Origin of the sequence: Streptomyces sp. NPDC048196, assembly GCF_040652715.1 — a bacterium.
Lineage (GTDB): Bacteria > Actinomycetota > Actinomycetes > Streptomycetales > Streptomycetaceae > Streptomyces > Streptomyces siderophoricus.
Genome location: NZ_JBEZMM010000029.1, coordinates 1 through 96,996 on the forward strand (window position 1 = coordinate 1; position 96,996 = coordinate 96,996).

93 protein-coding genes, 1 rRNA gene, 3 pseudogenes and 2 riboswitches are annotated in these 96,996 nt (G+C 72.9%); of the genes and pseudogenes, 58 read left to right on the plus strand and 39 right to left on the minus strand.

Translation table 11 applies throughout. The features are described from left to right. The first annotated feature begins 56 nt into the window (after positions 1-56). From rrf to AB0E02_RS25150, 11 genes are all read left to right on the plus strand, one after another. A 5S ribosomal RNA gene (rrf, locus tag AB0E02_RS25100) occupies positions 57-173 on the plus strand. A gap of 150 nt (positions 174-323) precedes the next feature. Then, positions 324-935, plus strand: coding sequence for a CDP-alcohol phosphatidyltransferase family protein (locus AB0E02_RS25105; RefSeq protein ID WP_030815048.1), 612 nt, complete (start codon positions 324-326; stop codon positions 933-935). A gap of 121 nt (positions 936-1,056) precedes the next feature. Then, positions 1,057-3,552, plus strand: a complete 2,496-nt coding sequence (locus AB0E02_RS25110) for a mannose-1-phosphate guanyltransferase (RefSeq protein WP_362142776.1) — start codon at positions 1,057-1,059, stop codon at positions 3,550-3,552. A 75-nt stretch (positions 3,553-3,627) separates the two neighbouring features. Next, positions 3,628-4,560 carry a DUF881 domain-containing protein gene (locus AB0E02_RS25115; RefSeq protein ID WP_199816471.1) on the plus strand — a complete coding sequence of 311 codons (933 nt, stop codon included), beginning with the start codon at positions 3,628-3,630 and terminating at the stop codon, positions 4,558-4,560. Then, a complete protein-coding gene (locus AB0E02_RS25120; protein ID WP_003984969.1) occupies positions 4,557-4,889 on the plus strand; it encodes a small basic family protein in 333 nt (110 codons plus the stop codon). Before AB0E02_RS25115 ends, AB0E02_RS25120 begins: the two co-directional genes overlap by 4 nt. Before the next feature lie 5 nt (positions 4,890-4,894). Then, positions 4,895-5,863: a DUF881 domain-containing protein gene (locus tag AB0E02_RS25125; protein WP_362142778.1), complete on the plus strand. Its 969-nt coding sequence runs from the start codon at positions 4,895-4,897 to the stop codon at positions 5,861-5,863. 118 nt (positions 5,864-5,981) lie between these two features. After that, positions 5,982-6,830, plus strand: a complete 849-nt coding sequence (locus tag AB0E02_RS25130) for an FHA domain-containing protein (RefSeq protein WP_362142780.1) — start codon at positions 5,982-5,984, stop codon at positions 6,828-6,830. A 17-nt stretch (positions 6,831-6,847) separates the two neighbouring features. Then, positions 6,848-7,594, plus strand: a complete 747-nt coding sequence (locus AB0E02_RS25135; protein ID WP_362142782.1) for a MerR family transcriptional regulator — start codon at positions 6,848-6,850, stop codon at positions 7,592-7,594. A gap of 56 nt (positions 7,595-7,650) precedes the next feature. Beyond that, entirely contained in the window at positions 7,651-8,124 is a 474-nt protein-coding gene (locus AB0E02_RS25140) for a bifunctional nuclease family protein (protein ID WP_006606439.1), read from the plus strand. 195 nt (positions 8,125-8,319) lie between these two features. Next, positions 8,320-8,925, plus strand: a complete 606-nt coding sequence (locus AB0E02_RS25145; protein WP_362142784.1) for a MerR family transcriptional regulator — start codon at positions 8,320-8,322, stop codon at positions 8,923-8,925. 66 nt (positions 8,926-8,991) lie between these two features. Then, entirely contained in the window at positions 8,992-10,455 is a 1,464-nt protein-coding gene (locus tag AB0E02_RS25150) for a DNA polymerase IV (RefSeq protein WP_362142786.1), read from the plus strand. On the opposite strand, the gene AB0E02_RS25155 is transcribed toward AB0E02_RS25150, so the two are convergent. Beyond that, entirely contained in the window at positions 10,353-10,748 is a 396-nt protein-coding gene (locus tag AB0E02_RS25155; RefSeq protein WP_362142787.1) for a PRC-barrel domain-containing protein, read from the minus strand. The two genes, AB0E02_RS25150 and AB0E02_RS25155, sit on opposite strands and share 103 nt — an antisense overlap. A 113-nt stretch (positions 10,749-10,861) precedes the next feature. Next, positions 10,862-10,959, plus strand: a riboswitch (glycine riboswitch). A 188-nt stretch (positions 10,960-11,147) separates the two neighbouring features. Between AB0E02_RS25155 and gcvP the strand changes: the two genes are divergently transcribed. After that, positions 11,148-14,033, plus strand: coding sequence for an aminomethyl-transferring glycine dehydrogenase (gene gcvP, locus AB0E02_RS25160; RefSeq protein ID WP_362142789.1), 2,886 nt, complete (start codon positions 11,148-11,150; stop codon positions 14,031-14,033). Positions 14,034-14,111: 78 nt separating this feature from the next. On the opposite strand, the gene AB0E02_RS25165 is transcribed toward gcvP, so the two are convergent. Together AB0E02_RS25165 and AB0E02_RS25170 are read right to left on the minus strand one after the other, a co-directional pair. Further along, the gene (locus AB0E02_RS25165) at positions 14,112-14,306 is read right to left on the minus strand and encodes a DUF5999 family protein (protein WP_030416598.1); all 195 of its coding nucleotides are present in this window, start codon (positions 14,304-14,306) and stop codon (positions 14,112-14,114) included. A gap of 354 nt (positions 14,307-14,660) precedes the next feature. After that, the gene (locus tag AB0E02_RS25170) at positions 14,661-15,251 is read right to left on the minus strand and encodes a hypothetical protein (RefSeq protein ID WP_362142792.1); all 591 of its coding nucleotides are present in this window, start codon (positions 15,249-15,251) and stop codon (positions 14,661-14,663) included. A gap of 578 nt (positions 15,252-15,829) precedes the next feature. Here AB0E02_RS25170 and AB0E02_RS25175 point away from each other — a divergent pair. Next, the gene (locus tag AB0E02_RS25175; protein WP_362142794.1) at positions 15,830-17,383 is read left to right on the plus strand and encodes a glutamate-cysteine ligase family protein; all 1,554 of its coding nucleotides are present in this window, start codon (positions 15,830-15,832) and stop codon (positions 17,381-17,383) included. A 44-nt stretch (positions 17,384-17,427) separates the two neighbouring features. Here AB0E02_RS25175 and AB0E02_RS25180 read toward each other — a convergent pair whose 3' ends face one another. Next, positions 17,428-19,215, minus strand: a complete 1,788-nt coding sequence (locus AB0E02_RS25180; RefSeq protein ID WP_362142795.1) for a substrate-binding and VWA domain-containing protein — start codon at positions 19,213-19,215, stop codon at positions 17,428-17,430. 272 nt (positions 19,216-19,487) lie between these two features. Here AB0E02_RS25180 and AB0E02_RS25185 point away from each other — a divergent pair, with 272 nt between their 5' ends. Then, positions 19,488-20,231, plus strand: a complete 744-nt coding sequence (locus tag AB0E02_RS25185; protein ID WP_362142797.1) for a CPBP family intramembrane glutamic endopeptidase — start codon at positions 19,488-19,490, stop codon at positions 20,229-20,231. 258 nt (positions 20,232-20,489) lie between these two features. Here AB0E02_RS25185 and AB0E02_RS25190 read toward each other — a convergent pair whose 3' ends face one another. Next, complete coding sequence (locus AB0E02_RS25190; protein WP_362142799.1) at positions 20,490-21,311, minus strand: PhzF family phenazine biosynthesis protein; 822 nt, start codon at positions 21,309-21,311, stop codon at positions 20,490-20,492. A gap of 314 nt (positions 21,312-21,625) precedes the next feature. On the opposite strand from AB0E02_RS25190, the gene AB0E02_RS25195 reads away from it, so the two are divergent. Continuing rightward, entirely contained in the window at positions 21,626-22,252 is a 627-nt protein-coding gene (locus AB0E02_RS25195) for a PadR family transcriptional regulator (protein ID WP_362142800.1), read from the plus strand. A gap of 106 nt (positions 22,253-22,358) precedes the next feature. Here AB0E02_RS25195 and AB0E02_RS25200 read toward each other — a convergent pair whose 3' ends face one another. After that, positions 22,359-22,787 (minus strand): SRPBCC family protein, encoded by a 429-nt coding sequence (locus tag AB0E02_RS25200; protein ID WP_362142802.1) that lies wholly within the window; start codon positions 22,785-22,787, stop codon positions 22,359-22,361. A 335-nt stretch (positions 22,788-23,122) separates the two neighbouring features. Here AB0E02_RS25200 and AB0E02_RS25205 point away from each other — a divergent pair, with 335 nt between their 5' ends. The 4 genes from AB0E02_RS25205 to AB0E02_RS25220 all read left to right on the plus strand — a co-directional run bounded on the left by AB0E02_RS25205 (position 23,123) and on the right by AB0E02_RS25220 (position 26,054). Continuing rightward, positions 23,123-23,653, plus strand: coding sequence for a Clp protease N-terminal domain-containing protein (locus AB0E02_RS25205; protein ID WP_362142804.1), 531 nt, complete (start codon positions 23,123-23,125; stop codon positions 23,651-23,653). Positions 23,654-23,702: 49 nt separating this feature from the next. Continuing rightward, positions 23,703-24,941, plus strand: coding sequence for an EamA family transporter (locus AB0E02_RS25210; protein ID WP_362142806.1), 1,239 nt, complete (start codon positions 23,703-23,705; stop codon positions 24,939-24,941). Between the two features lie 261 nt (positions 24,942-25,202). Beyond that, positions 25,203-25,388 carry a hypothetical protein gene (locus tag AB0E02_RS25215; RefSeq protein ID WP_362142808.1) on the plus strand — a complete coding sequence of 62 codons (186 nt, stop codon included), beginning with the start codon at positions 25,203-25,205 and terminating at the stop codon, positions 25,386-25,388. Between the two features lie 468 nt (positions 25,389-25,856). Beyond that, the gene (locus AB0E02_RS25220; RefSeq protein ID WP_362142810.1) at positions 25,857-26,054 is read left to right on the plus strand and encodes a hypothetical protein; all 198 of its coding nucleotides are present in this window, start codon (positions 25,857-25,859) and stop codon (positions 26,052-26,054) included. Positions 26,055-26,167: 113 nt separating this feature from the next. Here the strand turns inward: AB0E02_RS25220 and AB0E02_RS25225 are convergent, their stop codons facing one another. After that, on the minus strand, positions 26,168-26,830 hold the full coding sequence (locus tag AB0E02_RS25225) for an FMN-binding negative transcriptional regulator (protein WP_362142812.1): 663 nt from the start codon (positions 26,828-26,830) through the stop codon (positions 26,168-26,170). 9 nt (positions 26,831-26,839) lie between these two features. Next, positions 26,840-27,505, minus strand: coding sequence for a pyridoxamine 5'-phosphate oxidase family protein (locus tag AB0E02_RS25230; RefSeq protein ID WP_362142813.1), 666 nt, complete (start codon positions 27,503-27,505; stop codon positions 26,840-26,842). Positions 27,506-27,540: 35 nt separating this feature from the next. Here AB0E02_RS25230 and AB0E02_RS25235 point away from each other — a divergent pair, with 35 nt between their 5' ends. After that, positions 27,541-28,872: an aminotransferase class I/II-fold pyridoxal phosphate-dependent enzyme gene (locus AB0E02_RS25235; protein ID WP_362142815.1), complete on the plus strand. Its 1,332-nt coding sequence runs from the start codon at positions 27,541-27,543 to the stop codon at positions 28,870-28,872. Between the two features lie 655 nt (positions 28,873-29,527). Here AB0E02_RS25235 and AB0E02_RS25240 read toward each other — a convergent pair. Further along, positions 29,528-30,535, minus strand: coding sequence for a DMT family transporter (locus tag AB0E02_RS25240; RefSeq protein ID WP_362142816.1), 1,008 nt, complete (start codon positions 30,533-30,535; stop codon positions 29,528-29,530). Between the two features lie 74 nt (positions 30,536-30,609). On the opposite strand from AB0E02_RS25240, the gene AB0E02_RS25245 reads away from it, so the two are divergent. Then, positions 30,610-31,518, plus strand: coding sequence for a LysR family transcriptional regulator (locus AB0E02_RS25245; protein WP_362142817.1), 909 nt, complete (start codon positions 30,610-30,612; stop codon positions 31,516-31,518). Between the two features lie 284 nt (positions 31,519-31,802). Here AB0E02_RS25245 and AB0E02_RS25250 read toward each other — a convergent pair whose 3' ends face one another. From AB0E02_RS25250 to AB0E02_RS25260, 3 genes are all read right to left on the minus strand, one after another. Next, positions 31,803-33,155: a carboxyl transferase domain-containing protein gene (locus AB0E02_RS25250; protein WP_362142925.1), complete on the minus strand. Its 1,353-nt coding sequence runs from the start codon at positions 33,153-33,155 to the stop codon at positions 31,803-31,805. Between the two features lie 118 nt (positions 33,156-33,273). Further along, positions 33,274-34,731 carry an acyl-CoA synthetase gene (locus AB0E02_RS25255; RefSeq protein WP_362142818.1) on the minus strand — a complete coding sequence of 486 codons (1,458 nt, stop codon included), beginning with the start codon at positions 34,729-34,731 and terminating at the stop codon, positions 33,274-33,276. A 179-nt stretch (positions 34,732-34,910) separates the two neighbouring features. Continuing rightward, positions 34,911-35,375: a pyridoxamine 5'-phosphate oxidase family protein gene (locus AB0E02_RS25260; RefSeq protein WP_362142820.1), complete on the minus strand. Its 465-nt coding sequence runs from the start codon at positions 35,373-35,375 to the stop codon at positions 34,911-34,913. A gap of 200 nt (positions 35,376-35,575) precedes the next feature. Between AB0E02_RS25260 and AB0E02_RS25265 the strand changes: the two genes are divergently transcribed. After that, positions 35,576-36,223: a cysteine hydrolase gene (locus tag AB0E02_RS25265; RefSeq protein WP_362142822.1), complete on the plus strand. Its 648-nt coding sequence runs from the start codon at positions 35,576-35,578 to the stop codon at positions 36,221-36,223. A gap of 114 nt (positions 36,224-36,337) precedes the next feature. On the opposite strand, the gene AB0E02_RS25270 is transcribed toward AB0E02_RS25265, so the two are convergent. Together AB0E02_RS25270 and AB0E02_RS25275 are read right to left on the minus strand one after the other, a co-directional pair. Beyond that, the gene (locus AB0E02_RS25270) at positions 36,338-36,886 is read right to left on the minus strand and encodes a Rieske (2Fe-2S) protein (RefSeq protein WP_362142824.1); all 549 of its coding nucleotides are present in this window, start codon (positions 36,884-36,886) and stop codon (positions 36,338-36,340) included. Between the two features lie 120 nt (positions 36,887-37,006). Beyond that, a complete protein-coding gene (locus tag AB0E02_RS25275) occupies positions 37,007-39,166 on the minus strand; it encodes a prolyl oligopeptidase family serine peptidase (protein WP_362142826.1) in 2,160 nt (719 codons plus the stop codon). Positions 39,167-39,398: 232 nt separating this feature from the next. Here AB0E02_RS25275 and AB0E02_RS25280 point away from each other — a divergent pair, with 232 nt between their 5' ends. The 6 genes from AB0E02_RS25280 (at position 39,399) to AB0E02_RS25305 (ending at position 45,123) form a co-directional block, all read left to right on the plus strand. Next, entirely contained in the window at positions 39,399-40,223 is an 825-nt protein-coding gene (locus AB0E02_RS25280) for a HipA family kinase (RefSeq protein ID WP_362142828.1), read from the plus strand. Further along, complete coding sequence (locus tag AB0E02_RS25285) at positions 40,184-40,615, plus strand: DUF3037 domain-containing protein (RefSeq protein WP_051799168.1); 432 nt, start codon at positions 40,184-40,186, stop codon at positions 40,613-40,615. The genes AB0E02_RS25280 and AB0E02_RS25285 overlap by 40 nt, the downstream gene beginning before the upstream one ends. 353 nt (positions 40,616-40,968) lie before the next feature. Further along, positions 40,969-41,730, plus strand: a complete 762-nt coding sequence (gene fabG, locus AB0E02_RS25290) for a 3-oxoacyl-ACP reductase FabG (protein WP_362142830.1) — start codon at positions 40,969-40,971, stop codon at positions 41,728-41,730. Between the two features lie 28 nt (positions 41,731-41,758). Then, positions 41,759-42,529, plus strand: a complete 771-nt coding sequence (locus tag AB0E02_RS25295) for an SDR family oxidoreductase (protein WP_362142832.1) — start codon at positions 41,759-41,761, stop codon at positions 42,527-42,529. A 1,118-nt stretch (positions 42,530-43,647) separates the two neighbouring features. Next, positions 43,648-44,316 (plus strand): uracil-DNA glycosylase, encoded by a 669-nt coding sequence (locus AB0E02_RS25300; RefSeq protein ID WP_362142927.1) that lies wholly within the window; start codon positions 43,648-43,650, stop codon positions 44,314-44,316. Positions 44,317-44,565: 249 nt separating this feature from the next. Further along, positions 44,566-45,123: a hypothetical protein gene (locus tag AB0E02_RS25305; RefSeq protein WP_362142929.1), complete on the plus strand. Its 558-nt coding sequence runs from the start codon at positions 44,566-44,568 to the stop codon at positions 45,121-45,123. Between the two features lie 179 nt (positions 45,124-45,302). Here AB0E02_RS25305 and AB0E02_RS25310 read toward each other — a convergent pair whose 3' ends face one another. Then, complete coding sequence (locus AB0E02_RS25310) at positions 45,303-46,010, minus strand: TetR/AcrR family transcriptional regulator (protein ID WP_362142834.1); 708 nt, start codon at positions 46,008-46,010, stop codon at positions 45,303-45,305. Between the two features lie 203 nt (positions 46,011-46,213). Here AB0E02_RS25310 and AB0E02_RS25315 point away from each other — a divergent pair, with 203 nt between their 5' ends. Then, on the plus strand, positions 46,214-47,614 hold the full coding sequence (locus AB0E02_RS25315; protein WP_362142836.1) for an FAD-dependent monooxygenase: 1,401 nt from the start codon (positions 46,214-46,216) through the stop codon (positions 47,612-47,614). Continuing rightward, positions 47,611-48,519 carry a Gfo/Idh/MocA family oxidoreductase gene (locus AB0E02_RS25320; protein ID WP_362142838.1) on the plus strand — a complete coding sequence of 303 codons (909 nt, stop codon included), beginning with the start codon at positions 47,611-47,613 and terminating at the stop codon, positions 48,517-48,519. Before AB0E02_RS25315 ends, AB0E02_RS25320 begins: the two co-directional genes overlap by 4 nt. Here the strand turns inward: AB0E02_RS25320 and lnt are convergent. From lnt to AB0E02_RS25335, 3 genes are all read right to left on the minus strand, one after another. Beyond that, a complete protein-coding gene (gene lnt / locus AB0E02_RS25325; RefSeq protein ID WP_362142840.1) occupies positions 48,488-50,095 on the minus strand; it encodes an apolipoprotein N-acyltransferase in 1,608 nt (535 codons plus the stop codon). The genes AB0E02_RS25320 and lnt overlap by 32 nt on opposite strands. Before the next feature lie 170 nt (positions 50,096-50,265). Beyond that, positions 50,266-50,748, minus strand: coding sequence for a nuclear transport factor 2 family protein (locus AB0E02_RS25330; RefSeq protein ID WP_362142842.1), 483 nt, complete (start codon positions 50,746-50,748; stop codon positions 50,266-50,268). A gap of 63 nt (positions 50,749-50,811) precedes the next feature. Then, the gene (locus tag AB0E02_RS25335) at positions 50,812-52,770 is read right to left on the minus strand and encodes an ABC transporter ATP-binding protein (protein WP_362142844.1); all 1,959 of its coding nucleotides are present in this window, start codon (positions 52,768-52,770) and stop codon (positions 50,812-50,814) included. Between the two features lie 188 nt (positions 52,771-52,958). On the opposite strand from AB0E02_RS25335, the gene AB0E02_RS25340 reads away from it, so the two are divergent. Together AB0E02_RS25340 and AB0E02_RS25345 are read left to right on the plus strand one after the other, a co-directional pair. Next, positions 52,959-53,465, plus strand: coding sequence for a DinB family protein (locus tag AB0E02_RS25340; RefSeq protein ID WP_362142846.1), 507 nt, complete (start codon positions 52,959-52,961; stop codon positions 53,463-53,465). 251 nt (positions 53,466-53,716) lie between these two features. Next, positions 53,717-54,121, plus strand: coding sequence for an STAS domain-containing protein (locus tag AB0E02_RS25345; protein WP_362142848.1), 405 nt, complete (start codon positions 53,717-53,719; stop codon positions 54,119-54,121). 14 nt (positions 54,122-54,135) lie between these two features. Here the strand turns inward: AB0E02_RS25345 and AB0E02_RS25350 are convergent, their stop codons facing one another. Continuing rightward, the gene (locus AB0E02_RS25350; RefSeq protein ID WP_362142931.1) at positions 54,136-54,624 is read right to left on the minus strand and encodes a glutathione peroxidase; all 489 of its coding nucleotides are present in this window, start codon (positions 54,622-54,624) and stop codon (positions 54,136-54,138) included. Between the two features lie 468 nt (positions 54,625-55,092). Continuing rightward, positions 55,093-56,727 (minus strand): FAD-dependent monooxygenase, encoded by a 1,635-nt coding sequence (locus tag AB0E02_RS25355; protein ID WP_362142850.1) that lies wholly within the window; start codon positions 56,725-56,727, stop codon positions 55,093-55,095. Between the two features lie 252 nt (positions 56,728-56,979). Here AB0E02_RS25355 and AB0E02_RS25360 point away from each other — a divergent pair, with 252 nt between their 5' ends. From AB0E02_RS25360 to AB0E02_RS25390, 7 genes are all read left to right on the plus strand, one after another. Next, the gene (locus tag AB0E02_RS25360; RefSeq protein WP_362142852.1) at positions 56,980-58,098 is read left to right on the plus strand and encodes a TcmI family type II polyketide cyclase; all 1,119 of its coding nucleotides are present in this window, start codon (positions 56,980-56,982) and stop codon (positions 58,096-58,098) included. A gap of 67 nt (positions 58,099-58,165) precedes the next feature. Next, complete coding sequence (locus AB0E02_RS25365) at positions 58,166-58,600, plus strand: cupin domain-containing protein (RefSeq protein WP_362142854.1); 435 nt, start codon at positions 58,166-58,168, stop codon at positions 58,598-58,600. Beyond that, positions 58,597-59,865 (plus strand): beta-ketoacyl-[acyl-carrier-protein] synthase family protein, encoded by a 1,269-nt coding sequence (locus AB0E02_RS25370; RefSeq protein WP_362142856.1) that lies wholly within the window; start codon positions 58,597-58,599, stop codon positions 59,863-59,865. The genes AB0E02_RS25365 and AB0E02_RS25370 overlap by 4 nt, the downstream gene beginning before the upstream one ends. Then, positions 59,862-61,112: a ketosynthase chain-length factor gene (locus tag AB0E02_RS25375; protein ID WP_362142857.1), complete on the plus strand. Its 1,251-nt coding sequence runs from the start codon at positions 59,862-59,864 to the stop codon at positions 61,110-61,112. Before AB0E02_RS25370 ends, AB0E02_RS25375 begins: the two co-directional genes overlap by 4 nt. Positions 61,113-61,127: 15 nt before the next feature. After that, entirely contained in the window at positions 61,128-61,415 is a 288-nt protein-coding gene (locus tag AB0E02_RS25380; RefSeq protein WP_362142859.1) for an acyl carrier protein, read from the plus strand. A 1-nt stretch (position 61,416) separates the two neighbouring features. After that, positions 61,417-61,890 (plus strand): SRPBCC family protein, encoded by a 474-nt coding sequence (locus tag AB0E02_RS25385; protein ID WP_362142860.1) that lies wholly within the window; start codon positions 61,417-61,419, stop codon positions 61,888-61,890. Positions 61,891-61,946: 56 nt separating this feature from the next. Continuing rightward, positions 61,947-62,279: a TcmI family type II polyketide cyclase gene (locus AB0E02_RS25390; RefSeq protein ID WP_362142861.1), complete on the plus strand. Its 333-nt coding sequence runs from the start codon at positions 61,947-61,949 to the stop codon at positions 62,277-62,279. 130 nt (positions 62,280-62,409) lie between these two features. Here the strand turns inward: AB0E02_RS25390 and AB0E02_RS25395 are convergent, their stop codons facing one another. The 3 genes from AB0E02_RS25395 to AB0E02_RS25405 all read right to left on the minus strand — a co-directional run bounded on the left by AB0E02_RS25395 (position 62,410) and on the right by AB0E02_RS25405 (position 65,823). Then, positions 62,410-63,438, minus strand: a complete 1,029-nt coding sequence (locus AB0E02_RS25395) for a methyltransferase (RefSeq protein WP_362142863.1) — start codon at positions 63,436-63,438, stop codon at positions 62,410-62,412. A gap of 64 nt (positions 63,439-63,502) precedes the next feature. Then, complete coding sequence (locus AB0E02_RS25400; RefSeq protein WP_362142865.1) at positions 63,503-64,564, minus strand: right-handed parallel beta-helix repeat-containing protein; 1,062 nt, start codon at positions 64,562-64,564, stop codon at positions 63,503-63,505. A 458-nt stretch (positions 64,565-65,022) separates the two neighbouring features. Continuing rightward, entirely contained in the window at positions 65,023-65,823 is an 801-nt protein-coding gene (locus AB0E02_RS25405) for a TetR/AcrR family transcriptional regulator C-terminal domain-containing protein (protein ID WP_362142867.1), read from the minus strand. A gap of 82 nt (positions 65,824-65,905) precedes the next feature. On the opposite strand from AB0E02_RS25405, the gene AB0E02_RS25410 reads away from it, so the two are divergent. After that, positions 65,906-68,212, plus strand: a complete 2,307-nt coding sequence (locus tag AB0E02_RS25410; RefSeq protein WP_362142933.1) for an excinuclease ABC subunit UvrA — start codon at positions 65,906-65,908, stop codon at positions 68,210-68,212. Positions 68,213-68,261: 49 nt separating this feature from the next. Here AB0E02_RS25410 and AB0E02_RS25415 read toward each other — a convergent pair whose 3' ends face one another. Continuing rightward, positions 68,262-68,636, minus strand: a complete 375-nt coding sequence (locus tag AB0E02_RS25415; protein ID WP_362142869.1) for a VOC family protein — start codon at positions 68,634-68,636, stop codon at positions 68,262-68,264. Positions 68,637-69,053: 417 nt separating this feature from the next. On the opposite strand from AB0E02_RS25415, the gene AB0E02_RS25420 reads away from it, so the two are divergent. Beyond that, on the plus strand, positions 69,054-69,320 hold the full coding sequence (locus AB0E02_RS25420; protein WP_362142871.1) for a hypothetical protein: 267 nt from the start codon (positions 69,054-69,056) through the stop codon (positions 69,318-69,320). On the opposite strand, the gene AB0E02_RS25425 is transcribed toward AB0E02_RS25420, so the two are convergent. Then, positions 69,256-70,050, minus strand: a complete 795-nt coding sequence (locus AB0E02_RS25425; protein WP_362142872.1) for a CDP-alcohol phosphatidyltransferase family protein — start codon at positions 70,048-70,050, stop codon at positions 69,256-69,258. The two genes, AB0E02_RS25420 and AB0E02_RS25425, sit on opposite strands and share 65 nt — an antisense overlap. A gap of 107 nt (positions 70,051-70,157) precedes the next feature. Between AB0E02_RS25425 and AB0E02_RS25430 the strand changes: the two genes are divergently transcribed. The 5 genes from AB0E02_RS25430 to AB0E02_RS25450 all read left to right on the plus strand — a co-directional run bounded on the left by AB0E02_RS25430 (position 70,158) and on the right by AB0E02_RS25450 (position 74,782). Continuing rightward, complete coding sequence (locus AB0E02_RS25430) at positions 70,158-71,147, plus strand: zinc-binding alcohol dehydrogenase (protein WP_362142874.1); 990 nt, start codon at positions 70,158-70,160, stop codon at positions 71,145-71,147. A gap of 74 nt (positions 71,148-71,221) precedes the next feature. After that, complete coding sequence (locus AB0E02_RS25435; protein WP_362142876.1) at positions 71,222-71,620, plus strand: 6-carboxytetrahydropterin synthase; 399 nt, start codon at positions 71,222-71,224, stop codon at positions 71,618-71,620. Continuing rightward, a complete protein-coding gene (locus AB0E02_RS25440) occupies positions 71,617-72,738 on the plus strand; it encodes a glycosyltransferase family 4 protein (RefSeq protein ID WP_362142878.1) in 1,122 nt (373 codons plus the stop codon). Before AB0E02_RS25435 ends, AB0E02_RS25440 begins: the two co-directional genes overlap by 4 nt. Beyond that, positions 72,735-73,592 (plus strand): methyltransferase domain-containing protein, encoded by an 858-nt coding sequence (locus AB0E02_RS25445; protein ID WP_362142879.1) that lies wholly within the window; start codon positions 72,735-72,737, stop codon positions 73,590-73,592. Before AB0E02_RS25440 ends, AB0E02_RS25445 begins: the two co-directional genes overlap by 4 nt. Beyond that, complete coding sequence (locus AB0E02_RS25450) at positions 73,589-74,782, plus strand: lysylphosphatidylglycerol synthase transmembrane domain-containing protein (RefSeq protein ID WP_362142881.1); 1,194 nt, start codon at positions 73,589-73,591, stop codon at positions 74,780-74,782. Before AB0E02_RS25445 ends, AB0E02_RS25450 begins: the two co-directional genes overlap by 4 nt. Here AB0E02_RS25450 and AB0E02_RS25455 read toward each other — a convergent pair. Both AB0E02_RS25455 and AB0E02_RS25460 read right to left on the minus strand, forming a co-directional pair. Continuing rightward, positions 74,696-75,340: pseudogene (locus tag AB0E02_RS25455) on the minus strand (RibD family protein); the annotation flags it as partial. The gene AB0E02_RS25450 and the pseudogene AB0E02_RS25455 sit on opposite strands and share 87 nt — an antisense overlap. Then, complete coding sequence (locus AB0E02_RS25460; RefSeq protein WP_362142883.1) at positions 75,333-76,088, minus strand: creatininase family protein; 756 nt, start codon at positions 76,086-76,088, stop codon at positions 75,333-75,335. The gene AB0E02_RS25460 and the pseudogene AB0E02_RS25455, both read right to left, overlap by 8 nt. Positions 76,089-76,213: 125 nt before the next feature. Between AB0E02_RS25460 and ribA the strand changes: the two genes are divergently transcribed. After that, positions 76,214-76,906 carry a GTP cyclohydrolase II gene (gene ribA, locus AB0E02_RS25465; protein WP_362142885.1) on the plus strand — a complete coding sequence of 231 codons (693 nt, stop codon included), beginning with the start codon at positions 76,214-76,216 and terminating at the stop codon, positions 76,904-76,906. Between the two features lie 118 nt (positions 76,907-77,024). Here the strand turns inward: ribA and AB0E02_RS25470 are convergent, their stop codons facing one another. Together AB0E02_RS25470 and AB0E02_RS25475 are read right to left on the minus strand one after the other, a co-directional pair. Then, positions 77,025-77,774: a CbtA family protein gene (locus AB0E02_RS25470; protein WP_362142887.1), complete on the minus strand. Its 750-nt coding sequence runs from the start codon at positions 77,772-77,774 to the stop codon at positions 77,025-77,027. A gap of 15 nt (positions 77,775-77,789) precedes the next feature. Next, entirely contained in the window at positions 77,790-78,011 is a 222-nt protein-coding gene (locus AB0E02_RS25475) for a CbtB-domain containing protein (protein WP_362142889.1), read from the minus strand. A gap of 40 nt (positions 78,012-78,051) precedes the next feature. Next, a riboswitch (cobalamin riboswitch) is annotated at positions 78,052-78,207 on the minus strand. 113 nt (positions 78,208-78,320) lie between these two features. Between AB0E02_RS25475 and AB0E02_RS25480 the strand changes: the two genes are divergently transcribed. Together AB0E02_RS25480 and AB0E02_RS25485 are read left to right on the plus strand one after the other, a co-directional pair. Then, positions 78,321-78,905: a histidine phosphatase family protein gene (locus tag AB0E02_RS25480; RefSeq protein WP_362142891.1), complete on the plus strand. Its 585-nt coding sequence runs from the start codon at positions 78,321-78,323 to the stop codon at positions 78,903-78,905. A gap of 123 nt (positions 78,906-79,028) precedes the next feature. Further along, positions 79,029-79,469, plus strand: a complete 441-nt coding sequence (locus AB0E02_RS25485) for an SPW repeat protein (protein WP_362142893.1) — start codon at positions 79,029-79,031, stop codon at positions 79,467-79,469. Between the two features lie 167 nt (positions 79,470-79,636). On the opposite strand, the gene AB0E02_RS25490 is transcribed toward AB0E02_RS25485, so the two are convergent. After that, positions 79,637-80,071, minus strand: a complete 435-nt coding sequence (locus AB0E02_RS25490; protein WP_362142895.1) for a hypothetical protein — start codon at positions 80,069-80,071, stop codon at positions 79,637-79,639. An 83-nt stretch (positions 80,072-80,154) separates the two neighbouring features. On the opposite strand from AB0E02_RS25490, the gene AB0E02_RS25495 reads away from it, so the two are divergent. Further along, the gene (locus AB0E02_RS25495; RefSeq protein ID WP_362142897.1) at positions 80,155-81,990 is read left to right on the plus strand and encodes an alkyl sulfatase dimerization domain-containing protein; all 1,836 of its coding nucleotides are present in this window, start codon (positions 80,155-80,157) and stop codon (positions 81,988-81,990) included. Between the two features lie 98 nt (positions 81,991-82,088). Next, entirely contained in the window at positions 82,089-84,122 is a 2,034-nt protein-coding gene (locus AB0E02_RS25500; RefSeq protein WP_362142898.1) for an NB-ARC domain-containing protein, read from the plus strand. A gap of 16 nt (positions 84,123-84,138) precedes the next feature. Here AB0E02_RS25500 and AB0E02_RS25505 read toward each other — a convergent pair whose 3' ends face one another. Genes AB0E02_RS25505 through AB0E02_RS25525 form a run of 5 tightly spaced genes read right to left on the minus strand, consistent with a single transcriptional unit; the run spans position 84,139 to position 87,984 of the window. Further along, positions 84,139-85,176: a serine hydrolase domain-containing protein gene (locus AB0E02_RS25505; protein WP_362142900.1), complete on the minus strand. Its 1,038-nt coding sequence runs from the start codon at positions 85,174-85,176 to the stop codon at positions 84,139-84,141. A gap of 13 nt (positions 85,177-85,189) precedes the next feature. Next, a complete protein-coding gene (locus tag AB0E02_RS25510) occupies positions 85,190-86,110 on the minus strand; it encodes a hypothetical protein (protein WP_362142902.1) in 921 nt (306 codons plus the stop codon). Continuing rightward, on the minus strand, positions 86,107-87,090 hold the full coding sequence (locus tag AB0E02_RS25515) for a hypothetical protein (protein ID WP_362142904.1): 984 nt from the start codon (positions 87,088-87,090) through the stop codon (positions 86,107-86,109). Before AB0E02_RS25515 ends, AB0E02_RS25510 begins: the two co-directional genes overlap by 4 nt. Then, entirely contained in the window at positions 87,087-87,788 is a 702-nt protein-coding gene (locus AB0E02_RS25520) for a hypothetical protein (RefSeq protein WP_362142906.1), read from the minus strand. The genes AB0E02_RS25515 and AB0E02_RS25520 overlap by 4 nt, the downstream gene beginning before the upstream one ends. A gap of 10 nt (positions 87,789-87,798) precedes the next feature. After that, positions 87,799-87,984 (minus strand): hypothetical protein, encoded by a 186-nt coding sequence (locus AB0E02_RS25525; RefSeq protein ID WP_030411128.1) that lies wholly within the window; start codon positions 87,982-87,984, stop codon positions 87,799-87,801. Between the two features lie 323 nt (positions 87,985-88,307). On the opposite strand from AB0E02_RS25525, the gene AB0E02_RS25530 reads away from it, so the two are divergent. Continuing rightward, a complete protein-coding gene (locus tag AB0E02_RS25530; RefSeq protein WP_362142909.1) occupies positions 88,308-88,715 on the plus strand; it encodes a helix-turn-helix transcriptional regulator in 408 nt (135 codons plus the stop codon). Between the two features lie 42 nt (positions 88,716-88,757). Here the strand turns inward: AB0E02_RS25530 and AB0E02_RS25535 are convergent, their stop codons facing one another. Further along, positions 88,758-90,290, minus strand: coding sequence for a PucR family transcriptional regulator (locus AB0E02_RS25535; protein WP_362142910.1), 1,533 nt, complete (start codon positions 90,288-90,290; stop codon positions 88,758-88,760). 203 nt (positions 90,291-90,493) lie between these two features. Here AB0E02_RS25535 and AB0E02_RS25540 point away from each other — a divergent pair. The 3 genes and pseudogenes from AB0E02_RS25540 to AB0E02_RS25550 form a co-directional block, all read left to right on the plus strand. Further along, a pseudogene (locus AB0E02_RS25540) lies at positions 90,494-90,750 on the plus strand (hypothetical protein); the annotation flags it as partial. Continuing rightward, positions 90,724-90,915, plus strand: a pseudogene (locus AB0E02_RS25545) (hypoxanthine oxidase); the annotation flags it as partial. The pseudogenes AB0E02_RS25540 and AB0E02_RS25545, both read left to right, overlap by 27 nt. Positions 90,916-91,147: 232 nt before the next feature. Then, positions 91,148-91,669, plus strand: coding sequence for a molybdopterin-dependent oxidoreductase (locus AB0E02_RS25550; RefSeq protein ID WP_362142912.1), 522 nt, complete (start codon positions 91,148-91,150; stop codon positions 91,667-91,669). Between the two features lie 17 nt (positions 91,670-91,686). On the opposite strand, the gene AB0E02_RS25555 is transcribed toward AB0E02_RS25550, so the two are convergent. Continuing rightward, positions 91,687-92,106 (minus strand): TOBE domain-containing protein, encoded by a 420-nt coding sequence (locus AB0E02_RS25555; protein WP_362142914.1) that lies wholly within the window; start codon positions 92,104-92,106, stop codon positions 91,687-91,689. Between the two features lie 136 nt (positions 92,107-92,242). Here AB0E02_RS25555 and AB0E02_RS25560 point away from each other — a divergent pair, with 136 nt between their 5' ends. The 3 genes from AB0E02_RS25560 (at position 92,243) to AB0E02_RS25570 (ending at position 95,748) form a co-directional block, all read left to right on the plus strand. After that, complete coding sequence (locus AB0E02_RS25560; protein WP_362142915.1) at positions 92,243-92,638, plus strand: helix-turn-helix transcriptional regulator; 396 nt, start codon at positions 92,243-92,245, stop codon at positions 92,636-92,638. Between the two features lie 211 nt (positions 92,639-92,849). Further along, positions 92,850-93,650 carry a molybdate ABC transporter substrate-binding protein gene (modA, locus tag AB0E02_RS25565; RefSeq protein WP_362142917.1) on the plus strand — a complete coding sequence of 267 codons (801 nt, stop codon included), beginning with the start codon at positions 92,850-92,852 and terminating at the stop codon, positions 93,648-93,650. A gap of 112 nt (positions 93,651-93,762) precedes the next feature. Further along, on the plus strand, positions 93,763-95,748 hold the full coding sequence (locus tag AB0E02_RS25570; RefSeq protein ID WP_362142919.1) for an ABC transporter permease: 1,986 nt from the start codon (positions 93,763-93,765) through the stop codon (positions 95,746-95,748). Between the two features lie 22 nt (positions 95,749-95,770). On the opposite strand, the gene AB0E02_RS25575 is transcribed toward AB0E02_RS25570, so the two are convergent. Continuing rightward, entirely contained in the window at positions 95,771-96,220 is a 450-nt protein-coding gene (locus AB0E02_RS25575) for a nitroreductase family deazaflavin-dependent oxidoreductase (protein ID WP_362142921.1), read from the minus strand. Positions 96,221-96,438: 218 nt separating this feature from the next. Continuing rightward, a partial coding sequence (locus AB0E02_RS25580; protein ID WP_362142923.1) for a SulP family inorganic anion transporter occupies positions 96,439-96,996 on the minus strand: 558 nt, incomplete at its 5' end.

Here is a 96,996-nt window from a genome sequence, read left to right on the forward strand (position 1 = left end):
AGGTTCTGAAGTAACGACCGTTGAGTCATGATTCCGGTTGGTTAACTTCATAGTGTTTCGGTGGTCATAGCGTTAGGGAAACGCCCGGTTACATTCCGAACCCGGAAGCTAAGCCTTTCAGCGCCGATGGTACTGCAGGGGGGACCCTGTGGGAGAGTAGGACACCGCCGAACAAACTTTATGAAAAGCCCCGTGGGAGCCATTGGTTCCCCCGGGGCTTTTCTGCGTTGTTGGTGATCTTGGGACCCGCGGCGCGGCCCGGCCGGGGGGACAGGTAAGGTCAAGGGGCATCGTTGGCACATTTCCCACAGGAGGCCCCCGCGGTGGAGGTCCAGGAGACGCGGGTCCAGACCGATCGCGTCCTCACCATCCCGAATATCCTGAGCATGGCTCGCCTCGTCGGCGTGCCCCTGTTCCTGTGGTTGATCCTGTGGCCTGAATTCGGGGGCCCGAAGGCGGCTGACGGCTGGGCCCTGGTGGTCCTCGCCCTGAGCGGCGTCAGCGACTACCTGGACGGCAAGCTGGCCCGGCGCTGGAATCAGATCAGCAGCCTGGGCCGGATCCTGGACCCGGCGGCCGACCGTCTGTACATCCTGTCCACGCTCGTCGGTCTGACGTGGCGCGACATCCTGCCGATCTGGCTCACCGCGGCCCTGCTGGCGCGCGAACTGATGCTCCTCATCGCGGTGGGAATCCTCGGGCGTCACGGATACGGCCCTCCCCAGGTGAACTTCCTGGGCAAAGCAGCTACGTTCAACTTGATGTATGCCTTCCCGTTGCTCTTGCTGAGCGACGGAGATGGCTGGCTTCACTCACTCGCCGCTGTTTTCGGATGGGCGTTCGCAGGATGGGGTACGGCGCTCTATTGGTGGGCAGGGATCCTCTACGTGGTCCAGGTCCGCCGGCTCATCAGGGCGGACGCCACCGCCGACTGAGCTCTTCGAACCGGCAGATAGTGCCAGGGCCCGGCGCCCGTAGGTAAGAACAGGAACAGCGGGCGCTCTGGGCGAGTGAAGTCGGCAAGACCGTCGTCTCTCAGAGGAGGACGCTTCCGACATGAAGGCCGTTGTGATGGCCGGCGGCGAAGGAACACGCCTTCGCCCCATGACGTCCAGCATGCCCAAGCCGCTGCTTCCTGTCGCCAACAGGCCGATCATGGAGCACGTACTTCGGCTGCTGAAACGGCACGGTCTCAACGAGACCGTGGTTACCGTGCAATTCCTGGCCTCGCTCGTCAAGAACTATTTCGGTGACGGCGAAGAGCTGGGAATGGAACTCACCTATGCCAATGAGGAAAAGCCGCTCGGCACCGCCGGCAGTGTGAAGAACGCCGAGGAGGCCCTCAAGGACGACGCCTTCCTCGTCATCTCCGGTGATGCCCTCACCGACTTCGATCTCACCGACCTGATCCGGTTCCACAAGGAAAAGGGCGCGCTCGTCACGGTGTGCCTCACCCGGGTGCCTAACCCCCTCGAGTTCGGTATCACCATCGTCGACGAAGGCGGCCGGGTCGAGCGGTTCCTGGAAAAGCCGACCTGGGGGCAGGTCTTCTCGGACACCGTCAACACCGGAATTTACGTCATGGAGCCCGAGGTCTTCGACTACTTCGAGCCCGATGTGTCCGTCGACTGGTCCGGTGATGTCTTCCCGAAGCTGATGAAGGAAGGCAAGCCGATCTACGGCTATATCGCCGAGGGTTACTGGGAGGACGTCGGCACCCACGAGAGCTACGTCAAGGCCCAGGCCGATGTGCTCGAAGGCAAGGTCGATGTGGAAATCGACGGCTTCGAGATCTCGCCGGGTGTATGGGTGGCCGAGGGGGCCGAGGTGCACCCCGATGCCGTGCTGCGCGGTCCGCTGTACATCGGTGACTACGCCAAGGTCGAGGCCGGCGTGGAGATTCGCGAGCACACCGTCGTCGGCTCCAACGTCGTCGTCAAGAGCGGGGCGTTCCTGCACCGGGCCGTGGTGCACGACAACGTCTATCTCGGGCAGCAGAGCAATCTGCGCGGCTGCGTCATCGGCAAGAACACCGATGTCATGCGGGCCGCCCGGATCGAGGACGGCGCGGTCATCGGCGATGAATGCCTCGTCGGTGAGGAATCGATCGTCCAGGGCAATGTGCGGGTCTATCCCTTCAAGACCATCGAGGCCGGTGCCTTCGTCAACACCTCGGTGATCTGGGAATCACGCGGCCAGGCGCATCTGTTCGGCGCGCGCGGCGTGACCGGGATCCTCAATGTGGAGATCACCCCGGAACTCGCCGTGCGGCTCGCCGGCGCGTACGCCACCACCCTGAAGAAGGGGTCCACGGTCACCACCGCCCGCGACCACTCGCGTGGTGCCCGGGCCCTCAAGCGAGCGGTGATCTCGGCCCTGCAGGCCAGCGCCATCGACGTGCGCGACCTGGAGAACGTCCCGCTGCCGGTGGCCCGCCAGCAGACCGCCCGCGGCAGCGCCGGCGGCATCATGATCCGTACGACGCCGGGGGTGCCCGACTCCGTCGACATCATGTTCTTCGACGAGCGGGGCGCCGACCTTTCGCAGGCCGGGCAGCGCAAGCTGGACCGGGTCTTCGCCCGGCAGGAGTACCGCCGCGCCTTCCCGGGCGAGATCGGCGACCTGGCGTTCCCGGCCAGCGTCTTCGACTCGTACACCGGCTCGCTGCTGCGGTCCCTGGACACCACGGGCATCGCCGAGTCGGGGCTGAAGGTCGTCGTGGACGCCTCCAACGGCAGCGCGGGCCTGGTCCTGCCCAGCCTGCTGGGGCGGCTCGGCGTCGACTCCCTGACCATCAACCCCGGCCTCGACGAGTCCCGGCCCACCGAGACCGCCGACGCCCGGCGCTCCGGTCTCGTCCGGCTCGGCGAGATCGTGGCCTCGGCGCGGGCCGCCTTCGGCGTGCGCTTCGACCCCGTCGGCGAGCGGCTCTCCCTCGTGGACGAACGCGGCCGGATCATCGAGGACGACCGCGCGCTGCTGGTCATGCTGGACCTGATCGCCGCCGAGCGGCGCAGCGGACGGGTCGCGCTGCCGGTGACCACCACCCGGATCGCCGAGCAGGTGGCCGCCTACCACGGCACGCAGGTGGAGTGGACGACGACCTCGCCCGACGACCTGACCCGGGTGGGCCGGGAGGACGGCACGGTCTTCGGCGGCGACGGCATGGGCGGCTTCATCATCCCGGAGTTCAGCAGCGTCTTCGACGGCGCCGCGGCCTTCGTCCGGCTGATCGGCCTGGTCGCCCGTACCCAGCTCACGGTCAGCCAGATCGACGCACGCATCCCGCGGGCCCACGTCTTGCGCCGCGACCTGGCCACCCCCTGGGCGGTCAAGGGCCTGGTCATGCGGCATGTCGTCGAGGCGGCCGGCGACCGCGACGTGGACACCACCGACGGCGTCCGGGTCGTGGAGTCCGACGGCCGCTGGATCCTGGTCCTGCCCGACCCGTCCGAGGCGGTCACGCACCTGTGGGCGGAAGGGCCGGACGACGCCTCCGCCCAGCAGCTGCTGGACGAGTGGTCGGCCGTGGTGGACAGCGCCGGACGCTGATCCGGACCCCACCGGCGCGCCGGGCATCGGCACGCCGGTGGGGCCATTGGGAGACTGCGGAGCCGACGTGCGACGATGTGCGGCATGTCGCAGCAGCGCCCCGATCGGAGCACACCGAACAGACCGGCCGCGCGCCCCGACGCGTCCATGTCGCTGCTGACCAATGTGATGGACCACAGCCTCGACGACGGGTACGCCGAGGCGGCCGCGCGCAAGTCCGAGGCCGGTGTGCGCGGTCTGCCGCGCACCCTGCGGGCGAAGTTGGGCCTCGCGGCCGGTCTGGTGCTGGCCGCGCTCGTGGTGACCGTCGGGGCGGCTCAGGCCCGGATATCCGCACCGACGCTCGCCAAGGAGCGTACGGAGCTGATCAACCGCATCCAGAAGGGCACCGGCCAGGCGGACCGGCAGCAGCAGCGGGTCGACGCGCTGCGGGACGACGTCAGCAGGATGCAGCGCGAGGCGCTGAAGCAGCACGGCGGGGGCAAGGCCGAACTGCTCGCCCTGCTGGCCGGTTCGACGCAGGCCACCGGGCCGGGCGTGAAGCTCGTGGTGGACGACGCCAAGGGGGCCGAGTCCGGTGGCGGCGGGCCGCGGGAGAGCAGCGATTTCTCGGACACCGGGCGGGTGCGGGACCGGGACATGCAACGCGTCGTCAACGGCCTGTGGGCCTCGGGCGCGGAGGCCATCTCCGTCAATGGACAGCGGCTTACGTCACTCTCGGCGATCAGAGCCGCGGGAGACGCCATACTGGTCGACAACAAGCCACTGGTGCCGCCCTATACGGTGCTGGCGGTGGGGGACGGGCAGCGGCTGAGCACCGCGTTCCAGGACAGCGCCGACGGTCAGTACCTGCACATCCTGCAGGAGAACTACGGCGTCCGCGCCAGGATTTCCGCCGAGAGCGAGCTGACGCTGCCGCCCGCGCCCAGCTTGATCGTACGTACCGCAAAGCCGAAGGCCGGTGCCGCCAAGCCGGACGGTGCCGACACAGGGAAGGGCACATCGTGATCGCCGTACTGGGCCTCATCGTGGGAGTCGTGGTCGGGCTGGTGGTGCGGCCCGTGGTGCCGACGGTGGTCGAGCCTTACTTGCCGATCGCTGTCGTAGCCGCGCTGGACGCCGTGTTCGGCGGTCTGCGGGCCATGCTGGACGGGATCTTCGACGACAAGGTCTTCGTGGTCTCCTTCCTGTCGAACGTGGTCGTCGCGGCGCTGATCGTCTTCCTCGGTGACAAGCTGGGCGTCGGTGCCCAACTCTCCACCGGTGTCGTCGTCGTGCTCGGCATCCGCATCTTCTCCAACGCCGCGGCGATCCGCCGGCACGTCTTCCGGGCGTGAGGCGGATGGCAACGGACGAGACCCCGGAGCCGGAGCAGCGGCCGGAGCGCCCGGAACGGCCGGAGGAGGCGCAGGAGCGTGGTGCGGCCGACCGGCAGCCGATGCCGCCGGAGAGCCGGAGTGCCCCTGAGCCGGCGAAGCCCGCGGACGACGCGGAAAGCCAGGAACCGGACACGACTGGACAGAAGCCGGACAACGGGGCAGACTCCTCGGCCCCGGCGGCGGACACCGCCGACGGGGACGCGGAACGCCCGAAGACCGGTCGGGAGCGGCTGGTGGCGAGCCTGTGGCCGCCGCGGCTGACCCGGGCTCAACTGATCGTCGCCCTGCTGCTGTTCATTCTCGGCCTCGGCCTGGCGATTCAGGTACGTTCCACGAGTGACAGCAGTGCGCTGCGAGGTGCGCGCCAGGAGGACCTGGTGCGCATTCTGGACGAGCTGGACAACCGCTCCCAGCGGTTGACGGACGAACAGCGGCGCCTGGAAGGGCAGAAGACCGAGCTGGCGAACAGCTCGGACCAGGCCGAGGAGGCCCGTAAGCAGACCGTGGAGAAGGAACAGCAGCTGGGTGTGCTGGCCGGGACCGTCGCGGCGCAAGGGCCCGGCATCAACCTGACCATCGACGACCCGACGCACTCCGTGGAGGCGGACAAGCTGCTGGACACCATCCAGGAGCTGCGGGCGGCCGGCGCCGAGGCCATCCAGGTCAACGACGTCCGGGTCGTCGCGAACACCTCCCTGTCGGACGTCCGGGGCGGGGTGGAGATCGACGGCAGGCGCGTCACGCAGCCGTACCGCTTCAAGGTCATCGGCAAGCCGGAGGATCTGGAACCGGCGCTGAACATCCCCGGCGGAGTGGTCCAGACACTGGAAAAGGAGCAGGCCAAGGTGTCTGTGACCCGTGAGGAGAAGATCATTGTGGACGCCTTGCGGGCGGCGAAGCGGCCTGACTACGCTCGGTCGTCATCGCAGTGAGGCGTACAGGTATGTCGAGTGCCCCAGGAGGGCATGAGGTAGCGGGGGGTCGACGCACCGTGCGTGTGGTGTGTGGTGGAAACTGTCTGGAGGCCACGGACGTTCACTGGATGTCCGGATGGGCCGGTGTGTGCATCGAGGGTTCGTCCTGCCCCACGGGCGGGTCTGTTTCGTTCAAGGGGAATCGCCCGTGAAGTTGTTTGGAAAGCTGTTCGGCAAGAGCGCGCGCCAGGAGGGCGGCAGCGGCTCGGCGCGGCATCGCGCTGCGGGCCGGGCCGACGAGAGCGGCGCGGCCGAGAACCGTCCCCTCTTCCGTGACGAGGTCGGCGGTCCGTCCGGGGGGCACGGCGCGGGTTCTGTTGACCCCTCCGGTGCCGCCCGCATAGGTTCCCAGGAACCATCAGCCGCACCCACGGGCGGAGGTCCGGCCTTGCCGGTTTGTACGAGGTGTGGGCACCGGAACGCCGAGGCGAGCCGGTTCTGCTCCAACTGCGGCGCGCCGCTGCGCCCAGGCGCGCAGCCGGAGCGGGCGTCCGAGACGACGTCGACGATCTCCATTTCGGGTCTCGAGGCCTACGACTCGGAGACGACGGGCCAGAACCTCTCGCCCGCGCTGTCCCCGGAGGCCCAGGCGGCCGTCGACGCCCTTCCGTTGGGTTCGGCGCTGCTCATCGTCCGCCGCGGTCCGAACTCCGGCAGCCGTTTCCTTCTGGACAGCGAGCTGACGACGGCGGGCCGGCATCCGCAGAGCGACATCTTCCTCGACGACGTGACGGTCTCGCGTCGTCACGTGGAATTCCGTCGCGGCCCGGACGGTCTCTTCACGGTCGCCGACGTCGGCAGCCTGAACGGCACCTACGTCAACCGTGAGCGCATCGACTCCGTCGCCCTCAACAACGGCGACGAGGTCCAGATCGGCAAGTACCGCCTGGTCTTCTACGCGAGCCAGCGAGGCGCCGGCATCTGACCGGCCAGGGAAGGCACATGCGCCATACACCGAAAGGCGGTGCCGGGGATTCCGGCACCGCCTCCTCGGCCGGCAAGCCGGTGAGCATCGGCACGGTGCTCAACCAGCTGCGCGAGGAATTCCCCGAGGTCACCATCTCCAAGATCCGCTTCCTGGAGGCCGAGGGGCTGGTCGAGCCGAAGCGCACGCCTTCCGGGTACCGGAAATTCACTCCGGCCGACGTGGAGCGGCTGGCGAGCGTCCTGCGGATGCAGCGCGACCACTATCTGCCGCTGAAGGTCATCCGCGAGCATCTGGACGCCATCGAGCGCGGTGAGCAGGTCACGCTGCCGGCGCCCGCCGCGCCTGCCCGCGATCTGATCGAGGGCGTGCCGGAAGCGGGCGAGGAAACCCCCACGGCTGCCCGGATCGGCCGGGCCGAGCTGATGGCCGCCGCCGAGGTGGACGAGGCGGCGCTCGCCGATTGGGAGTCGTACGGACTCATCGTCCCCCATGCGGACGGCGGATACGACATCGAGGCCGTCACGGTGGCCAAACTCGTCGCCGACCTGGGGCGTTTCGGTCTCGAACCGCGGCACCTGCGGGTCGTCAAGGCGGCCGCGGAGCGCGAGGCGGGGCTGGTCGAGCAGGTCGTTGCACCCCTTCGGCGGCACCGCAATCCGCAGACCAGGGCCCATGCCGAGGCCACCGCCAGGGAGCTCGCCACGCTCTCCGTACGGCTGCACGCGGCGCTGGTCCAGGGCGCGCTGCGGGGCCGGCCGTAGTGAGCAAAAGAGTGCCCGACTACCCAAACCTGCCGGGCACGTCCTAGGGTTGCTGTGTGAACGAGCTCGACGTCGTGGGTGTCCGGGTGGAAATGCCTTCCAGCCAACCGATCGTGCTCCTGCGGGAGGTGGGGGGCGACCGTTACCTGCCCATTTGGATCGGGCCGGGTGAGGCCACCGCCATCGCCTTCGCCCAGCAGGGCATGGTCCCCGCCAGGCCGCTGACGCACGACCTTTTCAAGGACGTGCTGGAGGCGGTGGGGCAGGAGCTGACGCAGGTGCGCATCACCGACCTGCGCGAGGGGGTCTTCTATGCGGAACTGGTCTTCGCCAGCGGGGTGGAGGTCAGTGCCCGTCCGTCCGACGCGATAGCGCTGGCCCTGCGCACCGGAACGCCGATCTTCGGCACCGACGGTGTGCTGGACGACGCGGGGATCGCGATCCCGGACGAGCAGGAGGACGAGGTGGAGAAGTTCCGCGAGTTCCTCGACCAGATCTCACCCGAGGACTTCGGGACCAACAGCCAGTAGCCGGTGCGGCCGGACGGGCGAAGGGTCTGATTCCGGCCAAACTATTTAGCCATTCCCCGCGCGAGGTCACGAGAAACCACTCGTAGGGTGATTATCACTCGGCGTGGCGAGCGCGGCGATCGTTGACGCACCCCGAGTGACTGCATACCGTCGATATGGCAGGTCCCGTCCGGGACGTGGAGGACGGAGGGCGGCGTGGCAATCACCGGCGACGGTATGGCGGCGGAAGGGGCGTTGCCGCTCCACGCGGGCGCAACGGCGAACTGCGCACCGGCACCGGCCGCGGCGGTGTCGGGGGACTGCGAGGCGCAGAGCATCGGCTATCGCGGCCCGACCGCATGTGCGGCAGCGGGCATCACCTACCGGCAGCTCGACTACTGGGCGCGCACCGGCCTGGTGGAGCCGAGCATCCGGCCCGCGTACGGCTCCGGCACCCAGCGGCTCTACAGCTTCCGGGACGTCGTCGTCCTGAAGATCGTCAAGCGGCTGCTGGACACCGGGGTCTCCCTGCAGAACATCCGCACCGCGGTCCAGCACCTGCGCGCGCGGGGGCTGGCGGATCTGACGCGGATGACGCTGATGAGCGACGGCGCGACGGTCTACGAGTGCACCTCGCCCGACCAGGTCGTGGACCTCCTCCAGGGCGGCCAGGGCGTCTTCGGGATCGCCGTGGGCGTGGTGTGGCGGGACGTGGAGGGCGCGCTCTCGCAGCTGCACGGGGAGCGTGTGGACACCGGCGAGACGCTGATCGGGAAGAACCCGCACGACGAGCTGGCACGTCGGCGCAACCGGGCAGGCTGAGCCGCACGCCCGGGCCCCGGCCCGGCGGCGGGTCGATTGTCAGTGCCATGCGGCAGCATCGGACATGTGAGACCCGCGCCGACGATCCTGCATCTGGACATGGATGCGTTCTACGCCTCTGCCGAGCAGGCGGCGAAGCCGAGCCTGCGCGGGAAACCGGTGGTGGTCGGCGGGGTCGGGCCGCGTGGCGTCGTCGCCACGGCGTCGTACGAGGCCCGGGTCTTCGGGGTGCGCTCGGCGATGCCGACGGCCCAGGCGCGTCGGCTGTGCCCCAACGCCGCATACCTCGGTCCGCGTTTCACCCTGTACCGCCAGGTGAGTGAAACGGTCATGGGGCTGCTGCACGCCCTGTCGCCGCTGGTGGAGCCGCTGAGCCTGGACGAGGCGTTCGTGGACCTGGAGGCGGGCGGGGTGGCCCCGGAGACGGCTGCGGTACGGGCCGTGGGGGAGCAGCTGCGGCGCGACATCCGGGCGGCGACCGGCCTGACCGGCTCGGTGGGGCTGGCCGGCGCCAAGATGCTGGCGAAGATCGCCTCCGAGCAGGCCAAGCCGGACGGCCTGGTGGTCATCCCGCCCGGCACCGAGCGGGAGCTGCTGGGCCCGATGTCGGTGCGGACGCTGCCCGGGGTGGGGCCCGCGACGGCCGAGACGCTGCGCCGGGCCGGGATCCACACGATCGCGGAGACCGCGGAGGCCGGCGAGGCGGAGCTGGTACGGCTCCTGGGGAAGGCGCACGGCGCCGGGCTGTACGCGATGGCCCTGGGGCAGGACGACCGTCCCGTGGTGGCCGAGCGCGACGCCAAGTCCATCTCCGTCGAGGACACCTTCGAGGTCGACCTGACCGACCGGACGCGGGTGCGGACGGAGGTGCTGCGGCTGGCCGACCGCTGCGTCCAGCGGCTGCGGGCGGCCGGGCGCTCGGGGCGCACGGTGGTGATCAAGGTGCGCAACTACGACTTCTCGACGCTGACCCGCTCCGAGACGCTCCGTGGGCCCACCGACGACCCGGCGGTCATCCGGGAGGCCGCGGTGCGGCTGCTGGAGCTGGTGGACACCACCGGCGGCGTCCGGCTGCTGGGTGTGGGGGTCAGCGGGCTGGCCGACTTCACCCAGGAGGACCTCTTCGCCCAGTTGACGACGGAGCGGGAGGCCGAGGAGCTGGCGCGGGCCGCGGAGGAGCGGGCCGGCGCGGAGCCGGCCGAGGAGGCGCCCGAGGAGGAGCGGCCGCGCCGCTGGCATCCGGGCGTGGACGTGGTCCACGACGAGTACGGCGCGGGGTGGGTACAGGGCAGCGGACTGGGGAGAGTGACCGTCCGCTTCGAGACGCCGTGGTCCGCACCGGGGAGGGTGCGGACCTTTGCCGTCGAGGACCCGGCGCTACGGCCGGGGGAGCCCCTGCCGCTGGTGGGCGGGGGGCCAGGTGCGGATCAGTCCTCCGATCCGGCGATCTTGCCGAAGTCGGTGTCGGAGGTGCCCGAATTGCCGGGGGACACCGGGTCGGAGTCGGGGGAGGAGATATCCAGGCGGTAGTGGTGGTAGAGCTGAAGTTCCTGCTCAGGGGAGAGGTGGCGGCCCACACCGAAGTCCGGGGCGTCCTTGATCAGCTTGCGGTCGTACGGGATGTGCAGGCTCTCGCCGACCATTTTGCTGGGTTCCAGGGGGACGAACGCGTCCCGGCTGAAGAGCCCGGTGCGTACGGCTGCCCACTCCGGTTCCCCCGTCGCGTCGTCGAGATAGACCTCGTCGATGGTGCCTATCTTCGCGCCGTTACGGTCGAACGCTTTGCGGCCGATCAGGCTCCGGGGATCGATATCGGTTTGCACGGCCCCTCCAATTGGTCGCAACTGCCCTGTGACAACTACCAAACGGCACATTTCATGCCCCGGCCACTCGAAGGATCCTTCGAGTGGCGCGCTGGTAGGCTGGCGATGGCCGCAGAACCCGTGCGGGAGAGTCCTTTGTCGTTCGCGACGAGGGCGCCGAAGGAGCAAATCCTCCCCGGAATCTCTCAGGCACCCGTACCGCACGGACGAGGTCACTCTGGAAAGCAGGGCGGGCCGCGGAAGGCACAGCTCCGGGACCCCTCCTCACCGACGGTGAAAGCCGGACCGCCGTGCGCGGGCCGGTGAAGCTCTCAGGTTGAGATGACAGAGGGGGAGGCCGTCCGGGCACCCGCGCCGTGGTGCCCCTCGTAGGTCGTACCGACCAGGAGGCCCCCGCAGATGACCACCAACCGCATCTCCTTGACCGAGCTGGAGCGCGGCACCCCCTTCGAGCACCGGCACATCGGCCCCGACCACGAGGCGCAGGCCAAGATGCTCGCGCACATCGGTTTCGGGTCGCTGGACGAGCTCACCGCCGCCGCCGTCCCCGACGTGATCAAGAGCGCTGAGGCGCTCGGCCTGCCGCAGGCCCGTACCGAGGCCGAGGTCCTCCAGGAGCTGCGCGGCCTCGCGGACCGCAACCAGGTGCTGGCCTCCATGATCGGCCTGGGCTACTACGGCACGTTCACCCCGCCGGTGATCCTCCGCAACGTCATGGAGAACCCCGCCTGGTACACGGCGTACACCCCCTACCAGCCGGAGATCTCGCAGGGCCGCCTGGAGGCGCTGCTGAACTTCCAGACGATGGTCGCCGACCTGACCGGACTGCCCACCTCCGGCGCCTCCCTGCTGGACGAGGGCACCGCGGCGGCCGAGGCGATGGCGCTCTCCCGCCGCGTCGGCAAGGTCAAGCAGGGCGTCTTCCTCGTTGACGCCGACTGTCTGCCGCAGACCATCGCCGTGATCGAGACCCGCGCCGAGCCGACCGGCGTCGAGGTCGTCGTCGCCGACCTCTCCGACGGCATCCCCGCCGAGATCGCCGAGCGCGGCGTCTTCGGCGTCCTGCTTCAGTACCCGGGCGCCTCCGGTGCCGTCCGGGACCCGCGCGCCCTGATCGAGCGCGCCCACGAGCTCGGCGCGATCGTCACCGTCGCCGCCGACCTGCTCGCGCTGACCCTGCTGACCTCGCCGGGCGAGCTCGGCGCGGACATCGCGGTCGGCACCACCCAGCGCTTCGGCGTCCCGATGGGCTTCGGCGGGCCGCACGCCGGCTTCATGGCGGTGCGCGAGCAGTTCGCGCGCAGCCTTCCCGGCCGCCTCGTGGGCGTCTCCGTGGACGCCGACGGCCACCGGGCCTACCGGCTCGCGCTGCAGACCCGTGAGCAGCACATCCGCCGTGAGAAGGCCACCAGCAACATCTGCACCGCGCAGGTGCTGCTCGCCGTCATGGCCGGTATGTACGCCGTCTACCACGGCCCCGAGGGCCTGCGGACCATCGCCCGGCGCACCCACCGCTACGCGGCGATCCTCGCCGAGGGGCTGCGGGCCGGCGGTGTGGAGCTGGTCCACGGCGCGTACTTCGACACGCTGACCGCCCGGGTGCCCGGCCGGGCCGCCGAGGTCGTCGCCGCCGCCCGCGAGGCCGGCATCAACCTCCGCCAGGTCGACGCCGACCTGGTCGGCATCGCCTGCGACGAGACCACCGGCCGCGCCCAGCTGACCGGGGTCTGGGCCGCCTTCGGCGTGCAGGCCGACATCGAGAAGCTCGACGCGGCCACCGACGAAACGCTCCCGCAGACCCTGCTGCGCACCGACGACTACCTCACCCACCCGGTCTTCCACGAGCACCGCTCCGAGACCGCGATGCTGCGCTACCTGCGCACCCTCGCGGACAAGGACTACGCGCTGGACCGCGGCATGATCCCGCTCGGCTCCTGCACGATGAAGCTGAACGCCACCACCGAGATGGAGCCGGTCACCTGGCCCGCGTTCGGGCAGCTGCACCCCTTCGCGCCGGCCGACCAGGCCCAGGGCTACCTCACGCTGATCCAGGAGCTGGAGGAGCGCCTCGCCACCGTCACCGGCTACGACAAGGTCTCCCTCCAGCCCAACGCCGGCTCCCAGGGCGAGCTGGCCGGTCTGCTGGCCGTCCGCGCCTACCACCGCGCCAACGGGGACGAGCAGCGCACGGTCTGCCTGATCCCGTCCTCCGCGCACGGCACCAACGCCGCCAGCGCCGTGATGGCCGGCATGAAGGTCGTCGTCGTCAAGACCGGCGAGGACGGCGAGGTCGACGCCGACGACCTGCACGCCAAGATCGAGAAGCACCGCGACGAGCTCGCGGTCCTGATGGTGACCTACCCCTCCACCCACGGCGTGTTCGAGGAGCACATCACCCAGATCTGCGCCGCGGTGCACGACGCCGGCGGCCAGGTCTACGTCGACGGCGCCAACCTGAACGCGCTGGTCGGCCTTGCCGAGCCGGGCAAGTTCGGCGGCGACGTCTCGCACCTCAACCTGCACAAGACCTTCTGCATCCCGCACGGCGGCGGCGGCCCCGGCGTCGGCCCGGTCGCCGTCCGCGCCCACCTCGCGCCGTACCTCCCCAACCACCCGCTGCAGCCGACCGCGGGTCCGGAGACCGGCGTCGGACCGATCTCGGCAGCCCCCTGGGGCTCCGCGGGCATCCTGCCGATCTCCTGGGCGTACGTCCGCCTGATGGGAGGCGAGGGTCTCAAGCGCGCCACCCAGGTCGCGGTCCTCAGCGCCAACTACGTCGCCAAGCGCCTGGAGCCGCACTACCCCGTGCTCTACAACGGCCCCGGCGGCCTGGTGGCGCACGAGTGCATCATCGACGTCCGGCCGCTGACCAAGGCGACCGGCGTGAGCATCGACGACGTCGCCAAGCGGCTGATCGACTACGGCTTCCACGCGCCGACGATGTCCTTCCCGGTGGCCGGCACGCTCATGATCGAGCCGACCGAGAGCGAGGACCTCGCCGAGCTGGACCGGTTCTGCGACGCGATGATCGCCATCCGCGCGGAGATCGAGAAGGTCGGCACGGGGGAGTGGGACAAGGACGACAACCCGCTGCGCAACGCCCCGCACACCGCGGGCGCGCTCGGCGGCGAGTGGACCCACCCGTACTCCCGCGAGGAGGCCGTCTTCCCGGGCGGTGTCGTGGCGGCCGAGAAGTACTGGCCGCCGGTGCGGCGCATCGACGGCGCCTTCGGTGACCGCAACCTCGTCTGCTCCTGCCCGCCGCTGGACGCGTACGACGCCTGAGCCGTTCCACGGCAACAGCAAGGGCCCTCGGCAGGTGTTCTGCCGGGGGCCCTGGTGGTTCTTACCGGGTGCGCGGGGTCAGGCCGCCGCGGTGACCCGGGCCCGGTGCGGGGCGATGACCTGCCCGTCCGGCAGCAGCTCACCGGTGTCCTCGAAGAGCAGGACGCCGTTGCAGAGCAGGCTCCAGCCCTGCTCCGGGTGGTGTGCCACAAGGTGTGCGGCCTCCCGGTCGGTGGAATCCGCTGAGGGGCAAGGTGGTTGGTGCTGACACATGGAAGTTGTCTTTCGCTGCGGTGTGGTGAACGTCGTCGTGCGGCTCGATGAGCTCGATGAGATGGCCATGGCCGCTCCCCCGTTTCTTCGGTCGGTCCCAGTGTTGCCCTACGGAAGGGATTCCGCAGGGATTTCGCAGCAGCGGTACTCACTCGATATCGACGCGTCACCCGTGCGGGCGGTTGCTCCCAAGTGCTCTCCTCTCCAAGGGGGTTGGGAGTGGTACCCGCGGGCTAGGCCGCGCGGGTGAGCACGACAGCGCGCCCCGCGGCCGGAAAGGGCCACGGGGCACGTTCGTGAGGGGCGTGGTGCGCCGGTGCGCGGGTACCCGGAGGGACGCCGCCGGCTTGCGGCTCAGGCCGGTTCGCGCAGCTCCAGGGGCGCGGAGGCCAGACGCAGGGTGAGCCGGGGGAGCAGGTCGGCGACGTGGTGCGGACGATGGGCGGCGATGCCGGGCGGGGCGGGTGCCAGCGGCACCAGCAGGTCACCGGCCGCCGGCAGCCCCTCGGCCCCGTTGGAGGAGAGGTCGTGGTGCAGCCACAGGGTGAGCATGTACAGCTCCGGTACGGACAGCAGCCGGGGCTGGTACGGCGTGGCGAGCGCCTCGGACTGCGCCAGCGCCCGTTCGGTCGAGGCGACGTAGGGGCCGCCGCAGAACCGCCCGAAGGTCCAGCCGTCCGCGGTGAGCACCGCCTCGGCGGTCGCCACGGCCCGCTCGCCGCCGCGGACCAGGAACTGCCAGCCGGCCAGCCGGGTGTGCGGCGTGCCGTCGGCCCGGCTGACGTCGTCCCAGACGTGCAGCGGCAGGGGGTGGTCGGGGCTGAGCGGGCCCTGATGGGCACGCAGGGCGGGGACCGGGGCCTCGCGGACGGCGGTGGGCGAGCCGAGGGCGGTCAGGGTGCTGCGCAGGGCGGGCGCGGGGGCAGGGGCAACGTGCAGCGGCATGGTGGGTCGCCTCTCACTTCGGAGACACGGTGGAGCGCGGCAGGTGCAAACGGCGCTGTTTGCGTGCGGGGTCAGAGCGTGGCCGGCCGGGGCTGCGGCCCGGCGTGGGGGATCAGAGCCCGTCGTCGAACCACGGCACGGGTGGGAACACCGCGACACGGGGCGCCAAGTCTCTGCCTCGTAAGCGGAGTTTATACGACGTATGTTCTGAAAGTGTTTCGGCTACTGGCCTTGCGGATTTCCGGCAAGGCGGAATCCGGACCGGTCCGCGAGGTGATTTACTCCAATTTGTACGGAGCCTTTGTCGCGCCACCTCGTATTACCTCGCCGATGCGGTAGGCCGGATCTCGTCGGTGAATCTCACGAGCGAAATGCGGACGGCGATCGCCGCTGAGATATGCCGGTGGAAGATGCCGGACGGCGCACCACTTCGAGCCTATCGGCACCAGGCCGCCCCGGAGGCGTTATCGATCAGATTGCCGGGGCATCATCGACCGTAGCGCGAGCCCCGGGGTGCCCGGGTTCGCCCCCAAGCGGCCCGTGGCCGCGGGCCGTTCACTGGAGGAGGGACCCTTTCGATGGGGGAGAAGGTCGCCGCGGACGGGATCGACCTGGCGGACCGGGAGCGTTATCGAAGAAAGCTACACGACTGTCTCGAAGGATTGCACAGGCTCCTGGTGGAGAAGCGCTTCGACCGGCCCCGGAATCTCATGGGCCTGGAGATCGAGCTCAATCTCGCCGGCGCCGACGGGCGGCCCCGCATGCTGAACTCCCAGGTTCTCGAACGGATCGCCAGCCAGGATTTCCAGACCGAACTCGCCCAGTGCAATCTGGAAGTCAATATCCTCCCGCACCGGCTCTCCGGCCGCGTCCTGGACCAGCTCGCCGAGGAACTCCGCACGGGCCTGTGTTACGCCGAAAGAAAGGCCCGCGAAGTCGCCGCCGGGATCGTGATGATCGGCATTCTGCCGACCCTGGACGCCACCGACCTGACCGTCGCCAGCCTCTCCGAGAACGACCGCTACGTCATGCTCAACGACCAGATGCGGGCGGCCCGCGGCGAGGACTTCGTCCTGGACATCCAGGGCGTCGAGCACCTGGTGGCGCGTTCCCCCTCGATCGCGCCGGAGGCCGCCTGCACCTCCGTCCAGCTGCACCTCCAGGTGACACCGGGCCGCTTCGCCGCCGTATGGAACGCGGCTCAGGCCGTTGCCGCCGCCCAGATCGCGGTCGGCGCCAACTCGCCGTTCCTCTTCGGCCGTGAACTGTGGCGGGAGTCGCGGCCGCCGGTCTTCCAGCAGGCCACCGACACCCGCGCACCGGAACTACAGGCACAAGGCGTACGCCCGCGCACCTGGTTCGGCGAACGCTGGGTCGAGTCCGCGTACGACCTCTTCGAGGAGAACCTGCGCTACTTCCCGCCCCTGCTCCCGGTGTGCGGACCGCAGGAACCGCTGCGGGTCCTGGCCGAGGGCGGTGTGCCCGACCTGGCCGAACTGGTGCTGCACAACGGCACGATCTACCGCTGGAACCGCCCCGTCTACGCGGTCGCCGACGGCGTCGCCCACCTCAGGGTCGAGAACCGGGTGCTGCCGGCCGGCCCCACCGTCGCCGACACCATCGCCAACACCGCGTTCTACTACGGTTTGGTGCGCGCCCTGGCCGAGGAACCGCGCCCCATCTGGACCCGCCTCCCGTTCGAGGCCGCGGCCGACAACTTCGACGCCGCCTGCCGGTACGGCATCGACGCCACCCTGCAATGGCCCCGCGCCGGCCGGACCACCGCCCTCGCCGACATCCCGGCCGTACGGCTGGTACGCCAGGAACTGCTGCCGCTGGCGGCCCGCGGACTGGACGCCTGGGGGGTGGAGCCGGCCGACCGCGACCACTATCTGGCCATCATCGAGGAGCGCTGCCGGCGGCGGGTCAACGGCGCCTCCTGGCAGGCCGCGGCCTACCACCACGCCCGCCGGCAGGGTCTGGACCGGGACGCCGCACTCGCCGCGATGACCCGGCGCTACAGCGAACTGATGCACACCGGGCAGCCGGTGCACACCTGGCCGGTCGCCTGGCCGCTCGGCGCCCGCACCGCGGTGCCGGGTCCCCGCCAGGCGGCGACCGAGGGGGCGTAGCCGCCACCGGGGGGCGAGGTCAGGGGAGGTTGCGGCGCGCGGCTTCAGCGCGGGGCGGTGCTGCCCGCCGCCATGATGGCCTTGAGGATCACCTGGTGGATCTGTGACGGATCGTCCACCCGGTGGGCCGAGCCACCCGTGGGCGCCACGATCCGGTCCAATGCCGATGCGTCGGCCTCCGGACCGATCGCGACGGCGATCAGCGGCACCGGACGCCCCGGATCCGACAGCTTGCCCAGCTTGGTGACCAGGGCATCGAGGCCGATGCTGCTCGCGTCGTCATCGGCGCCGTCGGTGACGAGCACCACCGCGTTGAACTTCCCGCTCGCGTACGTCCGGCGGGCCTCCTCGTAGGCGGCGAGGACGGTGTCGTACAGGCCGGTGGCGCCGTGCGGCACCGGGGCCAGCGAGCCGAACGCGGCGGCGAGCGCGTCACGGTGGGTGCCGTCGCCGCCCTCCGGGTCGCCGAGGCGACCGGTCGGGGACAGCTCCTGATAGTCCTTCTCGCCGTCCAGATGGGTGGCGAACTTCCACAGCCCGATCTCGTCCTCGGGCGTGAACGTGGCCAGCGCCTGGAGGAGCGAATTCCGGGCGAGGTCCATCCGGGTCTGGCCGCCCCGCCCCGGCACCGGGTTGCCCATCGACGCCGAGGCGTCCACCACGGTGGAGATCCGGGCACTCTGCACCGTGATCGTCCACATGCCCAGCAGGGCCTGGAGCTGCTTGGCCGTCGGCGGATCGGCCGGTGCGGCGTTGTACGGCTGCGGATCGCGCCCGCCGGCCGCCGCCAGCACCGCGGCGTCCGCCCTGCCGTCCCCGGTCCGGAAGCCGTGCTCGTGCAACGCGCGCTGCCCGTCGGGCTCGCCCAGCAGCGTCATGAAGCGGCTGGCGGCCCGCGACTGCTCGGGGCTCATCTCGTCCTCGTCGACCAGCGCGTACGGGTAGTCGAGCCGGGCCGTGCCGTCCTCCGGGTAGAAGAGATCGAGGTCCGGGCCGCCGTCCGGGCTCTCGTTGTGGGCGAACGCGGCCTGTTCGGACAGCATCAGCGCCTGGTTACGGCGCGGATTGCCCTGCTCGGCACCGGAGTCGTCGCGCGGCAACGTGGCCATGACCTGATCGTCGCCGTCCGCGACCCGTTGGTAGAGGAGCTTGGCGGTGGCCGCCGTACGGGTGTCCGCCTCGTCCCCGTCCCCGGCGTCCTCCGTGTTGGCGGCGCTGATACGGGACAGGGCGAGCAGCCCGGTGGCGCTGCGGGTGGGATCGGCGACACCCAGGCGCAGATCACCGCCCGAGGTCGCGCTCCGGGTGAGCCCGGCCCAGGTGTAGCGCTTGTTCGGCCAGCCCAGGGATGTGGCCGCCTTCGGGACGGCACCCAGTGTCAGGGGCGATGAGGCGATGGTGCCGGCGGCCGTCAGCGGAGTGCCGCTCTCCGCACCGACGCGGTCCACCCACAGGCTCGAATCCGGTATCCAGACCTGGAACTCCGGGTCGGCGGGCCGCTGTCCGAAGGAGTCGGCGAGCTCGTGGGAGGGCCGCGCGACGACCCGGACGTCGAGACACCTGCCGTCGGTACGCGTCGCCTTCTCGCGGGCTGTATCGGCCACCGCCTCGACGGCCGGCGCGATATCGGGCGAGGCGGCGACGGCGATCCGCACCGACGGGCCGTCGCACCGCCCACCGAAGGGCAGCAGGCCACTGCGCAGCGCCACTACGGAACCGGCGGCGACCGCCAGGACGAGGCCGGTGGACAGGACGACGGTGCGGCGCCGGGGCCCGGGGCGGGCCCCCGTGGACTTCGCTGTGGGGCCGTCGGGCAAGCTGTGTCGTCCCATTGCGGTAGCGCCTCTCCTTCTCGGAGCTCGATCGGGAATCGATGGGGGAGGAGGGAATGCGCCACGTGGATGGCGCCCGTCCCCAGCCTGTCGCGCGCGATCTTCGTACCTGCTGTCGAGACCCTAGCGGGGCGGTGGTGGCGAAGAGGTGGTAATGCGGAAGTGGAGGAAGCGTGCAGTCGGATACAAGTCCCGGGCCCGGTGCGGACGTTCCGGGGGAGGGCTCCGGCGGCGGGGCGGGACCAGGCGCGTCTCAGCCACCCGCCCGGAGTGTGCTGCGCAGTGAGACGCTGATCGTCCTGGCCCTGTCCGTGGGCGCGAGCGCGCTCTCGTCGCTGATCAGCTTCATCGGGTCGGTGACCAAACCCGGGGGCCTCAAACACCAGGCGGCGACCCTCAACGCCTCCCATGCGCCCGGGCGGCCATGGCTGGATCTCGCCTGGCAGCTGTTCGGGATCGCCACCGCCCTGGTGCCCGTGGCGCTGGTCGCGCACCTCCTGATGCGCGAACGGGCCGGCGGACTCCGCGCGATCGGCTTCGACCGGCAGCGGCCCGGCTTCGACCTCGGCCGGGGAACGGGCCTGGCGGCCGCCATCGGCGGCAGCGGCCTGCTGCTCTATCTGGGCGCGCGGGCGGCCGGTGTCAACCTGACGGTGGTCCCAGAGGCGCTGCCCGATGTGTGGTGGAAGATCCCGGTACTGATCGCCTCCGCGGTGCAGAACGCCGTACTGGAGGAGGTCATCGTCGTCGGCTATCTGCTGCGCAGACTCGGCCAGTTGGGCTGGACCCCGATGGCCGCCCTGGTGGCCAGCTCTCTGCTGCGCGGCTCGTACCACCTGTACCAGGGCATCGGCGGCTTCCTCGGCAACATGGTGATGGGCGCCATCTTCGTCCTCCTCTACCGCCGCTGGCACCGCGTCGGCCCCCTGGTGGCCGCCCACGCCCTCATCGACACGGTCGCGTTCGTCGGCTACGCGGTATTGGCGGGGCGGGTGGGGTGGCTGCCTACGGGGTGAGGGGTGAGGGGTGAGGGGTGAGGGGTGGGTCTGGGGGCTCGTTGGGGGTGGGGCGGGTTCGCAGGCCTTCAGGGGGCGGGTGTTGCTCGACGGGTGAAGGATGCGGGGGAAGCATCGGCTGCCGGAGCCGCTTCCGGAGCGAGCCGGAGCCAGTCGGACCCGTGCCCGGCGGACGGTTCTCGGGCGGTTGGGGCCGGCTTTCGTTCTGAGGCCGCGCCCCTGCCACCCGGCCGAGGCGCTCAGCGCAAAGACGGCCGGTCAGGACTTGGTCAGCAGTTCTCCGTCGATCACCGTGACCGCGGAACCGGTCAGCAGCGTACGGTCGCCGCGCAGTTCGGTGCGTACGTAGCCGGTACGGGCCGCACCCTGCAGGCCGACCAGTGAGTTGCGGCCCAGCCGTGCCGACCAGAACGGGGCGAGCGCGGTGTGTGCGCTGCCCGTTACCGGGTCCTCGTCGATGCCGACCGCAGGGAAGAAGCATCGCGAGAAGAAGTCGTAGCCGCCGGAGGGGTCTTCGGCGCGTGCGGTGGCGATCACCCCGCGGCCGCCGTGCCCGGCCAGTGCCTTGAGGTCCGGGGCCAAAGCCCGTACGGACGTCTCGTCAGCCAGCTCGACCAGCAGATCACCGACGTTCGGACCCGTGTCGTGGGCCGAGAGGATGTCGACGCCCAGCGCGTCCGCGACCACGGACGGCACCTCGACGGGGCTGATCGGCGCGGTCGGGAAGTCCATGGTGATCGCGCCGTCGTCGCCGGCCGTCGTGGTCAGCACCCCGCTGCGGGTACGGAAGCGGACCGTACCGGTGGCAGTCCCGGTGCTGTGCAGAACGTGCGCGGTGGCCAAAGTGGCGTGCCCGCACATGTTCACCTCGGTGGCCGGGGTGAGCCAGCGCAATGCCCAGTCGGCGTCGCGGCCCTCCGGCAGCGGGTGCGCGAAGGCGGTTTCGGAGAGGTTGACCTCTCTTGCGACCTGCTGCAGCCAGTCCGTTTCGGGAAAGGTGTCGGAGTCGAGGAGCAGGACTCCCGCGGGGTTGCCGGCGAACGGACGCTCACTGAAGGCGTCGACGATGCGAATCCTCATGAGCGCGATCGTAGAGGGGCCACAGAACCACGGGCCAAGGCCAATCCCGGGAAATTGGATCGGGATGGGGTGCCGATGAGCCGAGCGGACTGGTGGACGCCGGCCGGTTCCCGCGCAACGTGCGGTGGTGCGGTCGTGCAGGCGTGGAGGCGTAGCGGCGCCGAGGTATGGCGGCGCGGAGGCGACGCCTGTGCTGACGTGCCCGGGCCTGCTCTCGTCGAATCGGGTATAGCTCGGGCCTTGCTTCGGCGAACAGTCCCGATATATCGTTGAAGCATCGCGACCGATCAACGATAGAAATGGAGGACGTCACCATGCGTTCCCAAGGACACGATCACGGACACGAGTACCGGCACGAGCACCACGGGCCCGGGCGCCACGGCGGTCGGGGCGACTTCGGGGGTGGCTGGGAGCGGCGGCGCTCCGCCTTCGGCCCCTTCGGTCCGCCGTTCGGAGGCCCGCCCTTCGGGGGCGGCCGGGGCCGTGGCGGCCCGCGCGGCCGGGCCCGGCGCGGCGATGTGCGCGCGTCGATATTGGCGCTGCTCAAGGACCGCCCGATGCACGGCTACGAAATGATCCAGGAGATCGCCGAGCGCAGCGGCGGGGCATGGAAGCCCAGTCCCGGCTCGGTCTATCCGACCCTGCAACTCCTCGAGGACGAGGGCCTGATCGCCAGTGCCAGTGAGGGCGGCAAGAAGCTGTTCTCGCTGACCGAGGCCGGACGCGCCGAGGCCGACAGCGGCTCGGACGCCCCCTGGGAGGATGCCGGCCGCGGTGTCGACTGGGAGGCGATGAATGAGATACGCAAGGCGGGCGGCGGCCTGGTCGAGGCGTTCCGGCAGGTGTGGGCCACCGGCAGTCCCGAGCAGCGGGAGAAGGCCATGGCGGTGGTCAACAAGGCCCGCAAGGAGCTGTATCTGATCCTCGCCGAAGAGGACTGATGGCGCTGGCTCCCTGTAGGAGAGGGCCGGCGTCGGGGATCTCGTTGAATGGGGTGACGTCGAGCCGAGTGCCGGGCGCCGCGGGTCGGGCGCCAGGCGCCGGGGCTCAGGCGAGCAGGCCGGCGAGCTTGCGCAGTGACTCGTTCAGTGCGGCGCTCGCCGAGTCCTTCAGTTTGCCTGCCATCAGGGAGACCGCCGCGCCCGTGAACGACCCGTCGATCTGAACGGTGGTCGCCTCGCCGTCCGGTGTGAGGGCGTAACGCATCCCGAGATTGACGCCCATGGGGCCCTTGCCCGCGATGTCGAGCAACCGGCCAGGCTCCAGTGCTCGTACGGTCCAGGTGGCCTCGGCGGGGAAGCCCATCAGCTTCATGTTCTCCTCGTAGGCCGCGCCCACTTCCAGCGTCTCCGGGCCGCCCTTCGGGAAGGAGGTGTGGGTGGCGTTCCACTGCCCGTATGCATCGAAGTCGGTGAGCCGGTTCCAGACGGTCTCGGCCGGTGCCTCGATGCGGGCCTGTGCGGTGACTTCGGCCATGCGATCACCCCTCCGGTGGCGGTCCTGGCTGGTGCCGCGGAACGTAGCCGGGCGGGGAAGAAGGTTCAATACCGGCGACGCTTGATTCTGATGAGTCGTCAGTTCTGGGTGGCCGGCAGCCCGTACTGGGTGGTCGACCGTTCTGCCGTCGGGGAGTTCGCGGGAGGGGCCGATACCGGTTCCGGATGTCCGACCTCCACGGAATCTGCGTATTCTCTCCGTCTTATCTCCTCCCTGAGGAGGAGATGCCGGAGCGGTATCCCCAACCAGCGTGGGATGCGCAAATGCTTCCCGGCGGGGATGTCCGGGCGTTCAGGGGGTGGTGGGGTGGGGTTGTGCAAAACCGTACTGCGTATAGCGGAGCCGACGACTCCGTCCGGGAGGACCTCGAGAGCAGGCTGACCGTCGAACTCGCGTCGGTGGTCTCCGCGGCCCGCAGGCGGGCCACCCGGGATGGTGACCGGCAGGTCGACACCGCGCATCTGCTGCACGGTCTCCTGGAGTCGGACCCCGCCGTGCGCGCGGCCTTCGACGGCGGACCGCAGGTGGCCCGGCTGCTCGGCTATCTCGTCCAGCGCAGCATCGGCTACGGACTCCAGTGGCTCGGCACGGTCGAGGACTCGGGCGCCGTTCCGATGGTCACCGAAGGCGGTGTCCCCGGATGGTCACCGGCCGCGGCCGCCGCCATGGACGGCGCCCACGACCGTGCGCACGCCCGCTACGACACCCGCGCCGGCTGCCTCGATCTGCTCGCCGCTCTCGTCGACGATCCCGAATCGCGAGCCGTCGAGGTGTTGCGCCGGGCCTCCGTCGACACCGCCCGGCTCGCCGCCCGTCTGGACGGTGATCGCGCCGGCCAGGACTGACAGGGGTCTCGGGGGTTGCGCTGCTGACGGCGGCTGCCATGATGACCCGATGCACGCGTCATCAGGGAGCCCGGCAGGTCGAGCGGCCGGCCCGGGCCAGGGAACTGCAGGATCCTGGCCGGACCAGCGATCGTCCGCGCTCGACGGGAGCCGGGTCGGCGCGCCGCGGGGCCGTGGTGCCGGCCTCGGCATCGCCCTGCTGTCGGCGCTCGCCTTCGGCGGCTCGGGCGTGGCCGCCAAACCCCTGATCACGGCCGGTCTCGAACCGCTGCACGTCACCTGGCTCCGGGTCGCCGGCGCGGCGCTGGTGATGTTGCCGGTGGCCTGGCGCCACCGCGATCTGCCGCGCCGCAGGCCCGCCCTGCTCGTGGGCTTCGGACTGCTCGCCGTCGCCGGGGTGCAGGCGTGTTACTTCGCCGCGCTCTCTCGCATCCCCGTGGGCGTGGCCCTGTTGATCGAATACCTGGCGCCGGCGCTGGTCCTCGGCTGGGTCCGTTTTGTGCAGAAGCGGCCGGTCACCCGTTCCGCGGCGCTCGGTGTGGTGCTCGCCGTCGGTGGTCTCGCCTGTGTCGTCGAGATCTGGTCCGGGCTGAGCATCGACGCACTCGGCCTGGCGCTCGCGCTGGGGGCGGCCTGCTGCCAGGTGGGCTACTTCGTGCTCTCCGACCACGGCAGCGACGGCGAGGACACGGCGGATCCGCTCGGGGTGATCGCCTACGGACTGCTGATCGGCGCCGTCGTCCTCACCGCGATCGCGCGCCCCTGGGAACTCGACTGGACGGTCCTCGGCGGCGGTGCGGACATGAACGGCACCCAGGTGCCCGCTGCCCTGCTGCTGGCCTGGATCGTGCTGGTCGCAACGGTGGCGGCCTATCTGACCGGAGTGGTGTCGATCCGCCGGCTCTCGCCCCAGGTCGCCGGGGTCGTCGCCTGTCTGGAGGCGGTCATCGCGACCGTACTGGCCTGGGTGCTGCTCGGTGAACATCTCTCCGCTCCGCAGATCCTGGGCGGGGTCGTCGTCCTGATCGGCGCCTTCATCGCGCAGTTGGCCAAGCCGCAGTCGACCGAGTCGTTGATCGTGGCGGGAACGGGCCCAGGGGAGGCCACCGCCCCGGCGGAGACCACGGCGGTGGGGGAGAGCACGGCGGTGGGGGAGACCACGGCGATGGGAGAGACCGCGGAAGCTCGCGACGACGCCACCTCGTACGGCAGCGGTGCGGCCGCGGCCGGGGCGGGCGCGCCGGCGGGTGCCAGGGACGGCGTGCCGCCGGGATCGCCCGCCGCATAGCGCATCGATCATGCAGGCCAGGGCGCTCTCCTTGCCCGCCGCGTAAGGCGGGCGGCGGCCTCCGAGGACATCCCGGCTCGGGTCCCCTTCCGGGCTGACCGTCGCTGCCCCCAGACGGCACATATGGCCATTCCTCGGCGCACCGCGCCGACCCGGACCTTCTCGGAGCACCACCCCTGCATGCAACCTCCTCCTCCGCCCTGCCCGTGGATTGGGGGCTGCTGTACGTGACGTTCGCCGCCACCGCGTGGGGCGCCGCGAGTGCGGCCGCCGCCTTCCGTCCACCGGGGCAGCGGACTGGGCTCGATCGCCCTCACCTTCTGGCGCACCTTCGGCGGCCTGATCCTGCCGCTCGCCCTGCGCACGCTGCTGCGCCGTGGCTCGACGGCCCCGCTGCTCCGACCCCGTACGAGCCCGGCGAGCGCGGCGTTCTGCGCACGCTCGTGACGGGCGTGGCACTGGCCGTCTTCCGGGCCGCCTACTTCGCTGCCGTGCAGACGACCGGGCGGCCGTCGGCACTGTCGTCACCCTGAGGCTGGGCTGGTTCCCCTCGCCATCGGGGCGCGCGTGACGATGGGGGAGCGGCTCGGCGCGGGCGGTGCGCCGGCCGTCATCGGGCTGCTGATGGGGCTGACCGTCCCGATCCTCGGCGGAGTCGGCGCGACCGTCCGTCCTGGCGGGTATCGCCGACGCCCTGCTGTCCGCGGCCGCTGCGCCGCTACGACGTTGGCCACCCGAGGGCTGAGCAGGGGCGGCGGCAGCGATCCGTACGCCTCGACGATCGGCGCCTTCGTGGTTGGGTGCGGTCTGTCTGCCGCCGCTTGTGGTGGTGGGGCTCTGGCCCCAGGTACACGACTTGGTGCGCAGCCTCTGGTTGATGGGTACGTGGCTGTGGTGCCGACCGCGCTCGGCTAGGTGCCGTTCCTCACGGTGCCGGCCGCCGTACGCGCGACGACCGCCTCGGTGATTTCGCTGATCGAGCCGGTGTACGCCGCGGCCGCCATCGCGGTGCTCTTCCTCGGCGAGCGGCTCGCCGCGCTGGCCGTGACGGAGGCGCGCAGCGCCGTGGCGGCCCCGGCGGCCCCGCCGGCCAAGGCGTCGGCGCCCGGTTGAGGCGACGGCAACGGGCCGGGCAACGGGCCGAGGTGAGGGCGCCGCTGCGTACGCCGAGGAGGGGCCCGGCCGGCGGCATCGGCCGGGCTCCCTCCCTCTGCCGGACATCCGGGTCAGGGAGCGGGCGTCCTCGGGACCGCACCGGCCGCCGCCAGGCGGCGCTGCTGGTGGGCGCGGGCGGCTGCGTCGCCGGGGCCGTTCCGTTCGGCGAGGCGTCCCGAGATGCGGTGCTGGACGGTCTCGCTCCGCTTGCCTCCGTATTTGAACTTGGCGCGGATGTCGTGCACTTCGAGCCGCAGGCCACGGATGCCGGAGAGCAGCCGCCCGTACGGTGCCTCACCGGCGGTGACCGGGGCCGAGCCGCCCTCGGGCTGGAAGTGACCCATCTGCCGTTGCAGCAGCGCCGCCTTCGCCTCCGGATCGTCCACGACATGGGCCGTGCAGCTCAGCTGGACCGCCGCGTAGAAGCTCGTGGGGACGCCGTGCTCGGGCGGGTTGCCCTCCTCGGCCTGCCAGGGGCCGGGGATGAAGGTGTAGTCGTCCACCACGCTCAGCAGCACCTGCGGACGGTCCGCCAGCGCCTCCCAGAGAGGGTTCGGGCGGGCCAGATGCGTCACCGCCTCGCCGCGGTCCGGGTCGTAGGCGAAGTGCAGGGGCTGCACCAGCGGTGGTTCGCCGGGCCGTCCGTTGGCGGCCAGCTGGCCGAAGTCGTGCGTGGCGAGCCAGCGTTGCCACTCGGCGTCATTGGTCGGGGCGTCCCAGGGGTGTATCAGCACGGGTGCTCCTCAGCGGGCGGTGAGGTACGCCGGCTCCGCGATGCCGGGCGCCAGGTCGTCGGACGGTATGGGGGCGCCGTACACCGGAGCCACGGGAAGGACACCGCTCCAATACGGCAGCGCGAGGTCCTCCGGCTCGTCGCTGGGGCCACCGGTACGGATCTTGGCGGATACGTCGCGCAGGTCCAGGCGGATCACGGCGGTGGCGGCCAGTTCCTTGGCGTTGCCGGGGCGGGAGTCCGCGGCGCGTCCGGGCAGGACGTGGTCGACCAGCGCGTCCAGGGCGGCCGTCTTCTCCTCCGCGTCGGTCACCTGGTACGCGGTGCCGTGCACCACGACCGAGCGGTAGTTGATGGAGTGGTGGAAGGCGGACCTGGCCAGCACCAGGCCGTCGACATGGGTGACGGTGACGCAGACCTCAAGGCCCGGGTCCGTGGCCCCGCCGGCCATCCGCAGGGGCCGGGAGCCGGTCGAACCGTGCAGGTAGAGGCGATCGCCGACCCGGCCGTAGAGCGTCGGCAGGACGACCGGGGAACCGTCGCGGACGAAGCCCAGGTGGCAGACGTAGCCCTCGTCGAGGATGGCGTGCACCGTCTCGTGGTCATAGGCGGCGCGCTCGCGGGCGCGGGTCGGGGTCGTGAGGTCGCTCGGCGCGTACGACTCGGCAGAGGCCATTGCCAGCTCCATTGCACTAGTGCATAATCGAGTTTGTGCTAGGAGAGTATCGGATCGAAGGGCGGCGCGCATCGGACATTGCCGCCAGCGTCGAGCGAGCCATCGGTGCGGGCGAGCTCCAACCAGGCGAAGTCCTGCCCCCGCTCAGGGAGTTGGCCGTCTATCTGGAGGTGAATCCGAATACGGTCGCGGCCGCGTACCGCACGCTCCGCGACCGGGGAGTGATCGAAACCGCGGGTCGCCGCGGCAGCCGGGTGCGCCCGCGTCCCGCGAGTACGCCCCGCGACGCGTTGCGGGTGGAGGTGCCCCCGGGGGTCCGCGACACCTCCGACGGCAACCCCGACCCGTCCCTGCTGCCCCCGCTCGAACGGGCGCTGGCCGCCGCCGCGGCGCGCAGTTCCCGGCGGCCGGTCCTCTACGGCACCCCGGCCGTCGACGAGGAGCTGGCCGCGCTGGCCCGCTCGGCCTTCGCCGACGACGGCGTGGCGGAGGGCCCGATCACCATCACCAGCGGCTCACTCGACGCCATTGAACGGGTGCTCGCCGCCCATCTGAGGCCCGGCGACCGCGTGGCCGTGGAGGATCCCGGCTGGGGCAGTCTGCTGGATCTCGTCCCGGCGCTCGGGCTGCGTCCCGCGCCGGTGGGCGTGGACGACGAAGGGCCGCTGCCCGCCCGGCTGGCGCAGGCGCTGGAGGATGGCGCCCGTGCGGTCGTCATCACGGACCGGGCGCAGAACCCCACCGGTGCCGCCGTGACGGCCGCCCGCGCCGCTGAGCTCCGCGCGCTCCTCACCGACCACCCCGGCGTCCTCCTCATCGAGGACGACCACGGCCACGGCATCGTCGATCTCCCGCTCCATCCGCTCTCCGGTGTCACCGGCCACTGGGCGCTGGTCCGTTCGACGGCCAAGGCCTACGGACCCGATCTGCGCCTGGCGGTGCTCACCGGCGATGCGGTGACCGTCGACCGCGTGCGCGGACGGCAGGCACTGGGCCCCGGCTGGGTCAGCCATCTCCTCCAGGACACGGTCGTGCAGTTGTGGCAGACGTCCGCGGTCGATCCGACGGCCGTGGCCGGCGCGTACGGCCGGCGCCGTGATCCGCTGATACGGGCGCTGGCCGAGCGCGGGGTGCCCGCCCGAGGGCGGAGCGGGATGAACGTCTGGGTGCCGGTCCCGGACGAGACCGGAGCGGTGGCCCGGCTACTGCATTCCGGCTGGGCGGTCGCCCCCGGTGCGCGCTTCCGGCTGCACTCCCCACCGGGAATCCGCATCACCGTCTCCGGGCTGTCGCACGGCGACATCGAGCCGCTCGCCGACGCGGTCGCCGCGGCCACGGGGGCGGGTGAGCCACGACGATACGAGTAGGGAGGGTGGTGCGGAAAGTGTGTTGGGGGAGGGGAGCCGCTCGGCGGGGGGAGTGATGGCCTGGAACTCGGCTGTAGTGAACTGGAGTTGGTGGGACCGGCGGCTGCGCCGGATGCGGTGCCCGTGCCCCGCGTCAGGGGGCGGGCCGGAGGCGAAGGCGGGGCTGCCGGTGAGGCGCACTCGGCTGCCCGGGGTGAGGCGGCGCGTCGAGTCATCCAGCCGGAGCAGCCGGAGCAGCCGGAGCAGTCGATGGGCGCCGGGGCGGCCGGCAGCGCGGCGAGCGTTCCGGCGGTCAGCCGATGGTGAAAGGTGCAGCGCCCCGGGCGCCCAGGAACCGGCAGGCGCGGACATGCGGGGGCAGGCCGGTCGGCGCTGCCGTGTCCGCAGCTGCGGGTCCTGGCTTCGGCCAGCCACAGCTGGAGGCGGTTCACGGCGAGTGCGACCGGAGTGGAGCGGGCCGCTTGAGCAGGGCGGCCACACCAGACGTCCCGTGCGCCCCGTCCACGACGCCGCCTTTTGCGCTCCCGTCGACGACGCCCCCCTTCGCGCTTCCGCCCCGGGCGTGTTCCCTCGCCCGTCAGGTTGGCCATGGCGCGCGAACTTCCGTAAGAAGTCGGCCCGTTGACACTCCGGAGACGGACAACGGGCCAGCGGTTCAGTTGGTGGACGTGGAGCGGCGGGCCGTCGGCGTGCGGGGCTTGGCCTGGGTGAGGGCCGCGCCGGCCAGCACGATCAGGGCGCCGACCGGGGTGTTCCAGCTGAGTCGCTCGTTCAGGAGGGCGACCCCGGCGGTGGTGGCGATCACGGGGACGAAGTAGGTGACCATTTGTGCCGTGGTGGGCCCGACCTCGGCGACCAGGCCGTACTGGAGGAGGAAGGCGAAGCCGGTGCCCAGCGCGCCGAGTGCGAAGACCGCGAGCAGCGGGAGGATCGGGTAGCCGGTCGGTGCGGTGGTGAAGAGCGGGGTGACGACGGCGAGTTGGGCGGTGGCCAGCAGCAGCTGGGTGCTGGACATCGACAGGTGGGAGTGTGAGGAGCCGGCCAGGGTCCGGCGGACGTAGATCCAGCCGATGGGGTAGCTGAGCGAGGCACCGAGCGCCATCGCGGTGCCGGTCAGATCCGTACCGGCGAAGCCCTGCCAGGCGCCGAGCACGGTCAGCACGCCCAGGAAGCCGATGCCGAGACCGGCGACCCGCCGCCGGGTCGGGCGGTCCTCGGAGAGCGCCACGACCGACAGCGCCATTCCCCACAGCGGCGAGGTGGCGTTGCAGATGCCGGCCAAGGTGGAGGGGATGGTCAGCTCGGAGTAGGCGAAGAGGGAGAACGGCAGCACGTTGAGGAAGAACGCGGCGACCGCGAGATGTCCCCAGGTGCGGGCGGAGCGCGGCAGTCGCTCGCGCTTGATCACGAGAATGGTCAGCAGCACCAGCGCGCCGAACGTCACCCGGCCGAGCGTGACCTGCAAGGGTGCGAAGCTCTGCGTGCCCACCTTGATGAAGAGGAAGCTGAAGCCCCAGATGAGCGCGAGGATCGCGAACCGGACCTGCCAGCCGCGGGCGCGCGGCCGGGTCACGGCGACGGGCCGCTGGGGCGTGGGGGCGGTGGGGTCCGTGGCCGTGTCGGGGCTGACGGAGGCGACGGAAGTGCTGGTGGCGCTGGTCATGACACCTAAGATGGCGGATGCAACTTAGTAGCACAAGCGAGTTTTTGTGGCAGGTATCGCGTAGCATTGCTTATATGTTGAACCTTGATCGCCTACGGACGCTGAGCGCGGTCGCCCGCCACGGATCGGTCAGCGCGGCCGCCGACGGGCTGCATGTGACCACCTCGGCCGTCTCCCAGCAGATCGCCAAGCTGGAACGGGAAACCGGGCAGCAGCTGCTGGCGAAGAACGGGCGCGGGGTGCGGCTGACCGACGCCGGACGGCTGCTCGCCGACCACGCGGTGCGCATCCTCTCCCAGGTCGAACTCGCCCAGGCCGAGCTGGAGGCGCACCGCGGCCAGGCGGTCGGCGAGCTGCGGATGGGCGCCTTTCCCACCGCGGCGCGCGGGCTCTTCCCGGCCGCGCTCGCGGGGATGCGCGCCGCGCATCCTCAGCTGCGCGCGCGTCTGACCGAGATGGAGCCGGACGAGTCGGTGCGCGGGGTGGTGCGCGGCGACATCGATCTGGCCGTGGTCCTGGACTGGTACAACCGCCCGCTGTCCCTCCCCGACGGGCTGGCGAAGTCGCCACTGCTGGACGACCCCGCCGATGTGGCGATGCCGGCCACGCATCCGCTGGCCCGGCGGAGCTCCGTGGAGCTGGAGGAGTTCGCGGAGGACGAGTGGATCTCCTGGCCACAGGGGGAGTTCTGCAACGAATGGCTGATGTTCACGCTGCGCAGCAAGGGCATCGAACCACGCATCGCCCATATGGCGGAGGAGCACGGGACCCAGCTCGCCCTGATCGCGGCCGGGCTCGGCGTCGCGGTGGCGCCCCGCCTGGGCCGGGGACCGGTGCCCGAGGGGGTGAGCGTGGTGCCCGTACGCCATACGATGCGCCGCCATGTGTACGCCATCTGGCGCGCGGACGCGGACCGTAGACCCTCGATCCGCGCCGCGGTCGGTGCGCTGCGGACGGCCGCGGAGCAGGTCGAGGCCGCCTGAACGGGGCCTCCGGCGCCGAACGGGGCTTTCGGCGGCCCCAGCCGTCCCGATCCGTCGCCCCTTCCCAACCAGTCACCCCGCCCGATCCGTCACCCCGCCCGGTCGGTCGCCCCTTCCTGGTCGGTCGCCCCTTCCTGGTCGGTCACCCCGCCCCGGTCCGTCGCCCCTTCCTGGTCGGTCACCCCACCCCGGCCCGTTGCCCCTTCCCGGTCCGTCACCCCGCCCGGTCGGTCACCCCGCCCCGATCCGTCACCCCGCCCCGGTCCGTCACCCGTCCCGGTCCGTCACCCGTCCCGGTCCATCACCCCGTCCCCGGTCGTCGGCACGATCCCGCGGATGACGCCCAGGCCCAGCAAGTCCTGGGGGCGGATGCGGAGTTGTTCGGCGGTGTCGTGGACCTGCCCTTCGTCGCGTTTGAGGATGGCGGCGGCCAGTTCCGGGGCGATCACCGAGAAGTAGCTGTCCGGCGTGGCCCAGAGCCGGCCCGGGGCGGCGAGGGCCAGCGCGCCGCCCGAACCGCCCTCGCCGATCAGCAGGGACGTCACCGGCACCCGCGCGGTGGCCAGCGCCGCGAAGGCGTCGGCGATCGCCGCTCCGGCACCGGCCCGCTCGGCCGCCGCGTCGTTCGCGGCGCCAGGGGTGTCCACCAGCGTGAGCACGGGTATGCCGAGCCGGTCGGCGAGCCGGACCAGCCGGGCCGCGGTGCGGAAGCCGGCCGGGCGGGTGGCCGTGCCGCACTGGGCCACGAAGGCGATCGTCCGGCCCTCACGACGGCCGAAGCCGCACCGTATACCGGGGTCGGTGCCGCCGCAGCGGTCGCCGCTGAGCTCCTCCCGGTCGTCGAAGTACGCCCGCAGATACGCCTCGGCGCGCGGCCGTTCGGCCGCACGGGCGCGCACCACCGCATCCCAGCCGGTCTCCGGCAGCCCCGCAGCGCCGAGCGCGGCCGGCGGGGGTGCAGGCGTGGCATCGGCGCCGGCCGGGAGGCCGGCGGGAGCGAGCAGCCGCAGCCACCGCCGCAGCGTCTCCCGCAACCGGTCGGGCGGGACGACCGCGTCCACCTGCCCGGCGGCGAACTGCCCCTCGGCGGAGTACGCGGACGGGTCGGCGTCCCGGGGGCGCACCCGCGAGCCGGCGAAACCGATCTGCGCCCCGGGCAGCGCGAGGATCACATCGGCGGCCGCCCCGAGCGTGGCCCAGCCGCCGCCGGTGGTCGGATCGCGGACCACGGCGAGCTGCGCCAGTCCGGCGGCGTGGTGCAGCGCCGACTGCCGGGCCACCCGCTGCAGTTGGCTCAGGGCGCGCATGCCCTCCTGCATCCGGCTGCCGCCGGTCGCGATCAGCGAGACGACCGGCAGCCGCCGCTGCCGGGCCTCGGTGTATGCCGCCTCCAGGCGGTCGCCGGTGCGCTCGCCCAGCGAGCCGCCGAGATAGCGGAACTCGAAGGAGAGCACGACCGCTCGGGTCCCGGCGAGGTCGGCCACGGCGGTGACCACCGACTCGTCCTCACCGGTCGCCGTACGTGCGCGGGCCCGGGCGGCGTCGTAACCGGGCCAGCCGAGCGGCCCGTCCGGGTCCGGTGACGCCGTGGCCGACGGCGTCGGCAACTCGGTGTACGTGTCCGCGACCGCCGCCAGCGCCTGACGAGCCGTCAGGCGCGCGCAGGGCTTCGCCGCGCCCCCGCCCGTACTCGCTCCTGCTGCGCCCGCACCCGCGCCGACCGGGGCACCCCCGCCGCTCTCACCGTCCCCGCCGTCATGCATGGAGCTCTCGCTTCAGGATCTTGCCCATGTCGTTGCGCGGCAGGGCGTCCAGGAAGTGCACGGTGCGCGGCCGTTTGTGCGGTGCGAGCTGGCGGGCGACATGGTCGGCGAGCTCCTCGGCGGACGGCGGCGGGCCGGCCTCCGGGCCGCGCTCGGCCACGACCCAGGCGACGATCCGCTCGCCGAGGTCCTCGTCGGGGGCGCCGGTGACGGCCGCCTCGGCGACCCCGGGGTGCGCCAGCAGTGCGTTCTCGATCTCGCCCGCGCCGATTTTGTAGCCACCGCTCTTGATCAGGTCGGTGGCCCGGCGGCCGACGATGCGGTAGTTGCCGGCGGCGTCCCGGACCGCCATGTCGCCGGTACGGAACCAGCCGCCGTCGAAGGCGGCCGCGGTGGCGTCGGGGCGGTTGAGGTACTCGACGAAGAGGTTCGGGCCGCGGACCTGGATCTCTCCGACCGTCTCGCCGTCCCCGCCCTCGATCGTCTGGCCGGCGTCGTCGACCAGCCGGACGTACACCCCGGGCAGCGGCACCCCGACCGTGCCGGTGGCCTCCGGGCCGTCGGCCCGCACGCTGGTGTTCATCAGCGTTTCGGTCATGCCGTACCGCTCGATCACCCGCCGCCCGGAGGCCGCCGCGATCCGCTCGTGATCGGTCAGTGGCAGCGCCGCCGAACCGGAGACCAGCAGCCGGGCCCGCGACAGCGCCTTCGCCAGGGCCGGATCCCGGCCCGCCTCCACGGCCAGGCGGTGGTACATCGTCGGGACGCCGAAGAGCATCGTGCCCTCCCCGGACAGCTCCCGGGCGACCGCGTCCGTGCTGAAGCGCCCCAGGTGGTGGACGCTGCCGCCGCGGCGCAGCGGTCCGAGGACGCCGAGGATCAGGCCGTGCACGTGGAACAGCGGCAGGGCGTGCACCAGGACGTCGTCGGCGGTCCACTGCCAGGCGTCCTGGAGGGCGTCGAGGGTGTGGGCGAGGGCGCGGCGGGGGAGCACCACGCCCTTGGGCGGGCCGGTCGTCCCGGAGGTGTAGACGATCAGCGCCGGTGTCTCGTCGGCCGGTTCCTGCGGCAGCGCGGGCCCGGGCCCCTCGGGCGGCTCGGTGGCGTCGACGTCGATACGGGGGAGTGCGGCGAGCGGGCCCGGCAGCTCGTCGTCCGCCCCGGCCAGCACCAGCGAGGGGGTGCTGTCGCCGACGATGTGTGCCAGCTCGCTCTCACCGATCTTCGGATTCACCGGTACGGCCGCCACACCGGCGAGCAGCGCGGCCACCACTCCCACGGAGGTTTCGAGCGTCGGCGTCGCCCAGACCGCGATGCGGGTCTCACCGGCGATCCGCTCGGCCAGCGCGCCCGCCACCGACGCCAGCTGTCGATGGCTCAGCGCGCGGTCGCCGAAGCGCAGCGCGGGGGCGGGCGAACCCTCGCGCAGTGCGGGGAAGAGCACGTTCACCGGATCTCCTTCGTCTCGTCGGCACCCGGCCGCGCCCGACCGGGCCGTCCCGCCTCCGCACCCTGCGCGGGCGCGGAACGGGCTGACGGGACCACTCTCGCAGACGCCACCGACAACGCGCTGAGAACCGGCGATCACCGCCGGTGACCCCGCCTTCGCGGCCTCGCTGCGGCCGGCGCTCAGCCTGGGATCTTGCGGAAGTCCCACGACACCACGGAATCCGGCGTCAGCCTCAGCCAGGCGTGCCGGCCGTCGTGGGGCATCGTGGTCATCCCGAAGTACTTCCCGGCGAACAGCCGCTCCGGAGCGTCCAGTTCGGCACAGCGCTCACCGGTTCGCGGGGCCTCCCCGACGCACTCCGCGCGGCCCGACAGCTCCACGCCGCGCAGTTCGCCGTACGCGTGCCCGTCGTCGACCACCACCGCGATCCGCGGGTCCTTGCGGACCTGGGTCCACCGCCTGCTGCGGGTGATCGAATAGAGCCACAGCGCGGCACCGTCCCAGGCGAACCACAGCGCTCCTACGTGCGGCGCCCCGTCCCCGCCGACCGTCGCGACCCGGCAGGTGCGCTGCTCGGCGAGGAACGCGTCGAGTTCGCCCGGCGTCATCATGATCCGGCGCCCGTGCCGCTGTGTGTCGGTCATCCGTCATCGCCTCCGCTGCGACTGCCCTGGTGGGAACTGCCCACCAGGGACGAGCTGACTGGGCGTCAGAAATCATCGGCGCTCTTCCTGACGGATGCAATGCCCGGTACCCTCGCCCGCCTCGAAGAGCCCCGGCAGGGAGGCGCCCGCCCGGGGCGGACGCCGTCAGGAACGGACCACCGGAACCGGGAGGACCTGCCATGCCCTCGGACGCCGTACGGCTCGGCGAGCAACTCGACCCGGCCTCGACGGTGCTGCTCACCGTCGAGTGCCAGCGGGGCGTGGTCGGCCCGGAGAGCGCGCTGCCCGAACTCGCCGACACCGCCCGCACTTCAGGGGCGCTGGTGAACATCGCCCGCCTGGTGGCGGCCGCGCACGACGCGGGGGTCCAGGTGATGCACGCGGTGGCCGAGCGCCGTCCCGACGGGCGCGGCGCCAGCCGCAACGCGCGCCTGTTCAGGGCCGCGGAGAAGCTGCCCGTCCAGCAGCTCGCCGGGTCCACCGCAGTGCGCATCGCCGATCCCGTACCGGTCGGCGAGGAGGACCTGGTGGTGCGCAGGCTGCACGGTCTGTCGCCGGTCGCCGGCACCGAGGTGGACGCGCTGCTGCGCAACCTCGGCTGCCGGACGCTCGTCGTCACCGGGGTGTCGGCGAACGTGGCGATCCCCAATACGGTGTTCGACGCGGTCAACCTCGGCTACACGGCGGTGGTGCCCGCGGACGCCATCGCCGGGGTGCCCGCCGACTACACCCCGGCGATGATCCGCCACACACTCGCCCTGGTCGCCACCGTCACCACTACGGAGGGCGTGCTGACCAGTTGGCGGAGGCCGCGCCGCACCCGCTGACGGGCCGGACCCACGAACGGACCGACGAACGGGCCGACAGCCGGACCGACGAACGGGCCGCCGACGCACGTAGGACAAGCGGCGGCGCGCCCTTCGGTGGTCCGTTGACGTGCCTCAGGCGAGCGTGACCGTACCGCCCTTGACGTTCACCTTGGCCGGGGGCAGGCCCTTGGTGGCGGGGCCGTGCTTCACGCTGCCATCGGTGATGTCGAACTTGCTGCCGTGACAAGGGCAGTTGATGGTGCCGCCGGAGACCTCGTTGACGACGCATCCCGCATGCGGGCAGACCGCGGAGAACGCCTTGATCTCGCCGCTCTGCGGCTGGGTGACCACCACCTTCTCCGCCTTGAAGATCTTGCCGCCGCCCTGGGGGATCTCCGCCGCCTTGGCGAGTTCCTTGCCGGCCGGACCGGCGCCACTGCCGGCTTCGGAACCGCCCGCCCCCGTGGCGCCGTTGCCGTCCGCCGCCTTGGAGCCGTCACCGCCCGAGCCGGCCATATCACTGCCGCAGGCCGCGAGCGCCGCCGTCAGGCCGGCCGCGCCGACCGCCGCAACCACGGTGCGCCGGGCCGTTCCGCAGCACGGCCGTGCCGGAACCGTCTCCTCCGTCCCCGACCCCGTGGCTGCCGTCTCCGTCCGCCCCGTTGCTGCCTGTCGTGCCATGGTCTGCCTCCGGTTCGTGGTGGTGCCTTCGGTGCGCGATCTGGTCCATGGACGTTGCACAAGCTCCATACGGAGACCTCGGCGGCCGCGTTCAAAGCCGGGCACGTTCTTGTCGGCGCGTCACACTCCGACGGCCGACAGCGCGTCCCGCAGGAAGTCCCGCTGGAAGTGCAGCAGCTGCTCGTTGACCGTGTCGTCGGCCGGCAGGTGGGTGGCCCCCGGCAGCGGCAGCACGCTGTGCGGCCGGCCCGCCGCGAGCAGTTCCGCCGAGAAGCGCAGGGTGTGCGCGGCCGCCACGTTGTCGTCCGCGAGCCCGTGGACGAGCAGTAGCGGACGGGTCAGCAGATGGCCGTGCCCGGCCAGGGAGGAGCGCTCATAGGCGTCCGGACGCTCCTCCGGGTGGCCCAGGAACCGCTCCTTCCAGTGGGTGTCGTACAGCCGCTGGTCGGTGGGCGGGGCGCCGGCCACCGCCGCGTGGAACACATCGGGGCGGTGCAGCACCGCGGCGGCCGCCAGGAACCCGCCGAACGACCAGCCGCGGATCGCCACCCGCGACAGGTCCAGGTCCGGGTACCGCGCCGCGGCCGCCCGGACCGCATCCACCTGGTCCTCCAGTGCCGGCCCGAGCTGGTCGCCGTGCACCGCCTTCTCCCAGGCCGGCCCCCGGCCCGGCGTGCCCCTCCCGTCGACCACCAATACGGCGAAGCCCTGCTCGGCGAACCACTGCGACACACAGGTGGACCACCCCTGGCCCCGTCCCGCCACCTGGAGCCCCGGCCCGCCGTACGGGTCGAGCAGCACCGGCAGCCGGGCCGAGCCCTCCCGGTGCCACGACGGCAGGTGGAGGGCGGCGCGCAACTCCCGTTCTCCCAGGGTGAGAAAGACCGGGCGGGGGGTGACCGCCGGGGTCTCGGCGAGCGAGGTGATGCCCGCCGCGGGCCGGCCGCCGCGCAGCACGCTCACCTCGTTGCCGTGCGGGGTCTGCCCCTCGACAACCACGGTGCCGCCCCGTCCCGTGCCCGTGAACCGGCCCGGCCCCCGGCTCAGCCGCCGGTTGCCGTGGCCGGGCTCATGGCTCCACACATGGGTCTCCAGCGGGTCCTCGCTCGCCGTGAAGAGCACCCGTTCCCCCTCGACCGCCAATACGGCGCGGAGTTGGAGTCCCTCCGGGGTGACCCGGCGGCCCCCGATGGTCAGATAGCGGGTGTCACCGTCGTCCTCGGGGACCACCAGCGCGCCCGAGGCGGTACGGCACGGGGTGCCCGGTATGAGCTCCACCCAGGCCGGATCGGTCCGCTCGTGCCGCACTTCGGTGGCCCCGGTCGCCGGATCGACCGCGAGCAGCCGGACCGTGCGCTGATCCCGGCTCTGCACGGCCAGGAACGGGCCGTGCGCGTCCCAGCCGGCCTCGGTGAGGTACTCGTACGCCGTGCGGTCCCAGATGACCTCCACGCGCCTGCCGTCCAGGGCGACGAGCTGCACCGTGACGTCCGCGTTGGCGGTGCCGGCGGACGGGTAGCGGATCGTCCGCGGCGGCCTGGCCGGATCCGCGGGGTCGGCGAGGTAACGCCGTGCCACCCGGCTGGTGTCGACCCGCGCCACCAGGAGGTGGCGACTGTCCGGGGCCCACCAGTAGCCGCGCAGCCGGCCGATGGATTCGGCCGCGACGTATTCGGCGAGCCCGTAGGAGACCTCGGGGCCCTCGGCACGGGCCAGCTGCCGGTCCTCCCCGGCCAGGGTGACGACGTGGAGGGAGCGGCCGCTCACATAGGCGATGGACCGCCCGTCGGGCGAAGGGCGGGGGTCCACCACCGGGCCCGCCGCCGGGACGGGAAACGGCGCGCCCCCGTCCGTCCGCACCGCCCACAGCGCACCGGACAGTGCGAACGCCACCAGCCGCGCGTCGTCGTCGGCCGCGTAGGAGACCACCCCGGCCGACCTCTCACGGGCGCGCTCCCGGCGCAGCCGCTCCTCCTCGGGGAGCGCTTCGGCCGCGTCCCCCACGAGGAGCGCCGGGTCGGCCAGCACCCGTTCCGCACCGTCCTCGTACTGCCACAGCCGGCCCACGGGGTCGGTACCCGAACCCGTACGGACGAAGAGCACCCGGCGGCCGTCCGGGGAGACGGTGAAATGCCGGGGCACCCCGAGGGAGAAGCGGCGGGTGCGGGCGAACTGGCGTGGAAATGCAGTGGTGTTGACGGGATGGGCGGGGTCGGTGAGGGGCGCGGGGCCGGTGGTGCCGTGTGCCAAGGTGCGGTCGTCCATGGGACGGTCGTCCACGATGCTGTCCTCCAGTGTGTGTGCTGCGCTTTCATCCCGGGATGCCGAGGGGCGTTCCACAAGGCGTGCCACAAGCTATTCCCCAAGGCGTTCCACGGGGCATTCCGCCGGGGCGCTCCGGGGAGGGCTTTCTCCGGGGCTTTCTGCCGGAATCCGCGCAGCACGAAGCACCGGTACCGGACCGGGCGGAAAAGGAATAACGGGTGGCGGAACGCTGCCGTAGCCTGTGGGGATGTTGACCGAAGTCATGGCGACCCGCTATGTCACGCCTTTGCGTGAGGGCGGATCGCTCCCGGGAATCGTCGAGGCCGACGATCTCGGAACTTATATCATGAAGTTCACCGGTGCCGGGCAGGGACGCAAAACCCTCGTCGCCGAGGTGATCTGCGGGCAGTTGGGCCGCCGGCTCGGGCTGCGGGTGCCGGATCTGGTCCGCATGCAGCTCGACCCCGTCATCGGCCTCGGCGAGCCCGACCAGGAGGTCCAGGAGCTGCTGAAGGCCAGCGGCGGGCTCAATCTCGGCATGGACTACCTCCCCGGATCGCTGGGATTCGATCCGCTCGCTTTCGAGGTGAGTGCGCGGGAGGCGGGCCGGGTGGTCTGGTTCGACGCGCTGATCAACAATGTCGACCGGTCCTGGCGCAATCCCAATCTGCTGGTCTGGCACGGCGAACTCTGGCTGATCGACCACGGCGCCGCGATGATCTGGCACCACAACTGGCCGACCGCCGAAAAGGCCGCGAGCCGGCCGTACAACGCCTCCGACCATGTGCTCGCCACGTTCGGTCCGGACCTCGCGGCGGCGGCCGAGGAATTCGCGCCGCGGATCACCGAGGAACTGCTGACCGAGATCGCGGCGGACGTGCCGGACGAATGGCTCGTCGACGAGCCCGGCTTCGACTCGCCGGACGTGCTGCGCCAGGCGTACGTGAAGACGCTGCTGGCGCGTGCCCGTACGATCAGCGAGCGGATCACCGTCGGGGAGCCCACCAAGGACAAGCCCTCGCAGGCGCCGGCATGGCTGGCCGGAAAGTTGCCTCGGAGGGCAGTGAAGTGACCGGTCTGCACAACGGACGCGATGTTTTCGAGTACGCCCTGCTGAAGGTCGTGCCCCGGGTGGAGCGCGGCGAGATGATCAATGCCGGTGTGGTGGTGTACTGCCGCGCCCGGCGCTTCGTCGAGGCCCGCACCCATCTGGACGAGGCCCGGCTGCTGGCGCTGGACCCGACGGTCGACGTCGAGGGGGTGCGCGCCGCGCTCGGCGCCGTGGAAGGGATCTGCGCGGGTGGCGAACGGGCCGGACAGGCCGCGGCGGACGACGCGGGGCGCCGGTTCCGCTGGCTGATCGCCCCGCGCAGCACCATCGTCCAGCCCGGTCCGGTGCACACCGGGCTGACCGCCGATCCCACCACCGAGGCGGAGCGGCTGCTGGACCTGCTGGTCCGCTGAGCCGGATTCCGCACACACCCGGCCCTCCCGTACACCCGGCCGTCCAGCTGGATTCTGCCGGCACCTGGATTCCGCGGGCACCTGGATTCCGCCGTACCCGGATGCGTCCCCAGGGGGCGCCCGGCCCGTCTCCCGGGCCGGGCGCCCCTTTCATCTGTTTTCGTCTGTCCGTCCGGTTTCCGCTCCTTCACCGGGGCGGTGCAGGTGAGCTCGGCAACGGCGCGGTGGTGGGGCGTTGACAGCGGGTGGCCGGGCTTCTAGCGTCAGCCCTGCTCAGGCTACTAAGCGGTTGCTCACCCACGGGATCGGTGCAGCGGACCGTTTGTCGAGGTTTCGAGGTGAGGAGAACCCGCATGTCCACCACCGAGCAGCGCGTCGCCATCGTGACGGGCGCGGCCCGCGGTATCGGCGCGGCCACCGCCGTACGCCTGGCCGCCGAGGGCCGCGCCGTCGCCGTCCTCGACCTCGACGAGGCGGCCTGCAAGGACACCGTCGAGAAGATCACCGCGGCCGGCGGCAAGGCCGTCGCGATCGGCTGTGACGTCTCGGACGCCGAGCAGGTCGAGGCGGCGGTGACCCGGGTCGCCTCCGAGCTCGGCGCACCGACCGTCCTCGTCAACAACGCCGGTGTGCTGCGCGACAACCTGCTGTTCAAGATGAGCGAGACCGACTGGGACACGGTCATGAACGTGCACCTCCGGGGCGCGTTCCTGATGTCCCGCGCCTGCCAGAAGCACATGGTGGACGCCAAGTTCGGCCGGATCGTGAACCTCTCCTCCAGTTCGGCGCTGGGCAATCGCGGGCAGGTCAACTACTCGGCCGCCAAGGCCGGTCTGCAGGGCTTCACCAAGACCCTCGCCATCGAGCTCGGCAAGTTCGGCGTGACCGCCAACGCCGTCGCCCCCGGCTTCATCGTCACCGACATGACCGCCGCCACCGCCGAGCGCGTGGGCATGGGCTTCGAGGACTTCCAGGCCGCGGCCGCCACCCAGATCCCGGTCCAGCGCGTCGGCCGGCCCGAGGACATCGCCAACGCGATCGCCTTCTTCACCGGTGAAGCGGCGGGGTTCGTTTCCGGCCAGGTCCTGTACGTCGCCGGCGGCCCGCTCAACTGACCGCCCACGGACCACAGGAGTACACGACATGACAGAGCAGGCAAACGGGCTCCCGGAGCCCTCCGGCAAGGTGGCGCTGGTGACCGGCGCCAGCCGCGGGATCGGCTACAGCATCGCGGAGGCGCTGGTCGCCCGCGGTGACCGGGTCGTCATCACCGGGCGCAACGAGGACGCCCTCAAGGAGGCCGTCGAGAAGCTGGGCGCGGAACGGGCGCTGGGCGTCGCGGGGAAGGCGCATGACGAGGCCCATCAGGCCGTCGCCGTCGAGCGCGCGATGGAGACCTTCGGCCGGGTCGACTACCTCGTCAACAACGCCGGTACGAACCCGGTGTTCGGGCCCATCGCCGACCTCGACCTCGGTGTCGCCCGCAAGGTGTTCGAGACCAACGTCATCTCGGCGCTCGGCCTCGCGCAGCGCACCTGGCACGCGTGGCAGAAGGAGAACGGCGGTGCGATCGTCAACATCGCGTCGATCGCCGGGCTCAGCGCCTCGCCGTTCATCGGCGCGTACGGCATCAGCAAGGCCGCGATGATCAACCTGACGCACCAACTGGCGCATGAATTCGCGCCATTGGTACGCGTCAACTCCATCGCGCCGGCCGTGATCAAGACCAAGTTCGCGGCCGCGCTCTACGAGGACCGCGAGGAGGAGGCGGCGGCCGCCTACCCGATGGCGCGGCTCGGCGTCCCCGAGGACATCGGCGGGGCGGCGGCCTTCCTGCTGTCCGACGCGGCGGGCTGGATCACCGGCCAGACGCTGGTCGTGGACGGCGGGTTGTTCCTCAACGCGGGGGCGTGAACGGCCGACCGGGCGGCGCGAGTCCGGGGCGGTAGGCCCCTGGGCCAGCTCGCGTCGGTGGGCCGGCGTTGGTGGGCCGGTTTGGTGGGCCCGCGTCGGTGAGCCGGCGTTCGTGGGCCGGCGTGGGTGAGTTCGCGTCCGTGGGCCCGTTGGCCGGCTTGCGTCGGTGTGTGTTCCAAGAGGCAGAGTCCGTGGTGCCGGTCCCCAAGGGGCCGGCACCACTTGCGTGATGGCTAAGGGGTCGGCATCGCTTGCGTGATGCCTACGGGGCTGGCACCGCTTGCGTGATCTCCAAGGGGCCGGCACCACTTGCGTGATCTCCAAGGGGACGGCACCGCTTGTGTGGTTTCGGGGTGAGAGAGGTTCGGGGCCTGCGGAGGGCCCAGGGCCCTGGGGCCTGGGCGTCTGGAGAGGCTCGGCAGGGCGGAGGAGACACAGGCTCTGGTGAGACGTGGTGAAGCCCTGGGACCCGGCAGAGGGGCGATCGGCTTCGGCGGAGTGGCGGAGCGTGGGGGCCTCACCGGCGCCTGGTGGGCCTTGGCGGGCGTGCCGGGCCCCGGCGGAGCGTGGTGGGCTCAAGCGGGGCGAGGTGAGGGCCGCGGCAAGATCCCCGAGGCCGGCGGGGCGCGGGGGCTCAGACGGGGCGTGGTGGGGCCTGGCAGGGGCGCGACGGGCTTACGGGTGTGCTGACCCGCGGCGGGGAATCGTGGCGGCCCAGCGAGGCGAGGTGAGCCCCGGCGGAGCAGGGCGAAGTCCCGAGCCCCGTGCCATAGCCCCCCGCCCCCGCCCCCGACCCCGTGCTCGTTTCCCGTGCCGGGGGCCCGTCCCTATGCCGTGGGCCCGTCCCGTGCCATGGGGCTCGTCCCGTACCGTGGCCCCGGCCTCGTGCCGTGAGCCCGACAGGGTGGGCCCGCCCCCCGGGCCGCGGGCTTGTGTCCGGTGCCCTGCCGCAGCGGCCTCGGCACGGGTCCGCGAGCCTGGTCCGCCTCCGCCCGCCTTCACCCCCCGCCCCCAGCCCCGGGAAGGAATGGCCCGTGGGCGGTGTTGTCAGTGGTCGCCGGTAGGTTCTGGGAGTGAGAACGCAACACACACCGGAGGTTGTTGACGTGGTGACCGACATGCTGCCCGAGTCCTGGCGCGGGGTACTCGGCGAGGAGTTGGCGAAGCCCTATTTCAAGGAGCTCACCGACTTCGTCGAGCAGGAGCGGGCCCAGGGCCCGGTCTATCCGCCCCGCGAGCAGGTTTTCGCGGCGCTGGAGGCGACGCCCTACGACCAGGTGAAGGTGCTCATTCTCGGCCAGGACCCGTATCACGGCGCGGGCCAGGGCCACGGCCTGTGCTTCTCCGTGCAGCCCGGGGTCAAGACGCCGCCGTCGCTGCGGAACATCTACAAGGAGATGAAGGAGGAGCTGGGTCACCCCATTCCGGACAACGGCTATCTGATGCCCTGGGCGCAGCAGGGCGTGCTGCTGCTGAACGCCGTCCTGACGGTCCGCGAGGCGGAGGCCAATTCGCACAAGGGCAAGGGATGGGAGCAGGTCACCGACGCGGTGATCCGCGCAGTGGCGTCCCGGCCCGACCCGGCGGTCTTCGTGCTGTGGGGGAATTACGCCAAGAAGAAGCTGCCGCTGATCGACGAGGACCGGCATGTCGTGGTGCAGGGCGCGCACCCCTCCCCGCTGTCGGCGAAGAAGTTCTTCGGCTCCCGCCCGTTCACCCAGATCAACGCCGCGATCGCCGCGCACGGCCACGCCCCGATCGACTGGCGCATCCCGGACCTGGGCTGAGAAACCGGCCCGGACGGTGGCCCACCGTCGTAGGACTGCCCGGGTCCGGACGGAGCCGTCGTAGTACGGCTGCCCCGGCCCGGATGGTGGCCCACCGGCGTACGGCTGCCCCGGCCGGGACCGTGGACCGTAGCCTGCGCCCGTACGGCTGCCACCCGGCGCGTCGCGCACACCGAGCGAAGCTCTCCGGTGGCGGTTAGCGTCGAGGAAACGTCAGCGGCGGTGAGTGGATACGGGGAGTGCGCGGTGGTGGAGCAGCGGCTGGAGGCGATGTCTGAGGACGGGGTACTGACCCGGATCGGCCAGGCGATCATGCTGCATCGGGCCGGCGATCGCGAAGAGGCGCGTAACCGCCTCTCCGCGCTGTGGCACGAGATCGGCCCGCAGGGCGACGCCTTCCACCGTTGCGCCCTCGCGCACTACATGGCCGACACCCAGGACGACCCGCGGGACGAGCTGGACTGGGACCTCCGGGCCCTGGAAGCGGCCGAGGGCTTCGTCACCGAGCGGCCCCTGGGCACCGGGCCCGCCCCAGGTGAGACCGGGGTGGCCGCCGTGCCGGGGGAGGAGGGCCCTGGCACCCGTCACCACCCCCTCGTCGCGCTGCGGGCCTTCTTCCCCTCGTTGCATCTCAACATCGCGGCCGACTATGCGGCGCTCGACCGGCCGGCCGACGCCCGGGCCCAGCTGCTACGGGCCCGGGCGTCGGTCAACGCGCTCGCCGACGGCGAATACCGCCAGGGGTTGCGGGACGCGATCGATCGTCTGGAGCTCCAGCTGGGCGGGGCGGCTGGCCGTACCCCCTAGCGTCCACGCCGTACCCGCTAGCGTCCACGCTGTATCCCGTGGTCCGCCGCACCCCATGGGTCGTTCGCCGTACCCCGCGGCCTAAGCGTTCCCCCCACACCGCCCGCCGCGTTCCCCCCCCCACAGCGCCCGCCGCGTGCCCGCCAGCGCCCGCCGCGTGCCCGCCGGCGTCCGCCCGGCTAGCGTCCTGCGTCGTCGTCCGGGCGGCGCAGCATGCCGGTCAGGAGTTCCGCGCAGGAGGTGCGCAGCTCGGTGCGGGTGGGGGTGGTGGTGTGGAACTGGCCTGCGGTGCAGGAGAACAGCACGCCGTCGCACCAGGCCACCATCGACAGTGCGTGCCGTTCGGGCGCGGTGGAGCCGGCCGCCGCCAGCATCGCCACCATCGGCTCGCGGAAGGCCCGTCCCGCCCGGTCGTAGATCTCCCGCAGCGCGGGCCTGCGGGTGGCCTCCAGAGCGAGTTCGTAGCGGGCGAGGAGCAACTGCCGGTGCCGTGAGAGGTAGCGGTGCAGTGCGAGCGCGAGGGCGTCCGTGATGGCCTCCGGGCCGGTGCCCACCGCCGGAGTGCCGGCGGCCGCCGTCTCGGGCCCGGCGGTGTGCGCGGCGGCCGTCGGCATTTCCGCCGGGGTGAGCACCGCGGCCTCCCGTTCGGCCAGCCGCCGTACCGCCGCCTCCAACAGGGCCTCCCGGGTCCGCGCGAGGTTCGAGGTGGAGCCCAGCGGCAGACCGGCCGCCTCGTCGACGGCCCGATGGGTCAGCCCCCGCATACCGCGTTCGGCGAGCAGGTGAATTGCCGCATCCGCGATCAGCTGCGGGCGGTCGGAGGCGGGGGAGGAGGGCGAGGGGGCGGGGGCGGGCGGAGCCGGGCGGTGGCCGTCACGAGCGGTCATGTGTGAAGCCTAGCGGGGCCACTACGGGTGTAGTGACGTTCTGCGACTACAGGTGTAGTCTCCTGCCGAGGGGTAACTACATCTGTAGTTGGCTGTCCGTGACTGACCGTCTCTGGCCAGCCGTCCGTGTAGGTGGCGTCGTCCGGACCTCGGACGGACTCGCGACGGTCTCGCCACGGACTCGGCACGGAATCGGAGGCGACATGAAGCAGCAGCGCACCGCGCTGGTGATCGGTGGGGGGATCGGGGGGCTCACCGCCGCGGTGGCCCTGGAGCGCCGCGGGTGGTCGGTCACCGTCGTCGAGCGGGCCGCCGCGCTGGAGCCGGTCGGGGCGGGCATTGCGCTGGCGCCGAACGCCCAGCGCGCGCTGGACACGATCGAGGTGGGCGACGCGGTGCGGGCGAGGGCCGATCGGCAGGGGGCCGGCGAGTTCCGGCTGCCCGGCGGACGACGGCTGGCTCGTACGGACAACGCCGCGGCCGTCCGGCGCTTCGGTGGGCCGGTGGCGATCGTGCACCGTGCCGAACTGGTCGCCCTGCTCGCCGCCCGGCTCCCCGCGAGCGCGGTCCGCACAGGCGCCACGGCCACCCTCGTCGACCCGGGCGACCCCCGCCCGGGCGGCCGCCCGGCCCGGGTCCGCATCGCCGAACCCGACCGGCGCGGACCCGACCAGCCCGTGCCCGACCGGCCGGAACCCGACCGCACCGGCCCCGACCGCCCCCGCACCACTGACGACAAGAACAAGACCGACGCCAAGACCAACGCCAGGGGCAACGGGGGCAACGCCAGGCACAATCACGCCGCCACCTCCACCGACCTCTCCGTAGACCTGGTGGTCGCCGCCGACGGCATCCGCTCCGCCGTCCGCCGTGCGGTCTTCCCCGGTCACCCCGCTCCCCGTTACGCCGGCTTCACCGCGTGGCGGTTCGTCGTGCCGGCGCCCGACGGGGTGGGCCAGGTGGCGCACGAGACCTGGGGGCGCGGCGGCGTGTGGGGCACGGTGCCGCTGGCCGGCGGGCGGATCTACGCGTACGCCACCGCGGCCGTGCCCGCCGGGGGCCGGGCGGTCGACGACGAGCGGGCCGAACTCCTGCGGCGGTTCGGGGCCTGGCACCAGCCCGTTCCGGCGCTGCTCGACGCCGTCGGCCCGGCCGAGGTGCTGCGGAACGACGTGTACAGCGCGGCGGCCGCGCCGCCCGCCTTCCACCACGGGCGGGTCGCGCTGCTCGGTGATGCCGTCCACCCGATGACGCCCAACCTGGGGCAGGGCGGGTGCCAGGCCGTCGAGGACGCCGTCGTCCTGGCGCACGAGGCCGGGCCGGACGCCGATCTGGGGGCCGCGCTGGCCGCGTACACCCGGCAGCGGCTGCCGCGCACCATGGAGGTGGTGCGCCGTGCCGAGCGGATCGGCCGGCTCACCACCTGGCGGTCCCGGCCCGCGTGTGCACTGCGCGCCGGGCTGCTGACCGCCACCGCCCGCCTGGCCCGCGATCACGCGTTGCGCGCCCTCGACGGCATCGCCGACTGGCGGCCGCCGGCCGGCACGTATGCTGCCGGGGCGCGGGGCACCAGGACCGCGGCACTACGCGAGGAGCAAGAGTGAAGGTCGGCTGCATCGGACTCGGCGACATAGCGCAGAAGGCGTACCTGCCCGTACTGGGCACCCTGCCGGGGACCGAACTCCATCTGCACACCCGCACCGCGGCGACCCTCCAACGGGTCGGCGCCGCCCACCGGCTGACCGGCGACCAGCTCCACGCGGACCTGGACTCGCTGCTCGCCGTCGGCCTGGACGCGGCGTTCGTGCACGCCGCCACCGCCGCCCACCCGGAGCTGGTCACCCGGCTCGTCGAGGCCGGTGTGCCGACCTACGTCGACAAGCCGCTCTCCTACGAACTCGACGAGTCACGGCGGCTCGTGGCGCTGGCCGAGGACCGGGGCGTGGGCCTGACCGTCGGGTTCAACCGCCGGTTCGCGCCGGCCTACGCGCAGTGCCGCGAGCACGCCCGCGACCTGATCCTCATGCACAAGAACCGGGTCGGGCTGCCCGAGGACCCGCGCACGCTGGTGCTGGACGACTTCATCCACGTCGTCGACACCCTGCGGTTCCTGCTGCCGGGCGAGCCGGACCACATCGACGTCCGGGCCAGGATCCGGGACGGCCTGATGCACCACGTGGTGCTCCAGCTGTCCGGCGACGGGTTCACCGCCATCGGCACCATGAACCGCCTCAGCGGCTCCGCGGAGGAGGTCCTCGACGTCTCCGGGCAGGACACCCGGCGGCAGGTCGTGAACCTCGCCGAGGTCATCGACCACAAGGGGCAGCCGACGGTCCGGCGGCGCGGTGACTGGGTGCCGGTCGCCCGTCAGCGCGGTATCGAGCAGATCGTCCTGGCGTTCCTGGACGACGTACGGGCCGGCCGGCAGCCGTCCGCCCGGGACGCGCTGCGCACCCACGAGCTGTGCGAGCGCGTCATCACCGACGCGGTGGAGCGGTCCGCTCGCTGAGCCGGTCCGGGGGAGCGCTCCGGCCGTCGCCCCGGCGTGGCCGGGCGGTCCGTCCGCCGGGCCGCCGTGGCGTGAGCCTCTTCCCGCCGCCGTACGCACCGGCGAGCACCAGCGCGCCCACCGCCCCGTACACCACCCAGTCGCCGAACCGGGTGTACGGGCTGGTGCCGGCGGCCAGCGGCAGGTCGTAGACGGCGGCCGCGCTGCGGTCGGTGCCGAGCGTGGGGCCGATCCGCTCGCCGCGGGGGCCGTACACCGCGCTGACGCCGGTGAGGGTGGCGTGCACCATCGGCCGCCAGGTCTCCGCGGCCCGCAGGGCGCCCAGGGAGGCGTGCTGCAGCGGAGCCCAGCTGTCCTGGAACGTGGAGGTCGAGGACTGGGCGACGATCACCTGCGCACCGCCGCGCGCCAGGGCGCGGCTCAGGTCGGGGAAGGCGGTCTCGAAGCACACCAGCGGCCCGATCCGCAGCCCGCCGGCCGTGGCGACGGGCATCACCACCTGGTGGGTGCCGCGTATCCGGTCGGTGGTGGCCGCCTTGCCCACCTTGGTCGCCCAGCCCAGTACGGACCGGAACGGTATGTATTCGCCGAACGGGACCAGCCGTCTCTTGGCGTAGCGGTCGCCGGTCGGGCCGTGCGGGCCGACCAGTACCGCGCTCTTGTAGATGCCCGGGCGCCCGGCGCGTACCGAGTCGGCGTTGACCAGCAGGTCGGCGCCGGTCTCCCGGGACAGCGCGGCGAGCCTGGCGGCGAGCGCCGGGCGGTCCGCCGGGTCCTGGTACATGCTGCTCTCGCCCCAGACGACCAGGTGCACCCCGCGGCCGGCCAGCGACCGGGTGAGCGCCACGCTGCGGGCCAGCCGCTGGGTCGGGGTGCCGTCCGGGCCCGGCTGGACGACCGCGATCCGCACCGTGCCGGCCGGGCGGGGGACCGGCGCCAGGAACCACGCGGCGCCGGCCGCCAGCGCGCACACCAGCAGGCCGGCGACCGCGGGCCGCCAGGTGGCGCGGCGGGCGATCAGTTGGGCCAGGGCGGTGTTCACCGCCACGATCAGGAAGCTCAGCAGCCAGACCCCGCCGATCGACGCCAGCCGCAGGGCGGGCGCGACCTGCCACTGGCTGGCGCCCAGCAGGCCCCAGGGGCCGCCCAAGTACTCCCAGGACCGGACGAGTTCCACCATCAGCCAGCCCGACGGCACCAGCACCAGCGCGGCCGCCGATCTCCCGGAGCCGGGCGCGCCGCCCAGCAGGGCCCGTACCAGCAGCCCCCAGGGCGCCCAGAGCGCACCGAGCAGCAGGGCGAGGACGAGGATGAAGACGTGCAGGCTCGGCAGCAGCCAGTGGTGCACCGCCAGTATGAAACCGGTCCCGCCCAGCCAGCCGTCGAGTGCCGCCCGCCGGGGCGTCGGCGCGGTCCGTACCAGCAACAGCCACGGCACCAGCGCGACGTAGGCCAGCCACCACCACGACGGGGCGGGGAAGGCGAGCGCGGGCAGCGCCCCGGCGAGCGCGGCGGTCGCTCCCCGGCCCCAGGCGGAGCCGAGCCACCGCGTCCGGGGGCCGAGCGGTCTGTCCATACGGTCTCCACGGTCTGCCGGGTGCCGGTCCGTCCGTCCGGCCGGGCGCGCGGGACCGGCCGGACGCTCAGTGTGCGCGGACGGTGCGATCAAGGAAAGGGGGCCTCGCCCGGGGGAGCCGGACGCTCGCCGGGACGGCCGAGGCGCGCCCGGTCGCGGACCGCCCGGGGTCAGTCGTCCGCCTGTCGCACCTCCCGCCATTTCTCCTGTACGACGACCTCGGTCAGCCGCCAGCCGTCCGGGGTGCGGCGGGCGGTGAAGTCGTAGCGGCCGGCACAGGTGTAGTTGGGGGCGGTGGGGCCGCCGTCGTCGTCGGTCGCCGGGCCTGCCAGCCGCATCGGATTGAGGTAGTCGGCCCGGATGCCGGCGGTGTCGCCCGGTGCGCCGTCCTGCGAGGCCAGCGTGATCCGGCGGTTGACGATCAGGTGCTGACGGATCTCGAAGAGCCGGAGCATCTCGGCCAGCCAGGCGGCGACGTCCTCGGCGCTGCCCTCGATGCCGCCCGCCGAGCGGTAGTCGACCCGCGCGTCCGGGGCGAAAAGGGCCAGGTAGCCGGGCCAGTCGCCGTCGTCCACGGCGACCGCGTAGCCGGTGACCAGGTCGTCCAGGGCGAGCCGGTCCATGACGGTGGAGTGTTCCGCGCGCTGCGTCATCTCCTCAGTTTTCGGTATGCGGAAGGCCCCCGCCAAGAGGTGGGGGCCTTCGGTATGCCGCGTTCAGTTCACCAGCGCCGGATCCGCCAGGAGGTCGTCGCCGGAACCGGCCGGTGCGGCCCCGGCGTCCGGGGCCGACGGCGACGCCGCGGGCGACGTGGCCGCCTCGGTGAACTGCGTCCGGTACAGCTCGGCGTACCGCCCGTCGGCCGCCAGCAGTGTCTCGTGGGTTCCGCGTTCGACGATCCGGCCGCCCTCGACGACCAGGATCAGGTCGGCGGCGCGTACGGTCGACAGCCGGTGGGCGATGACCAGCGCGGTACGTCCCTCCAGGGCCTCGCCGAGCGCCTCCTGGACCGCCGCCTCGGAGGTGTTGTCCAGGTGGGCGGTGGCCTCGTCGAGGATCACCACCCGGGGGTGGGCGAGCAGCAGCCGGGCGATGGTCAGCCGCTGCCGTTCGCCGCCGGAGAGGCGGTAGCCGCGCTCGCCGACGACGGTGTCCAGGGCGTCGGGGAGGCCGGCGATCAGCTCCTCCAGGCGGGCCCGGCGCAGCGCGTCCCACAGCTCGTCCTCGGTCGCCTCCGGCTTGGCGAGCAGCAGGTTCTCGCGGATCGAGTCGTGGAAGAGGTGGCCGTCCTGGGTAACCATGCCGAGGGTTCCGCGCAGCGAGGCGGCGGTCAGGTCGCGGACGTCCACGCCGGACAGCCGGACCGCGCCGGAGTCCGCGTCGTACAGCCGCGGCAGCAGCTGGGCGACGGTCGACTTGCCGGCGCCGGAGGAGCCGACCAGGGCGACCATCTGGCCGGGTTCGGCGCGGAAGGAGATGCCGTGCAGCACCTCTTCGCCGCCACGGGTGTCGAGGGTGGCGACCTCCTCCAGGGAGGCCAGCGAGACCTTGTCGGCGGACGGGTAGCCGAAGCGTACGGAGTCGAACTCCACCGAGACCGGCCCGTCGGGGACCTCGCGGGCGTCCGGCTTCTCGGCGATCAGCGGCTTCAGGTCGAGCACCTCGAAGACCCGCTCGAAGCTGACCAGGGCGCTCATCACCTCGATGTGGGCGCCGGAGAGCGCGGTCAGCGGGGCGTAGAGGCGGGTGAGCAGCAGGGCGAGCGAGACGATCGCACCGGCCTCCAGCTGCCCGCGCAGCGCCAGGAAGCCGCCCAGGCCGTAGACGACGGCCAGCGCCAGGGCGGAGACCAGGGTCAGCGCGGTCACGAAGTACGTCTGGACCATGGCCGAGCGGACGCCGATGTCCCGGACCCGGCGGGCGCGGACGGCGAACTCGGCGGACTCGCGGGCCGGGCGGCCCATCAGCTTGACGAGGGTGGCACCCGGTGCGGAGAACCGTTCGGTCATCTGCGTGCCCATCGCCGCGTTGTGGTCGGCGCCCTCCCGACGCAGGGCCGCCAGCCGGCGGCCGACCCGGCGGGCGGGCAGCACGAACACCGGCAGCAGCACCAGGGCGATCAGGGTGATCTGCCAGGAGAGGCTGAGCATCACGCCGAGGGTGAGCAGCAGCGTGACGATGTTGCTGACCACTCCGGAGAGGGTGTCGCTGAACGCCCGCTGGGCGCCGATCACGTCGTTGTTGAGCCGGCTGACCAGGGCCCCGGTCCGGGTGCGGGTGAAGAAGGCGATCGGCATCCGCTGGACGTGGTCGTAGACGGTGGTCCGCAGGTCCAGGATCAGCCCCTCGCCGATGCTCGCCGACAGCCAGCGGGTCAGCAGTCCGAGGCCCGCCTCGGCGACCGCGATCACGGCGATCAGCCCGGACAGGCCGACCACCAGGGCGGACGAGTCACCGCCGACGATCGCGTCCACCACCCGGCCGGCGAGCAGCGGGGTGGCCACCGCGAGCATCGCGGTCACCGTGCTCAGCACCAGGAACCAGACCAGACGCCGCCGGTGCGGGCGGGCGAACGCCGCGATGCGGCGCAGTGTGCCGCGGGAGAAGCGGTGCCGGCCCTGCTGCGCGGTCATCGTGCTGTGCAGCGAGTGCCAGGCGGTGACTTCCATGTCCATGGTGGCCTCCTGTGTGCCGGGTCGTCACGGGATCGCCGTGGGTGACCGGCGACATGAAAGGAACCTAGGACCTCAACCAATATTGAGGTCAACTGATTCCCAAAGGATCACCCGCCAGGCCCCAGGGGGAGCGGTGGTGCGGAGAAAAATGCCGGGCGGCCCGGCCCGGGCCGTGGTGGGGTGTCCCGGTGACGACGACTCAGCCGCGCCCCGACACCGGCCCGCCGGGCACCGACGCCGATGAGAGGACCACCCTGCTCGCCTTCCTCGACTACGTCCGCGAGGCCGTGACCGCCAAGGTGGAGGGCCTCGCGGGACAGGCGGCGCGCGCTCCCGGGGTGCCGTCCGGGACCAGCCTGCTGGGGCTGGTCAAGCATCTGACCGCCGCGGAGCACTACTGGTTCGTCTGGGCCTTCGAGGGCGCCGGGGACGCGCCGCCGGACCTCGGGATGACGGTCTGCGCCGAGGAGCGTGCCCAGGACGTTCTGGCCGGCTACCGCGCGGCCGTCCGACGGTCCAACGAGATCGCCGGGCGCTGCGACGACCTGGGCCGCCCCTGCGTCCGCCCGGCGGGGAAGGCCGGGGCGGTCCGGTCGCTGCGCTGGGTGCTGGTGCACATGATCGAGGAGACCGCGCGGCATGCCGGGCACGCCGACATCCTGCGGGAGCAGGCCGACGGGGCCGTCGGCAGGTGACGGCGTGCGGGGTGTGGATACCGTCCGCCGTGCGCCGAGGGGCGACTTTGAGACAACCTCGTGAGGCGGCGTACGCCGGGGAGTTGAGGTGGCGGGACGGCGGGTAAGCCGTAGACAACTCAAGCGCAACGACGCCCCGGAAACGGGCCGACCCCGCCCGGATCGCGCCGGGCGCCCCCCACCTCTCTTGTACGTCTCCGCCGTGGCGCCCGGCCGTTTCCGGTACCGCGGCACGAAAGTGGGCCGGGCCGATGGACGAACGTCAGTACTACCCGAGAATTGCGGGCCCCGGTCGCGCCGCCGACGGCGCGACCGTCTACGAGCTCCACGGTGAGCTCGACATCCTCGCCGTGTCGGTGCTCTCCGGCCGGCTGGACGACCTCACCGGCGCGCAGGGCGCCGATCTCGTGCTCGACCTGCGCGCGGTGGCCTTCATCGACTGCGCCGGACTCTCGCTGCTCAGCCGCGCCCGCTACCGCACCAGGCAGCGGGGCGGCCGGCTGCGGCTGGCCGGGGTCACCGACGGCAGCAGCGTCGGACGGCTGCTGCGGATGACCGGACTGACCGGCCACTTCGAGCTCGTGCCAGACGACGCCCCCGGCCCCGCCGGCGACGGCGCCGGGGCGGCCGAGGGCGCGGACATCGCCGTGGCGTGACGCCCGCCCGGGGCTCAGGCCGGCAGGGCCGCCTCGATCGCGGCGACCAGCTCGGGAGCCTCCGGCTCGGTACGCGGCCGGAAGCGGCCCGCGACCCCGCCCTCGGCGTCGATCAGGAACTTCTCGAAGTTCCACTGCACGTCGCCGGCGGCCCCTTCGGCGTCCGCGACGGCCGTGAGCTCGGCGTACAGCGGCTGCCGGGCGGCGCCGTTGACGTCGCCCTTCTCGAAGAGCGGGAAGCTGACGCCGTACGTCGTCGAGCAGAACGTGGCGATCTCCTCGGCGGTGCCGGGCTCCTGGCCCGCGAACTGGTTGCTGGGGAAGCCCAGCACGGTGAAGCCCCGGTCCGCATAGCGCTGCTGCAGCCGCTCCAGACCTTCGTACTGCGGGGTCAGCCCGCACTTGGACGCCACATTGACCACCAGCAGCGCCTTGCCGCGGTGGTCGGCGAGCGAGGCGGGCTCACCGGTCAGGGTGCGCAGCGGGATGTCGTACAGGCTCACGGTCATGCTCCTCTTCACGGGTACGCGGACGGGGACGGCCCTCGTCACTCCCAACGGCGCCGCCCGCCCTGATCTTCCCCGGATCGTCGGTCGGCCAGGAAACCGTAGGGCGCAGGGTGCCGGCCCGCCACTCCTTGAGGAGCTGGTCGAAGATGGGGGTGTCCTCCTCGGGCGGCCGACGCGCCTGAGGGGCGGGCGGCGGCGGCAGCGAGGGCGGACGGTGCGTCAGCGAGATCCGCTGAAAAGGGTGCGAGGCGGGCTTCTTGACATCCATGCCCGGACTCAACCGGAAATCGGCGCCCGGGTTGCGGGACGCGGCCGGGGCGGCCCGCAGATGCCCCTGCGGTGGTGACGGGCAGAAGATACGTTCCCGGCGTGAAGGGGCCGGCGGGCGTCCCGCCGGCCCCTTCGCTCACCTCAGCACCACCGGCCGCAACACCAGGGGCGTATCCGGTGGATCTGCCCGGTTCAGGACCGGCACAGCAGCGCTTCCAAAACCTCCGCGAGCGCCGCCTCAGGATCGGCCACCCGGCCCTCCGCGCGCCACGCCACATAGCCGTCCGGCCGCACCAGCACCGCGCCCTCGGGCGTCGTGCCGTGCTTCTCGGCCCAGTCGGCGCCCTCCTCCGGGGCCAGGTCGTCGTCCGGCTCGGTGCCGATCAGGTAGCAGTTCAGCCGCACCCCGAAGCGCTGGACGGCGCCCTTGGCCGCGGTGCGCCACATGTCGCCGTCGGAGCCGGACAGCAGGGTGAACGCCGTCTCGTACAGGTCGAGGGTGGAGCGGCGGCCCTCGGGGCCGGACAGCCACATGTGCGGGGCGCGGGTGCCCGGCTCACCGGTCATCCGCAACTGGTCCGGAACCACCGGGAGTTCGGGATCGGCGCCGACGACCGCGCCGCGCGGGTAGCAGTAGCCGAGCGCGACGGTGAGCACCCCGCGCTGCCGGCCGCCGCCGGCCCCGGGCGCCGGTGCGTACCCGGGGTGGCTGTGCTCCGCGGAGCGGGCCGAGGCGCGGGCGCTGGTCTCCCGAGCCACCGGCAGCCGCTCCGCCTCGTACGTCGACAGCAGCTCCGGGCCCGCCGCGCCGTCCAGGACGGCGGCGATCTTCCAGGCCAGGTTGTGGGCGTCCTGGATGCCGGTGTTCGACCCGAACGCGCCGGTGGGCGACATCTCGTGGGCCGAGTCGCCTGCGAGGAAGACCCGGCCCTCGCCGTACCGCTCGGCGACCCGCTCGGCGGCGTGCCACGGCGCCTTGCCGGTGATCTCCACCGCCATGTCCAGCGCGCCGGTCGCCCGCCGGATGTGGTCGATGCACCGCTCGTCGGTGAAGTCCTCCAGGGTCTCGCCCTGGTCGGGGTGCCAGGGCGCGTGGAAGACCCAGTCCCGCTCGTTGTCCACCGGCAGCAGGGCGCCGTCGGCCTCCGGGTTGGTCAGGTAGCAGGCGATGAAGCGGCGGTCGCCCACCACCTCCGCCAGCTCCGGGGCCCGGAAGGTGATGCTCACGTTGTGGAACAGGTCGCCCGGACCGGTCTGTCCGATGCCCAGCCGCTCGCGCACCGGGCTGCGGGGACCGTCGGCCGCGATGAGGTAGTCCGCGCGCACGGTGTACCGCTCGCCGGTCTCCCGGCTCCTGAGCTCCGCGGTCACCCCGTCCGCGTCCTGTGCGAACGAGACCAGCTCGGTGGAGAAACGCAGGTCGCCGCCGTGCTCGCGGGCACACCGCACCAGGACCGGTTCGAGGTCGTTCTGGCTGCACAGACACCAGCCGGCCGGGCTGATCCGGGCCAGCCCGCCGCCCGGGTCGATCTCCTTGAACAGCCACTCCTGTTCGTCGCCGGTCAGTGAAGGGGCCTGCAGGATCCCGTGGTTGCCGGCCAGCGTCGAGGCCGCCTCCCGGATCGGCCGCTCGGCGCCGGCCACCCGGAACAGCTCCATGGTGCGGACGTTGTTGCCGCGCCCGCGCGGGTGATGGGACGTGGCGGCGTGCTTCTCGACCAACAGGTGCCGTACGCCCAGCCGTCCCAGGAACAGCGAGGCGGACAGGCCCACCAGGGACCCGCCCACGACCAGTACCGGGACCCGTTCTCGGGGGGTGGGATTCATGGCGTGCTCCAGCTCCAAGGCGCATTGGGGGCAGATGGAGCACGAATGCCCGGCCGTGGACCTGTTCGATCACGGTTCACCTGCATGGCTCACAGATCTCGCGCCGCCCGTACGTCCCGGCCACGATCGAATCCGGGACGCCCCCCGGACACCCGGGGCGGGCAGCCCACCATCCCGCTCAGTCACCCGGATCGCACCGGAACTGACGACGCACCACAGGGGCCATCGGGCACCGAAGGAGATGCGTAGACGATGACAACGCTGTCGGAACGAATATCCCAGTCAGCCTTCGACGGCTCACGGCTCAGGGTCGTACTGCTCCTGGACCTCCATGACGGAGCCCAGCAGCAGTTCCTGGAAGCCTACGAGCACCTGCGCAACCAGGTCGCGTCCGTCCCCGGGCACCTCACCGACCAGCTGTGCCAGTCCATCGAGAACCCCTCGCAGTGGCTGATCACCAGCGAATGGGAGAGCGCGCCCCCCTTCCTCGCCTGGGTCAACAGCGAGGAGCACGTCAAGATGGTCCAGCCGCTGCACGCCTGCGTCCGCGACACCCGCTCGCTGCGCTTCAGCGTCCTGCGCGAGACCTCCAACATCGCCGCCCGGGCCCCCGAGCCCCCCAAGGGCCGGCTCCAGGCCAACCCCCGCGTCGGCGACGGTGTGGTGCGGCACGCGCTGACCTTCACCGTGAAGCCCGGCAGCGAGGACAAGGTCGCCGAGATCCTGGCCGGCTACGACTCGCCGGAGGCCCGGGTCGACGACACCACCCGGCTGCGCCGCACCTCCCTGTTCATGCACGGCAACCGCGTGGTCCGCGCGGTCGAGGTACAGGGCGACCTGGTGGCGGCGCTCCGCCACGTCTCCCAGCAGCCCGAGGTCCGGGCCGTCGAGGAGGCCATCAACCCCTACCTGGAGCAGGACCGCGACCTCAGCGACCCGAACTCCGCCCGGGTGTTCTTCACCCGCGCCGCCCTGCCCGCCGTGCACCATGTCGCCTCCGGCAGCGCGCGGCCCGAGGACGTACGGCGCCATGCGCTGTTCTACCCGGCCAAGGAAGGCTGCGGCATGGCGCTGGCCAGGATGCTGGCCCGCCAGGACGAGCTGGCCGCCGACGACCCGGACTGCCCCGTCGCCGGCAGCACCGTCTTCCAGCGCGACGACGTCGTCGTCCGGCTCGTCGACATGCGGATCCCGCTCGACCAGGACCCGCTGCTCTCGCTGGGCATCCGCGGCTCGCGCAAGACGGCCGTACTGCGCCGTCTGCTCGACACCGAAGTGGCCGGCGGTCTGTCCAACGACCGCGAGCTCGCACGCTTCCTCGCGCGCTGCGACATGGCCCTGATCACCGACCGCCGGTCCGCGGGCGCCTGACACCGCCCGCCCGGAGCAGGTCCCATCCCAACCCACCGCCGGCTTCACGCCCCTGGAGGAATCAGCCATGACCACGCACCGCCCACGCATCGTGGACCTCAGCGAGACCCAGCCCAACCGCCGGCGCGGAGGTGATCTGCGCGCCATGCTGACGCCCAGCGCGGTGGGCGCCACGAGCGGCTTCATGGGCATGGCCCTCGTACAGCCCGGCGAGCGCATCGGCGAGCACTACCACCCGTACTCCGAGGAGTTCGTGTACGTCGTCCAGGGCGCCCTCGAAGTGGACCTCGACGGGGAGCCCCATCCGCTGCGCCCGGACCAGGGGCTGCTGATCCCGCCCTACATGCGGCACCGGTTCCGCAACGTCGGGGACGTCGAGGCCCGGATGGTCTTCCACCTCGGCCCGCTGGCGCCCCGCCCCGAGCTGGGCCACGTCGACACCGAGGGCACCGAGGAGCGCAGCCCCGCCGCCCCGCCCGAACGCACGGAGCCGGTGTCATGACGCGCCGCGTGGCGGTCACCGGAGTCGGGATCGTCGCGCCCGGCGGGGTGGGAGTGCCCGCCTTCTGGGACCTGCTGTCCGCCGGCCGTACGGCGACCCGTGGCATCACCCTCTTCGACCCGGAGGGATTCCGCTCGCGCATCGCCGCCGAATGCGACTTCGACCCCGCGGCGCACGGCCTGAGCGCGGAGCAGGTCGCCCGCTCGGACCGGTACGTCCAATTCGCCATGGTCGCCGCGGACGAGGCGCTGCGCGACGCCGGCCTGGACCCCGAACAGGAGGACCCGTGGCGCATCGGGGTCTCCCTGGGCACCGCGGTCGGCGGCACCACCCGCCTCGAACACGACTACGTCGCCGTCAGCGACCGCGGCACGCGCTGGGACGTCGACCACCGGCCGGCCGGCCGCTACCTGGAGCGGGCCTTCTCGCCCAGTTCGCTGGCCTCCGCGGTGGCCGAACAGGTCGGCGCGCACGGCCCGGTGCAGACCGTCTCCACGGGCTGCACCTCCGGCCTCGACGCCATCGGCTACGCCTTCCACTCCATCGAGGAGGGCAAGGTCGACGTCTGCGTCGCCGGTGCCTCGGACTCGCCGATCTCCCCGATCACCGTGGCCTGCTTCGACGCGATCAAGGCGACCTCCGCCAACAACGACGACCCCGCCCACGCCTCCCGGCCGTTCGACGCCCACCGCGACGGATTCGTCATGGGCGAGGGCGGCGCCGTGCTCGTCCTGGAGGAGCTGGAGCACGCCCGGGCCCGCGGTGCGACCGTGCACTGCGAGATCCGCGGCTACGCCACCTTCGGCAACGCGTACCACATGACCGGGCTGACCCAGGAGGGCCTGGAGATGGCCGAGGCGATCAACCGCGCGCTCGACCACGCCAGGATCGACGCCACCCAGGTCGACTACGTCAACGCACACGGTTCGGGCACCCAGCAGAACGACCGGCACGAGACCGCAGCGGTCAAGCGGTCGCTGGGCGCGCACGCCCACAAGGTGCCGATGAGCTCCATCAAATCCATGGTGGGCCACTCGCTGGGTGCGATCGGCGCCATCGAGATCGTCGCCTGTGTGCTGGCACTGACCCACCAGGTCGTGCCGCCGACGGCCAACTACGAGACTCCGGACCCGGAGTGCGACCTCGACTACGTGCCCCGGACGGCGCGGGAGCTGCCGCTGCGTTCGGTGCTCTCGGTCGGCAGCGGCTTCGGCGGATTCCAGTCAGCGGTGGTACTGACCCGACAGGGCGGGAGGTCGGCATGAGCTCCGCGAAGGAACGACGCTCCGTCGTCACCGGCATGGGCGTCATCGCCCCCAACGGGGTGAGCACCGACGCCTTCTGGAAGGCGACCAAGGAGGGCATCAGCGTCCTCGACCGGGTGACCCGGGAGGGCTGCGAACACCTCCCGCTCAAGGTCGCCGGTGAGGTGCGCGGCTTCGACCCGGCGGACCTGATCGAGGAGCGCTACCTCGTCCAGACCGACCGGTTCACCCACTTCGCCATGGCGGCGGCCAATCTCGCGCTGGACGACGCCCGCCTCGGCCGCGCCGACTACGCCGGCTCGCCGTTCGCGGTCGGCGTCGTCACCGCCGCCGGGTCCGGCGGCGGTGAGTTCGGCCAGCGCGAGCTGCAACGGCTGTGGGGCCAGGGCTCCAAGTACGTCGGCCCCTACCAGTCGATCGCCTGGTTCTACGCCGCCAGCACCGGACAGATCTCCATCCGCGGCGGCTTCAAGGGCCCCTGCGGAGTCGTGGCCAGCGACGAGGCGGGCGGCCTGGACGCCCTGGCGCACGCCTGCCGCACCGTGCGGCGCGGCACCGACGCGGTCGTCGTGGGCGCCGCCGAGGCACCGCTGGCCCCCTACTCGGTCGTCTGCCAGCTCGGCTACGACGATCTGAGCACGCTCGACGACCCGGTCCGCGCCTACCGCCCGTTCACCGACGGCGCCTGCGGATTCGTGCCCGCCGAAGGCGGCGCGATGCTGGTCGTCGAGGAGGCGACGGCGGCCGAGGGCCGTGGCGCACCCGTCCGGGCCGAACTGTCCGGACACGCCGCGACCTTCACCGGCGCCTCCCGGTGGGAGGAGTCCCGGGCCGGACTCGCCCACGCCATCCGCGGCGCGCTGGAGGACGCGCGGTGCGCCCCGGACGAGATCGACGTGGTGTTCGCGGACGCCCTGGGCGTCCCCTCGGCCGACCGGGCCGAGGCGCTGGCCCTCGCGGACGCCCTGGGCCGGCAGGCCACCCAGGTCCCGGTGACCGCGCCCAAGACCGGTACCGGGCGGGCGTACTGCGGTGCCCCCGTCCTGGACATCGCGGCCGCGGTGCTCGCCATGGAACACGGTGTGGTGCCGCCCACCCCCAACGTCGTCGACGTGTGCCACGACCTTGACGTCGTGACCGGCCGGGCCCGCCCCGCCGAACTGCGGACGGCGCTGGTGCTGAGCCGGGGACTGATGGGCTCGAACGCGGCGATGGTGCTGCGGCAGGGCTCGCCGTCCCCCTCGTGAGAAGGAGAACCGCACATGACTGCTCAACTGACCCTCGCTGAGCTGGCAGCGCTGATGAAGTCCGCCGCCGGCCTGACCGTCGACCCGAAGGACCTGGCCAACCGGGCCGACTCGACCTTCGCCGAGTTCGGCCTCGACTCGCTGGGCCTTCTGGGCATCGTGGGCGAACTGGAGAACCGGCGCGGCCGGCCGATGCCGACCGACGCGGAGCGCTGCAAGACGCCGCGCGACTTCCTCGCCCTCGTCAACACCCCTGGCAAAGCCCCCCTGGAAGCCGACAAAGTGCCTACGACAGGAGCCTGACATGCCCGGCCACACCGAGAACGACATCACCATCGCCGCGCCCCTCGACCTCGTCTGGGACATCACCAACGACATCGAGAACTGGCCGCAGCTGTTCAGCGAGTACGCCGCGGTCGAGGTGCTGTCCCGCGAGGGCGACAAGACCACCTTCCGGCTGACGATGCACCCGGACGACAACGGCACCGTCTGGAGCTGGGTCTCCGAGCGGGTCGTCGACCGCGCGCACCGCACCGTCCGTGCCCGCCGGGTGGAGACCGGCCCGTTCGCGCACATGGACATCCACTGGAAGTACTCCGAGATCCCGGGCGGCACCTCGATGCACTGGACCCAGGACTTCGCGATGAAGCCGGACGCCCCGGTCGACGACAAGGGCATGACCGAGCTCATCAACCGCAACTCCCGGATCCAGATGGAGCTCATCCGGGACAAGATCGAGCAGCGGGACCGCGAGCTGCGGTCCGCCGCCGTCAGCTGACGGCCCGCCGGGCCGCGTCCGGACCGCCCTCGGGCGGCAACGAAGGGATCTTCCCGATGCATCACGCTCTGATCGTCGCCCGCATGAAACCCGGTTCGGCACCGGACATCGCGGAGGTCTTCCGCGCGTCCGACCGTACGGAACTGCCGCACCTGGTCGGCGTCTCGCGGCGGACCCTGTTCCAGTTCGGTGAGGTGTACCTGCACCTCATCGAATCCGACCGGCCGCCCGGCCCGGAGATCGCCAAGGTCACCGAGCACCCCGAGTTCCGTGCGGTGAGCGACAAGCTGTCCGCCTTCGTCAGCGCCTACGACCCCGAGACCTGGCGGAGCCCCAAGGACGCGATGGCCCAGCAGTTCTACCGCTGGGAGCGCGACGGCAGCCGCTGACGCGCAGGCCGGGCCGGGGCGATCCCCCGGACTCCGGCCGCAGCCCGGGAACCGGCACGGCCGCCCGGCGGGGAGAACTCTCCCCGCCGGGCGGCCGGCCGTTCCCGGGCGGTTCACTGCGGCCGGGCACTCACGCCGGGACGGTGCACTCGAAGGCGTGCAGGTACGGATTGACGACGAGGACGTCGTGCACCTCCAGCCCGGCGTCGGAGAGCCGGCGGATCATGCTGTCCTTGGTGTGCTTGGCGCCGCCCACGTTCAGCAGGAGCAGCAGGTCCATGGCGGTGGTGAACTTCATCGACGGGCTGTCGTCGACGAGGTTCTCGATGACCACCACCCGGGCGCCGGGCCGGGCCGCCGCCTTGACGTTGTGCAGCGTCCGGCGGGTGGAGTCGTCGTCCCACTCCAGGATGTTCTTGATGATGTAGACGTCGGCCCGGACCGGGATGTCCTCCCGGCAGTCGCCGGGCACCACCTTCACCCGCGGCGCGAGCGGACCGCCCGCGCGCAGCCGGGGGTCCGGGTGCGCCACGACCGTGGGCAGGTCGAGCAGGGTGCCCTCCAGCGAGGGGTGCTTCTCCAGCAGGCTGGCGAGGACGTGGCCCTGCCCGCCGCCGATGTCCGCCACCGACTGCGCCTTCGACAGGTCCAGCAGCCGGGCGACGTCCTCGGCCGACTGCTTGCTGGAGGTGGTCATGGCCCGGTCGAAGACCTGGGCGGACTCGGTGGCGTCCTGGTGCAGGTACTCGAAGAAGCTCTTGCCGTACAGGTCGTCGAAGACGTCGCGACCGGAGCGCACCGCCTCGTCGAGCCGCGGCCACGCCTCCCAGGTCCACGGCTCGGTGCACCACAGGGAGATGTAGCGCAGGCTGTTCGGGGTGTCCTCGCGCAGCATCCGGGACATGTCGGTGTGGACGTACTTCCCGTCGTCGGTCTCGGCGAAGATCCCGTAGCAGGACAGTGCGCGCAACAGCCTTTCCAGCGGCCGCGGTTCGGCCTTCACCTCGGCGGCGAGCTCCTCGGCGGAGGCCGGCCGGTCGCCGAGCGCGTCGGCGACGCCGAGCCGCGCCGCCGCCCGTACCGCCGCCGCGCACGCGGCTCCGAAGACGAGCTCCCGCAGCCGCATGGCCGACTGGGGCGAGGGACTTACGGTGGTCATTGGAGCCTCTATTCTCCCGTGGTAGGTGAGTGCACCCGTGGCACCGGGTGCGCCAGGTGGGCCGTCAGCACAGCCCGGCCGGCTTCGAGGTCCGGCAGACGTTGCGGACGAACCGGTTGCCCCGGCCCTTGGGGTCCCGGTCGGCCAGGTCGACCGGCTTGTTGCGCAGCACGATGTTGTCGACGACGGTGTTGTGCTCGTTGAGCGCGCCCACGAAGCTGTGGAAGAGCACCACGCCCCCGGAGAGCGGTGACTTGCCGCGGTTGTCGCGGACCAGGTTGTGCCGCACCAGCGCCCGCTCGGTGCCGGTGAGCACGATGCCCGAACCCTGGAGGAACGGCAGCCGCTTGGTGGCGGCGCAGTGCCTGTTGTTCCGGGAGACGTCGTTGTCCCGTACGGTCAGCGCGCCGGCCCGGGGGCGGGACTCGTCGCCGACGATGAAGACCCCGGCGCAGTTCCCGGTGACGGTGTTGTGGCCGACCGTCAGGTTCCTGACGCGGCGGATGGTGACACCGATCCGGTTGCGGGACATCCGGTTCTCGGTGATCGACGCGCCGCGGGTGTCGGTCGCGCCGCCCTCCTCCTTGACGGTGTTCGCCAGGAAGATGCCGGAGTCGCCGTTGTCGGTGACGAAGTTGTCGCGGATCACGCCGCGGGTGGACTTCTCCTGCGCGATGCCCCAGACCCCGTTCTTCCGGGACGTCACCCCGTGCACGGTCATCCGGTCGGTGCCGGAGGCCCAGATGCCGTTCTGCTTGAAGCCGGTGACGGTCAACGCGTGGATGCTGACGTCCCGGAGCGGATGGTGCCGCGAGCCGAGCACGCAGATGCCGTTGCCCTCTTCGCCGCAGCGGTTCGCCGCCCGCTTCGCCGAGGGGCGGATCACCGTCTTCTTGCCGGCCCCGACGAGGCGCAGCCGCGACGTGGTGATCAGCACGCTCTCGCGGTAGATCCCGGGTCTGAGGACGACGGTGTCACCCGGCCGGGCCGCGTCCACCGCCTGCTGGATCGACTCGCCCGGGCGGACCACATGCCGTCCCGGGGCATCGGAGGGAGGGGCCGCACCCAGTCCGCCGGCCATCACCGCGGCGACGCAGCCCAGGAGTGTCATCTGTTGTAGCGCCATGAGGCGAAGCTATGGGCGATCAACCACGCTCGCCATTTGTGGTGGCCCGAGGACGGCCGAAGGTGCGCCCGCCGGTGTCCGACACGCCGTCAAGTCCGCTGCCGTGCCGCCCGTCCGGCGGCGCATCAGGGCCGGTCAGGGGGGTTCTCCGGGGGCTCGCCGCAACTTCCTTCGCCGGTCGGCGGATCGACCGGCCGGCACTCACCTGACCGGGTATCGGACGCCGCGGCCGAACGGTCCCCGGGGCCGGCGTCCGACGGGGGGTCAGCCGGCCCGTCCGGCCACACCTCGGTCAGGAACGCCGTGAGGCTGGTCGGCAGGAACCACGGTCGGACGCGGAAGACGGTCATGGCAGACCAACGCGCGGGGCCCGGCCGACGACACCCGGCAGGGGGCCGGACGCCCCCTTCATCACCCCAACGGCCCTCGGCGGCGCGGGCGGTGCGGCCGGTCCCGGCTCAGCGGGCGCGCCGGATCGCCGCCTCGATCCCGTCCAGGACGACCGCGAGCCCGCCCTCGAAGGTCGCCCGCGCCTCGCGTTCCAGATACGGCACCGCGTCGTCCGTGGCCGGGGTCGCGCCCTCGGTCTCCAGCCGGACCAGCAGCGGGAAGCGCGCGGTGAAGTCGGGCACCACCTCGTCCAGCATCCCGGACCGTGCCAGCCACCAGTCCTCGTCGGACACCCCGGTCGAGGCCGCGGCCACCCGGGACTCGGCGACGGTCCGCGCGGCCCCGCGCACGACGTGCACCAGCGTCCCGACCACCGGCCGCAGCACCGCGGAGTCCAGGCCGGTGGCGTACAGCAGTGCCAGCAGCGTCTCCAGGGCGCGGTACTCGTGGGGGCCGAGCACCGGGCGGGCCTGGGAGACCTGGAGCACCCAGGGGTGGCGCAGGTAGAACTCCCAGGTGTCCTCGGCCCAGGACGTCACCGCGGCCCGCCAGCCCGCCGCCCGGTCGTAGTCGTGCGGGAGCTCGGCCAGCACCTGGTCGTACATCAGGTCCACCAGCTCGCTCTTGCCCGGCACGTAGGTGTACAGCGCCATGGCGGTGCGGCCCAGCCGCTCGCCGACCGCGCGCATGGACAGGGCCGCCATGCCCTCCGCGTCGGCGACCGCGATCCCCGCCCGGACGATCACCTCGACGCTCAGGGCCGGTTTGGGGCCCGGCCACTGCCGCGTACGCGCCCCGCCGGGGCGCTCGTCGCGCCACAGCAGAGCCATCGACCGACGGGGATCGCCCTGTCCGGCGAATACCACCACTTGCCGTCTCCTTACGCCATAAAGTAACGTCGCCCGGCGAACTCTTTACGGTGTAAGGATATCAGGAGGGGTGGCGGCTGACATGGGGGCCGAGCAGGTCGGAAAGCCGGAAAAGGAGACCGCGTACGCCGCGGACGGCCATGATGTGATCGAGGTGCGCGGCGCCCGGGAGAACAATCTCGCCGACATCTCCCTGGACATACCCAAGCGCCGCCTCACGGTCTTCACCGGAGTCTCCGGATCCGGGAAGTCCTCCCTGGTCTTCGGCACCGTCGCGGCCGAGTCCCAGCGGCTGATCAACGAGACCTACACGGCCTTCGTGCAGTCCTTCATGCCGGCGCGCAGCCGGCCCGACGTGGACGCGCTGCGCAATCTGAGCGCGGCGATCGTCGTCGACCAGGAACGCATGGGCGCCAACGCGCGCTCCACGGTCGGCACCGCCACCGACGCCCACACCATGCTGCGGATCATCTACAGCCGCCTGGGCACCCCGCACGCCGGGACCTCCACCGCCTTCAGCTTCAACAGCGCCGAGGGCATGTGCCCCGGGTGCGAGGGGCTCGGCCGGGTCTCCACCATCGACCTCGACCAGCTCGTGGACACCTCACGCTCCCTCAACGAGGGCGCGATCAGCGCCCCCGGATTCACCGTGGGCTCGTGGTACTGGCAGACCCTCGCGCACTCCGGATTCTTCGACCCCGACGTGAAGCTCGCGGATTTCACCCCCGAGCAGTGGGACGACTTCCTGCACAAGCCCGCCACCAAAATCAAGCGCGGCACCTCGAACATCACCTATGAAGGACTGCTGACCCGGGTCCGGCGGACCTATCTCGCCAAGGACCGGGATTCCCTGCAACCGCACATCCGGGCCTTCGTCGACCGTGCGGTGACCTTCGCCGCCTGCGGAGCCTGCGGCGGCGCCCGCCTCAATCCCGCGGCCCTCGCCTCCCGCATCGCCGGCCGCAACATCGCCGAATGCTCCGCCCTCCAGATCAGCGACCTGGTGGAATTCGTCCGCGGCATCGACGACCCGTCGGTGGCCCCGCTGGTCGCCACCCTCCGCCACACCCTGGAATCCCTCGTCGAGATCGGCCTCGGCTATCTGAGCCTGGACCGGGAATCCGGCACCCTCTCCGGCGGCGAGGCCCAGCGGGTGAAGATGGTCCGCCACCTCGGCTCCAGCCTGACCGACGTCACCTACGTCTTCGACGAGCCCACCGTCGGCCTGCACCCGCACGACATCCAGCGGATGAACGACCTGCTGCTGCGGCTGCGCGACAAGGGCAACACCGTCCTCGTCGTCGAGCACAAACCCGAGACCATCGCCGTCGCCGACCACGTCGTCGACCTCGGCCCCGGCGCCGGACCGGCCGGCGGACGGCTCTGCTACACCGGCGACGTCCGCGGTCTGCGGGCCTCCGGCACCCTCACCGGCCGCCATCTCGACCACCGCGCCGGGCTGCGCGAGCAGGTCCGGCGGCCCACCGGCCACCTCGCCATCACCGGCGCGACCACCCACAACCTCAAGGACGTCGGCGTCGACCTGCCGCTCGGCGTGCTCACCGTCGTCACCGGCGTGGCCGGCTCGGGCAAGAGCTCACTCGTCCACGGCTCACTGAGCGGCCGGGACGGCGTCATCACCGCCGACCAGTCCCCGATCCGCGGCTCCCGGCGCTCCAACCCGGCCACCTACACCGGACTGCTCGGCCCGGTGCGCACCGCCTTCGCCCGGGCCAACGGCGTCGGTCCCGGACTGTTCAGCGCCAACTCCGAAGGCGCCTGCCCCACCTGCAAGGGCATCGGACTGGTCTACACCGACCTGGCGATGATGGCCGGCGTGGCCTCCGTCTGCGAGGAGTGCGAGGGCCGGCGGTTCACGCCCGAGGTGCTCACCTACACGCTGCGCGGCAAGAACATCAGCGAGGTGCTCGCGATGTCGGTCGCCGAGGCCCGGGAGTTCTTCCCCACCGGCCAGGCCCGCACCGTCCTCGACCGGCTCGCCGACGTGGGCCTGCCCTACCTCGGCCTCGGCCAGCCGCTCACCACCCTCTCCGGCGGCGAACGGCAGCGCCTCAAACTCGCCCTCCACATGGCCGAGAAGGGCGCCGTCTACATCCTCGACGAGCCCACCAGCGGACTGCACCCGGCCGACGTGGACCGGCTGCTGGGCCTGCTCGACCGGCTGGTCGACGACGGCAACACCGTCATCGTCATCGAACACCACCAGGCCGTCATGGCCCACGCCGACTGGCTCGTCGACCTCGGCCCCGGCGCCGGCCACGACGGCGGCCGCATCGTCTTCGAAGGCACCCCCGCCGACCTCGTCGCCACCGCGGACACCCTGACGGCCCGCCACCTGCGGACCTACCTGGGCCGGGCCGCCGCGTGAGGCCGTGAATCCGCACGCCCCCACGCGGGAAGGGGAGTTGCTCCGCGGCTCAGCCCGCGCGCTCCGCCGCGCTGCGCTCCACGCAGAACTCGTTGCCCTCGATGTCGGCCATCGTCGCCCACCCCGTCCCGTCGGGCCGGCGGTGGTCGGCGACCAGGGTCGCGCCGAGCGCCAGCAGCCGCTCGACCTCCTCGTCGCGGCCGCGGTCCTGCGGCTGCAGATCCAGATGCAGCCGGTTCTTCCCGGCCTTGGCCTCGGGCACCGTGAGGAACAGCAGCGCACCCGCCGCCGCGGTGACCGTGGCCTCCGGGTCCCCCGGGACGTCGTCCTCGGCCAGCGAACCGCCCAGCACCTCGGCCCAGAAGGTCGCCAGACGGTGGGCATCGGTGCAGTCGACGGTGATGTGCCGTATCAGTGAGGTCATGCGCGCCAGTGTCTGCGGAGGCCACGGGCCTGTCCACCGGGACCGCGGGCCGGGCGTGCACCGCTTTGTCCGGCCCACCCATTCAGGTCGGGCACCCCCGTCGTCTACAGTTGCAGAAATCCGCAATTCAACAGATGACGCGACGGCCGTGCGGCCTGAACGCGGAGGACCATGCGTGGGCGGTTTCGCCGAGTCGGTACGGGCACACCAGACCCGCGGTGCGGGCCGGGCAGGGGCGCGGACATGAGCGGCGCCCGGTCACACCCCACCGGGACCGGGTGAGCGCGGATGTCCGGCGCAGCACGGCGTAAGGGACCGCCGCCCTGGCGGGCGGTCCGCTCCCGCACCTGCATACCGGCGCCCCCCGGCCCGGGTGCCGCCCGGCCCTGCCGCGGACGCCCGCCGGCCCGGGGGCCGTTGCACCGACCCCGCGGACACGGCCGCGGCTGCCCCGAGCCGACCACCCGTCACCACGCCTCCCCGCGCTGCGGCGCCCTGCGCCCGCCCACCACCGCGCTCCGCCCGGGCCTCCAGCTGGCCCGGCTGCCCGGCGCCGTGCTGGTCACCCACCGGCCGCCGCGCGCAGGCCTGTTGCGCCGGATCCTGCTCGCCGTCCTCGTCACGAACCTGCTGCTGCTCTTCCTCGCACTGGTCGTCTACCTGGGACGGCACGCGGGCACGTAGCGGCGTCCGCCCGGGCCCCCGGCCGGACCCGCCACAGCCACCTGACGTCCCGTCCGAACGACCACACCAGCAGCGCCAGCGCCCCGGCCACCGCGGCGCCGGCCACCGCCCGCGGCACGATCCCGGCACCGGCCACCACCAGCACGACGCCCTGCAGCGCCGCCACCGTCTTCCGGGCCATGCTGGGCGGCAGCGCACCGCGCAACCACGGCCAGACCCAGGACGCCGCGACGAACGCGTACCGCATCAGACCGATCGCCAGCACCCAGACGCCCAGCGGCATCGCGACGTACACGCACAGCACCAGGATCAGGAACGCGTCGACCTCCATGTCGAAGCGCGCCCCCAGCCGCGTCGCCGTGCCGGTGCGCCGGGCCACCTGCCCGTCCACGGCGTCCAGGATCAGCGCCACCGTGGCCAGCGCGGTCAGCACCGCGACCGGGGCCCGCCGGTCGAAGGAGTCCGCGACCAGCGCGGTCACCCCGCCCACCAGGATCGTCCGGGCCAGCGTGACGCGGTTCGCCGGCCCGAACGGACCGGTCCACGACCGGCGCAGCGCCAGCGTGAGCACCGCCCAGGTCACCACCGCGAACGCGGAACCCGTCAGCCATCCCGCGGTGCCCAGTCCGACCACCCGGCACAGCGCCTCCAGCACCAGCAGCTGCACGCCCATGCCCGCCGTGGTGTCCGGCCCCAAGGCTCTTGTGTCGAAGTGCTCTTGTACGGCCACCGTGCCTCCCTTGACCTGTGGCGCAGTCGAGGGGCGCCGCGTAGGGTGACGGCGTCCTTGATCCCCAGCATCGAGGACTCCTCGCCGTAGCGTCCAGGAGGATCCCGTTGCCGCGCGCCGCTTGTGCCTTTTGGACAAACGCCCCAGGACGGGGCGGGATCCGGCCGGCGGAGCTGTCCGGGCCCGGGCCCGACGAGGTGCTGGTGCGCACCCTCTGGTCCGCTGTGAGCCGCGGCACCGAGACCCTGGTCTTCCGCGGCCAGGTGCCCGAGAGCCAGCACACGGCGATGCGCGCGCCCTACCAGGAGGGCGACTTCCCGGCTCCGGTCAAATACGGCTACCTCAACGTCGGCGTCGTCGAGGAGGGACCGCCCGCGCTGCGCGGCCGCACGGTCTTCTGCCTGTACCCGCACCAGACGCACTACGTCGTCCCGGCCCACGCCGTCACGCCCGTACCGGACAGCGTGCCCGCCGCCCGCGCCGTCCTCGCCGGCACCGTCGAGACCGCGGTCAACGCCCTGTGGGACGCCGGGCCGCTGATCGGCGACCGGATCGCGGTGATCGGCGGCGGCATGGTCGGATGCAGTGTGGCCGCCCTCCTCGCCCGTTACCCGGCGGTGCGGGTGCAGTTGGTCGACGCCGATCCCGGCCGCGCCGCCACCGCCCGGGCGCTCGGTGTGGACTTCGCGCTGCCCGCCGACGCCCGGGGCGACTGCGACCTCGTCGTGCACGCCAGCGCCACCGAGGAAGGACTGGCCCGCGCCCTCGAACTGCTCGCACCGGAAGGCACCGTCCTGGAGCTGAGCTGGTACGGCGACCGGCGGGTCAGCCTGCCGCTGGGCGAGGCGTTCCACTCCCGCCGGCTGGTCGTGCGCAGCAGCCAGGTCGGCACCGTCTCCCCGGCCCGGCGGGCCCGCCGCGGCTACGCGGACCGGATGGCGCTCGCCCTCGAACTCCTCGCCGATCCCGCCTTCGACGCGCTGATCACCGGAGAGTCCGCCTTCGAGGAGCTGCCGCAGGTGCTGCCCCGGCTCGCCTCCGGCGACCTCCCGGCGCTCTGCCACCGCATCCGGTACGCACCGCCGGACGGCCGGTAGGCGCCGCGCCCCGGCCCCGGATCCGCCCCCCACCACACCGTCACTGAGACCGACATCACACCGGAGGAACGGCCTTGTTCAGCATCACCGTCCGCGATCACCTGATGGTCGCGCACAGCTTCCGCGGTGCCGTGTTCGGCCCCGCGCAGCGGCTCCACGGCGCGACGTTCATCGTGGACGCCACCTTCCGCCGGCCCGAACTCGACGCCGACAACATCGTCGTGGACATCGGCCTGGCCACCCAGGAACTCGCCGGTGTGATCGGCGAGCTGAACTACCGCAACCTCGACGACGAGCCCGCCTTCGCCGGCACCAACACCTCGACGGAGGCGCTGGCCAAGGTCATCGCCGACCGGCTCGCCGACCGTGTGCGGGCCGGAAACCTCGGCGAGGGCGCCCGCGAACTGACCGGCATATCGGTCACCTTGCACGAATCGCATATCGCCTGGGCCAGCTACGAGCGCGCGCTGTGACCCGCGGCGGCGCCGCCCGGGCGGGGGAGCGGACGGTGCACGTCGTCCTGCCCGGCGGCGTCGACGACCCGGCGGCGCCCAGCGGCGGCAACACCTACGACCGCCGGGTGTGCCAGGGCCTTCCGGCGGCGGGGTGGCGCGTGCGCCCGCACGCCCTGCCCGGCGCCTGGCCGCGGCCGGCCGCCGCCGACCGCGCGGAACTGGCCCGGCTGCTGGCGGAACTGCCCGACGGCGCGGTGGTCCTCCTCGACGGGCTGGTCGGCTGCGGCGTCCCCGAGGTCCTGCAGCCCGAGGCGGCCCGGCTGCGGCTCGCCGTCCTCGTCCATCTGCCGCTGGCCGACGAGACCGGGCTCGACCCCCGCGAGGCCGCCGACCTGGACGCCCGGGAACGCCGGGCCCTGCACGCCGCCGGCGCCGTCGTGGCCACCAGCGCCTGGGCCGCCGGCCGGATCACCGCACACCACCACCTGCCGCCCGCCCGCGTGCACATCGCCCGGCCCGGCACCGACCCCGCCCCGCTCGCCCCCGGCACCGACCCCGGCACCGCGCTGCTCTGCGTCGCCGCGCTCACCCCGCGCAAGGGACACCGCCGGCTGCTCGACGCCCTGGCCACCGTCACCGGTCCGCCCTGGCACTGCACCTTCGTCGGCGGGCCCGGCGGTGATCCCGGGTACGCCGCCCAACTGCGGGACCAGGTCGACGAGTTGGGGCTCGGCGACCGGATCCGTTTCGCCGGGCCGCAGACCGGTGCCGAGCTGGCCGCGCACTACGCCGCCGCCGACCTGCTGGTGCTGGCCTCGTACGCCGAGACCTACGGCATGGTGATCACCGAGGCGCTGGCGCGCGGAATTCCGGTCCTGGCCACGGCCGTCGACGGCGTACCGGAGGCCCTCGGACAAGCCCCCGACGGCACCCCGCCCGGCCTCCTCGTCCCCGACGGGGAACCCGCGGCGCTCTCCGGCGCCCTCCGCGACTGGTTCGGGGACCGGGCGCTGCGGCACCGGCTGCGGGAAGCCGCGCGCGGACGGCGTGCCATGCTGGAGGGGTGGGAGATGACGTCGCACAGCCTGGCCGAAGCGCTGGAACGGCTTCGGCACGACCCCCGGAGCAGCCGTTGACCGCCGTCGGCAGCCCCCGATTCGCCCCGCGCTGGCTGGAGTTGCGCGAACGCGCCGACGCCGCGGCCCGGGCCCCCGAACTCCTCCGCCCGCTGCGCAGAGCGCTGGCCGGACGGCCCGGCCCGCCCGGCCTGACCGTCCGCGACCTGGGCTGCGGCACCGGCTCCATGGCGCGCTGGCTCGCCGTCCGGCTGCCCGGCCCGCAGCGCTGGATCCTGCACGACCACGACCCTGTGCTGCTCGCCGAGGCCGGCGCCCGGATGCCCGCAACCGCCGCCGACGGCACGCCCGTCACGGCCACCACCGAGCGCGGCGACCTGACCGCCCTCACCGCCGCCGATCTCGCCGGGACCTCCCTGGTCACCGCCTCCGCGCTGCTCGATCTGCTCACCCTCGACGAGATCGAGGCGCTCGCCGCGGCCTGCGCCGGCGCCGGCTGCCCGGTCCTGCTGGCGCTCTCGGTCTCCGGACGGGTGGAGCTCACCCCGCCCGATCCGCTCGATGCGGAGCTGGCCGCCGCCTTCAACGACCACCAGCGCCGTACCGACGGGGACCGCGGACTGCTCGGTCCGGACGCGGTCGCGGCGGCGGTCACGGCGTTCGAACGGCACGGCTGGACGGTGCGGTTGCGGTCCAGCCCCTGGCGGCTCGGCTGCGCGGAGTCCGCACTGACCGCCGAATGGCTGCGCGGCTGGGTCGGCGCCGCACAAGCCCAGCGGCCCGCGCCGGCACCGCAGGCGACGGCCTATCTGGAGCGCCGGCTGGAGGAGTGCGCGGCGGGCGAACTGGGCGTGACCGTGCACCACACCGACCTGCTGGCGCTGCCCGGTCCACCGCCCGGGGACGGGGGATGAACCGCCGCGGCTGGGCGCTGCTGCGGCTGCTCGCGGGCGCGGGCATCCTGGCGGCCCTGGTGTGGCACCTGGGTTCCGGGGCCTTCCTGGACGGGCTGCGCCGGATCGACACCGGAGCGCTGCTCGCGGCCCTCGCCCTCGGCCTGCTGACCACGGTCGGCAGTGCCTGGCGCTGGTGTCTGGTGGCCCGCGGCCTGGGCCTTCGGCTGCCGCTGGGCCGGGCGGTCGCCGACTACTACCGGGCACTGTTCCTCAACGCGGCGCTGCCCGGCGGTGTCCTGGGCGACGTCCACCGCGCGGTGGGCCACGGCCGCGCCGCCGGTGACCTGGGCCGCGGGGTGCGGGCGGTGGTCCTGGAACGCACCGCCGGCCAGCTGGTGCTGGTGCTCGCCGGGGCCGTGGTGCTGCTCGCCCGGCCGTCACCGGTCCTGGCGCCGGCCGTCGACGCCCTGGCCTCACCGGGCGCCGCCGCGGTCGCCGTCGCGGTGGGCGCCGCGGCGCTCGTCCTCGCCCGGTGGCTGCGGCGCCGCTCCGGCACCTCACGCGTCCGGCGCGCGCTCGGCACCTTCCTGACCGAGGCGCGCCAGGGCCTCGGCGCCCCCGGTGTCCGGTCCGGTGTCGCCCTGTCCTCCGCGGTGGTCCTCGCGGGCTACCTCGCCACGTTCGTCCTGGCCGCCCGGGTCGCCGGCGTCACCGCGCCGACCGGCGAGCTGGTGCCGCTGGTGGTCCTCGCCCTGCTCGCCATGGCGCTGCCGCTGAACGTCGGCGGCTGGGGCCCCCGCGAGGGCGTCGCCGCCTGGGCGTTCGGCGCCGCCGGGCTGGGCGCGGCGCAGGGCCTGGCCACCGCCGTCGTCTACGGCGTCCTCGCCTTCGCCGCGAGCCTGCCCGGTGTCGTGGTGCTGTGCGTCCGGTGGGGCGCCGCCCTCCGCGCCGGCCGTCCGCAGCTCCATCTCGAAGAGGGTGTCCTCCCCGAGCAGGCTGCGCCGCAGCGGCGGCCGGAGCGCCTCGCGCATCACCGTCGTCCCGGGGAACCGCAGGCCGGGCACGCCGTCCCCGATCAGTACCGGCGCGACCGTGAGGTACAGCCGGTCCAGCGCACCGGCCTGCACGAACCGCGACACGGTCACCCCGCCGCCCTCGATCAGCACCCGGCCCAGGCCGCGGCGCGCCAGGGCCGCGAGCAGCCGTGACGGGGCGAACGCCGCCGCATCGGGCAGCCGGAGCACCTCGACGCCCGCGCCCGGCACGTCCGGCGGCACCGCGGCGTCCGGCCCCACCACCCACAGCGTCGGCGCGGCCCGGTCGGTGAACACCCCGCTGCCGCGCGGCACCCGGCCGCGCGGATCGAGCACCACCCGCACCGGGTTGTCGCCGGGGCAGGCCCGTACGGTCAGCCGGGGATCGTCCGCCACGGCCGTGCCCGCGCCGACCAGCACGGCGTCGGCGAGCGCCCGCAGCCGGTGCAGATGGCGGCGGTCGGCCGTCCCGGTGACGTAGTCGGCATCGCCGGTGCGGGTCGCCACGAAGCCGTCCAGGCTCTGCCCCAACTGCCCGAACGCCACCCGCGGGCCGGCCAGGCAGAGCGGCAGATAGCGCTCGGCGAGCTCCGCGGCGCCCGCCGAGGCGGGCTCCTCCCAGCGCGGCCGGCCGTCGCCGTCCCGCACCAGCCCGGCGGCCCGCGCCTGTCCCTCCGTACGGATCCGCCGCAGCCGCTGCCACGCCTGCGCGGTCCCCAGCGCCTCAGGCATCGGCGTCCGCCCCGGCACCCAGCAGCGCGACGTACTCGGCGAACGCCTCGGTCAGCCCGGCCAGCAGCTCCCGGCCCTTGGGGGCGGAGGCGAGCGAGGGGCGGCCGACGACACCGGACGTGGTGTACGCCGACAGCCCCAGCGTCAGCAGGTGCCGGCGGTCGTCGGCCGGGCAATCCGCGCCGGCGTAGCCGTCCTTGACCAGTTCCGGATGGGCGTGCAGCAGGATCGAGGTCTCCAGCTCGCCCGCGTGCATGTCGCTGTGTGCGGAGGTGCGTATCCCGGCCCGGTCGCGGGCCGCGTCCCAGTCGGCGGTGCCGGGGAACAGCGCCATCCGGATGCCGCGCCCGGCGGATTCCTGCACCACGTTGCGCAGTACGTAGTTCCCGCCGTGGCCGTTGACCAGGACCAGAGCCCCGATCCCGGACCGGAGCAGCGAGTCGGCGAGGTCCGTGACGACGGCGTGCAGCGTCCGTGCCGAGATGCTGACCGTCCCCGGCCAGGCGGCGTGCTCCTGCGAACAGGAGACGGTCAGCGGCGGCAGCAGCAGGACGTCATGGGCGGCGGCCAGCTCCCGGGCGACGGTGCAGGCGATGACGGTGTCGGTGGTCAACGGCAGGTACGGGCCGTGCTGTTCGAAGCTGCCGATGGGCAGCACCGCCAGTCGCGGCCGCCTTCTGCGGACGTCCTCGGTGGTGTCGGCCGGCAACAGCCCGGCGGGCGTCGGCGGTTGCGGGGGAGCGGTCATCGGGATCGGCCGCCTTTCGTCGGTCGGCTCGCCGGGAGCCGGTCGGGACGCGGGTGCCGCAGCATACTTGTCATGTATCTGAGTGATCGCCGCCGGGTTCCGACCCCCGTGGGTACCATCGCGCCATGACGGACCCCGACGCCCTGTGCGGCCCCCGCCCCGGTCATGACCTCGCCGTCGCCCCCGACGCGGCCCGCCCACTGCCCGGTGTGGCGCGGGCGGTGTCGGTCCGGCTGCCCACCGCCTACGGGGAGTTCCGGGCGGTCGGCTATCTCGACCGGCCCAGCGGAACCGAGCATGTGGCGCTGGTGTACGGCGAGGTGACCGGCGAGCCGGTGCTGACCCGGGTGCATTCGGAATGCCTGACCGGGGACGCCTTCGCCTCCCGGCACTGCGAGTGCGGTGACCAGCTGTCCGCGGCGCTGCGGGCGATAGCGGCGGCCGGGCGGGGGGTGCTGGTCTACCTCCAGGGCCACGAGGGCCGGGGCATCGGCCTGCTGGCGAAGCTCCGCGCGATGCAGCTCCAGGAGGAGGGGCTGGACACCGTCGAGGCGAACATCGCGCTCGGCCTCCCGGTCGACGCCCGGGAGTACCGCGCCGCCGCGCAGATCCTCGACGACCTCGGCGTCCGCGCGGTACGGCTGCTGTCCAACAACCCGCGCAAGCGCGCCGCGTTGCTGCGGCACGGCATCGCCGTCATCGAACGCGTCCCGCTGCTGGCCGAGCCCCAGGCGGAGAACATCCGCTATCTGCGCACCAAGCGCGAGCGTCTCGACCACGACCTGCCGCACCTCGACGGCATCCCGGGCCAGCTCTGACGCACCGTCAGCTCCGTACCGACGGAAGCGGTCCGGGCGTGACGCAGCAGGTCCGGGGCCCGCGAGGAGTGCTCGCGGGCCCCGGACCGGTGGTGCGGTGGAGGGTGGAGGTGCCGGATCAGGAGGGGACGGACACCGCCCCGGCCCGCTCGGCGGCCGGGCGGGCCGTGACGACGCGCTCCGCCAACTGCCCGAAGAGCAGCCCGAAGGCGGCCCACAGCACCAGCTGGACGGCGAGCGCCGACAGCCGGAACTGCCACAGCAGCGTGGCGGAGAAGTCCGCGGGCACCTCGTTGACGGCCGGCAGGAACGCGTAGGCGAGCCCGATGGCGACCACGAACGCGGCGACGGCGGCCACCGTCGCGTACCAGTTGCCCAGCTTCGGAGCCAGCCGCCGGCCGAGGATCGTGGCGGCGACGGCCAGCAGGAGGCCGAGCAGCATCATCAGGAAATACAGGGCGGTGCGCTTGCCGATGGTGTCGGGGTCGCCGACCGACGGTGGATTGGCCGGGTATTTCAGGAACGGCACGACATAGCCGGCCACCAGTGCCGCCCCGGAGAGCAGCAGGGCCGTGGCGCGGGCCCCGAACCGGCCGATCCGCCCCAGCGCGAAGCAGAAGGCGAGTGCGGCGATCCCGCCCAGGGCCACGCCGTAGACCAGGACGCCGGTGGCGAGCCCGGCCGTGGACTGCAGTCCGCGGCTGACCACTTCCATCTCGTGTTCGTGGCTGTGCGCCTCCTCGAAGGCGATGGCGGCGTCGATCCGCGGTTCGCCCAGCACGTAGGCGACGAGGAGGGCCAGTACGCCGGCGGCCAGGCCGGCGAGCATGCCGCGGACCAGCAGGGTCCTGACGGTGAGGGAGTTCATGGCTGCGGCCGTCCGTCAGTGGCAGGGGAAGCCGAGAAGGTGGCGCCCGTCGTGCAGCCATTCATGGACGTCCGAACCGGACAGCAGCGAGGTGGCGCCCTGCTCCGCGCCGACGAAGTACAGCAGGACCAGCAGCAGCACACCGGCGAACAGTGCCCAGGGGGCGATCGCCTTCAGCGGGAGCGGGGCGGGGGTGGTGGTGGTGCCGGCGGCCGGCGGTGCGATGGACGAAGCCATGGCATGACCTCCTGTTGGGGGGAACTCGCGTCCCCGGTAATGGGAGTGCGGAACGACATGCGGGTCTGGCTCATCCGGTACCGGCCCCTGGCGGGCTGATAAAAAACCGGACATACAGTGGCGCGACCGCGCCGGGATCCCACCGGCTTCCGTCATGCCGTCGTCAAGCACCGGGAAACGTACCGCGATCCAGCCACCTGGCCAAGACCGTACGGGGGGCGGACCGGTGCGGGCCGGGGCGCATCCGCCGGGCAACTCCCTTGCTCGCCCGATGAGTTGGCGTCCCGGCGACAAAGGAGGGAAGAGGGCATGACAACTCGGGTGATGCTGGTCTCACCGGCCGCGGGCGACGCCCAGCGCGAGGTGCGCTTCGACGACGACTCCCCGCCGCACGCGGCCGGGTTGCGACGGGCCCGGGCCGCCGCGGGGGTGCTGCCGGCCGCCGACCGGGTCTTCGCCTCGCCCTCCGCGCGCTGCCGGCGCACCGCGGAGGAGCTCGGGCTGCCGGCCGGGCCGGTGCCGGAGCTGGCGGGCTGTGCGATGGGGGAGTGGCGGGGGCGGACCCTGGCGGAGCTGGCCGAAACGGAACCGCTCGCGGTCTCCGCCTGGCTGGACGATCCGGACTTCGCCGGGCACGGCGGGGAGTCGCTGCGGCAGCTCTGCGACCGGGTCGCGGGCTGGCTGACCCGGATGGCGCTGGACGCCGGACGGGTGCTGGCGGTCGTGGAACCGGACGTGGTGCGGGCCGCCGCGGTGTGTGCCCTGCGGGTGCCGGCGGACGCGTTCTGGCGGCTGGACGTGGCGCCGCTGACCGTGACGGAGCTGAGCGGGCGGGGCGGCCGCTGGAATCTGGGCCTGGGCCGGGCGCTGTACCACGGGGCGGCGGAAAGGTGACCGTACCCCTTCAAAATTCACCTGCTTCTTCATCTACACATAAAGGCGACATAAGCGCAGAATGAAACCGTGGCCCGATGCCACGCGATAACGGCCAGGCTGCGAGCGAAGGAGGCGAGTCGCATGGCCGACGTCTCACACCACAGGGGAGATCTCGCAGGTCACCCCGACGCTTCGGAGATGCAGGCCCGATACGAGCGGGTGCTCGGCGGGCGTGATGTGGTACTTGTCGACGGTCCGGTGTTCCTCGTCGGCCTGTACTGTGCCGTCTCGCCGTTCATCGTCCACTACACGCTGGCGCAGCCCGCCCTGGCGACGCACAACCTGATCGTCGGGATCGCGATCGCCCTGCTGGCGGTCGGCTTCACCGTGACCCCGGCGCGGATGTACGGGCTGAGCGGCGCGATGTGCGCGATCGGCGTGTGGATGATCATCGCGCCCTGGCTCGTGGGCCGCGGCCCGGACGCGGGCGTCATCTGGAACAACGTCGTCATCGGTGCTCTGACGTTCCTGCTGGGCGCCTTGTGCGTCGCCGCGGCGTCCAAGCGCCGCACCACCACCTGAAGGCGCTGCCCGCGGGGGCCGCAATGAGTGACCGCCGGTCCGCCTGCCCTTCCCGGACAGGCCGGCCGGCGGCCGTATGCCGTCTCCGGTCCGCAGGACCGCCATCGGCGCCGGGCAGGACCTCTGTCTGTGTCGGTCAGGACCGCCATCGGTGCCGGTCAGGACCCCTATCGGTACCGGCCGCGCCCGCCCGCCGCCAGGTGTCCGGCGAGGCCCGCCAGGACCAGCCCGCCCGCCAGGAGGAGGGCGTGGGCCAGCAGGGTCCCGGCGGCCAGGCTGCCGGCCGCGGCGGCGGGCACCAGCCAGCCCAGGCCACGGCGCCCGGGACAAGGCCGGGTGGGGCGGCCGACGGGCGGGGTGCGGGGGTGGGCGTACGGAACGGCATGGTGCCGGAACGACTCGGCGAGCTCGCCGAAGGCGCGGTCGTCGTACGGGGACAGAGGGCGTCCCTCCCCTCCCGGAAGAGCGCGGTGGGCCCCGCCCCGGCCGGCCGGATTGCCGCGCCCGGATACGACCCCACCTGCGTTGTTGTGCCCTGCCCGGCCCTGCCCGTAACGCCGTTGGCCGCGCCGGCGCTCCCCGGACATCGCGGAGGCAGGCATGCGCCACCCGGACAAAGCCGGTTAAATCGATCGTGTGGGGCAGGGGCCTTGGGCCCGCCGCCGCCCCGGAGAGGGAGCGCCCCGTGACCGCTGCACCCGTCGATGACCACGAAGACTTCGCCGACGCCGACCGCGGCTTCATCGCCGAGCTCGACCCGCCGCGGATCACCACGGACGACGGCCGGCCGGTCTGGGACGCCGCGGCCTACGGCTTCCTGGCCCAGAACTGCCCCGACACCGCCCACGAGAGCCTCTGGAGGCAAGGCAGGCTGGTCAGCCGCCAGGGCCTCTACGAGGTCACCGACGGCATCTACCAGGCCCGCGGCCTGGACCTGGCCCATATGACGCTGGTCGAGGGCGACCACGGCGTCATCGTCGTCGACCCGCTGCTCTCCACCGAGACCGCCGCCGCGGCCCTGGAGCTGTACCGCAAGTACCGCGGCGACCGGCCGGTCACCGGGCTGATCTACACCCACTCGCACGCCGGCCACTTCGGCGGCGCCGGCGGCGTCGTCCCCGCCGGACACGACCCCGTACCGGTCCTCGCCCCGGCCGGCTTCCTGGCCCACGCGGTCGGCGAGCAGCTCGACGCCGGACCCGCGCGGTCCCGGCGCGCCGCCTTCACGTACGGCACCGCGCTGCCGAAGGGTCCGGACGGCCAGATCGGCTGCGGGCTGGGCACCACCCGGTCCACCGGCACCCGCACCCTGATCCCGCCGACCGTGGACATCACCCGCACCGGCCAGGAGGAGATCCTCGACGGCGTCCACCTCGTCTTCCAGCTCACCCCGGACGCCGAGGCCCCCGCCGCGATGAACTTCGGCTTCCCCGCGCACCGGGCGCTCTGCCTGGCCGAGAACGCCACCCACACCCTGCACACCGTCCTGCCGCTGTACGGCGGCGCCGTCCGCGACAGCCGGGCCTGGGCCCGCCACCTCGACGAGGCGCTCGTCCTCTTCGGCGACGGCACCGAGGTCGCCTTCGCCTCGCACCACTGGCCGACCTGGGGCAAGGACCGCATCCGGGCCCTCCTGGCCGGCCAGCGCGACCTGTACGCCTACCTGCACGACCAGACCCTGCGGCTGCTCAACGCCGGCTACACCGGCACCGAGATCGCCGAGCAGCTGCGGCTGCCGCCGGCCCTCGCGCGGGTGTGGTCCCACCACGGCTACTACGGCTCGGTCAGCGACCACGTCAAGGCGGTCGCCCAGCGCTACCTGGGCTGGTTCGACGGCAACCCCGCCCACCTGTGGGAGCACCCGCCGGCCGAACAGGCCCGGCGCTACGTCCACGCCCTCGGCGGCGTCGAGGCCACCGTGAACGCCGGCAAGGGGTACGCGGCCGACGGCGACCTGCGGTTCGCCGCGACCCTCCTCAACCACGCCGTCTTCGCCGACCCGCACAACGTGCGGGCCCGCCGCGCCCTCGCCGAGGTCTACGAACGCCTGGGCCACGGCGCGGAGAACGCGGTCTGGCGCAACGTCTACCTCACCGGTGCGGGCGAACTGCGCGGTGCCCCCGCGGCCCGGGACGACACCCAGGACGCCACCGCCGCCCCCGACCTCGCCCGGGCGCTCACCGTCGACCAGCTCCTGGACTCGCTGGCCCTGCGCATCGACGGGCCGCGCGCCTGGTCCACCGCGCTCACCCTCGACCTCTACCTCCCCGACGAGGACCGCACCTGGCGGCTGACCCTCTCCCACGGCGCCCTCACCCACCGGGCTTCCCCCGGCTCCCCGGCCCCCACCGCCGACGGCAGCCCCGACCTCACCCTGACCCTCACCAAGCCCCAGCTGCTCGACCTCCTCACCTCCCACGCCCGCACCGCACCCGCCCCGCCTGCCGAACCCGGACCCCTCGGCACCCTCCTCGCCCTCACCACCGGCCCGGACCCGACGTTCCCGGTGGTCACGCCCTGACCCTGCTCGCCCGCTGCCGCCCCGGCGTCAACCCCGCGCCCCCCGCACCACCACGCCACCCCGCGCCACCCGGGGCGAAGCTGGGGCACACTGGCCCCGTGGCGAGCAGCATTCCCGAGGAGTCGACCAGCTTCGTCGGACGACGGAGCGAACTGGCGCGGATCGACCAGGAGTTGGCGGCACACCGGCTGGTCACCCTGACCGGGCCCGGTGGGGTGGGCAAGACCCGGATCGCCGTCCGGGCGGCCCGGGCGGCGGCACCGCGGTTCCCCGACGGAGCCGGCTGGGCCGACCTGTGGCCGTTACAGGGCGAGGGACGGCTGCTGGCCACGGTCTGCGACGCCGTCGGGCTCGCCGACCACACCGCGCGCACCCCGGCCGCCGCACTGTGCTCCTGGCTCACCGACAAACGCCTGCTGCTGGTGCTGGACTCCTGCGAACACCTCGTGCCCGGCTGCCGCGACCTGCTCGGCGACCTGCTGACGGCCGCGCCCGGCGTGACCGTGCTCGTCACCAGCCGGCAGCCGCTCGGCCTCGACGGCGAACGCGTCACCGAGATCGGCCCGTTGCCCTGCACCGGCGACAACGACGCCCTGACCCTGCTCACCGACCGGGCCGGCACCGCCGCGCCCGGCCTCGTCCTCACCGACCCCGCCCACGCGGCCACCGCCGACGGCATCTGCCGGCAGCTCGAAGGCATTCCGCTCGCCCTGGAGCTGGCCGGCGCACAGATGGCCACCAGCTCCGTCGAGCGGATCGCGGAGCGGCTGGCCACCCGCTTCGACACCCTCGACACCGGCGAGGGGCTGCCGCTGCCGCCCCGTCACCGCACCCTGCGCTGCACCATCGGCTGGAGCCACGAACTGTGCACCCCCCTGGAGCGGCTGCTGTGGGCCCGGCTCTCGGTCTTCCGCGGCACCTTCGACACCGAGTCGGCCGGCGCGGTGTGCACCGGCGGGCCGCTCACCGAGGCGGAGGTGCACACCGCCCTGACCGGACTGGCCGCCAAATCCGTGCTCTCCCGCGAAAACGGCCGCTTCCGCATGCTCGACACCCTGCGCGAGTACGGCCGGATGTGGCTCGGCGAGCTGGGTGAGGCGCCCGCCCTCGCCGACCGGCACGCCGCACACTTCGTCGGTCACGGCCGCCGCGCCGAACAGGCCTGGCTGGGCCCCGGGCAGGTCGGCTGGTACCGCAGGATCGCCGACGCGCACGTCGACCTGTGCACCGCACTGGACCACCTGCTGGTCACCGCCCCCGAACGGGCCCAGGAACTCAGCGCCGCGGTCGGCTTCTTCTGGAGCTGCTGCGGCCATCTGCACGAGGCCCGCGACTACCTCTCCCGCGCCCTGGCCGCCGACGACAGGCCCAGCCGCGCCCGCACCCGGGCCCTGTGGGCGCTCGGCGTCGCCGTGCTCCTCCAGGGTGATCTCTCGCAGGCCGACGCCCTCGGGCTGCAGTGCGCACGGGCCGCGCAGACCTCCGGCGACGCCGAGGCGGTGCTGGAGGCCGGCTACCTGATCGGCCTCACCCATCTGATGGCCGGCCGCCCGATGTCCGCCCACGCCGTCACCGACCAGGTCCTCGGCCCGCCGCCGGACGCCCCCTTCGACTCGCCGGGGCGGCTGCGCTGCCACCTGGTGCGGATCTTCGCGCTCACCGGCATCGGCAAGCTCACCGAGGCCCGCACCGAGGCCACCGCACTGCGCCGCGGCTGCGTCGAACGCGGCGAGTACTGGACCCGCTCCTACACCGACTACCAGCTCTCCCTGATCTCGCTGTTCCAGGGCCGGCCCGAGGAATCGGCCGGCCATGCCCGGGCGATGCTCGCCGCCAAGCAGGGCATCGGCGACAAGTTCGGCATCGCCCTCGGCCTGGACCTGCTCGCCGCCGCGCTGGCCGCCCAGGGCGCCGGTGCCGCGGCCGCCCGGGTCTACGGCAGCGGCCAGGCCCTCTGGCGCACCGTCGGACACCCCCAGCGCGGCACCCCGGAACTGCGCGCGGTCCGCGAGGAGTGCGAGCAGCGGGCCCGCGCGGCGATCGGCGACCGGGCCTACACGGAGGTCTTCCGGCAGGCCAGCGAGGAACGCCCGGGCACCTCCCTGCCCCGGATCCTGGCCGGCGAGCCGTGACCGCCGGGCCGCGCGGTCACGCGGGCGGTTCACCGGCCAGTGCGTACAGCGTCTCGTAGGCGGTGGTGATCATCCGGCAGGTACGGCCGCGCCGGGTGGCCAGCGCGACCAGCCCGGTGTGCGTGGCCGGGTGGAACCCGAGGAACGCCTGCTGCCCGAAGGTCGCCCCGACGTGGAACAGCAACGGCCCGCGCGGCGCCGGGTGCTGGTACCACGTCAGGGTGTGGGTGTTGCGGCGCCGCCAGCCGCGCCGCAGCAGCGGCACCTGGACGTCGCGCAGCGGCCCGGCCAGCGGGGTGTCCTCCGGTGACAGGTGTGCCTCCAGATACCTGAGCAGGTCGCCGGGCGTGGCCCGGACCGACCCGGCGGCCATGAACGCCCCCATGTCGGCGCTGGCCACCGGCGTCACCCCGTTCGTCCGGTGCCCGACCGCGTCGGTGCCGGTGGCGCCGGGCGCCAGTGTCGTCCCGGACAGCCCCAGCGGGCCCAGCACCCGGCCGCCGAGCAGCGCCGGATAGTCCTCGCCCGCGGCGCGGGACATCGCCGGACCGAGCAGCGCCAGCCCGAAGTTCGAGTACCGCCAGCGGGTGCCCGGCCGGTTCCGGGGCCGGGTGCGGGCGAAGGTCCGCAGCAGCCGCTCGGTGTCGTAGCGGGCGTAGCCGTTGGCGTACGGATGCAGCAGCGCACCGGCGACCAGGTCCGCGGGGATCCGCGGCAGCCCCGAGGTGTGGGTGGCCAGGTGCCACAGGGTGATCCGGCGGGAGTGCGGATACCGCAGCGGCAGGTCGGGCAGATGGCCGACCAGCGGATCGTCCAGCGACAGCACCCCGGACCGGGCCAGATCGGCCAGCAGCAGCACGGTGAACGTCTTGGACAGCGAGCCGAGTTCGTAGCGCAGGGCCTGCCGCGGGGTGGGCGGGGCCAGCGCGGTGCCGCCGGTGACCACGGTCCGCACGCCCCGCCGGGTCACCGCCAGCACCACGTCCGGCGCGTCGATCCGGGTGACCGCGTCGGCGAGGCGGTCACCCGGCGGGGTGGGGCCCGCCGCGCCCATCAGAGCCCGCCCATCAGACCGCGGACATGGCCCGGGAGGTGGCCATCGCCGAGGCGAACGCGGCGACCAGGGTGGGGTGGTGCACCAGGTCGAAGACCCGCGCCGGATCGCCCTCGGGCATCCGGCCCTGGATCGGCATCGCGCCGCTGTCCGACTGCGCGGCGGCGTACCGCTCCCACAGCGCCGCGTCCAGTGTGGGCCGCGGCAGACAGGCGTCGACGACCAGCAACTCGCCCAGCAGGTCCCAGTGTTCGAGGTCCGCCCAGTCCTCCGTCCAGGCCGGCAGGTACCGCGTGAGGTAGTCCGCGATGTCCGGCGGGATCCGCTCGGGCGCCTCGCCCCAGTTGGTCAGGTGGAAGACGGTGTGGGTGAGGTCGTAGGCGATGTGCAGCTGCACCGTCCACGGCTCGGCCAGCTGCCCCAGCCAGGTGCGCGCCACCGCCGCCCCGAAGTCGCTGCTGGGGGAGAGACCCAGCTTGCGCTCGGCGTTCAGCACTCCGAGGCGCCGGTTGGGCATCATCTCCAGCGCGTTCCAGGTGGCGGTGCGCCGGCACACCTGCACCGCCGCCTCCAGCCCCGGGTGCCGGTGCCCCAGCTCGTGGAAGGTCGCATAGACCTCCAGCGGTACGGGCGAGAGCGGCTCGTCGTGCTGGAGCCGGGCCAGCACGTTGCCGCCGTCCAGCAGCTCGCGCCAGGCGAAGTCCAGCAGCTGCCCGGCCCGGGCCTTCTGCCGGGAACCGGCCACGCCCTCCCGGAACAGCACCTGCATGTTGAGCGCCAGTTCCCCGATCGGCTTGAGCCGTTCGACCACCGCACCGCCCGAGCGGAAGTCCTCGGGGGTCAGCCGGAAGTGCTCGCGGTGGTCGTCGAGCCAGGTCAGGGCCCGGTCGCCGACACCGTGCAGCAGGGCGGGGGACGCGGCCGTCACGGTCACGGGGCACTCTCGCTTTCGCCGGGCGTCCGGCCGCCCACCAGCACCGGGTCCCCGCCGCGCGGGCCGGTCTCGGCCTCGTCGGCGGCGATCCGGGCCAGGGTGGCGGCGAACGCGGTCACCAGGGTGGAGTGGTAGCAGGCGGTGAACATCTCGTCCGGGTCGCCGGAGCCGGGCGCCGCGCCCATCTCCGGCACGCTGCCGTCGGCCGCCTGCGCACCGGCCAGCCGCTGCCAGGCCACCGGGTCGTACGGGGCCCGGGGCAGGCACGCGGTCACCGCCAGCAGCTCGCCGACCAGGTCCCACAGCTGCTCCTCCAGCCAGTTCTCCAGCCAGGAGGGCAGCCACAGCCGCAGATAGCCGGCGAGTTGGGGGGACAGCCGCTGCCGGTCGCGCCCCCAGTCGGTCAGGTGGAACACGTCGTGGGTGATGCCGTAGGCGGCCTTGCGGTCCAGCGCCCAGGGCTCAGGCAGCCGGCCCAGCCCGGTCAGCGCCAGCACCGAGCCGAAGTCGGCGTGCGGCCGCAGCCCGATCCGCCGCTCGGCGTTCAGCACCCCGAGCGTACGGGTGTGGTCCTCGCGCGCCACCCGCCAGCCGCGCAGCCGCGTGGTGGTCCGCACCAGCTCATCCACCTCGGCGTGGCGCAGCCCGGCCCGCGCGAACACCCCGTACAGCTCCACCGGGTAGGTGGCGAACGGCTCGCCGCGGATCAGCTCGGCGAAGAGTTCCCCGTCCCGGGTCTCGTTCCAGGCGAACGCGAACAGCCCGCGGGCCGTCCGGCGGATCTCCTCCCGCGGGTGCATCACCCCGATCAGCTGGCTGAGTTCGGCCAGCTCGCCGAGCGGCTTGAGGGTCAGATTGGGGTCGGCGTCGGTCGTCACGTCGGGCGGCAGGCGGAAGGACCCGCGCGCCCCGTCCAGCCACCCGAGGCTCGCTCGGACCATGTGGTCCAGCAGCCCCGGGTCGCCGTGCCCGCCGGTCATCCGCCCCGCCCGTAGAACCGCCGGGCGGCCGCGACGTGCAGCGCGACCCGTGGATCGGCGCCGCCCATCTGATGGACGAACGCCAGCCCGGTGTCCAGCCCGAGGGTCTGTGGCACGTCGGGCAGCCGGGCCAGCCAGCGGCCCACACCGGCCGCCTGCGGCCAGTCCCGGCGGCGGACCGCCCGGACGAAGCCCCGGGACAGGTCGTCCGTACGGGCGGCGAGCTGCTCGGCGAGGCCGGACGCCAGCCCCGGCAGGGCCAGCGCGGCGAGCTGGGACACCCGGTGCGACAGTTTCGGCCAGGGGGAATCACCGACCCACGCGGTGCCGGCCTCCGGTGCGGGTGGCCACGGACGGCCGCCGCCGGGCAGGAACGCGTGCGCGGCCTCGACCAGACCGCGGTAACTCCACAGCGACACCTCCGAGGCGTCGTCACCCGGCGGATAGGCCCTCAGCGCCTGCCGCACCACCGCTTCGTCGTCCACGCCGGCCGGTGCCGTCCGGGGTTCCACGGCGTACGGCGCCAGCGCATCGGCGCCGAGCACCCGTACCGCGGCCGGGGTCAGCGCATCCTCGTGCCGCAGCATGCCGGACAACGCATAAGGGTCGCCCTCACCCCGCAGGGCGAGGGCGACCCCGGTTGCGGCATCGGCGATCACAGCGCTGAGCGGGACTGCTCCTTGCGTCTGTTCAGCCAACGCTTTCCCCTCAGCGGACGTCAGTCTTGGGCCGGGGGGTGGGCGGCGAGATCAGGAGCAGCGCGGCCAGCAGCAGCGCACCTCCACACTCGCGGGTGTCGCGGAAGACGCCGTCGGCCTCGGCGGGTTCAAGCAGTCCCTCGACCTCGGCGGCCAGGGTGGCCGTCTCGACCGGCGCCGTGCGATCCGTAACCATGCGATCAACTCCTTTGACGAATGGGATACCAGATTCACATCGGGATTTTTGGGACGCAACGGGAGAAAGTTCAGCAACCGCGACGAACCCATCCTCCTTGATGCCGGCTCAGAGGGTGTTCCGCAACCCAACCTGGTGGCGGATGCGGCAAGTTGGGGTGTGTCGTCGCGCGTTGCGACGGCGGTGGGCCCCGGGCCCGCCAGGGGTGGTCCGCTCGCGCCGACGGCGGATTCCGCTGCTCCGTTCGGATGGCGCCGGGCCCCGGGAGGGGTGGCCCGGCAGCCGCCGGCGGCGCGGTGGCCGGACTGCCCTAGAGTGCGACCGTGCCGACGTACAGCATTGGTCAGGCAGCGGAGCTGCTGGGTGTGAGTTCGGAGACCGTCCGGCGGTGGGCCGACGGCGGTCAGCTGCGGATGGAGCGGGACGGCGGCGGGAACCGCGTCATCGACGGGGTCGGCCTGGCCGCGTTCGCCAAGGAGCGCGCCACCGGACTGCATCCGGTGCCCGGTGAGGTGCTCACGTCCGTGCGGAACTCCTTCGCCGGGATCGTCACCAAGGTGACGATGGACGAGGTCATCGCCCAGGTCGAGATCCAGTCCGGGCCGCACCGGCTGGTGTCGGTGGTCAGCCGGGAGGCGGTCGAGGAGCTGGGGATCGAGGTCGGGGTGACCGCCACCGCCCGGGTGAAGTCGACCAATGTGCACGTCGACCGGCCGGGCGGGCGGGACTGAGCAGGGGCGCGTCCCCTCAGTGGCCCGGCCGGGGCGGCTCGCTCAGCGGCACAGCAGGGCCGCGTGCAGGTCGAGTGTGTGGTCCAGCCGGGACAGGTCGCGGCCGGTGAGGGTCTCGATGCGCTGGATGCGGTAGTGCACCGTGTTCACGTGGAGGTGCAGCGCCTCGGCCGTCCGCGCCCAGGAGCCGTGCTGGGCGAGGAAGACCTCCAGCGTCTCCAGCAGCATCCGGTGGGACGTCGAGCCGGCCCGGGCCAGCGGGCCCAGCACCTGGCTGCTGAAGGCCGCCCGGACCTCCGCGGGGACCCCGGCCAGCAGCTCGGCCAGCGTGCCGAGGTCCTCGACACCGGCCACCCGGGCACCGTCCGGAGCCGCGGCACGGGCCGACGCCAGTGCGTAACGGGCCTGCTGGAAGGCGGAGTTGAGGTCGCCGGGGGTCGCTGCGGAAGCGCTGACCCCGGCGTGCAGCGGCGCCTGCGGACGGCAGGCGGTGAGCGCCGGCCAGACCTCGGCGAGCGGGGTGGAGTCCTCGGCGTCCGGGTCCGCGTGGACCACCGCGACCGCCTCGCCGCCCGGAAGCCGCCCGGCCGCGAATCGTTCGCCGGGGGAGTGCCGCAGCGCCTCCGCCAGCGCGCTCACCACCCGGCCGCTCTCCTCACCGCCCAGCGCGGCCAGCACCACCCGGTACGGGCCGCCGGCCGGCAGACCGCAGTCCTGTAGCGCCGCCTCCAGCGCCGCGCTCCTGGCCGCCCCGCCATCGGCCGCCGCGAGCAGGGCGACCAGCACGTCCGCGGCCCGCCGCCCGGCCGCCTGCCGCGGCGCGGCCCGCCGGCGGTACCCGTCCACGACCTCGGCGATCTCGTGCACCACCCGCGGCGGGGCGTCGGCCCGGCCGCCCACGTGCAGGTACCAGGTGTCGTACGGGCCGGCGTCCCCGTCGATCCGCACCGTCGGGCCGGTCCCGGCCGCTTCGAGGGCCTTGACGGCCTGCCGCGCCGTCAGCCGCGGGGCGGCCGGGGTCCGGGCGATCACCCGGCCGGTCGCGGACAGCAGGTAGCAGGGCGGCCCGCCCAGGTGGGCGAAGGCCCGGTCCAGCAGCACGTCCGGGGCGGCGTCCGCGGCCAGCAGCGCGGCCAGTTCGTCGCGGACGTTCGCCGGCAGCGCGTAGTGGTCCGTGGGGCGCCGGCTCAGCTCTCCCCACTGCCGCAGGTACACCGCCTCCGTGACGGCCCGGAAGGTGGTGTGCGCGGGGACCGCGACCAGCACGATGCCGTGCGCGCGGCAGGAGTCGACGAGCACGTCGGGGACCTTGCCGTGGGTCTTCTCGCCCGCCAGGAGCGCGGTGGCCCCGGCGGCCTCCAGCGCGGAGACGAACCGGTCGACCTTGGCGCGGTCGTCACCGGGCGTCCACCACACCAGCCCGCTCAGCACCAGCTCGCCCGGCTGCAGGAACCGCGCCGGGTCCTCCAGGTCGGTGGCGGTGACCCCGCGGACTTCCCGGTCGAGCTGGGGGCCCTCGCCCCACAGCAGGGTCAGGTCGAGCGAGTCGACCTGCAGGAGATCGTGGACGTGCATGTGCTGGCTCCTCGATTGGCTGCCGGCGGCGGACCCGGCATCTCACATTCACGAGGTGAATGCGAGTACCCGCATCGTAAATGCAAGCTGATCCAGCCCAAAGCCCTCTTGGTCGATAATCCAGTTCCGGCTCCCGGCGGGGGTGGATCTCCGTGTGGCACACCGGTCGTGCCGGGCGGTGCGCCGTTGCTTCACCCGGCGCCATGGACCTCGACACGGTGCTGGAGGTGCGCGAGGCCCGGCAGTGCGCCCCGTGACGCACCGGCGATGCTCCCCCAGCCACCGCTGGGAGGTGCCCCCCAGGCTGGGCGGCGGCACCTACTTCTTCTCCGAACCGCAGCCCTGGCCACGGCGCCTGATCGACCTCGGCCGGGCGGTCCGGGAGCCGGTGATCCGGCGGCCGGACGGCGCGCTGGAGATCGCGGCGACCTGCACCGAGGCGCACTTCGTGGAGCGCTTCACGGAGACCTCGGACGTGATCGGGCCGCTGGGCGCCAAGTCGATGAGGGAGAGCCCGTTCAACCCCGTGGCGCCCGCCTCCGCCAATGGGCTGCGGGACGCCACCGGGGTGCGCTTCACCGAAGTGCCGCTGCTGCGCGACAAGGTGTGGCCGGCGCTGGAGGAATACCGCGCGGCCGGCGGGACGCCGGGCCGCTCGGCACGCACCACCCGTCGCGGGAGGGCTCGGTCCGAGGCGGCCGCCGCCCCGCCCCGCCGGAGATACCGCCCTTCGGCCCCTTTTCCCTCACATCAGCGAGGAGAAGAGGGTGAGAAGGGTGGTATCCGTGGTTCAACGGTGCACGGCCCGGGCATCACAGAGGGCAGCCACCGCGCGGATCGCCTCAAGGGGGACTCGAATGCGCCGACCCGGCCCGCCGGCCCGCACCACCGCCGTACGCCCGACGCCCGCGGACGCCGGTGCGCCCGGCCCCCGCCCGCTGGTGATCCGCGGTCAGCTGCGCCGCCCGCTCGTGCTGACCGTCGCCCAGCTGCGCGAGCGGTGGCCGCGGCGCCGGGCCGAGGTGGTCTTCGACTGCGCCACCAACGGGCCGCAGCGGCACACCTTCGAAGGGGTCCTGCTGCGGGACGTCCTCGACGCCGCGGGCCCGGCCTTCGACGCCTCCCGGCGCAAGGACCGCTCCCGCTACCTGCTCGCCGTCAGCGGCGGCGACGGGCACCACACGGTGCTGTCCTGGGCGGAGATCGACGTCGACTTCGGCGACGCCCCGGTCCTGCTGGCCACCGCCCTGGACGGCCGCCCCCTCGACGCGGTGGGCAGCCAGCTCGTGGTGCCCTCCGACCGCTGCGGGGCCCGCTACATCAGCGCGATCACCGGCATCTGGGTGGGCACCTGCGCCCCGCCCGAGCAGCCGTGGTGACGCCCGGGCCGGGGCGGTCAGGCCGCGGCGAGCGCGATCTCGGTGGACTTGATCAGCGCGGTCACCTCGGAACCGGCCGCCAGCCCCAGGTCCTCGGCCGCGTCCCTGGTGATCGCCGCGGTCAGTTCGCCGCCCGTGACGGTGACCTTCACCCCGGCCATCGCGCCGCCGGTCGAGACGTCGGTGACCGTACCGGGCAGCCGGTTGCGGATGCTCAGCCCCTCGACCCCGCCGGTGGCCAGGGCGACCTCGGTGGACTTGATCAGGACACGCACCGGCGTGCCCTCCGTCAGCTCCAGCTGCCCGACCGCCTCGCGGGTGACCGCGGCGGTGATCTCCTGCCCGCCGTCCAGCCGGACCCTGACCAGGGCCATGACCTCGCCGGGGGAGACGGAGCGGACGGTCCCGGACAACTGGTTGCGGATGCTCAGACTCATGCCCACACCCTGCGCGCCGCCGCCCGGCCGCGCATCGCGAGGAACTTCGTCCCTTCCTCCAAGGCGGATGGCATTTGCTACGGAGATCTGCCCTGTGGATTGCACCTGCCAGCCTGAGCTGCCTATCTTGTCGCACATGCAGTCCTACACGATCGGCCAGGCGGCGCGGCTGCTGGGCGTCAGCCCGGACACCGCCCGCCGGTGGGCGGACGCCGGCAAGGTCGCGACCCATCGCGACGACAGCGGCCGCCGCCTCATCGACGGCCGGGACCTGGCCGCCTTCTCCATCGAGGTGGCGCAGTCCGGCAGCGGTGAGGACGACGCCTCGTACACCTCCGCCCGCAACGCCTTCCCGGGCATCGTCACCGCCGTGAAACTCGGCGATGTCGCCGCCCAGGTCGAGATCCAGGCCGGTCCGCACCGGCTGGTCTCCCTGCTGACCCGGGAAGCGGTGGAGGAACTGGGACTGGAGGTCGGCATGCAGGCCACCGCCCGCGTGAAATCCACCAGCGTGCACATCGACCGCTCCTGAAGGCCACCCGACCGCTCCCCGAACCCCCGCGGTGGCGTCCGCCCGTACGACCGGGCCGGCTCCCCACCGTCCACCGCGGCCGCACCACAGCCGGACCGCGCCCCGTCCCCACCGGCCGGCTGCTCACCCCAGCGGCGTCGCCCGTCCACGGCGCGGCTATCCCCATCCGCTCGGACGACCCCCTCGTCCCGCGTCACAAGGAGTCCCGCCCATGTCCCCGTTCCGCACCGGACGCCGCGCCGCCGCCGCTGTCGTGACCGCCGCCCTCCTCGTCCCGCTCGCCGCCTGCGGCAAGGACGACGCCAAGACCGGCCAGGGCGCCGAGAAGTCCGGCGGCCGGACCGCCGGCGCGCAGCTGACCGTGCTCGCCGCCTCCTCGCTCACCGACGTCTTCAAGAAGGCCGGCGCGGCGTACGAGAAGGACCACCCGGGCACGAAGGTGAACTTCTCCTTCGCCGGCTCCCAGGAACTCGCCGCCCAGGTCAAGCAGGGCGCCCCCGCCGACGCGCTGGTCACCGCGGACACCAGGACGATGGACGGGCTGAAGGCGGACGCCGGCACCCCGACCGTCATCGCCCACAACCGCCTGGTCATCGTCACCGGCGAGGGCAACCCGAAGAAGGTCCACACCCTCAAGGACCTCACCGACAGCAAGCTGAAGGTCGTGCTCGCCGCCCCCGAGGTGCCGGTCGGCCGCTACGGCAAGCAGGTCCTGGACGCCCAGAAGCTCAAGGTCACGCCGGTCTCGCAGGAGCCCAACGTCCGCGCCGTCCTCAGCAAGGTCGAACTGGGCGAGGCGGACGCCGGCCTGGTCTACCGGACGGACGCCGCGACCGCGCCGAAGAAGGTCGATGCGATCGACATCCCCGACAAGCAGAACGCCGTCGCCGCCTACCCGGCCGCGACCCTGAAGACCTCGAAGCACGCCGCCGCCGCGGCCGCCTTCGTGAAGTGGCTGAGCACCCCCGAGGCCCAGAAGATCCTGCAGGACGCGGGCTTCCAGAAGCCGTAACGGGGCTCCGCGCGCACGGGACTGCCCGGCTCGGGGGAGCGGACAGCCCCGTGCGCGCCACCGGGGTGGCCCGCCCCGGCCGGCCCGACCCGCCCCGACCCCAGGACCGACGATGAGACGCTCCCGCACCCCGGCCCGGCCCGCGGCCACCCGACGCCGCACGCCCGGCGCCCGTACCCCCGCCGCGCTCGCCGTGCCCGCGCTGGTCGCCGTCGCGTTCCTGCTGATGCCGCTGCTCGGCATCCTCGCCCGCACCACCTGGAGCGACCTCGGCACCCATCTGACCAGCCCCGGGGTCACCGAGGCGCTCGGCCTCTCGCTGCTGGTCTCCTTCTGGGCGCTGGGCCTGTCGCTGCTGCTCGGGGTGCCGCTGGCCTGGCTGCTGGCCCGGGTCAGCTTCCCCGGCAAGGCAGTGGTCCGCTCGCTGGTGCTGCTGCCGATGGTGCTGCCGCCCACCGTCGGAGGTGTCGCCCTGCTGCTCGGCTTCGGCCGCCGCGGGCTGCTCGGCCCCTGGCTGGAGGACACCTTCGGCATCGTCCTGCCGTTCCACACCTCGGGCGCGGTCGTCGCCGCCACCTTCGTCGCCATGCCGTTCCTCGTCATCAGCCTGGAGGGCACGCTCGCCGGCCTGCGCCCCAGTTACGAGGAGACCGCGGCCTCCCTCGGCGCGTCCCCGGTCCGGGTCTTCGCCACGGTCACCCTCCCCATGGTCGCCCCCGGCCTGGCCGCCGGCGCCGCGCTCACCTGGGCCCGCGCGCTCGGTGAATTCGGCGCCACGATCACCTTCGCCGGCAATCTGCCCGGCACCACCCAGACCCTCCCGCTCCAGGTCTACCTGCTGCTCCAGGACTCCCCGGAAGCGGCCACCTCGGTCTCCCTGCTGCTGCTCGTCATCGCCATGGCCGTGCTGATCTGTCTGCGCGGCCGCTGGACCGGCGCGCTGCCCGCCGGCCGGGCACCGCGCACCGCGCCGGCCGCGGACGAGCCCGAGCCGTCCGGGACCGACAGCGGCGAGCTAGTCATGACGGAGCGTCAGGAGGCCGTCGCTGCACCGCAGATGGGCCGCTGGCCGCTGCACGCCGAGGTCACCGGCTGCACCGAACTGACCCTGGACGCCGGGCCCGGCACCACCATCGCGGTCGTCGGCCCCAACGGCGCCGGCAAGACCACCCTGCTGCGCGCCCTGCTCGGCCTCACCCCACGCGCCCACGCCACCCTGCGCCTCGGCGACACCGACGTCACCGCCCTGCCCCCGCACCGCCGCGGCGTCGCCTGGGTCCCGCAGGACGGCGCGCTCTTCCCGCACCTGAACGCGCTGAGCAACACCGCCTACGGACTGCGGGCACACGGCGTCCCGCGCGCCGGGGCCCGCCGCGCCGCCCAGGAGTGGCTCGACCGGCTCGGCGTCGGCCACCTCGCCCACCGCCGCCCCGCCCAGCTCTCCGGCGGCCAGGCCCAACGCGTCGCACTGGCCAGGGCCCTGGCCGCCCGCCCCCGCCTGCTGCTGCTCGACGAACCGCTGGCGGCCCTCGACCAGACCACCCGCGCGCACGTCCGGCACGCGCTGCGCGGCCATCTCGCCGGCTTCGACGGGGTCTGCCTGATCGTCACCCACGACCCCGTCGAGGCGGTCTCGCTCGCCGACCGGGTCCTCGTCCTCGACGACGGGCGCGCCCTCCAGGACGCCCCGCCCGCCGAGGTCACCCGGCATCCCCGCTCGCCCTGGGTCGCCCGGATGCTGGGCCGCAACGCCTGGCCCGGCACCGCCACCGGCGACGGCCTCGCGCTCGCCGGCGGCGGGCACCTCGTCGTCGCCGACCGCCTGCCCGAGGGAGCCAGGGCGCTGGCGGTGATAGCCCCCGAGGCGGTCTCCGTCCACCTCGACAAGCCCGCCGGCAGCCCGCGCAACGTATGGCCCGGCACCGTACGGGAGATCACTTCGGCGGGCAGCCGGCTGCGCATCCTGATCACCTCGCCGCACGCCCCCGACCTCGTCGCCGAGATCACCCCGGCCGCCGCCCTCGAACTCGGCCTGGCCGACGGGGTGCCGGTGTGGACCGGCATCAAGGCCACCGAGGTCTCGCTCGTGACGCTCTAGCGGACGACGGAAACCCGCGGCCTCAGTGGTGTTCGGTGGCCGCCGGCTCCAGCACGAACACCGGGATCTCGCGGGTCGTCTTCTTCTGGTACGCGTCGTAATCGGGGAACGCCTCGACCGCCCGCCCCCACCACACGGCCTTCTCCTCGCCGGTGACCTCACGGGCCGTCATGTCCCGGCGGACCGGGCCGTCCTGGAGCTCCACCCGGGGATCGGCGACCATGTTGTGGTACCAGAGGGGGTTCTTGGGCGCGCCGCCCAGGGACGCCACCACGGCGTACGTCCCCTCGTGCTCCACCCGCATCACCGGGGACTTGCGGATCCGGCCGCTCCGGGCGCCCCGGGTGGTCAGGACCACGACCGGCAGCCCACGGATCGTCGTGCCCCGCGTCCCGCCGGAGCTCTCGTACTCCTCGACCTGCTCCCGCACCCACGGCGTCGGGCTCGGTTCGTACTCACCCTGAAGAGGCATCCGCCCGTCCTCTCTCCCTGTACGGCGGTCATGACACCGGCCGCGGCGCACCTCGGCCCGCGGCCGCCCTGACCTTCGCTCAACAACCGCGGCGGACGCAATCATCCCGGCCGCCCCGTCGTGTCCCGCCGCCCGGACCGCCGCGGGGACATGACGACCGGGGCCCGGCCTCGCCCACCGTGCGGTGCGCGAAGCCGGGCCCCGAGGACGGCGGGACGTCAGGACACCAGCTCCACCGCCCGCAGGCTCCGGCGGTGCTGCTCGGCCCAATTGGTCAGCGCCGCCTCACAGGCGTGGTCGAGATGGCGCAGTCCGCTCAGGTCCAGCTCGACGTCCCGGTGGTCGGGCAGCGCGTCGAGCTGGTCCAGGATCTTGGGCAGCCGCAGGAACGTGGCGTTGCCGACGGCCCGTACCAGCACCGGCTGCCCGTCGTCGTCGGGGGTGTGGATGTCCAGGTGGACGTGCGAGGTCTCCCAGGCCGTCTTCGCGATCGCCAGCAGCAGACCGATCAGCACCCCCTCGAACATGTTGACCGTGACGATGGCCAGCGCGGTGACCAGCAGCACCACGGCCTCCCCGCGGTGCTCGCGCCACAGCGGCCGCCAGGACTTCCACGGCAGCAGCTTCCAGCCCGCGTGGATCAGTACGCCCGCCAGTGCCGCCACCGGGACGATGCCCAGTGCGGCCGGGAACGCCGCCGCGAACACCAGCAGCCACACCCCGTGCAGCACCCGCGACGCCTTGGTCCGCGCCCCCGCCTGCACATTGGCCGCACT

Coding starts and splice junctions, on each gene's coding strand:
- AB0E02_RS25125 (WP_362142778.1), top strand. CDS start 4,895: ATGGCAACGGACGAGACCCCGGAGCCGGAGCAGCGGCCGGAGCGCCCG.
- AB0E02_RS25370 (WP_362142856.1), top strand. CDS start 58,597: ATGACGCGCCGCGTGGCGGTCACCGGAGTCGGGATCGTCGCGCCCGGC.
- AB0E02_RS25265 (WP_362142822.1), top strand. CDS start 35,576: ATGCCCTCGGACGCCGTACGGCTCGGCGAGCAACTCGACCCGGCCTCG.
- AB0E02_RS25295 (WP_362142832.1), top strand. CDS start 41,759: ATGACAGAGCAGGCAAACGGGCTCCCGGAGCCCTCCGGCAAGGTGGCG.
- AB0E02_RS25360 (WP_362142852.1), top strand. CDS start 56,980: ATGACAACGCTGTCGGAACGAATATCCCAGTCAGCCTTCGACGGCTCA.
- gcvP (WP_362142789.1), top strand. CDS start 11,148: ATGACCACCAACCGCATCTCCTTGACCGAGCTGGAGCGCGGCACCCCC.
- AB0E02_RS25505 (WP_362142900.1), bottom strand. CDS start 85,176: ATGGGCGCGGCGGGCCCCACCCCGCCGGGTGACCGCCTCGCCGACGCG.
- AB0E02_RS25515 (WP_362142904.1), bottom strand. CDS start 87,090: ATGACCGGCGGGCACGGCGACCCGGGGCTGCTGGACCACATGGTCCGA.
- AB0E02_RS25385 (WP_362142860.1), top strand. CDS start 61,417: ATGCCCGGCCACACCGAGAACGACATCACCATCGCCGCGCCCCTCGAC.
- AB0E02_RS25485 (WP_362142893.1), top strand. CDS start 79,029: ATGGCCGACGTCTCACACCACAGGGGAGATCTCGCAGGTCACCCCGAC.
- AB0E02_RS25270 (WP_362142824.1), bottom strand. CDS start 36,886: ATGGCACGACAGGCAGCAACGGGGCGGACGGAGACGGCAGCCACGGGG.
- AB0E02_RS25260 (WP_362142820.1), bottom strand. CDS start 35,375: ATGACCGACACACAGCGGCACGGGCGCCGGATCATGATGACGCCGGGC.
- AB0E02_RS25110 (WP_362142776.1), top strand. CDS start 1,057: ATGAAGGCCGTTGTGATGGCCGGCGGCGAAGGAACACGCCTTCGCCCC.
- AB0E02_RS25550 (WP_362142912.1), top strand. CDS start 91,148: ATGCGCCGACCCGGCCCGCCGGCCCGCACCACCGCCGTACGCCCGACG.
- AB0E02_RS25490 (WP_362142895.1), bottom strand. CDS start 80,071: ATGCCTGCCTCCGCGATGTCCGGGGAGCGCCGGCGCGGCCAACGGCGT.
- AB0E02_RS25355 (WP_362142850.1), bottom strand. CDS start 56,727: ATGAATCCCACCCCCCGAGAACGGGTCCCGGTACTGGTCGTGGGCGGG.
- AB0E02_RS25135 (WP_362142782.1), top strand. CDS start 6,848: ATGCGCCATACACCGAAAGGCGGTGCCGGGGATTCCGGCACCGCCTCC.
- AB0E02_RS25310 (WP_362142834.1), bottom strand. CDS start 46,010: ATGACCGCTCGTGACGGCCACCGCCCGGCTCCGCCCGCCCCCGCCCCC.
- AB0E02_RS25115 (WP_199816471.1), top strand. CDS start 3,628: ATGTGCGGCATGTCGCAGCAGCGCCCCGATCGGAGCACACCGAACAGA.
- AB0E02_RS25210 (WP_362142806.1), top strand. CDS start 23,703: ATGCACGCGTCATCAGGGAGCCCGGCAGGTCGAGCGGCCGGCCCGGGC.
- AB0E02_RS25450 (WP_362142881.1), top strand. CDS start 73,589: ATGAACCGCCGCGGCTGGGCGCTGCTGCGGCTGCTCGCGGGCGCGGGC.
- AB0E02_RS25165 (WP_030416598.1), bottom strand. CDS start 14,306: ATGTGTCAGCACCAACCACCTTGCCCCTCAGCGGATTCCACCGACCGG.
- AB0E02_RS25130 (WP_362142780.1), top strand. CDS start 5,982: ATGGGCCGGTGTGTGCATCGAGGGTTCGTCCTGCCCCACGGGCGGGTC.
- AB0E02_RS25240 (WP_362142816.1), bottom strand. CDS start 30,535: ATGACCAGCGCCACCAGCACTTCCGTCGCCTCCGTCAGCCCCGACACG.
- AB0E02_RS25190 (WP_362142799.1), bottom strand. CDS start 21,311: ATGAGGATTCGCATCGTCGACGCCTTCAGTGAGCGTCCGTTCGCCGGC.
- AB0E02_RS25375 (WP_362142857.1), top strand. CDS start 59,862: ATGAGCTCCGCGAAGGAACGACGCTCCGTCGTCACCGGCATGGGCGTC.
- AB0E02_RS25300 (WP_362142927.1), top strand. CDS start 43,648: ATGCTGCCCGAGTCCTGGCGCGGGGTACTCGGCGAGGAGTTGGCGAAG.
- AB0E02_RS25200 (WP_362142802.1), bottom strand. CDS start 22,787: ATGGCCGAAGTCACCGCACAGGCCCGCATCGAGGCACCGGCCGAGACC.
- AB0E02_RS25560 (WP_362142915.1), top strand. CDS start 92,243: ATGCAGTCCTACACGATCGGCCAGGCGGCGCGGCTGCTGGGCGTCAGC.
- AB0E02_RS25415 (WP_362142869.1), bottom strand. CDS start 68,636: ATGACCTCACTGATACGGCACATCACCGTCGACTGCACCGATGCCCAC.
- AB0E02_RS25230 (WP_362142813.1), bottom strand. CDS start 27,505: ATGGCCTCTGCCGAGTCGTACGCGCCGAGCGACCTCACGACCCCGACC.
- AB0E02_RS25525 (WP_030411128.1), bottom strand. CDS start 87,984: ATGGTTACGGATCGCACGGCGCCGGTCGAGACGGCCACCCTGGCCGCC.
- AB0E02_RS25365 (WP_362142854.1), top strand. CDS start 58,166: ATGACCACGCACCGCCCACGCATCGTGGACCTCAGCGAGACCCAGCCC.
- AB0E02_RS25555 (WP_362142914.1), bottom strand. CDS start 92,106: ATGAGTCTGAGCATCCGCAACCAGTTGTCCGGGACCGTCCGCTCCGTC.
- AB0E02_RS25470 (WP_362142887.1), bottom strand. CDS start 77,774: ATGAACTCCCTCACCGTCAGGACCCTGCTGGTCCGCGGCATGCTCGCC.
- modA (WP_362142917.1), top strand. CDS start 92,850: ATGTCCCCGTTCCGCACCGGACGCCGCGCCGCCGCCGCTGTCGTGACC.
- AB0E02_RS25315 (WP_362142836.1), top strand. CDS start 46,214: ATGAAGCAGCAGCGCACCGCGCTGGTGATCGGTGGGGGGATCGGGGGG.
- AB0E02_RS25345 (WP_362142848.1), top strand. CDS start 53,717: ATGGACGAACGTCAGTACTACCCGAGAATTGCGGGCCCCGGTCGCGCC.
- fabG (WP_362142830.1), top strand. CDS start 40,969: ATGTCCACCACCGAGCAGCGCGTCGCCATCGTGACGGGCGCGGCCCGC.
- AB0E02_RS25400 (WP_362142865.1), bottom strand. CDS start 64,564: ATGGCGCTACAACAGATGACACTCCTGGGCTGCGTCGCCGCGGTGATG.
- AB0E02_RS25280 (WP_362142828.1), top strand. CDS start 39,399: ATGTTGACCGAAGTCATGGCGACCCGCTATGTCACGCCTTTGCGTGAG.
- AB0E02_RS25535 (WP_362142910.1), bottom strand. CDS start 90,290: ATGCACGTCCACGATCTCCTGCAGGTCGACTCGCTCGACCTGACCCTG.
- AB0E02_RS25570 (WP_362142919.1), top strand. CDS start 93,763: ATGAGACGCTCCCGCACCCCGGCCCGGCCCGCGGCCACCCGACGCCGC.
- AB0E02_RS25395 (WP_362142863.1), bottom strand. CDS start 63,438: ATGACCACCGTAAGTCCCTCGCCCCAGTCGGCCATGCGGCTGCGGGAG.
- AB0E02_RS25195 (WP_362142800.1), top strand. CDS start 21,626: ATGCGTTCCCAAGGACACGATCACGGACACGAGTACCGGCACGAGCAC.
- AB0E02_RS25330 (WP_362142842.1), bottom strand. CDS start 50,748: ATGACGCAGCGCGCGGAACACTCCACCGTCATGGACCGGCTCGCCCTG.
- AB0E02_RS25410 (WP_362142933.1), top strand. CDS start 65,906: ATGGGGGCCGAGCAGGTCGGAAAGCCGGAAAAGGAGACCGCGTACGCC.
- AB0E02_RS25285 (WP_051799168.1), top strand. CDS start 40,184: ATGGCTGGCCGGAAAGTTGCCTCGGAGGGCAGTGAAGTGACCGGTCTG.
- AB0E02_RS25170 (WP_362142792.1), bottom strand. CDS start 15,251: ATGCCGCTGCACGTTGCCCCTGCCCCCGCGCCCGCCCTGCGCAGCACC.
- AB0E02_RS25245 (WP_362142817.1), top strand. CDS start 30,610: ATGTTGAACCTTGATCGCCTACGGACGCTGAGCGCGGTCGCCCGCCAC.
- AB0E02_RS25475 (WP_362142889.1), bottom strand. CDS start 78,011: ATGGCTTCGTCCATCGCACCGCCGGCCGCCGGCACCACCACCACCCCC.
- AB0E02_RS25175 (WP_362142794.1), top strand. CDS start 15,830: ATGGGGGAGAAGGTCGCCGCGGACGGGATCGACCTGGCGGACCGGGAG.
- AB0E02_RS25335 (WP_362142844.1), bottom strand. CDS start 52,770: ATGGACATGGAAGTCACCGCCTGGCACTCGCTGCACAGCACGATGACC.
- AB0E02_RS25575 (WP_362142921.1), bottom strand. CDS start 96,220: ATGCCTCTTCAGGGTGAGTACGAACCGAGCCCGACGCCGTGGGTGCGG.
- AB0E02_RS25180 (WP_362142795.1), bottom strand. CDS start 19,215: ATGGGACGACACAGCTTGCCCGACGGCCCCACAGCGAAGTCCACGGGG.
- AB0E02_RS25480 (WP_362142891.1), top strand. CDS start 78,321: ATGACAACTCGGGTGATGCTGGTCTCACCGGCCGCGGGCGACGCCCAG.
- lnt (WP_362142840.1), bottom strand. CDS start 50,095: ATGGACAGACCGCTCGGCCCCCGGACGCGGTGGCTCGGCTCCGCCTGG.
- AB0E02_RS25390 (WP_362142861.1), top strand. CDS start 61,947: ATGCATCACGCTCTGATCGTCGCCCGCATGAAACCCGGTTCGGCACCG.
- AB0E02_RS25460 (WP_362142883.1), bottom strand. CDS start 76,088: ATGACCGCTCCCCCGCAACCGCCGACGCCCGCCGGGCTGTTGCCGGCC.
- AB0E02_RS25380 (WP_362142859.1), top strand. CDS start 61,128: ATGACTGCTCAACTGACCCTCGCTGAGCTGGCAGCGCTGATGAAGTCC.
- ribA (WP_362142885.1), top strand. CDS start 76,214: ATGACGGACCCCGACGCCCTGTGCGGCCCCCGCCCCGGTCATGACCTC.